This window comes from Parapedobacter sp. GCM10030251, assembly GCF_042666505.1.
Taxonomy (GTDB): Bacteria; Bacteroidota; Bacteroidia; order Sphingobacteriales; family Sphingobacteriaceae; genus Parapedobacter.
This window is the reverse complement of record NZ_JBHTDN010000003.1, coordinates 402822-518164: the sequence shown is the minus strand read 5'-3', so window position 1 is coordinate 518164 and position 115343 is coordinate 402822. Positions and strand designations below refer to the sequence as shown.

The 115343-nt window shown below is 49.7% G+C and carries 79 protein-coding genes (2 of these 79 cut by a window edge); 48 read left to right on the top strand and 31 right to left on the bottom strand.

Going from position 1 to position 115343, the window contains the following annotated elements:
- Together ACFQRK_RS11295 and rhaT are read right to left on the bottom strand one after the other, a co-directional pair.
- A protein-coding gene (locus ACFQRK_RS11295; protein ID WP_379006638.1) for a bifunctional aldolase/short-chain dehydrogenase crosses the window boundary here: on the bottom strand, window positions 1–100 show its start. Its footprint begins 2027 nt before the window's first position; 100 of the gene's 2127 nt are visible here — the first part of the coding sequence; the start codon lies at window positions 98–100; its stop codon lies off the left edge, out of view.
- Window positions 101–185: 85 nt separating this feature from the next.
- Window positions 186–1265, bottom strand: coding sequence for an L-rhamnose/proton symporter RhaT (rhaT, locus tag ACFQRK_RS11290; RefSeq protein WP_379006636.1), 1080 nt, complete (start codon window positions 1263–1265; stop codon window positions 186–188).
- 163 nt (window positions 1266–1428) lie between these two features.
- Here rhaT and ACFQRK_RS11285 point away from each other — a divergent pair, with 163 nt between their 5' ends.
- Window positions 1429–2037 carry a hypothetical protein gene (locus ACFQRK_RS11285; RefSeq protein ID WP_379006633.1) on the top strand — a complete coding sequence of 203 codons (609 nt, stop codon included), beginning with the start codon at window positions 1429–1431 and terminating at the stop codon, window positions 2035–2037.
- A gap of 9 nt (window positions 2038–2046) precedes the next feature.
- The gene (locus ACFQRK_RS11280) at window positions 2047–3168 is read left to right on the top strand and encodes a redoxin family protein (protein WP_379006632.1); all 1122 of its coding nucleotides are present in this window, start codon (window positions 2047–2049) and stop codon (window positions 3166–3168) included.
- Window positions 3169–3260: 92 nt separating this feature from the next.
- Here ACFQRK_RS11280 and ACFQRK_RS11275 read toward each other — a convergent pair whose 3' ends face one another.
- Complete coding sequence (locus tag ACFQRK_RS11275) at window positions 3261–3401, bottom strand: hypothetical protein (RefSeq protein WP_379006629.1); 141 nt, start codon at window positions 3399–3401, stop codon at window positions 3261–3263.
- A gap of 194 nt (window positions 3402–3595) precedes the next feature.
- On the opposite strand from ACFQRK_RS11275, the gene atpD reads away from it, so the two are divergent.
- The 21 genes from atpD to nrdF all read left to right on the top strand — a co-directional run bounded on the left by atpD (window position 3596) and on the right by nrdF (window position 31560).
- On the top strand, window positions 3596–5098 hold the full coding sequence (gene atpD / locus ACFQRK_RS11270) for a F0F1 ATP synthase subunit beta (RefSeq protein ID WP_379006626.1): 1503 nt from the start codon (window positions 3596–3598) through the stop codon (window positions 5096–5098).
- A 76-nt stretch (window positions 5099–5174) separates the two neighbouring features.
- Window positions 5175–5423, top strand: a complete 249-nt coding sequence (gene atpC / locus ACFQRK_RS11265; protein ID WP_379006624.1) for an ATP synthase F1 subunit epsilon — start codon at window positions 5175–5177, stop codon at window positions 5421–5423.
- 394 nt (window positions 5424–5817) lie between these two features.
- On the top strand, window positions 5818–6708 hold the full coding sequence (ilvE, locus tag ACFQRK_RS11260) for a branched-chain-amino-acid transaminase (protein WP_379006622.1): 891 nt from the start codon (window positions 5818–5820) through the stop codon (window positions 6706–6708).
- 2 nt (window positions 6709–6710) lie between these two features.
- A complete protein-coding gene (ilvD, locus tag ACFQRK_RS11255; protein ID WP_379006619.1) occupies window positions 6711–8405 on the top strand; it encodes a dihydroxy-acid dehydratase in 1695 nt (564 codons plus the stop codon).
- Between the two features lie 128 nt (window positions 8406–8533).
- Window positions 8534–10273 (top strand): biosynthetic-type acetolactate synthase large subunit, encoded by a 1740-nt coding sequence (ilvB, locus tag ACFQRK_RS11250; RefSeq protein ID WP_379006617.1) that lies wholly within the window; start codon window positions 8534–8536, stop codon window positions 10271–10273.
- 64 nt (window positions 10274–10337) lie between these two features.
- Complete coding sequence (ilvN, locus tag ACFQRK_RS11245; protein WP_379006615.1) at window positions 10338–10928, top strand: acetolactate synthase small subunit; 591 nt, start codon at window positions 10338–10340, stop codon at window positions 10926–10928.
- A gap of 18 nt (window positions 10929–10946) precedes the next feature.
- Window positions 10947–11435 (top strand): DinB family protein, encoded by a 489-nt coding sequence (locus ACFQRK_RS11240; RefSeq protein ID WP_379006613.1) that lies wholly within the window; start codon window positions 10947–10949, stop codon window positions 11433–11435.
- A 4-nt stretch (window positions 11436–11439) separates the two neighbouring features.
- Entirely contained in the window at window positions 11440–12921 is a 1482-nt protein-coding gene (gene ilvC / locus ACFQRK_RS11235; protein ID WP_379006612.1) for a ketol-acid reductoisomerase, read from the top strand.
- Window positions 12922–13044: 123 nt separating this feature from the next.
- Complete coding sequence (locus tag ACFQRK_RS11230) at window positions 13045–14511, top strand: ATP-binding cassette domain-containing protein (RefSeq protein WP_379006610.1); 1467 nt, start codon at window positions 13045–13047, stop codon at window positions 14509–14511.
- 45 nt (window positions 14512–14556) lie between these two features.
- A complete protein-coding gene (locus tag ACFQRK_RS11225) occupies window positions 14557–16086 on the top strand; it encodes a 2-isopropylmalate synthase (protein WP_379006608.1) in 1530 nt (509 codons plus the stop codon).
- A gap of 31 nt (window positions 16087–16117) precedes the next feature.
- Entirely contained in the window at window positions 16118–17515 is a 1398-nt protein-coding gene (leuC, locus tag ACFQRK_RS11220; protein WP_379006606.1) for a 3-isopropylmalate dehydratase large subunit, read from the top strand.
- Between the two features lie 4 nt (window positions 17516–17519).
- Window positions 17520–18116, top strand: coding sequence for a 3-isopropylmalate dehydratase small subunit (leuD, locus tag ACFQRK_RS11215; RefSeq protein WP_379006603.1), 597 nt, complete (start codon window positions 17520–17522; stop codon window positions 18114–18116).
- A 2-nt stretch (window positions 18117–18118) separates the two neighbouring features.
- On the top strand, window positions 18119–19681 hold the full coding sequence (locus ACFQRK_RS11210) for an alpha-isopropylmalate synthase regulatory domain-containing protein (RefSeq protein WP_379006601.1): 1563 nt from the start codon (window positions 18119–18121) through the stop codon (window positions 19679–19681).
- A 69-nt stretch (window positions 19682–19750) separates the two neighbouring features.
- A complete protein-coding gene (gene leuB / locus ACFQRK_RS11205; RefSeq protein WP_379006599.1) occupies window positions 19751–20842 on the top strand; it encodes a 3-isopropylmalate dehydrogenase in 1092 nt (363 codons plus the stop codon).
- Window positions 20839–22071 (top strand): threonine ammonia-lyase IlvA, encoded by a 1233-nt coding sequence (gene ilvA / locus ACFQRK_RS11200; RefSeq protein WP_379006598.1) that lies wholly within the window; start codon window positions 20839–20841, stop codon window positions 22069–22071. Before leuB ends, ilvA begins: the two co-directional genes overlap by 4 nt.
- A gap of 170 nt (window positions 22072–22241) precedes the next feature.
- Window positions 22242–25670 (top strand): SusC/RagA family TonB-linked outer membrane protein, encoded by a 3429-nt coding sequence (locus tag ACFQRK_RS11195; RefSeq protein ID WP_379006596.1) that lies wholly within the window; start codon window positions 22242–22244, stop codon window positions 25668–25670.
- A gap of 13 nt (window positions 25671–25683) precedes the next feature.
- Window positions 25684–27369: a SusD/RagB family nutrient-binding outer membrane lipoprotein gene (locus ACFQRK_RS11190; protein ID WP_379006594.1), complete on the top strand. Its 1686-nt coding sequence runs from the start codon at window positions 25684–25686 to the stop codon at window positions 27367–27369.
- A 331-nt stretch (window positions 27370–27700) separates the two neighbouring features.
- Window positions 27701–27937, top strand: a complete 237-nt coding sequence (locus tag ACFQRK_RS11185; RefSeq protein ID WP_379006593.1) for a glutaredoxin family protein — start codon at window positions 27701–27703, stop codon at window positions 27935–27937.
- A 99-nt stretch (window positions 27938–28036) separates the two neighbouring features.
- Window positions 28037–28447, top strand: coding sequence for a class Ib ribonucleoside-diphosphate reductase assembly flavoprotein NrdI (gene nrdI, locus ACFQRK_RS11180; protein WP_379006591.1), 411 nt, complete (start codon window positions 28037–28039; stop codon window positions 28445–28447).
- Entirely contained in the window at window positions 28404–30509 is a 2106-nt protein-coding gene (gene nrdE / locus ACFQRK_RS11175) for a class 1b ribonucleoside-diphosphate reductase subunit alpha (protein ID WP_379006589.1), read from the top strand. Before nrdI ends, nrdE begins: the two co-directional genes overlap by 44 nt.
- A gap of 67 nt (window positions 30510–30576) precedes the next feature.
- Window positions 30577–31560 (top strand): class 1b ribonucleoside-diphosphate reductase subunit beta, encoded by a 984-nt coding sequence (gene nrdF / locus ACFQRK_RS11170; protein ID WP_379006586.1) that lies wholly within the window; start codon window positions 30577–30579, stop codon window positions 31558–31560.
- Window positions 31561–31643: 83 nt separating this feature from the next.
- On the opposite strand, the gene ACFQRK_RS11165 is transcribed toward nrdF, so the two are convergent.
- Complete coding sequence (locus ACFQRK_RS11165) at window positions 31644–33815, bottom strand: S9 family peptidase (protein WP_379006583.1); 2172 nt, start codon at window positions 33813–33815, stop codon at window positions 31644–31646.
- Window positions 33816–34017: 202 nt separating this feature from the next.
- Between ACFQRK_RS11165 and ACFQRK_RS11160 the strand changes: the two genes are divergently transcribed.
- From ACFQRK_RS11160 to recA, 4 genes are all read left to right on the top strand, one after another.
- Window positions 34018–35649, top strand: coding sequence for a S8 family peptidase (locus tag ACFQRK_RS11160; RefSeq protein WP_379006581.1), 1632 nt, complete (start codon window positions 34018–34020; stop codon window positions 35647–35649).
- A gap of 82 nt (window positions 35650–35731) precedes the next feature.
- Window positions 35732–35935: a hypothetical protein gene (locus tag ACFQRK_RS11155; protein ID WP_379006580.1), complete on the top strand. Its 204-nt coding sequence runs from the start codon at window positions 35732–35734 to the stop codon at window positions 35933–35935.
- Between the two features lie 8 nt (window positions 35936–35943).
- Window positions 35944–36594 carry an endonuclease III gene (gene nth / locus ACFQRK_RS11150; protein WP_379006578.1) on the top strand — a complete coding sequence of 217 codons (651 nt, stop codon included), beginning with the start codon at window positions 35944–35946 and terminating at the stop codon, window positions 36592–36594.
- A gap of 108 nt (window positions 36595–36702) precedes the next feature.
- Window positions 36703–37710 carry a recombinase RecA gene (gene recA, locus ACFQRK_RS11145; RefSeq protein WP_379006575.1) on the top strand — a complete coding sequence of 336 codons (1008 nt, stop codon included), beginning with the start codon at window positions 36703–36705 and terminating at the stop codon, window positions 37708–37710.
- A gap of 11 nt (window positions 37711–37721) precedes the next feature.
- Here recA and ACFQRK_RS11140 read toward each other — a convergent pair whose 3' ends face one another.
- Complete coding sequence (locus tag ACFQRK_RS11140; protein WP_379006573.1) at window positions 37722–38507, bottom strand: SDR family oxidoreductase; 786 nt, start codon at window positions 38505–38507, stop codon at window positions 37722–37724.
- Window positions 38508–38709: 202 nt separating this feature from the next.
- On the opposite strand from ACFQRK_RS11140, the gene ACFQRK_RS11135 reads away from it, so the two are divergent.
- From ACFQRK_RS11135 to ACFQRK_RS11095, 9 genes are all read left to right on the top strand, one after another.
- A complete protein-coding gene (locus ACFQRK_RS11135; protein WP_379006570.1) occupies window positions 38710–40572 on the top strand; it encodes a beta-galactosidase in 1863 nt (620 codons plus the stop codon).
- A gap of 20 nt (window positions 40573–40592) precedes the next feature.
- Window positions 40593–42887: a DUF6259 domain-containing protein gene (locus ACFQRK_RS11130; RefSeq protein ID WP_379006567.1), complete on the top strand. Its 2295-nt coding sequence runs from the start codon at window positions 40593–40595 to the stop codon at window positions 42885–42887.
- A 75-nt stretch (window positions 42888–42962) separates the two neighbouring features.
- Window positions 42963–43568, top strand: coding sequence for an RNA polymerase sigma factor (locus ACFQRK_RS11125; RefSeq protein WP_379006565.1), 606 nt, complete (start codon window positions 42963–42965; stop codon window positions 43566–43568).
- A gap of 100 nt (window positions 43569–43668) precedes the next feature.
- Window positions 43669–44865: a FecR family protein gene (locus ACFQRK_RS11120; RefSeq protein WP_379006563.1), complete on the top strand. Its 1197-nt coding sequence runs from the start codon at window positions 43669–43671 to the stop codon at window positions 44863–44865.
- 179 nt (window positions 44866–45044) lie between these two features.
- Complete coding sequence (locus ACFQRK_RS11115; protein WP_379006562.1) at window positions 45045–48374, top strand: TonB-dependent receptor; 3330 nt, start codon at window positions 45045–45047, stop codon at window positions 48372–48374.
- 12 nt (window positions 48375–48386) lie between these two features.
- Window positions 48387–50087, top strand: coding sequence for a RagB/SusD family nutrient uptake outer membrane protein (locus ACFQRK_RS11110; protein WP_379006560.1), 1701 nt, complete (start codon window positions 48387–48389; stop codon window positions 50085–50087).
- A gap of 30 nt (window positions 50088–50117) precedes the next feature.
- Window positions 50118–53270: an FAD-dependent oxidoreductase gene (locus ACFQRK_RS11105; RefSeq protein WP_379006558.1), complete on the top strand. Its 3153-nt coding sequence runs from the start codon at window positions 50118–50120 to the stop codon at window positions 53268–53270.
- A gap of 1 nt (window position 53271) precedes the next feature.
- Window positions 53272–54375 carry an FMN-binding protein gene (locus ACFQRK_RS11100; protein WP_379006557.1) on the top strand — a complete coding sequence of 368 codons (1104 nt, stop codon included), beginning with the start codon at window positions 53272–53274 and terminating at the stop codon, window positions 54373–54375.
- A gap of 352 nt (window positions 54376–54727) precedes the next feature.
- Window positions 54728–56272, top strand: coding sequence for an arylsulfatase (locus ACFQRK_RS11095; protein WP_379006555.1), 1545 nt, complete (start codon window positions 54728–54730; stop codon window positions 56270–56272).
- Window positions 56273–56275: 3 nt separating this feature from the next.
- Here the strand turns inward: ACFQRK_RS11095 and ACFQRK_RS11090 are convergent, their stop codons facing one another.
- A complete protein-coding gene (locus tag ACFQRK_RS11090) occupies window positions 56276–57391 on the bottom strand; it encodes a putative sensor domain DACNV-containing protein (RefSeq protein ID WP_379006554.1) in 1116 nt (371 codons plus the stop codon).
- Between the two features lie 117 nt (window positions 57392–57508).
- Between ACFQRK_RS11090 and ACFQRK_RS11085 the strand changes: the two genes are divergently transcribed.
- Entirely contained in the window at window positions 57509–57868 is a 360-nt protein-coding gene (locus ACFQRK_RS11085) for a phage holin family protein (RefSeq protein ID WP_379006552.1), read from the top strand.
- Window positions 57869–57936: 68 nt separating this feature from the next.
- On the opposite strand, the gene ACFQRK_RS11080 is transcribed toward ACFQRK_RS11085, so the two are convergent.
- The 5 genes from ACFQRK_RS11080 to ACFQRK_RS11060 all read right to left on the bottom strand — a co-directional run bounded on the left by ACFQRK_RS11080 (window position 57937) and on the right by ACFQRK_RS11060 (window position 65387).
- Entirely contained in the window at window positions 57937–58686 is a 750-nt protein-coding gene (locus ACFQRK_RS11080; protein ID WP_379006550.1) for an SDR family NAD(P)-dependent oxidoreductase, read from the bottom strand.
- An 88-nt stretch (window positions 58687–58774) separates the two neighbouring features.
- Entirely contained in the window at window positions 58775–59662 is an 888-nt protein-coding gene (locus ACFQRK_RS11075; RefSeq protein WP_379006549.1) for an AraC family transcriptional regulator, read from the bottom strand.
- A gap of 20 nt (window positions 59663–59682) precedes the next feature.
- Window positions 59683–61092, bottom strand: a complete 1410-nt coding sequence (locus tag ACFQRK_RS11070; RefSeq protein ID WP_379006547.1) for a c-type cytochrome domain-containing protein — start codon at window positions 61090–61092, stop codon at window positions 59683–59685.
- Window positions 61092–62585, bottom strand: a complete 1494-nt coding sequence (locus ACFQRK_RS11065; RefSeq protein ID WP_379006545.1) for a DUF1501 domain-containing protein — start codon at window positions 62583–62585, stop codon at window positions 61092–61094. The genes ACFQRK_RS11070 and ACFQRK_RS11065 overlap by 1 nt, the downstream gene beginning before the upstream one ends.
- A gap of 6 nt (window positions 62586–62591) precedes the next feature.
- Entirely contained in the window at window positions 62592–65387 is a 2796-nt protein-coding gene (locus ACFQRK_RS11060) for a DUF1553 domain-containing protein (RefSeq protein WP_379006543.1), read from the bottom strand.
- Between the two features lie 271 nt (window positions 65388–65658).
- Between ACFQRK_RS11060 and ACFQRK_RS11055 the strand changes: the two genes are divergently transcribed.
- The 3 genes from ACFQRK_RS11055 to ACFQRK_RS11045 are packed head-to-tail and all read left to right on the top strand — an operon-like array spanning window position 65659 to window position 70095.
- Window positions 65659–66192 (top strand): T9SS type A sorting domain-containing protein, encoded by a 534-nt coding sequence (locus ACFQRK_RS11055; RefSeq protein WP_379006540.1) that lies wholly within the window; start codon window positions 65659–65661, stop codon window positions 66190–66192.
- A gap of 19 nt (window positions 66193–66211) precedes the next feature.
- Window positions 66212–67375: a type IX secretion system outer membrane channel protein PorV gene (gene porV, locus ACFQRK_RS11050; protein ID WP_379006538.1), complete on the top strand. Its 1164-nt coding sequence runs from the start codon at window positions 66212–66214 to the stop codon at window positions 67373–67375.
- A gap of 56 nt (window positions 67376–67431) precedes the next feature.
- Window positions 67432–70095, top strand: coding sequence for a hypothetical protein (locus ACFQRK_RS11045; RefSeq protein WP_379006536.1), 2664 nt, complete (start codon window positions 67432–67434; stop codon window positions 70093–70095).
- A gap of 14 nt (window positions 70096–70109) precedes the next feature.
- On the opposite strand, the gene ACFQRK_RS11040 is transcribed toward ACFQRK_RS11045, so the two are convergent.
- A complete protein-coding gene (locus ACFQRK_RS11040) occupies window positions 70110–70871 on the bottom strand; it encodes a sensor histidine kinase (protein ID WP_379006534.1) in 762 nt (253 codons plus the stop codon).
- A gap of 81 nt (window positions 70872–70952) precedes the next feature.
- On the opposite strand from ACFQRK_RS11040, the gene ACFQRK_RS11035 reads away from it, so the two are divergent.
- Genes ACFQRK_RS11035 through ACFQRK_RS11025 form a run of 3 tightly spaced genes read left to right on the top strand, consistent with a single transcriptional unit; the run spans window position 70953 to window position 74982 of the window.
- Entirely contained in the window at window positions 70953–72404 is a 1452-nt protein-coding gene (locus ACFQRK_RS11035) for a flavin-containing monooxygenase (RefSeq protein WP_379006532.1), read from the top strand.
- 35 nt (window positions 72405–72439) lie between these two features.
- Window positions 72440–74218 (top strand): histidine kinase, encoded by a 1779-nt coding sequence (locus ACFQRK_RS11030; protein WP_379006530.1) that lies wholly within the window; start codon window positions 72440–72442, stop codon window positions 74216–74218.
- Complete coding sequence (locus ACFQRK_RS11025; protein ID WP_379006528.1) at window positions 74218–74982, top strand: LytR/AlgR family response regulator transcription factor; 765 nt, start codon at window positions 74218–74220, stop codon at window positions 74980–74982. Before ACFQRK_RS11030 ends, ACFQRK_RS11025 begins: the two co-directional genes overlap by 1 nt.
- A 47-nt stretch (window positions 74983–75029) precedes the next feature.
- Here ACFQRK_RS11025 and nagB read toward each other — a convergent pair whose 3' ends face one another.
- Window positions 75030–76958, bottom strand: coding sequence for a glucosamine-6-phosphate deaminase (gene nagB, locus ACFQRK_RS11020; RefSeq protein ID WP_379006526.1), 1929 nt, complete (start codon window positions 76956–76958; stop codon window positions 75030–75032).
- A gap of 322 nt (window positions 76959–77280) precedes the next feature.
- Here nagB and ACFQRK_RS11015 point away from each other — a divergent pair, with 322 nt between their 5' ends.
- The gene (locus ACFQRK_RS11015) at window positions 77281–78699 is read left to right on the top strand and encodes a Gfo/Idh/MocA family protein (RefSeq protein WP_379006524.1); all 1419 of its coding nucleotides are present in this window, start codon (window positions 77281–77283) and stop codon (window positions 78697–78699) included.
- Here ACFQRK_RS11015 and ACFQRK_RS11010 read toward each other — a convergent pair.
- The 11 genes from ACFQRK_RS11010 to ACFQRK_RS10960 form a co-directional block, all read right to left on the bottom strand.
- Window positions 78686–79840: a methionine aminotransferase gene (locus ACFQRK_RS11010; RefSeq protein ID WP_379006522.1), complete on the bottom strand. Its 1155-nt coding sequence runs from the start codon at window positions 79838–79840 to the stop codon at window positions 78686–78688. The genes ACFQRK_RS11015 and ACFQRK_RS11010 overlap by 14 nt on opposite strands.
- Window positions 79841–79860: 20 nt before the next feature.
- Window positions 79861–80211 carry a helix-turn-helix domain-containing protein gene (locus ACFQRK_RS11005; protein ID WP_379006521.1) on the bottom strand — a complete coding sequence of 117 codons (351 nt, stop codon included), beginning with the start codon at window positions 80209–80211 and terminating at the stop codon, window positions 79861–79863.
- A gap of 303 nt (window positions 80212–80514) precedes the next feature.
- Window positions 80515–83109 (bottom strand): TonB-dependent receptor, encoded by a 2595-nt coding sequence (locus ACFQRK_RS11000; RefSeq protein WP_379006519.1) that lies wholly within the window; start codon window positions 83107–83109, stop codon window positions 80515–80517.
- A gap of 159 nt (window positions 83110–83268) precedes the next feature.
- Entirely contained in the window at window positions 83269–84516 is a 1248-nt protein-coding gene (locus tag ACFQRK_RS10995; RefSeq protein WP_379006518.1) for a YeiH family protein, read from the bottom strand.
- A gap of 18 nt (window positions 84517–84534) precedes the next feature.
- A complete protein-coding gene (locus ACFQRK_RS10990) occupies window positions 84535–85962 on the bottom strand; it encodes a phytoene desaturase family protein (protein ID WP_379006516.1) in 1428 nt (475 codons plus the stop codon).
- A 10-nt stretch (window positions 85963–85972) separates the two neighbouring features.
- Complete coding sequence (locus ACFQRK_RS10985) at window positions 85973–86890, bottom strand: TIGR01777 family oxidoreductase (RefSeq protein WP_379006514.1); 918 nt, start codon at window positions 86888–86890, stop codon at window positions 85973–85975.
- A 21-nt stretch (window positions 86891–86911) separates the two neighbouring features.
- Entirely contained in the window at window positions 86912–88420 is a 1509-nt protein-coding gene (locus ACFQRK_RS10980) for a hypothetical protein (RefSeq protein ID WP_379006512.1), read from the bottom strand.
- A 29-nt stretch (window positions 88421–88449) separates the two neighbouring features.
- On the bottom strand, window positions 88450–89805 hold the full coding sequence (locus tag ACFQRK_RS10975) for a DoxX family protein (protein WP_379006511.1): 1356 nt from the start codon (window positions 89803–89805) through the stop codon (window positions 88450–88452).
- Window positions 89806–89819: 14 nt separating this feature from the next.
- Window positions 89820–91193 carry a RagB/SusD family nutrient uptake outer membrane protein gene (locus ACFQRK_RS10970; RefSeq protein ID WP_379006510.1) on the bottom strand — a complete coding sequence of 458 codons (1374 nt, stop codon included), beginning with the start codon at window positions 91191–91193 and terminating at the stop codon, window positions 89820–89822.
- Between the two features lie 11 nt (window positions 91194–91204).
- Window positions 91205–94222 carry a SusC/RagA family TonB-linked outer membrane protein gene (locus ACFQRK_RS10965; RefSeq protein WP_379006509.1) on the bottom strand — a complete coding sequence of 1006 codons (3018 nt, stop codon included), beginning with the start codon at window positions 94220–94222 and terminating at the stop codon, window positions 91205–91207.
- A gap of 448 nt (window positions 94223–94670) precedes the next feature.
- Window positions 94671–95918 (bottom strand): DUF1684 domain-containing protein, encoded by a 1248-nt coding sequence (locus ACFQRK_RS10960; protein WP_379006507.1) that lies wholly within the window; start codon window positions 95916–95918, stop codon window positions 94671–94673.
- 215 nt (window positions 95919–96133) lie between these two features.
- Here ACFQRK_RS10960 and ACFQRK_RS10955 point away from each other — a divergent pair, with 215 nt between their 5' ends.
- Window positions 96134–99328, top strand: coding sequence for a SusC/RagA family TonB-linked outer membrane protein (locus ACFQRK_RS10955; RefSeq protein WP_379006506.1), 3195 nt, complete (start codon window positions 96134–96136; stop codon window positions 99326–99328).
- A gap of 19 nt (window positions 99329–99347) precedes the next feature.
- Window positions 99348–100892 (top strand): SusD/RagB family nutrient-binding outer membrane lipoprotein, encoded by a 1545-nt coding sequence (locus tag ACFQRK_RS10950; RefSeq protein WP_379006504.1) that lies wholly within the window; start codon window positions 99348–99350, stop codon window positions 100890–100892.
- Between the two features lie 53 nt (window positions 100893–100945).
- Here ACFQRK_RS10950 and ACFQRK_RS10945 read toward each other — a convergent pair whose 3' ends face one another.
- The 7 genes from ACFQRK_RS10945 to ACFQRK_RS10915 form a co-directional block, all read right to left on the bottom strand.
- Window positions 100946–102436 (bottom strand): sodium:solute symporter, encoded by a 1491-nt coding sequence (locus ACFQRK_RS10945; protein WP_379006501.1) that lies wholly within the window; start codon window positions 102434–102436, stop codon window positions 100946–100948.
- A gap of 21 nt (window positions 102437–102457) precedes the next feature.
- A complete protein-coding gene (murQ, locus tag ACFQRK_RS10940; protein ID WP_379006499.1) occupies window positions 102458–103276 on the bottom strand; it encodes an N-acetylmuramic acid 6-phosphate etherase in 819 nt (272 codons plus the stop codon).
- A gap of 107 nt (window positions 103277–103383) precedes the next feature.
- The gene (locus ACFQRK_RS10935) at window positions 103384–104085 is read right to left on the bottom strand and encodes a polysaccharide deacetylase family protein (protein WP_379006497.1); all 702 of its coding nucleotides are present in this window, start codon (window positions 104083–104085) and stop codon (window positions 103384–103386) included.
- Window positions 104085–107705 carry a glycoside hydrolase family 9 protein gene (locus ACFQRK_RS10930; RefSeq protein WP_379006494.1) on the bottom strand — a complete coding sequence of 1207 codons (3621 nt, stop codon included), beginning with the start codon at window positions 107703–107705 and terminating at the stop codon, window positions 104085–104087. Before ACFQRK_RS10930 ends, ACFQRK_RS10935 begins: the two co-directional genes overlap by 1 nt.
- A 24-nt stretch (window positions 107706–107729) precedes the next feature.
- On the bottom strand, window positions 107730–109577 hold the full coding sequence (locus tag ACFQRK_RS10925; RefSeq protein ID WP_379006492.1) for a RagB/SusD family nutrient uptake outer membrane protein: 1848 nt from the start codon (window positions 109575–109577) through the stop codon (window positions 107730–107732).
- Between the two features lie 10 nt (window positions 109578–109587).
- On the bottom strand, window positions 109588–113097 hold the full coding sequence (locus tag ACFQRK_RS10920) for a SusC/RagA family TonB-linked outer membrane protein (RefSeq protein WP_379006490.1): 3510 nt from the start codon (window positions 113095–113097) through the stop codon (window positions 109588–109590).
- Window positions 113098–113141: 44 nt separating this feature from the next.
- On the bottom strand, window positions 113142–114395 hold the full coding sequence (locus ACFQRK_RS10915; RefSeq protein ID WP_379006489.1) for an exo-beta-N-acetylmuramidase NamZ domain-containing protein: 1254 nt from the start codon (window positions 114393–114395) through the stop codon (window positions 113142–113144).
- 129 nt (window positions 114396–114524) lie between these two features.
- Between ACFQRK_RS10915 and ACFQRK_RS10910 the strand changes: the two genes are divergently transcribed.
- Window positions 114525–114881: a hypothetical protein gene (locus ACFQRK_RS10910; RefSeq protein ID WP_379006488.1), complete on the top strand. Its 357-nt coding sequence runs from the start codon at window positions 114525–114527 to the stop codon at window positions 114879–114881.
- A gap of 379 nt (window positions 114882–115260) precedes the next feature.
- Window positions 115261–115343: the 5' end (the start) of a SusC/RagA family TonB-linked outer membrane protein gene (locus ACFQRK_RS10905; RefSeq protein ID WP_379006487.1), read on the top strand. 3136 nt of this gene lie beyond the right edge of the window; the window shows 83 of its 3219 coding nt (coding positions 1–83); it begins with the start codon at window positions 115261–115263; the stop codon falls past the right edge of the window.

The following is a 115343-nucleotide window of genomic DNA, read 5'->3' as shown; positions in this document are numbered from 1 at the left end:
GCAGCAACGCCACTTCATCTCCTGCTAATTCCGCAGCTTTCGCATGGTCCCATAAATAACTGACATGCTTAAACGATTCTTTTCCAATGATCTCAGACATCTTTTTTTTTATTTTTTGTTAATTTGTATATTCGGTTTTCGGCAATCGGCTTCCGGCTCACAGCTCTCTGTCACCCGCGTTCGACTTACGATAATGTCCTTGCAAAACCTACCAGCAGGATCGACAGAATAATCACTGCGATTCCACTGATAATGGTACCATACGTTTTTTTACTCACGCCCTTCCACTCTTTCAAAATGACTCCCCAAGCGTTGGCTATCAGAATAATAAATGCCATGTGCAAGATCCACGAGCTGGCGCCATTGCCCAATCGGCTTTCGCCCATTCCATAAAAGAAAAACTGCAAATACCAAGTGGTTCCGGCCAATGCACAAAAGAAAATATTCCGTGCAACGGGGACTTTTGTATTTACGTAGTCGCCAAATGTCCGATTGCGTGCATTCAGGAACATGCACCAAATGAAATTGGTAGTGAGCCCACCCCAAAGCACAACCACATAGGTTACGTTATTCTGGAAGAGAAACTCTCCCTCCCCCGGATTGGCTGCCTTCCACAGCTCGTTAGCCACATTAGCCATGGGTTTTCCAGCTTCCAGTCCAAAATTAAAGCAGGCGCTCAAAATACCGGAGATAATGCCGACGAGTAACCCGATTCCAAACTTAAAATCTTTATTCCCGCTGGCATCGGCTGCCCCGCCCACAAGTTCACGCTCTTTTAATACACCTGCACGCCCACATAGAAAAATGCCAACGATACAAACCAACAAGCCCAATAGCACCGTTCGCCCCGAAGCGGTCGTGAAAAACAAATCAATCGTCTCTTTCCCTTCACTGCCATTGATATAATAAAATATAGAGGGTACCAGCGATCCAAAAACCATGGTCAACCCCAGAATGATACTGCTTCCCAGGGATACACCCAGGTATCTGACGCCCAAACCGTAAGTAAGTCCACCTATCCCCCACAGCAGGCCAAATAAGTAGGCGTAACCAATCGTGCTGCTGTCTGCTTGCCGGATAATCTCGGCAAAACCGGGAATCGTTATATAGGCAGCGAGCGGCGGCACAATGAGCCAGGAAAATAGGCCGCCAACGATCCAAAACGTTTCCCAGGCCCAGCCTTTGACTTGCTTATACGGGACATAAAAACTTCCAGAGGCAAAGCCTCCAATGAAATGGTAAATTACTCCTGCGATTACTTGCATACAATACGGTAATTGGTTAATTAAAACGGCGCAAGATAGAAAAGATGAAAAAACGAACTGTTATGTGCTGTCATGTTTTTTGACATTGAATTTCCTTTTAAACAATAAATCCCGTAATATCGTGTTTTAAATTTAAAAACTTAATTTGAAACAGCGAACGAACATGAGAAACCTTGCATTCCCAGCCCTGCTGGTTGCGTTAATTTCATTGGGAAATGTTTTCGGACAAACTACGTCACGGCGGGAACCTCCCAAGGGGTCCCTTACGAGTGGAACGATCGATAGCCAATTCATTTATCTCTATGCAATTTCACGAACCCAGGATGGCATTGAACATGTTCGCCAGGCAAACCTTGAACAGATCCGGAAAAATATTGCGGATACGATCAGGGTATTGACCAAAGAAATTTCCGATTTAAAGTCCAAAGATGGCAGTCAACAAGCTGCAGTAGAAGCCATGACCGATTCGCTTGCTCAGGCTCGAAACGAATTGCAAATTGCCCAACGGGAAAAAGACAGCTTTTCATTTATCGGCGTTTCCTTGGAAAAAAGCACGTATAGCTTAATTATGTGGGGTATTGTCCTCTTATTAGCCGCAGCCCTGATCTTTTACATCTACCGTTATAACCAAGGTCATGTGGTTACCAACGACACCAAAAAGGCGATCGAGGAACTCCAGGAAGAATTCGACCAGCACCGGAAAAAAGCCATGGAGAAAGAGCAGAAACTCAAACGACAATTGCAGGACGAGCTAAATAAACGGCTGGGATAGGAGGGTGCAATGATGAAGCGATCAAAAAAAGCGGTTCTCTTGCTAGTCCTGTTTTCGGCATTCCTCCATTCGGCCTGGGCCGAAGATCCCAAACCGTTGGCTATCGGTTCAAAAGCACCCGACTTTCGTCTAAAGGGCGTAGATGATCAGGTGTACACGTTGGAAAGCTTTAAGGAAGCGAAACTGCTAGTGATCGTCTTCACCTGCAATCATTGTCCTACCGCACAGGCCTATGAAGACCGGATCATCGCATTTACGGCCGCCTATCAACCCAAAGGCGTCCAGGTAGTGGCCATCAGTCCCAATGCGGACGCGGCCATACGACTGGATGAATTGGGGTATACCGATCTGAATGACAGTTTCGAGGAAATGAAAATCCGTTATAAAGACAAAGGCTATAACTTTCCATACCTCTATGACGGCGACACGCAAGCGGTTTCGACGCAATACGGACCGGCTACAACTCCACACACTTTCGTATTTGACGAACAGCGTGTGTTGCGCTATGCGGGTCGCATCGACGATGATGAACACATCGGCAGGGCGAAAACATCCGATTTAAAAAACGCGGTAGATGAGCTGCTGGCCGGGAAACCGGTAACAACACCTACTACACGGACCTTCGGATGCTCGGTAAAGTGGAAATCAAAAACGGATTGGAAATTACAGGAAGCCGAAAGCTGGAAGAAGGAGCCGGTAACGCTCGAAACGGTCACGCTGGATTCGCTGAAATCGGTACTGGCCAATCAATCCGGGAAATACCGTTTGGTTAACTTTTGGGCAACCTGGTGTGGTCCCTGTGTGGCCGAGTTTTCCACGCTTACGGAAACCGACAAAATGTACCGGAACCGTGAATTCGATTTTGTTACCGTTTCATTGGATGCTAAGCAATCGGCAGATAAAGTACGAACCTTTCTGGAACAGAAATATGCGAGTAACCGCAATCTGCTTTTCGGCGATGAAAACAAGTACGATCTTATTGAGGCGGTGGATAAAGAATGGCAGGGCGCATTGCCATATACCGTTCTCATAGCCCCGGGAGGTGAAATTGTCTTTAGGCAAATGGGCATCATTGAGCCCCTGGCACTCCGCAAAGCTATCGTTGAACATATTGGCCGTTACTATCCGTAGCTTTCGCTCGATTTGCGTAACTTTGCCCTATACCTTGGGCAATTTTGTATTCTTACCCTAAACCCAGCCCCTAAAAGTTCATTCGAAGTCCGTTAAAAGTCCGTTAAAAGTCCGTTTAACTCCGTTCCAACTCCGTTAGACACTCCTGTTTCCTCCCCCACACCTACGTCCGCCCTTCGGATCCCATCCCCCTTGATAAGCAGTCCATAGATCTGTGTATACCACGTCGACATAACCAATGGGATACAAATGGGATACGGAGAAGGGACATAACACGACCGTACACAAACCGGCTCATGGAAATAGGTTATATTTCTTTACATTTAAATTTGCTTTTAATTCTTTTAAGCGTATTTTTGCAGTCCAAATTTAAGGCCTGTATTTTGCCTTTATTATATTGGTTTATAAAATTTTAGTTCCAGATAATATGTCCAATATTGGAAAAATAGCCCAGATCATCGGTCCTGTAGTCGATGTTAGTTTCTCCGAAAACGCCAAACTTCCCAAGATTTACGATGCATTGGAAATCGAGAAAGATAATGGCCAACGGATTGTTTTAGAAGTACAGCAACACTTAGGAGAAGAGCGCGTACGTACCATCGCAATGGATGGTACAGAAGGCCTGACACGCGGCATGAAGGTCGTTGATACAGGCGCCCCTATCAAAATGCCCGTTGGTGAAACGATCAAAGGGCGCGTGTTCAACGTGGTAGGTGATGCAATAGACGGCATTGCGGGACTTGAAAAATCCAACGGCCGCAGCATACACAATACGCCTCCCAAATTCGAAGATCTCTCAACCGAGACGGAGGTACTCTTTACCGGTATCAAAGTAATCGACTTATTGGAGCCCTACGCCAAGGGAGGTAAGATCGGACTCTTTGGTGGTGCGGGCGTGGGTAAGACCGTATTAATCCAAGAACTGATTAACAACATTGCAAAGGCGTACTCTGGTCTATCCGTATTTGCAGGGGTAGGTGAGCGTACCCGCGAAGGTAACGATCTCTTACGTGAAATGCTGGAATCCGGCATTATCAAATACGGTGAGGAATTCATGGAAGGCATGGAGAAGGGAGAATGGCCTTTGGATAAAGTGAATACTGAAGAGCTGAAAGACTCCAAGGCTACCTTTGTGTTCGGACAGATGAATGAGCCTCCCGGGGCACGTGCTCGTGTGGCACTTTCGGGACTGACCATAGCGGAGTATTTCCGCGATGGCGACGGCGAAGGCGCTGGCCGTGATATCCTGTTCTTTATTGACAACATTTTCCGGTTTACCCAAGCGGGGTCTGAAGTATCGGCGTTGTTGGGACGTATGCCTTCAGCGGTGGGATACCAACCGACATTGGCGACGGAAATGGGTCTTATGCAGGAGCGAATTACCTCAACCAAACGCGGATCGATCACCTCGGTACAGGCAGTGTATGTACCGGCCGACGACTTGACCGACCCGGCACCGGCAACTACTTTCGCCCACTTGGATGCAACGACCGTACTTTCCCGTAAAATCGCCGAGCTGGGTATTTATCCCGCGGTGGATCCGCTGGATTCCACTTCCCGGATTCTGAGCCCTACGGTTTTGGGCGAAGAGCATTACAACACCGCCCAACGGGTAAAGGAAATTTTGCAACGCTACAAAGAACTCCAAGATATCATTGCCATCTTAGGCATGGACGAACTTTCGGAAGAAGACAAACTGGTCGTTAGCCGTGCACGTCGCGTGCAGCGCTTTTTGTCCCAACCCTTCCACGTTGCCGAGCAGTTTACCGGCCTCAAGGGCGTACTGGTAGATATCAAGGACACCATCAAAGGATTCAATATGATCATCGACGGTGAAGTAGATGAGTATCCCGAAGCGGCTTTTAACCTGGTGGGCACCATCGAAGACGCCATTGAAAAAGGTAAAAAACTCCTAGCGGAAGCCGTGTAATCTGATTTTGATTTAGATGTTGATTATCGAGTCAAATAGTAGTATTTCAATCACAAATCGTAAATCGTAAATCAAAGTGAAACTCACGATCATTACTCCAGACAAACCCGTTTATGATGGCGATGTTACATCTGTGACCGTACCTGGCTCGGCAGGATCTTTTGAAGTGCTGAAAGACCATGCTCCTATTGTTTCCACATTAGAAGATGGAAAAGTAATTATCCGCACCGGCAAAAGCGAGAAAATTATCCGAATTATCGGAGGTGTTGTGGAGGTCATCCACAACGAAATCACTGTACTTGCCGAAGGAGTTATAGAAGACTAGATAGAGAAAAAATAAACGCAAAAAAGAGCCTCCCGGCAAGCATCGCCGGGAGGCTTTTTTTTTCAACTTTTATAGACATCGGTGCCATTTTACGCAGAATTTTGTAGAGTAACGATCCCTCATCGAAAAATGAACTGAATACCCAAATTGGTTTCGGTATAATTACACGAAAATATTATTTTACAGTATAGTTATAAATCAAAATTTAAGTTTGTATAGTTAACAAGTGCAGAATTTTGTTCTTTTTTAAAAAAACGGCTTTATCCTATTGCCAATACTAAATAAACACCCTACCTTAATAAAATCGAAAAGAGACGATCACCTAATGAGAACTTGGGAGGGAATCCAGTCGCTTCATTGGGTGCGAATTTGCTAAATTTTTAGGTTAACAGAGATGAAATATTTCGGTAAAAATACTTGGGTATATTTCAACGGCGCATTTATCAAAGCAGACCGCGCCGAAGTTGACTTATTTGGCCAATCATTGCATTATGGGTATTCAGCCATCGAGGGCATCCGTGCATACAACACCCACAACGGAACCCGCATGTTCCGGGCGGAGTTGCATTTCGATCGCCTTCGCCGCTCGGCCGAGCTTGTAGGTATGCCCTTTCCCTGGAAAACCGAACTTTTGGTTGAACATACCTACGAACTTCTTGATAAAAACAATTTACGAAGTGCCTACATCAGGCCGTTGGTTACCACCGGCCCGAACATGTTCCTAACACCGGCCAAGGATGCAAACATCGTCATCGCTGCTTGGGAATGGGGGCCGTTTTTAGGCTCGGATCTCATCCGGGTATCCCTATCTCCGTACCAACGGCCCAATCCCCGGTCGCTCCCTCCTGAGGCCAAGATTTCGGGTCAATATGTAGCTTCGATCGTCGCAACCAACGAGGCAATTCAACGCGGATTTGACGAAGCGATCTTACTAGACAGCGACGGATATGTAGCGCAGGCATCCAGCAATAATTTATTCATCGAAAAAGACACGGTGCTCTATACGCCTGCATTCGGCTCCGTTTTTCCAGGCATCACGCGACAAACCGTGCTTGAAATCGCGAATGTATTGAACATCGATATCGTCGAAAAAAAGCTTACTCCCGAGGATCTACGTGGGGCAGACAGTGCTTTCCTTACCGGCACGGCGACGGGAATTGTGGGAATTGCTGCCGTGGACGACGTGATTTTTCCCGAAGAATGGAGCGACACGTTAGGTGCTACCATACAACGGGCGTATAAAAACCTGACTTTGGAAAAAGAAAATTATGAAGTAATCATTTAATCATGCTAACTGAACAAACGACAGAACTGAACAAGTACAGCAAAGTATTAACGCAAGATAAGACGCAACCCGCAGCCCAAGCGATGTTGTACGGCATCGGGCTGACCGATGATGACATGCAAAAGGCCCAAGTAGGAATTGCCAGCATGGGATATGACGGTAACACGTGCAACATGCACCTGAACGATCTGGCCAAAGTCGTAAAAGAAGGGGTATGGAAAAATGACTTGGTTGGTCTTGTTTTTAATACAATTGGCGTGAGCGATGGCATGAGCAACGGCACAGACGGCATGCGTTACTCACTCGTGAGCCGGGATATCATCGCCGATAGCATCGAGGCCATCTGCGGTGGACAATATTACGACGGACTTATTGCCATTCCGGGATGCGATAAAAACATGCCTGGCTCGGTAATGGCCATGGCTCGACTAAACAGGCCTTCCATCATGGTGTATGGAGGCACCATTGCCCCGGGGCATTACAAAGGCCAGGACCTTAATATCATCTCTTCATTTGAGGCGCTGGGACAAAAAATCGCCGGAAACCTCTCGGAGGAGGATTTCATCGGCATCGTTAAAAACAGTTGCCCGGGTGCTGGAGCCTGCGGCGGGATGTATACGGCCAACACCATGGCCGCGGCCATAGAAGCGCTGGGCATGAGTCTGCCCTACTCGTCTTCCTATCCGGCTGTGAGCAGCGAAAAGCGGAACGAGTGCAAGGAAGCGGGAAAATATATCCGCATCTTGCTCGAACGTGACATCAAACCTTCGGATATCATGACCCGGGAGGCCTTTGAAAATGCATTACGTGTGATCATTGTGCTCGGCGGCAGTACCAATGCGGTACTCCACTTTATTGCGATCGGCAAAAGTATCGGCGTGGAAGTTACGCAGGATGATTTTCAACGCATGAGCGACCAGACCCCGGTGCTGGCCGACTTCAAACCGAGTGGCAAATACCTCATGCAGGACTTACATCAATACGGCGGCGTTCCTGCGGTAATGAAATACCTGTTAAACGAAGGACTGCTCCACGGTGATTGCTTAACCGTAACGGGACGGACGCTGGCGGAAAATCTCTCCGACGTAACCCCGATCAATGAAATTGATCAGCCGATCGTCCAAACGTTGGACAACCCCATCAAACCTAGTGGGCACCTCCAGATTCTTTACGGAAACCTGGCCGAAAAAGGCAGTGTGGCCAAAATCTCTGGCAAAGAAGGCGAACGGTTTGAAGGACCCGCCCGGGTATTCGATGGGGAAAAAGACCTGATTGCCGGACTAGCCTCGGGCCGTGTAAAGCCCGGTGATGTGGTGGTTATCAAAAATGAAGGCCCTAAAGGTGCGCCCGGTATGCCTGAGATGCTGAAACCCACTTCGGCCATCATCGGCGCGGGACTGGGTAAAAGCGTTGCACTTATCACAGATGGCCGTTTCAGCGGTGGAACACACGGATTTGTTGTAGGACACATTACGCCCGAAGCTTACGATGGAGGTCTGATCGGATTGGTCGAAGACAACGATACCATCGTCATTGATGCGGTAAATAATACCATCTCTTTACTTGTATCCGACGACGTGATCGCAAAACGCCGTGCAGCATGGCAACAGCCTGCCCTGAAAGTAACCAAAGGCGTGCTTTATAAGTATGCGAAAACCGTAGCCGATGCAGCCTCCGGCTGTGTGACGGACGAGTGAACAGGAAGCAGTAAATAAGGCGAGCGAGGATGACATTGGGTCAGTTTGCTTGCTGGAAACAAAAAATAAAAATTGAGGTTAAAATGCGTACAGCCAATTGCTGAACGCTAACAACTAACATAAAAACTATGAGTACGCTGGAAATCACCAAGGAAACACCGAAGGACAGAGCAGAAACCATCCAACTAAGTGGTTCACAGGCGGTGCTGGAAGCACTGCTCGCGGAGGGTGTAGACACGATATTCGGTTATCCGGGAGGGGCGATTATGCCCATCTATGATGCATTGTATGATTACAACGACAAGTTGAGACACATCCTTGTTCGGCATGAGCAGGGCGGTATACACGCTGCGCAAGGCTATGCGCGTACGTCAGGCCGCGTAGGCGTAGTCTTTGCTACCAGCGGCCCGGGTGCCACTAACCTGGTTACGGGATTGGCCGACGCAATGATTGATAGCAATCCGATCGTCTGTGTCACGGGGCAAGTATTTGCCCACCTGCTGGGCACTGATGCGTTTCAGGAAACGGATGTCATCAATATCACCGCTCCGGTAACCAAGTGGAACTATCAGGTTACCGACGCTTGCGAGATTCCCTCAGCATTAGCTAAGGCATTCCATGTGGCCCGCACCGGCCGGCCGGGGCCCGTATTGATCGATATCACTAAAAATGCTCAGCTGCAATTATTTGACTATGAAGGCTACCAGATATGTAACCACATCCGTAGCTACCGACCTAAACCCATAGTCCGCAAGGAATACATAGAACAAGCTGCTGCATTGATCAACCAGGCACAACGTCCGTTCGTTCTATTTGGACAGGGCATTATCCTGGGCAAAGCAGAAGCCGAATTTAAAGCGTTCATCGAAAAAGCGGGGATTCCCGCCGCCGCTACCGTAATGGGGCTGAGCGCGTTGGAGACCGACCACCCGCTTCACGTCGGGATGCTGGGCATGCACGGCAATTACGCCCCCAACGTGCTGACTAACGAATGTGATGTACTTATTGCGATCGGTATGCGCTTTGATGACCGCGTTACGGGCAGGCTGGATAAGTATGCCAAGCAGGCGCAGGTCATTCACCTGGATATCGATCCCGCCGAAATTGACAAGAATGTCAAAACCGCCGTACCCGTATGGGGCGACTGCAAGGAAACGCTTCCGCTCCTTACCGAGCTGTTGGATGGCCGGGATCACGCCGGTTGGCTGGGACGTTTCCGCGAATTGGAACAGGCGGAAATCAAAGAGGTCATCCACGACGAACTGAACCCTACGTCGGAAATCATGACCATGGGTGAAGTGTTGCGAACGTTAAACGAACTTACCGGTGGCGAGGCGGTTATCGTTACGGACGTTGGCCAGCATCAAATGGTTGCCTGCCGATATGCCAAGTTCAACCGGTCGAAAAGCAACGTTACTTCCGGTGGTTTGGGTACCATGGGATTCGGGTTACCGGCAGCCATTGGCGCATGGTACGGCACGCCCGACCGGACGGTGGTTGCCATCATCGGCGATGGGGGTATTCAAATGACGATCCAGGAACTGGGAACCATTATGCAGTTCGGGGCAAAAGTGAAGATCCTGATCCTCAACAACGAATTTTTGGGCATGGTGCGCCAGTGGCAACAGCTCTTCCACGACAAGCGGTATTCCTTTGTCAACATTACCAGCCCTGATTTCGTAACCGTTGCCAAAGGATACGGCATCCCCGGGCGGAGCATTCGCGAACGCAAAGATTTAAAACAAGCAGTGAGTGACATGATCGCACACGACGGCTCCTATTTGCTTGAAGTAATGGTGGGCAAGGAAAATAACGTGTTTCCAATGGTACCACAAGGAAGCAGTGTTGCAGAGATCAGGTTGAAGTAAAAAGTAAAAGGAATTGTCGGATTTAGTTTTTTGATTTTTGGTTTTTAACTTTTGACTTAACAACATGGAAAAGCAGGAATATACCATCACCCTTTACACAGAAAACTCCATTGGGATGATCGGGCGGATCTCTACCATCTTTTCACGGCGGAAGATCAATATTGAGAGCCTCAACACGTCTCCTTCCGAAGCTGAGGGCATACACCGTTTTACCATCGTGATCCACGAAACGGAGGACGTTGTACGCAAACTGTGTCGCCAAATCGAGAAGCAAGTGGAGGTCTTAAAAGCCTACTATAATACCAATGACGAGGTTATCTGGCAGGAACAAGCGCTTTATAAAGTACCTACGAGTATCGTTACCGAAAAGGCCCCTGTAGAACGGCTTCTCCGTCAATTCGGAGCCAGCGCCGTTGTCATCCGCAATGATTATACCGTATTTGAAACAGCGGGGCACCGGGAAGAGATCGATGCACTCACCGAAGCATTGGCCGAATACAACCTCATTGAATTTGTACGAAGTGCCCGCATTGCGATCATCAAAGACAGTGAAGGATTCCACAAGAAACTGAAGGAGTTCGAAGAGATGGAACCTGCAGAAGAGATTGTCGAAAACCGATATCTCAACAAACAGGATAAAGTATTTACGATGTAATCCGCCGACGAATAGGGTATGACAGATTTATTATTTGAGTATATCAGGCAAACCAGGCGCGTATTCATTGAGCTGATAGATGGGTTAAGCCCAGACGAGATCAATACGATTCCGGACGGTTTCCGAAATAACATCGCATGGAATTTCGGACATATTGTGGTGAGCACGCCTGGTTTGTGCTACCGACGAACCCACGTACAGTCCGATCGACAGATACCGTTTGTGGAATCTTATGGAAAAGGCACAAAACCGGAACACTGGATTGGTGGCGCAGAAATCAATGCCCTCAAGACCCAGGCTATGAATACCATCGATGTGATCGAACAGGATTACAGAAATGGCGTGTTCGCTTCTATCACTCCTTTTGCTACCTCGACATACAGACTGGAAATGGACACGATTGAAAAGGTGATTACCGCCTCACTTGCCCACGACAATCTCCACTTCGGCTATGCAACCGCAATTAGAAAAGCAGTACAAGAACAAAAAAGTCAATTACATAAATAGAACAATGGCAAATTACTTTAACACCCTCCCCCTTAGAGAGCAATTAAATCAATTAGGCGTCGCTGAATTCATGGATATCAGTGAATTTACTGACGGTGTCAGTGCGTTAAAAGGCAAAAAAATCGTCATCGTGGGATGTGGTGCACAGGGGCTGAACCAAGGCCTTAATTTACGGGACAGCGGGTTGGATGTTTCCTATGCGCTTCGCAAGGAAGCAATTGAACAAAAGCGCGACTCGTGGAAGAATGCTACCGACAATCACTTTAGGGTAGGCACGTATGAGGAACTGATTCCCACGGCAGATTTGGTTAGCAACCTCACACCAGATAAGCAGCACTCCTCCGTAATTGATGCAATAATGCCGTTGATGAAAGAAGGTGCTACCCTCTCCTATTCACACGGCTTTAACATCGTGGAAGAAGGAAAGCAAATCCGCAAAGATCTTACGGTGATCATGATTGCACCAAAATGCCCGGGTTCAGAAGTAAGAGCGGAATACTTGCGCGGTTTCGGCGTGCCCACACTTATTGCTGTTCACCCGGAAAACGATCCGCAAGGAAAAGGTCTTGCTGAAGCAAAAGCCTATTGCGTAGGAACCGGTGGCCATAGGGCTGGCGTTTTACGCTCGTCGTTCGTGGCCGAGGTAAAATCCGACTTAATGGGCGAGCAGACCATTTTATGCGGGCTGTTGCAAACCGGGTCGATCCTGTCCTTTGATAAGATGATCGAAAAAGGCATCGAACCAGGTTATGCGGCCAAATTGGTTCAATATGGCGTAGAAGTCATTACCGAAGCGTTAAAGCAGGGCGGAATTACCGCCATGATGGATCGGTTGAGCAATATCGCTAAAATTAAAGCTTTCGAAGTTTCCGAAGAGCTGAAAACGATTATGCGCCCCCTATTCCAAAAACATCAGGATGACATCATGAGTGGCCAGTTCAGCCGTACCATGATGGAAGACTGGGCGAATGGAGATAAAAACCTGTTGCAATGGCGGGCAGCTACGGGCGAAACCGCCTTTGAAAAAACGCCTGCCGGCGATGTAAAGATCAGCGAACAGGAATATTTTGATAATGCGGTATTTATGGTTTCCTACATCAAAGCGGGTGTGGAACTTGCGTTCGAAACCATGGTCGAAGCCGGCATTAAACCCGAATCGGCCTACTACGAATCCTTGCACGAAACTCCGCTCATCGCAAATACCATCGCCCGTAAAAAACTGTTTGAGATGAACCGTGTGATTTCAGATACGGCGGAATACGGCTGTTACCTCTTTGACCACGCGTGCAAACCACTGCTGGCCGACTTCATGAAAACGGTCGATACAGACATTATCGGCAGAAATTTCAATGAAGGTAAGGATCTTGCCGTTGATAACCAAGCACTGATCGCTGTTAACGAAGCCATCCGCACCCATCCGGTTGAAAAAGTAGGCGCTGTACTGCGTAAAGCTATGACGGCCATGAAGGCGATAAAAACCGCTTAACAACACCTCGATCCGGACCGGAAAAAGGGACACGATCCGTAACCGGTCCGGATCACTTATTGGCAGCAAAATACGCATCATTGCATATCAGCGGCATTTTGCATAAGTTTGTATCTTACAACAATGACTGACATATTTGTCCATATCGCCCAATTGAACCTACAGTATGCACATCAGGTGGTACTGGATCAATTGGACTGGCAAATCCACCGTGATGAGTTTTGGCTGATCGGAGGAAAAAGCGGTTCGGGTAAAAGCGCGTTGGCAAAAGCACTGGCAGGACTTGAAAAAACAAGCGGCACCATCCGCATTCACTTTGATCGGGAGTCTCCCAGGCCGCCGCGTGTCCTGTATGTCTCCAATTGGTATCAGTTTACCAACCTGGAAGGGGACCGCAATTTTTACTACCAACAGCGTTATAACAAACAGCAAAAAAACGACACGCTGACGGTGTACGCGGAGTTAGCAGCCTATGCCAAATCCGAGGATCTTTCCATGGAGGACCTGACGCCGTACCTTGATCTTTTTGGCCCGGCGGACCTGAAAAACACGCAATTGATTGAGCTCTCCAGCGGCGAACACAAAAAATTGCAACTGGTCAAAGCACTTTGGTTAAAACCGCAGCTACTCATCGTGGATGAACCCTACACCGGACTGGATAAGGCATCGCGCCAAAAGCTGAATGACTTTTTCGACGGACATGCTGCCGACGGTGTACAGCTTGTGCTGGTTACGAATGAGACAAACCTGCCTCGTTGCATCAACCGGTTTGCCGAAATTGCAGATGGTAAGCTCAGGCAAGTGGACTCCGTAGGGATGCTGTCAAAAGATACAAACCGCATACCGAAGGAATTACCGCCCTTTTTGCGGGAAGTACCGGCGTTTTCCGCCGACATCATGGTTGAGATGGAGAATATCCACATCCGCTATGGTGAGAAACAGGTATTAAGCGGGGTTGATTGGACGGTTCGAAGGGGTGAGAAGTGGTTACTCCAAGGGCATAACGGTTCGGGAAAATCGACGTTGCTAAGCCTGATTACGGGCGATCATCCGCAAGCTTATGCCAACCGCATCCGGCTTTTTGGCCATCGGCGCGGTAGCGGTGAAAGCATTTGGGAAATTAAGGAACGTATCGGTCTCATCTCTCCCGAACTGCATTGGTATTTTGATAAAACCGCGTCCGTATGGCAAGCAATTGCCTCGGGGTTCTATGATAGCATCGGCTTATTCAGACACGTAAGCTACGAAAAGCAACAGAAGATCCATCAACTCTTGGCTTTTTTTGATCTAACGGCAGATAAAGACCGGCTAATTACCACGTTGCCTTTAGGAAAACAGCGGTTGGTTTTGCTGGCCCGAACCATCATCAAAAACCCACCGTTGTTGATATTGGATGAACCGTGCCAAGGACTTGACCAATCACAAACGACACTTTTCAATGCCGTGGTCGATGAATTATGTGGTTTCGGAAAAACGCTGATTTATGTCGGCCACTACGAGACGCAGTTACCCAGTTGTTTGGAAAAGAGAATCGTATTGGAAAAAGGAGAAGTACAGGTAATCGAAGAGATAAACGAACTTGCTTATTAAGCAGGCGGCTATAACGCATAACTGAAACAAAAAAAACAACGTATTATGTTGCACGATCCAAATCGCATATATGTTTTTGACACCACCCTCCGGGATGGAGAGCAGGTGCCGGGTTCGCAATTGACCACTCCCGAGAAGCTTATCATCGCCGAAGCGTTGGAAGCGTTGGGCGTGGATGTGATTGAAGCGGGATTCCCGATTTCGAGCCCCGGGGATTTCAACAGTGTGGTGGAGATCTCCAAGTTGGTTAAAGAACCAACCGTCTGTGCCCTCACGAGGTCTATCAAAGGCGACATCGACCGTGCTGCCGAAGCACTGAAATATGCCAAAAGACCGCGTATCCATACAGGTATCGGCTCGTCCGATATGCATATTAAATACAAATTCAACAGCACCCGGGAGGCCATCCTGGAGCGAGCGGTGGAAGCCGTTAAGTACGCCAAGTCTTTTGTGGAAGATGTTGAGTTCTATGCAGAAGACGCAGGAAGAGCAGATAACGAGTACCTGGCCCGGATGATTGAGGCCGTCATCGCCGCGGGCGCAACCGTGGTCAATATTCCCGACACCAATGGGTATTGCCTTCCGGAGCAATATGGCGCGAAGATCAACTACTTGAAAGAAAACGTCAAAAATATCGATCGGGCCATCATCTCGGTACATTGCCACAACGACTTGGGACTGGCTACGGCTAACAGTCTGGCAGGCTTACAAAATGGTGCGCGTCAGGTTGAATGCACGATCAACGGCATCGGCGAACGGGCGGGGAATACGTCGTTGGAAGAAGTGGTGATGGCCTTGAAAACCCATCAATCACTGGGGTTACATACCCAGATCAACACGAAACAGCTGTATCCGCTCAGTACGACGGTGAGTCGCATGATGCGCATGCCCGTGCAGCCGAACAAAGCCATCGTGGGTAGAAATGCTTTCGCCCACAGTTCCGGCATCCATCAGGATGGGGTGCTCAAACATCGTGAAAACTACGAAATCATCAATCCCGAAGACGTCGGTATCGACCAATCGGAAATTATTTTGACAGCCCGCAGCGGCCGCCATGCCCTCAGGCACCACCTGGAACGTTTGGGTTATACCATCGAGCGCATAGATCTCGATCAGGTTTACCAGCGGTTTCTTGAGTTGGCCGACGTGAAAAAGGAACTTAAGGACGACGACCTGTTGCAGTTGATGGGGCATAAAACGGAAGAAAGCTTCAAAAACGGAATTGCCATCAATGCATTGCAGGTAACCACCGGTGATCAGGAAGCTCCCGTAGCAACTATCAAACTGGGATACAATGGAGAGGAATACACAGCCACAGCGGCTGGCAATGGACCGGTAAGTGCTACCATTAAAGCCATTGAGCAAATCACGGGAAAACACGTAGAAATCAAAGAATTCAATATCCACTCTATCCACGGCGGCAGCGACGATGTCAGTAAGGTGGATATGCGGGTAGTGTATGAAGACAAATCCTACATGGGCTACGGATTCAGTACGGATATTGTCCGGGCATCAGCCAATGCTTATTTGGATGCATTAAACAAGTTCATTGTATTGGACACGGTGAGTTATTAAGGGGTTAAAAAACAAAACAACAACTATAAAAATGAGTAAGACATTATTTGACAAGGTATGGGACGCACACGTAGTGCGAAAGATCGAGGGGGGGCCTGATGTGTTATTTATTGATCGGCATCTTATTCACGAAGTGACCAGTCCGGTGGCATTTCTGGGACTGAGGAATCGCGGGATCCGTGTATTGTATCCCGAGCGCACATTTGCGACGGCCGATCATAACACGCCGACAATTGATCAGGATAAGCCCGTGCAGGATCCCTTGTCTGCCAACCAGTTGAAAGCGTTGGAAGAAAACACAAAAGAATATGGCATCCGGCATTGGGGATTGGGACACTACAAGAATGGGATTGTCCACGTGATCGGGCCGGAAAACGGCATCACCCAACCGGGCGCTACGATCGTCTGCGGTGATTCGCATACCTCAACCCACGGTGCATTCGGCGCCATCGCATTTGGCATCGGCACATCGGAGGTGGAGATGGTATTGTCCACCCAATGCATTATGCAGCCGAAGCCGAAAAAGATGCGCATCACCATCAATGGTGTATTGGGCAAAGGGGTCCTTCCCAAGGATGTGGCCTTATTTATCATTTCCAAACTGACCACATCCGGCGCCACTGGCTATTTCGTGGAGTATGCAGGCAATGTATTCGAGCAAATGACCATGGAGGGCCGCATGACCGTATGTAACCTGAGCATCGAAATGGGTGCCCGCGGTGGAATGATTGCTCCAGACCAAACCACCTTTGACTACATCGAAGGCCGGGAATTCAGTCCGAAGGGAGCGGATTGGGACAAAGCCATGGCTTATTGGAAAACGCTGAAGACCGATGAGGATGCCGTATTTGACAAGGAACTGGTTTTTGACGGTTCCGAAATCGAACCCATGATTACGTATGGAACCAATCCGGGCATGGGCATTGGCATTACCGATGAAATTCCCTCTGCAGAACAGGTGGAAGGCGGCAAGGCCACCTACGAAAAATCCCTGGGTTACATGGGATTTCACGAAGGAGAACCCATGATGGGCAAGAAAATCGACTACGTGTTTGTGGGAAGCTGCACCAACGGGCGCATCGAGGATTTCCGAGCGTTTGCCTCACTCGTAAAGGGAAAGCGCAAAGCCGATGATGTAACCGTTTGGTTGGTACCGGGGTCACACGTAGTAGAAGAGCAAATCAAACAAGAGGGCATTCTTGACATCCTCACTGAAGCGGGCTTCACGTTGAGGCAGCCTGGATGTTCGGCTTGCCTGGCCATGAACGACGACAAAATCCCGGCCGGTAAGTACGCGGTAAGCACCTCAAACCGTAATTTCGAAGGCCGTCAGGGCCCCGGTGCCCGAACTTTGCTGGCCAGCCCATTGGTAGCGGCGGCAGCAGCGGTAACCGGAAAAGTAACCGATCCAAGGACCCTTATCCAATAACGACATGGCATACGACAGTTTTAATATATTGAAAAGTACGGCAGTACCGCTGCCCATCGAAAACGTTGATACGGACCAGATCATCCCCGCCCGGTTTTTGAAAGCTACGGAACGCGTGGGATTCGGTGACAACCTGTTCCGCGATTGGCGGTATAACGCGGACAATACCCCCAAGGCAGATTTCGTTTTAAACGATCCGACCTATCGGGGAAAAATCCTGGTGGGGGGTAAAAACTTTGGTTCAGGATCTTCCCGAGAGCACGCAGCCTGGGCAATTTATGACTACGGTTTCCGCTGCGTCATATCGAGTTTTTTCGCCGATATCTTCCGGAACAACTGCCTCAACATTGGCGTATTGCCGGTGCAGGTGAGTGCAGACTTCCTGGAACGGATCTTTGCGGAAATTTATGCCGATCCGAATACGGAACTGGAGGTAAACTTACCCGAACAGACCGTTACGCTACTGGCAACCGGCGAAAAGGAATCATTTGACATTAACAGTTACAAAAAAGGAAACATGATGAATGGGTTTGACGACATCGACTACCTGCTCAACATGAAATCTGATATCGAAGAATTTTCGAAAACCCTTCCGCTATAACGATGGAAAGAAGGAAGATAGAAATCATGGACACGACACTGCGCGATGGTGAACAAACCTCGGGCGTGTCGTTTTCGGTTTCGGAAAAGCTTACCATCGTCCAACTGCTGCTGGAGAAACTCCGCGTCGACCGTGTGGAAGTCGCCTCGGCAAGAGTTTCCCAAGGGGAATTTGAAGCGGTAAAAACCATTACTAATTGGGCGGAAAACAACGGATACCGGGACCGTGTAGAAGTGCTTTCTTTCGTGGATAACGGAGTATCCATTGCCTGGATGCAGCAAGCGGGTGTAAACGTGCAAAACCTGCTGACCAAAGGTTCGCTGAACCACCTAACGCACCAGCTTCGGAAAACACCTCAACAACATTTTCTGGAAATCGCCACGGTCATCGAACAGGCCGCACGAAACGGGATCCGCACCAATGTATACCTCGAAGACTGGAGCAATGGGATGCGCCACTCTCCCGAATACGTCACGGAATACCTGGATTTTCTGGCTTCACAGCCCGTTGACCGGATCATGCTGCCCGACACGTTGGGCGTGCTGACTCCCTCCGAAACGTTTGCGTACATTTCAGCGCTGCGGAAACGCTATCCGCAAATTCATTTCGACTTTCATGCCCATAACGATTATGATCTCGGTACCGCAAACGTGCTGGAGGCCGTGAAAGCCGGAATCAAAGGACTGCACCTGACCGTAAACGGAATGGGTGAACGTGCGGGAAACGCTCCATTGGCGAGTGCCGTAGCGGTCATCAACGACTTTTTAGATGATGTGGAAATCGGCATTCAGGAGTCGGCCATCTATACCGTGAGTAAGCTGGTGGAAAATTTCTCGGGCGTTCGGATACCCGCCAACAAGCCCATTGTCGGTGATAATGTATTCACCCAAACGGCCGGTATCCATGCCGACGGCGATAATAAGAATAACCTGTACTTTAACGATCTGTTGCCGGAACGTTTTGGACGAAAACGCAAATATGCGCTGGGGAAAACATCGGGGAAAGCGAACATCGAGAAGAACCTTCAGGAACTGGGATTGAAGCTGAACGAGGAAGACCTGAAAAAAGTGACCCAACGGGTTATTGAGCTGGGCGACAAAAAGGAGACGGTCACGATGGATGACCTGCCCTATATCATTTCGGACGTACTCACCACCAAGGCGCATGATGAAAAGATTTTTGTGGAGTCTTACGTGCTCAATCACGCCAAAGGTCTTCGCCCTTCGGCGACGATCGCGATACGGATCCACGGCCAACTGTTTGAGGAGCATGCGCAGGGAGATGGACAATTTGATGCGTTCATGAATGCCCTGACGATGGCGTACGCCAAGAATCACATCCAGTTGCCAAATCTAATTGATTATAACGTCCGCATCGCGCCGGGCAGCAGTTCGGACGCACTTTGTGAAACCACCATCACCTGGGAAACGAGTGAGCGGACCTTCTCCACCCGCGGATTGGACTCCGACCAGACGGTCTCTGCCATCAAAGCCACCCAAAAGATGCTGAACATCGTCTTGAACGCGGCGCGTACTGTTGGATTGGAGACAATGGACAGTAGATGATTTGAGATTTAACTATTCGGACTTCCGGATTTTTTTATTTTTGACTTTTAACTTTTGACTTTATAAAAAATGGAATTAAATATTGCACTTCTACCCGGTGATGGAATTGGACCGGAAGTAGTTGATCAGGCTGTAAAAGTAGTGGATGCGGTAGCCGGAAAGTTCGGCCACAAAATACATTGGACTTCGGCATTAACAGGTGCTGCCGCCATTGATGCAGTTGGCGATCCGTATCCGGATGCTACCCACGAGATTTGCCTGGCCGCCGATGCGGTGTTGTTTGGTGCCATTGGCCACCCACGTTACGACAATGATCCGAAGGCACCCGTACGACCCGAGCAAGGGCTTCTGAAGATGCGCAAAAAGTTGGGGCTTTTTGCCAACGTCCGTCCTACCTTTACCTTTCCTTCCCTGATCGACAACTCTCCGTTGAAAAGGGAGCGGATCGAAGGAACCGATTTGATTATTCTCCGCGAGCTAACCGGTGGCATCTACTTCGGCGAACGGGGACGGAAAGACAACGGGGACACCGCTTTCGACACGTGTACCTATACGCGCGAAGAAGTACAGCGATTGGCTAAATTGGGCTTTGAGATGGCCATGAACCGCCGCAAAAAGCTGTGTTGTGTGGATAAGGCCAATGTATTGGAAAGTTCGCGACTGTGGCGGGAAACCGTGCAGGATATGGAGAAGGATTTTCCTGAAGTGGAAGTTAGCTACGAATTTGTGGATGCCGTAGCCATGCGTTTGGTACAATGGCCATCCTCTTATGACGTGATCATCACCGAAAACCTCTTTGGTGATATCCTGACCGATGAGGCTTCCGTAATCTCGGGGTCTATGGGCTTGATGCCCTCGGCATCCGTTGGTTTGCATACGTCCCTGTTTGAACCGATCCATGGCTCTTATCCGCAGGCCGCTGGAAAAGACATTGCCAACCCTTTGGCAACCGTACTTTCTGCAGCCATGCTGTTCGAAGACGCTTTCGGCTTGAAAGAAGAAGCTGCTCTTATTCGATCGGTAGTCGACAAATCGTTGGCAGAAGGGATCGTGACCGAAGACCTGGCAGGAAAAAACAAAGCCTATAAGACCAGCGAAGTAGGCGACTGGCTGGCCGCTCAGATCGGTCTGCCGGAAACCGCTGAAACACCTGTTCAATGATTAAACAGATCGAATCGGCTTCCCATCGTTTACAGGAGGTGGTCGCGCATACTCCGTTGCAATACAGCCAACGGCTTTCGGAAAAATACCACGCGTCCATCTTCCTCAAACGGGAGGACTTACAGGTCGTTAGATCTTATAAATTGCGGGGTGCCTTTAACAAAATCAGCCTGCTTTCCGAAGCCGACAGAAAAAAAGGCGTCGTTTGCGCAAGTGCCGGCAACCACGCGCAAGGGGTAGCCTTTTCCTGCAAACGGCTCGGCATCACCGGGGTGATCTTTATGCCCGAACCGACCCCCCGGCAGAAAATCAGCCAAACGGAAATGTTCGGCCAGGGATCAATTGAAATCATTCTTACCGGGGATACCTTTGACGATTGTCAGCGGGCGGCATTGGCATATGCCCATGCGCACAATATGACCTTCGTCCATCCTTTCGATGACCCGGCAATCATCGAAGGACAGGGAACCGTAGGCGTAGAGATTTTGCAGGATCGACCTGAAACAGACGTTGTCATCATCCCCATAGGCGGAGGCGGCCTCGCCGCTGGAACGGGCACCTATCTCAAAGCGAAAAATCCCCGAATCCACATCTATGGCGTGGAACCCGCGGGAGCGCCTTCCATGAAAACGGCCTTGGAGCACGGCGGCCCCGTTACACTTGCTGAAATCAATCGCTTCGTTGATGGTGCCGCTGTAAAACGCATCGGTGATTTGACTTATCAATATTGCCACCAACTGCTGGATGACATGCATCTCATCCCTGAAGGAAGGATATGCACCACCATTCTTGAACTGTATAACAAAGACGCCATCGTGGCCGAACCGGCCGGCGCCCTGGCTGTAGCTGCCCTTGATTTTTACGGCGATAAAATAACGGGAAAAAATGTCGTATGCATCATAAGCGGCGGCAATAACGATATCGACCGAATGGGCGAAATCAAAGAGCTATCCCTATTGTATGAAGGCTTAAAGCACTACTTCATTGTCCGTTTCCCCCAGCGCCCGGGGGCGCTAAAAGTGTTTGTCAATGATGTATTGGGGCCTCACGATGACATTACGCGCTTTGAGTTCATCAAAAAAACACAACGCGAACGCGGACCGGCGCTGGTAGGTATCGAATTACAGAATGCTTCCGATTACGACGCCTTGATAGCGCGCATGCGTACCCACCGGTTTGACTTCAAAGAAGTGAACAGCGACCAGACCTTATTTGAATATTTGATTTAACCAAATCGATAAAATTTTTTCCGATTTCCTCGCTATCCAAAACAACATCAAGGTAAGTTTTGTTGGTTTTTTATAATCTTTCAAAAGTTTTTAAAATTCAATAAAAAGTTTTGAACTATGGCAAATATTTGTATATTTTTGTTAGCGGATTAACCACCAAAAAACAAATTATGAAAAGGATTTTACCACAAGGGCAAATCTTGGCTGGGAAGTTCCTTTTGCTGCTGGCGGGACTTGCCACGGCGTCAGGTCTTTTTGCCCAAAACATCCAAATCAGGGGAAATGTATTGGATGCTGCAGACAACAGCCCCCTATCTGGCGTCTCTGTGCGCGTCAAGGGAAGCAACGTCGGCACGAACACAGATGCTAACGGAGGCTTTACCATCAGTGCCACTGGCGACGCGATACTGTCTTTTTCTTTTCTCGGTTACCTGGCACAAGAGGTACCCGTAGGTAATCAGACGATACTTACGGTCCGTCTGCAGGCCGACCAAGCGCAATTGAGCGAAGTCGTAGTTACCGCATTGGGCATTACCAAAGAAAAGAAAAGTCTCGGTTATTCGGTGACCGATGTGAAGGGAAGTGACCTGGCCATCACTAACGAGGTGAACCCCATCAATGCGCTGCAGGGCAGGGTAGCCGGAGTACAGATTGACCAGGGAGGGGCCGGCGGACTATTCGGCAATTCCAAGATTCTGATCCGTGGAAATTCCACCCTGGGGAAAAATAACCAGCCGATTTTCGTAATCGATGGCGCAATCATGGACAATGATATATTCGAAGGCAATGGACGCGATTTCGGCAATGACCTGAAAAACCTAAACATGGAAGACTTTGAAAGTGTATCCATTTTAAAAGGTTCATCTGCCGCCGCCTTGTATGGCTCACGGGCGATCAACGGCGTGGTGTTGATCACAACGAAGAAAGGGCAGGCGCGATCCGGATTGGGCGTGGAGTTCAATCAAACCGTTAATATCTTTGAGCCGTATGCCGGACCGGATTTCCAGAATGTGTTTGGGGGCGGCACCAATGGCCCGTTTTTCACCGACTTCCGCGATCCCAATTACAACCCCGACGAGGCGTATTACACCAAGATATTCCCCACCGATCCGGCAACGGGTAAGCCCTATATCGATGCGGGCCGCAACCGTGAATTGGAAAATTGGGGGCCGAGGATGGAGGGACAGGAAGTATTGAATTACGACGGAACGCCAACCCGGTACCTTCCCCAGCCCAACAATTTTCTGGATGCATTCCGCAACGGTGTAGGATACAATACCAACGTGGCGGTGAGCGGGGGCTCGGACCGGTCCACGCTGCGGTTCTCCTACAACCGTAACGAAAGCAAGGGCATCGTTTATAACAATAACCTCGAAAAACATGCCTTCAGCCTACGGGCTACCCACGAATTAAATAAGCGCATCAGCCTGGATGGCAGCGCCGATTACACCAGTTTCCGTGGCCTTAACCCCCCGCGATTAGGCGGCCTTGATCCATTTGCTTCTTACAACTATGGTAAGCTCTTTACCTGGATGATGCCCCGCAATTACGATACGCGGTATTGGATGCAACGTGAGCATTACACCAGTACCCTGGGAGGTGCGCCTGACCGGGGAAACCCCGATGAGACCAACCAAGCACCCGAGAGCCGCTTTTGGTTCAATCTCTTCGAAAACCAGTATTTACAGCGGGAACAAATGATCCGCGGGCGACTAGCGGTCACCGCTTCCCTCACGGATTGGTCGAAGCTGATCCTGGAAGGGAATTTCAACAACACCTATACGAAAACGGAAGAGAAAGAACTGGGCCAGGGACAGAATTTTACCGGCGGACTTTACTCGTTAGGCAATGAAGTCAAAGAAAGCTATTTCCTAAAAGGAATGCTGACCGTAGATCGCACCCTCGCACCCGATCTTGAACTGAGCGGCTACATCGGGGGCGAGATACAACGGGCGGAAAATTCATTTACAAGGGGCTTCACCGATGGGGGGCTAAGCTATCCGGGTAATTACTTTCTGGAAAATTCGGTCAACCAGCCAAAGACGGAAGGCGGGCTCACTTTCCGTAGGGCCTTCAATTCCCTGTATGCCAGCGTTGACTTAGCCTACAAAAACCAACTCTATCTACAAGGCACATGGCGGGGCGATTGGGCATCGGCGTTGACCTATTCGGATGGTACCGGCAATAATTTTTACAATTACCCCGCTGCAAGTTTATCCTGGCTATTTACGGAAACCTTCCAACTGCCGGCATGGCTATCTTATGGCAAACTACGCACCAATCTAGCAGCGCTGGGTAGTGATGCGGATGTTTTTGTGCTCAACCCCGGATTCGAGTTTAGCGGTTATGCCAACAACCGTAATGGACAAACGTTACCTATATCGACCTTTGGCGACCGCAGGGTTCGTACGGAGAACCTGAAGCCGGAACGGAAAATAGCCAAGGAAATCGGGCTTGAAGCACGCTTCCTCAACAGCCGCCTTGGGGTCGACTTCAGCTGGTACCTAGACAACACGTATAACCACATCGTTGACATTCCCACCCCCTTCGAATCGGGTGTGGACGCCATCCTGATCAACGCCGGAAACATCCAAAACAAGGGGATCGAACTGGCGGTGGATGCCGTGCCCGTGCGCAACGACAACTTTTCCTGGTCTACCGCCCTCAACTATTCCCGAAACCGCAACCTCATCGTAGAATTGTATGAAGGCAGAACTGAATATAACCTGGGAGCAAATATTGCGGAGGTAAGTAGCTGGGCGGTTGTCGGGAAATCATACGGCACCCTACGGAGCTCCATCCAAGCGCTTAAGTTTCAAGCCACTGATGATGCCGGGAATCCGATTGACCACCCGCACAATGGGAAAGATGTCCTGCAATACCGTACAGATGCCCGTGCGGCATTTCCTGCCCGCAGCAACACGATTCAGGATATCGGTGATATCAATCCAAAATTCCGGGGCGGTTGGGACAACACATTCCGTTTTAAAAATCTCAGCCTGAATGTCCTGGTTGACGCCAAGATCGGTGGTGACTTCGTGATGGCCACCTATCGTTACGGCACGCATACCGGTGTTTTGCCCAACACCCTGTTCGGCAGGGATCCGGAATACGGCGGCATCACGTGGGTCAGTGACTGGGATGGCAAGGAGTATGATGACGGCATCATTCCCGATGGTGTGTTTCCCCAAGGGTTCCAAGTACCACAACCCGGAGGCGGGCAAGCCAACGTGGGGGGCATGACCTACCAGGAAGCCTACGAGCAAGGACTCGTGGAGCCTACTCATGCGCCCCACTACTATTACCGCTATGGGTCTTCTTCTACCGGTGTATCCGACTATTGGATATTCGAAAATTCCTGGGTCTCGCTTCGTCAAGTGGCACTAAGTTATACATTCCCGCAAACGTTCTGCCGGAAGCTGAAACTCAATGCATTGAGTCTCTCTGTAATTGGGCGCGATTTGCTGTATTTATACAACAGCCTCCCTTATAATTACAACCCGGCGTCCAATAATTCGAACAATACGGCCTTTTATGGCGAAGAAGGATTTTTGCCGATGACCCGGTCGTGGGCATTTACATTGAAGGTAGGATTCTAAACAGTTTGCAATTATGAAAACATTCATCAATCCTTATAAATTCGGCATCTGCTTGGTCTCCATCGTATTCCTGCTGAATGCCTGTACCAAAAACTTCGGGGAAATAAATACCGACCCGAACCTGGTGACCCAGCCCGACGTGAAATATTTATTTACCTATACGGCCGATCGGCTGCCCCCGTCAACCACCGAATGGATCTGGGAAAGCCTGGAGCAATTGATGCGATACACCCAACAGGTAAGCGCAAGTCCTTATGAATTATCTGGCAGCGTAAATTCCCGCTACCGCGCGTATTATGCCGACATTCTTCCGAATCTGATTGAAATCCGGCACCAAATCGATCTAAAACAGGACAAAGAGCGCTATCAGAAAATGGGCGCAGTTACCTATATACTGGGTGTCTATTATGGCGTACGAGTAACCGACATGAATGGATCTATCCCGTATTCGGAAGCCCTGCTCGCTCGGTATGAAGGCAAATTCGATCCGGTATTTGACCCTCAACAGGCATTGTTTACGCGCTGGCTCGATGAACTGGATAACGCAATTCAATCACTCGCTAACCCGAACCTGCCGGACCAGGAAAGTTATGGCGATGCCGACATCTATTACCAAGGCGATTGGGTGAAATGGATAAAGCTCGCCAATACGCTCAAGCTGCGGATTGCCGCACGTCTTGAAAACCAAGATAGCGAAGCAACACGCCGCATTTTCCAACAAGTGATGCAGGACGCCACCGGCCCCATCGACGGCAACGATGCACAATTGCAATACCTCAATCCGACCCAAGCATTTCTGGGTGCCGATGTGGACTACCGCAGCCGCCGATACGCCAATAGACAAATGGTCCGCTTCATGAAAAAATCCGCCGATCCGCGTATCCGGATTTATTTCGATCAAAATGATCTTACAGGCTCTTTTCGCGATACCCTCGCCAAATACAATGTTCAATTACCTGCATTCATTGATCCAAATGATCCGCTCGTGATGTATCAGGGAGGACCCGCAGATTGGACGACCGACCAAAGCGTGACCCAATGGATGAGCAACGCTTTTCAAGTCGGCCAATACAGTCGCTACTTCTTGATTTCGCCGGTCAACCGGCTATTTTTATCGCCCAAACTAAACGGAGCTACCGGAAATGCGCTGCATGTTTTGGTCTCTTATGCCGAAACCTGCTTTTATATTGCGGAGTTTATCCAAAAAGGCTATGGAGCCGGCATCGATACCAAAGGATCCCTATCCGATTGGTACAACAAGGGCATTGCATCTTCCATCGTGACGATGAACGAGGTAGCCCGGGAAGCTGGCTCATCCCTCGGGTTCACAGGCGATGGGACCGCCGAAATCCAGGCATACCAGCAGCATCCTGAAGTGGTGCTGGGCGGCGGGAATGACCTAGAGCGAATCTATATTCAGGCATACCTGAGTTTTTTCCGGCTGCCCAACGAGGCCTATGTGCTCTGCCGCCGCACGGGGTATCCGCGTACCGGATCAACGTACTATCCGATGGAACCGTTTAACGAACCGATACCCCGGCGTTTCGGAATAAGTGATCCCGGTGAAGTCAACCGTGCGAATTGGGAACAGGCTTATCAGGAGCAGGACTTTACACTCCGGGCTGTGGACGCACAGACGTTGAGTCAAGAGCGCGTATGGTATGACAAAAATGCACCGGCATTTGGAGGGGGAGATTGATCGCCTTTTTTGCCGTCCGGCTATTCGGGATATCGTATCAAGAAGTATACCGAAATAGCCGGACGGTTATCCACCTACAGATGTCAAATTAGGCAAATAAATGATATAAAATTCTGATAACCAATAAATTAATCAACCAAAAGCTCACATCACTTCTCCACAATGTGAATAATTCAACATCTGTTGATAACAATTCCTACCGTCCTGAAATTAAATAGCTGATATTTGTTCAAGGCTACAACTTACCAACCACTGCAACAAAAGTTATCGGAATCTACCGGTTGAAACATCCAGGATCCGATTAGTGTTGAACTATAAAATCTTATTTGCTATGACACGGATTATTAAATTCGAAAAAAACGATTGTGCACCTTGCAACCAAGTGTCCGAGTTCCTCGACCGCAAGGGCATCACTTATGAAAAAGTAAATCCGTTTGATAAACCGGAATTGGCCATCCAATACAAGGTACGTACGGTGCCAACGGTTATCGTCCTCAATCAGGATCAAGAGACCCAACGAATCATCGGATTCAAACCGGAAGAGCTTTCTGCTCTGGCTATTCAATAAATAGCATCATCCGACAATCGGATCACCGGAAACGGACTATATAAAATAAAGGCAACCCCCTCAGATTTGCGGGGGTTCAGCATCTAAAAAGGTTGGCACATGGAATGGATATATTACGACAGTAAGACAGGCAATGTAGCGCGGTTCATGGAGAAAGTAGCGGAATTGACGGGATGGACTGTCCAAAAAATCCAACCCGACCTGGAGGTGCAGCAAGAAGGACACTTGGTAACCTTCACGACCCGATTTGGAGAAGTACCCGAAACCACGAAAAGCTTTTTACAATCGGCAAGCAGGTTTCTTCTCTCGGTATCGTCAAGCGGAAACCGGAATTGGGGAAGGAATTTCGCCATGGCAGGCGAAAAAATTGCAACCGAATATGGCATTCCCTTGGCCCTGAAATTTGAACTGTCAGGCACCCAAGAAGATGTTAATGAATTTATCGCGATTATTAAAGGGAAACATTATGGTAACAAAAGACGTAGCAAAGAGCTGGATTTTGCTCAATAACGAAATCATGATCAAACATGATGATGAGTTCAGCCTACATAAGGATAAGGAAGCCGTGCGTGCTTATTTCCTGGAGTATGTAAATAAGAACACGGTCTTTTTCTACACATTAAAGGAAAAGATCGACTACCTCATCGAAAACGATTATTACATCAATTTCTATGAGTGGTTCACCTTTGAAGAGATGGAGCGGGTGTACAACTTTATCAATGCCAAGAAATTCCGCTTTCCGTCGTTCATGAGCGCATTTAAGTTTTTCCAGAGCTATGCCCTGCGCGATGATTCGGGCGAGAAATTCCTGGAACGCTACGAAGACCGCGTTGCCGCTGTTTCCCTGTTTCTTGCGCGCCACGAAGGCGTAGAGCAGGCGCTTCAGTACGCCGAATTGCTCATTAACCAGGAATACCAGCCTGCGACACCTACGTTTCTCAACGCGGGGAAAAAACGCTCCGGCGAACTGGTTTCTTGTTTCCTAGATGAGATTGGTGACAACCTCAATGGCATCGGATATGCGGTGGACTCAGCGATGAAACTGTCGTCGATTGGCGGTGGTGTATCCTTCAACATCTCAAAAATCCGTGCCCGTGGTGAGGCTATCAAAGGTGTGGAAGGCCGCGCAGGCGGAGTGCTCCCCATCATGAAAATTTTGGAAGATACGTTCTCTTATGCCAACCAGCTTGGCCAGCGTCCGGGAGCCGGCGCTGTATACCTTAACATCTTCCACTCGGATATCGAGGAATTTCTCGACTGCAAGAAAATCAACGTAGATGAAAAGGTGCGCATCAAATCGCTCTCCATCGGTGTAGTTGTTCCCGATAAATTCATGGAATTGGCCGCCAAAGACGAGCCTTGCTACCTTATTTATCCGCATACGGTGATGCAGGAGTATGGCAAATATCTGGATGAGTTGGATATGGATGAAATGTATGACGAATTGGTCACCAACCCGAAGATCAAGAAAAGAAAAATAAACGCTCGCCACCTGTTGGTCAAAATTGCACAGACGCAAAAGGAAAGCGGCTATCCCTATATCTTTTTCAAAGAAAATGCCAACCGCCAACATGCGCTGAATGGCATTGGCAAAGTGAAATTCTCTAACCTATGCACCGAAATCATGCAGATTTCCGAAGTGTCGGACATCAACATTTACGGACAGGAAGATACTATCCGTTATGGGATTTCATGTAATCTCGGTTCACTCAATATCGCTACCGTAATGGATAACAAGCGCATCGAGCAATCGGTAAAGACCGCCATGCGCGCGTTGACAATGGTATCGGATGTAACGGATATTGCCATGGTTCCGTCGATCCAAAAAGCGAACCGCGAATTACATAGCGTGGGGTTGGGTGCCATGAATCTACACGGATACCTTGCCAAGAACTTCATCATGTATGAAAGCGAAGAAGCATTGGATTTTGCCAATGTGTTCTTCATGATGGTCAACTATTATTCGTTACAGGCCTCCATGGAGATCGCACGCGAACGGGGCGTGACATTCGAGGGCTTCGAGAAAACAGCCTACGCCGACGGTTCGTATTTTGACAAGTACGTTAGCAAGGATTACTTCCCTACCACCATCAAAGTAACGGAATTGTTTGCCGGCATCGACATCCCTACCAAGGAGGATTGGGACACGTTGAAACAGCAGGTTCAGGAGCATGGCATTTACCATGCGTACCGGATTGCCATCGCCCCGAATCAATCGACTTCGTACATCATGAACGCAACCGCTTCGGTGATGCCGATTGTCGACACGATCGAAGTCCGTGAATACGGCGATAGCACCACCTACTACCCTATGCCATATCTGACCAACGAGAATTACTTCTATTACAAGTCGGCATACGACATGGATCAGATGAAGGTATTGCGCCTCGTTTCGGTAATTCAACGGCACGTAGATCAGGGTATATCCACGATTTTGCATACCAACTCTAAGGACAGTACCCGAGATTTGGCACGTTATTACATATATGGTCATAAGGTGGGATTGAAATCGCTTTACTACACACGTACACGCAAATCAACTATCGATGAATGCGTTTCGTGTTCAGCGTAACTGCCGGTCGGCAGCCAGCGTGGTGAGTTAATAAGCAGTGAGTCTCAAATCTAACGTCTAAGTAAAAATGAAACAATATAAAGCGGTCAACTGGAACGAACCGGAAAACGATTACGCCCTGATGTTTTGGGAACAGAACATCAAGCAATTCTGGATAGATACCGAATACATTCCCTCGAAGGATATCGATAGCTGGAAAGCTCTGTCGCCCGAAATGCGGGAATGCTATAAAAAAGCGTTGGGTGGATTAACGCTTTTGGACACGCTTCAAAGCAATACCGGCATGCCCAAAATCATGGACCACATCGATTCGCTGCAAAACAAATCGGTACTGGCCTATATGTGCATGATGGAAGCCATCCATGCAAAATCGTATTCGACCATCTTCACGACCGTCGCGACCTCCCAGGATATTGAAGACATATTCAATTGGGTTCAACAGAATAAATACCTGCAATTCAAGGCATCGACAATCGACAAATATTACCGGAGGTTAGCAGACACGGATATCAGCAAGGAAGACTTGTTTATGGGACTGTGCGCATCCGTACTGTTGGAGTCATTTTTATTCTATAGCGGTTTCTTCATTCCCTTGTGGCTTTGCGGGCAGGGACATATGGTTGCCAGCGCGGATATCATCAAGAAAATCATTGCAGATGAATCCATCCATGGAGTGTTTGTCGGCCTATTGGCACAGGATGTATATAAAAAGCTGCCTAATCCCGAGAAGTCCAAGGAGAAATTGGTCAGCCTGATGAACGACCTGTACGAAAATGAATTAAAGTATACCGAAGAGATTTATACCGATGTGGGGCTTACGGCAGAAGTGAAAGAATATGTACGCTACAACGCCAACAAGGCGCTTATGAACCTTGGGTTTGAACCCATTTTTGAGGTGAAACGCGTGAATCCGATTGTGCTGAACGGCCTCAATGTAGAAACCACCCAGCACGATTTCTTTTCCAAGAAGTCCACTAACTACGAAAAAGCTACTGAAATCGTACACCTTCGGGATGAAGATTTCGTGATGGATACGTCTATCGCCGTCTGATTCGATAAAATCTGCTAAACAAGGGAGTAGGGAACTTGTGAGCCTGTGAGTTCCCTCCTTCCTCGTTCTCTTCTTCCCCACTCTTACTCAACCATTCCTTCCAACGCAAATAGAAACGAATATTCCAACGCAATTTCTTTCAGGTAGTCAAAACGCCCGGAGGCCCCGCCATGCCCATAATCCATTTCTGTTTTCAGTAGCAGTACATGGTCATCGGTCTTAATTGTCCGCAACTTGGCTACCCATTTTGCCGGTTCAAAGTATTGCACCTGGCTATCGTGCAATCCGGTTGTGACCAGCATATTCGGATAGGCTTTCGGTTCGATATTCTCGTACGGCGAATAGCTTTTTATATATTCGTAAGCCTCTTTATCATTTGGGTTACCCCATTCATCGTATTCATTGGTCGTCAGCGGAATCGAGGCATCCAGCATGGTATTGACCACGTCTACAAACGGCACCTGGGCAACAATCCCATGCCAGAGATCAGGTGCCATATTGGCTACTGCTCCCATCAACAATCCACCCGCACTGCCTCCCATGGCATACAGGTGCGCCGATGAGGTATATTTTTCATCCACCAGAAACTGTCCGCAATCAATGAAATCGGTAAATGTATTTTTCTTTTTCATCATCTTGCCGTCTTCATACCATTCACGCCCCATTTCCTGCCCACCTCGAATATGCGCAATGGCGAACACAAAGCCACGGTTCAGTAGGCTGAGCCGGCTGGAGCTAAACGACGGATCCATCGTCGCACCGTACGCCCCGTATCCATATAGCAGCAGGGGCGCATTGCCATCTTTCTTAAAACCTTGCTTATACACCAGTGAGATGGGGATCTGAGTTCCATCCTTAGCGGTTGCATACAAGCGTTCGGTGCGATAATCCGCCACGTTGTATCCCCCGACTACCTCCTGTTGTTTCAGCAGGGTCTTTTCGTGGGTATTCATGTCATAATCGTATGTGGATGATGGCGTAGTAAGCGAGGTGTAGCCATAACGCAGCGTAGTGGTGTTATACTCCGGATTGTTCGAGGGATAGGCAGTGTAGGCTTCCTCGCCAAAATCCAGGTAATGTTGGGAGCCATCCTTCAGATTACGGATCGCCAATTGGATCAGGCCATTTTTGCGCTCGGATACCACGAGGAAATCCCGGAATTCATCCACGTCTTCCAGCAGCACATCCGGTCTGTGTGGAATGACCTCTTTCCAATGCTCTTGTCCGGTTTGGTCAAACGGACATTCCATCAGCTTGAAGTTCTTTGCATTTTGGTTGGTAACGATCAGAAAGCGGTCGGCAAGTGCCGTCACGCTATACAATACTTCCGGCATTCGGGGCTGAAAGATCTTGAAGGTACCCATCGGATCCTCTGCATCGAGGTAACGGGTTTCGGAAGACAAGGTGCCGCCGGAATAAATATAAATGAATTTACCGGATTTGGCTTTGCCCACCCCAATGTAATTCGTGTTGTCGGACTCGTGGTAAACCACCTGGTCGTTGTCACTATCCGCTCCTAAGGTATGCCGCATAATCTTTTCGGTAAGCAAAGTCGCCGCATTGTTTTTGGTATAAAACAGCGTCCGGTTATCATTCGCCCAAACTGACCCACCTGAAGTACCCGGAATGGCGTCCGATAGGACCTCTCCGGTTTCCAGGTTTTTGACGTGGATGGTATACTGCCGTCGCGACACCGTGTCCACGCCGTAGGCAAGCAATTTATTATCCGGACTCACATTGAATCCACCCACCGCATAATACGGGTATCCCTCCGCCATTGCGTCCACGTCGAGCAAGACTTCTTCAGGTGCATCCAAGCCCCCCTTTTTACGGCAGAACTTGAAATACTGCCTGCCTTCTTCTGTACGTGTATAGTAATAGTACCCGTTTTTAAAATAGGGCACAGACTCGTCCTGTTCTTTGATCCGGGCCTTCATCTCGTCAAATAGCTGAGCTTGCAGTGTTTCCGTACCCTTCATCATAGCGTCTGTATACGCGTTTTCCGCCTCCAGATAGTCAATTACAGCCGACGAATCCGGGCCTTTCTTGAAATAATCGTTCAACCAGTAGTAAGGGTCTACGACCGTATCCCCGTGTAGTGACCTGATATAGGGGCGTGTTACTGCGACGGGGGCATCAATTTGAGGCCATTCGTAGGCTTTCCGGTGAGGTTTGTCCTGCATGCAGGAGATCGCGATTGTACTCATTAGCAATAGTGACGAAAGTTTAGATAGTAATACAAGTCTGGCATTCATGGCGTGCATATTAACCAATACAAATGAAAGAATTATCTGGTATAGTTAAACCTTTTCAAACGATATTTATCAAACTTTACCAAATGCCAGATGGCAATGCAATATATTGGAGAACGATATATTCGCTTTATATACATGTGATTAAATTGCATATAAAAACGAATTTATCTAAGTTTGCTGCGCACACAAAGACTGCACGTATATGACGTTTCGGAATCACATTAATACACTCATTCTCGCACTTCTGCCTTTATTTTCGCTTGGTCAAACAAATGAAAAGCCACCCGCTAATTGGTTCAACCTCGACTATGAGCGCGATGGAGTCATGGGCATTAGTACGGAAAAAGCGTACGAGCTTTTACTGAAAGGCAAAAAAAGCACGCCCGTGACAGTGGCGGTCATTGATGGTGGGGTGGATGTAAACCACGAAGATCTCAGGGACGTCATGTGGATCAACGAAAAGGATAGTGCATCAACGGGCAAAGACGAAGATGGCAACGGCTACATCAACGACAAATACGGATGGAACTTTCTGGGCAATGCCAAGGGAGAAAATGTACATTACGACAACCTCGAGGTAACCCGGCTGGTCAGAGAACTCGAGCCAAAATATTTATCGGTGTTGCCTTCTACACCCATGGATGGTGAGGAGCGCCGCGAATTTTCCGAATACCAGAAGATGGTCACCTATTACGCCAATAAAATGCAGGAAGCCCGTTTTGGTCAGATAAACTATACCGGGTTGAAGCGTACGGTAGATTCCATGCTGACGAAAATGGGAAAAGAGAAGCCTACGCTTGCTGATTTCGATCGTTATAAACCGGAAGGTGATTTCGAAAAGCTCGCATTGAAGATCATCAAAAAAGAGCTGAAAGATGAACCCGATTTCAGCAAATTCTACAAGGACTTAGAAGACGGCGTTAAGCACTACAACAATCAAGTTAACTATCATTTGAACAAAGAATTCGATCCCCGTGACATCGTCGGGGATGATTATGAAAACAGCCGTGAGCGGTATTATGGAAATGCAGATGTAACTGGGCCGGATGCCGAACACGGAACACACGTGGCGGGTATTATCGGCGCGGTACGCACGAATGACGTCGGCATCAAAGGCGTAGCCGACAACGTGCGCATCATGGCCATCCGAACGGTACCTGACGGAGACGAACGGGACAAAGACGTCGCCAATTCCATCCGTTATGCGGTCGAAAACGGTGCCAAGGTCATCAACATGAGTTTTGGCAAAGCCTTTGCCAAAGACAAGCAGGTCGTTGACGACGCGGTACGCTTTGCCCTGGAGAACGACGTCCTTCTCGTTCATGCAGCGGGAAATGAAGGTCAGGACAATGATGCAAATCCCAACTTCCCGAATCGAAATTACGTGGACAGCCTCGGCATTAACATGGGCGAGGCGGGCGCCTGGATTGAAGTAGGCGCATCGTCGTGGAAAAATGATGGCGATTTAGTAGCCTCTTTTTCCAACTATGGCCGCCGTTCCGTTGATGTATTTGCCCCGGGTGTATCGATTCATTCTACCATGCCCGGATCGACCTATGAAGATCAACAGGGTACCAGTATGGCTTCCCCGGTAGTAGCGGGCTTGGCTGCGTTGATACGTTCTTACTACCCCCAGCTACCCGCCATGGAAGTAAAGCGCGTGATTATGCAATCCGTTACCCGTGTCGACCAACGTGTAAAAGTTAAGGGTCCTGATGGACGGAACATGCGGGTTTCCATGAATGAAATCTGTGTGACAGGTGGCATCGTCAATGCATTTAAGGCCCTGCAGCTGGCTGAGCAGAAAGCGTCAGAATCTGCTAGGAAGAAATAAACCTACAAACGCATCGGCTCGCTATACTAATCCCGCATTTATGGCGTTATAAAACATATATGCAATAAAATAACGGATGCTTATGACAGAAACGTATACTTCCAAACCTTCCTCACAGGGTATCATCCGGAAAATAGAGCGGGAAGCTCTTAGGCTGGATCTTGACGATGAGTTGTTTTACGATTTCCTGAAAAGCGAAATGGATGCCTTGCTACGTCAACCACATCCAAGCAGCATACACCGAATCACATCTTATTCAAAAGCAGAACAAGCGTCATTGATGTAAATAGCGTCATGCTCAAGAAGGACCGATACCGGGCATTTGTCGACTATTTTTCCACCCACAATCCAGATGCTCAGACCGAATTAAACTATAGCAATCCCTTTGAGTTGCTCGTGGCGGTCATTCTTTCCGCACAATGTACCGACAAACGGATCAACCAAGTAACCCCGGCATTATTCCGTCGCTTTCCCGACGCCGAAAGCTTGGCTGCAAGCTCTCCCGACGAAGTATATAGCTTCATCCGGAGCGTGAGCTATCCCAACAATAAAGCCAAGCACTTGGTCGGCATGGCGCAAAAATTGGTAACCGACTTCGGCGGTACAGTACCCGAAACCGTTGAAGCGCTGCAAAAACTCCCCGGTGTAGGTCGCAAGACTGCGAACGTCATTGCGTCTGTCGTCTATAACATGCCCGCCATCGCCGTGGATACCCATGTATTCCGTGTCGCCAATCGCATCGGGCTTACAGATAATGCCAAAACGCCGCTGGCGGTAGAAAAACAGTTGGTTAAATATTTACCGAAAGACACTTTGGCAATTGCCCATCATTGGCTAATTTTACATGGCCGATATATCTGTATTGCCCGCAGGCCGAAGTGCGAAGAATGCCCGATCACGTGGATGTGCAGATACTTCGAGAAAGTGGTAAGCCGTAAGCAGTGATTACTGATTGAAAGCGGAAAGTGGAAATTGATTTTCAATAGATAAAGCGAAAAAAATTAGTAAAACAAAATTATTTATCATACCTTTGAACCATTAATTACTAAAACTATGAGCAACCAAGAAAAATTAAAAGCCTTACAGCTTACTTTAGATAAATTAGAGAAATCCTACGGAAAGGGTACCATCATGAAATTGGGAGATTCGGCCGTTGAGCCGATTGACGCCATTTCTACCGGTTCCATTGGGTTGGACATCGCGTTGGGCATAGGCGGCGTTCCCAAAGGCCGTGTCATTGAGATTTATGGCCCCGAATCTTCCGGTAAAACGACGTTGGCGACCCATATCATCGCAGAATCCCAGAAAAAGGGAGGTATTGCAGCCATCATCGATGCGGAACATGCGTTTGATAAATATTATGCAAAGAAGCTGGGCGTCGATATCGAAAATCTCCTCATTTCCCAACCTGACAATGGTGAACAGGCGTTGGAAATCGCGGACAATCTGATCCGGTCCGGAGCCATTGATGTGATTGTCATCGACTCCGTGGCGGCTTTGGTACCTAAAGGTGAGATTGAGGGTGAAATGGGTGATTCCAAAATGGGCTTGCAGGCCAGACTGATGTCCCAAGCCTTGAGAAAACTTACCGGTACAATCTCCAAAACCAACTGCTGTTGTATTTTCATCAACCAGCTACGCGAAAAGATCGGTGTGATGTTCGGCAATCCAGAGACCACTACCGGAGGAAATGCGCTGAAATTCTATGCTTCGGTGCGACTGGATATCCGCCGTATGGCGCAAATCAAAGATGCAGATGAGGTATCCGGAAACCGGGTAAAGGTTAAGATTGTCAAAAATAAAGTTGCCCCTCCCTTCCGTGTTGCGGAATTTGATATCTTATTCGGAGAAGGCATTTCCAAAGCCGGTGAAATCATTGACCTGGGTGTGGATTTCAACATCATCAAGAAGTCCGGTTCCTGGTTCAGCTATGGCGACACCAAACTTGGTCAGGGACGCGATGCCGTAAAAACATTACTGCTTGACAATCCGGATCTGATGGATGAGTTGGAAGCAAAAATCAAAGCAGAAGTAACTGCCGAAAAATTGGAGGAGCAATAACTGCTCCTTTTTTATATACTCGGCGTCTTTCCGCCATCCACAGGGATGCTTATTCCATTGACATAAGAAGCCGCAGGCGAAGCTAGAAATGCCACTACATTGGCAATTTCGTCCGGCTGCCCGATGCGTTTCAATGGGATGGCATCTTTCATTTTCTTCTCGACTTCATCGATTGATTGACCGCTCGCCTGGGCGCTTTGTTTCATCAATGCTTCAAGCCTTTGCGTGTAGGTCGAGCCCGGCAACACATTGTTAACGGTTATTCCGAATGACCCGATTTCATTGGCCAACGTCTTAGCCCAGGACGCTACCGCTGCGCGGATGGTGTTGGATACACCGAGGTTCGGCAGCGGTGTTTTGACCGATGTGGAGATGATGTTGATAACCCGACCATACCCAACGGATTTCATGGCGGGCAATACTGCATTGGCCAATAGCTGATTGCAGACTACATGTTGCCGGAAAGCTTCTTCAAAGGCGATCGGATCCGCTTCTGTAATGGCGCCGGCGGGTGGGCCGCCTGTATTATTGATCAAAATGGCTACCGGAAAACGCTCAACCACTCTTGTAACCGCTACGCGAACGGCCTCGGAATTGCGAAAATCAGCTACCTCGTACACGTGGGATTGCTGATTCGGAATAGGAAGTTCGCCGATTACCGCCTGCAGTTTCTGTTCATTGCGCGCCAATAAAATACAGGTAGCACCCAATGAAGCCAATTCCTTTGCTACTGCCAACCCAATGCCTTGCGTGCTGCCGCAGATAAGGGCGTGTTTATTTTGTAAAGAGATATTCATGGCAATTACCGTTCTTGAACAAAGGTAAGTCATTACATGTCATTCCTATCATCGATTTGTATATAACGCAATTTTACCTAAGTTTGCTTGCGACATTAACCAGATGAGGGCCGTTTATCGTATTGCCAGTTTATTCCTAGGGTTGCTCTGCGCACAGTGTCAAATGCATTTGCCGCTAGCGGAAGTGAAAAATCGGGAGAATGTGCCTACTCTTTTTGTTAATGGGGCTCCCTACCCTCCTTACGCCTATATGTCCTACCTTGGCGATCGCCCGTTTTATCAGGAGATGGAAAAGGCAGGGCTGCATTTATACAACATTCCTGCTTATTTAGGTGATCGGGGCATCAATTCCGTTTCGGGTATAAAACCCTTCCGGTCACCGATTTGGGTAGGCGAAAATGAATTGGACTATACGAGTATTTGTAAAGATTTCGATGAACTGATCGCCGCGGATTCCAATGCGTTGGCAATCATCCGGATCCACCTGGACGCACCCATATGGTGGGAGGAACTGCATCCAGAAAGTGTAAGCCTGCAACCCGATGGTTCTACGTTTCGGACCAGCATGTATAGCACGCGTTGGAGGGAAGACGCCGGTAAGGTATTGGCAAAATTGGTGAAATGGTTAGAACGATCGCCTTATGCCAAACATCTTATTGGCATCCATGTGGCAGGCGGTTTTACCGAGGAATGGATGTACCATTTCAAAGAGGAGTTTTACGATGAAAGCCCCCTAAGGCTTGAAAGTTTCAGGAAATGGCTGCGGAGGCGGTATGCAGGCGATGTCAAGCGTTTGAGGACATCTTGGAATCGTAATGACGTGACATTTGAAAGCGCCGGGTTGGGTGACATCAGCGGAAAGGTAAGAACCGATCGGTGGCGCGATCCCGACACTGCGGGCCAAGTATTCGACACCTTCGTTTTCCATGGAGAGACCACAGCTGACAACATCGCGTATTTCTGCCGTATTGTTAAGAAAGCAAGCCGCGGTAGGTTATTGACGGGTGCTTTTTATGGCTATCATTACTTTGTGAGTGATCTCCGCCGGGGGCATGGCTCCTTGTCTAAATTGCTTCGATGTCCTGATTTAGACTACCTGTCCAGTCCAAATGACTATCGGCGCGTCGCCGGCGAGGATTGGGCTCCATTTGCCGCCATCAAATCCGTGCAATTGCACGGCAAGTTATGGTTAGCGGAAAACGATACGCGTACGTCGATCACTACGATGTTACGTGATCGGGCACCGCATATCGCTCCCGAAGGAACCGCGTATACAGATGGCGTTTGGTTAGGGCCTGAATCGATGGAAGAATCTGAAGCCTTGCTATGGAAGAATCTCGGAAGGATGTTGGCCTATGGTTACGGCGGGTGGTGGTTTGATATGTGGGGAGGCTGGTTCAGCGATCCCAAATTGATGCATATCATCGCATCTGGACAGCGCTTTTTCGAGCGCTATCCGGACGAATCGTTTCCGGCGATGGCGCCTAAAGTAGCTGTGATTGTTGACGAAAAGCTTGGTGCGATGGACGCTTCCTTTGGCAGACTCACGGACAACTTATTGCATAACCGGTACGCTTTAGGCAAAATCGGCGCACCGTATGATCTGTATCTGCGCGAAGACCTGGATGCGGTTAAAGAGGGAGGATATCAGGTCGCGTGGTATATGGGGCTGTTGTCATTGACGGAGAACGAGCAATCGTACCTGGATGAAGCCACTAATCAGGGCGTTTGGGTTGTTTGGACAGATGGCGGCCAATCCAGGGTATACCAACCCGATGGACAGGTGCAGCAAAAGGAAGCGAAGATCCATTGGGATGCTTTAGAAATCCGTGATTTACTTGACAGGGCGGGTGTACATTGTTATGTGGACGGGGGACAGGATGTTTTGTATGCAGGACGGGGGTGGATCTGTCTGCATTCTGCTAATGGCGGTGACAAATTGATTAGGTTACCATTCAAGACCAAGGTAGTGGATCCGGATTCAAAAGAAACAATCGCCATGGGGGATTCATTTGAAATAACCATGAAAGCGAAATCGACCCGGATTTTTAAGATAGTACAATGAAATCACTTAACGCGGCAACTATGAAAATCTGCTTATATACGGTAAACCGAAGCACCGTGTCGTTTTTTGTATGTTTACTGATTTCAATCTTTGTCGGTATCCGTACGGGTTGCACGCAAGTGATAGGCAACGGCGAGCGTTTATCAAACGGTAAATTCACACTAGCCTTCAAAGATGCTAACGGCGAACTCGAAGAAATGATGTTCATGACGGAAAACACGCCTTTTCTGGTCAATGAGATCATGTCGGGAGGGTCACCGTGGGAGATTACCATCGATGCGCCGGGAATCGCCAAGCGCATTGATGCACGTACGGCTTCGGGGTTTTCAACTTTGCGGACCGCCAGCGGTTTGGAACTAACCTGGACGCGGTTTGAAGGACTTCCAGCTGATTTCCGCGTTACGGCTTATATCGGCTTGATACCTGATTCGGCAATGTCTACCTGGCGTATCCGGGTTGATGGTATCGGTGGGATGTTAATTCGTAAAGTAACGTTTCCGCGTGTAGCAGGGCTGAAGAATTTGGGAGAAGAAGAACTCGCAGCGCCCGATTGGATGGGTGCACTGCTCAAATCACCGCGTGAAGTGTTGACACCTGGCGGGAATGGGTTTGAGTGGGAATATCCCGGCCAGATGTCGATGCAATTTTTGACATTGTATAATCCGCATGGTGCAGGTATTTACCTAGCCAGTGACGATTCACTTGCTTATAGCAAGACATTTAGGATAGCGTTGGATACCACCGGAATGTTGGTATACAGTGTTGACAACTATCCTGCCTATGAGCCACAGCTGACATCTTACGAGCCGCCTTATGCTTTTTTGATCGGTGGATTTAATGGCGATTGGTTAACGGCGGCCCAAATATATAAGCGTTGGGCTGAAGAGCAGCGTTGGTGCCGGGAGAGTCGCCTGGCCAACGGAAAGGTGCCTGACTGGATCCAAAACACGAGTTATTGGGTATGGAACCGAGGACATGCGGCGAATGTCCTGCCTCCGGCCATGGCTTTGCGTAAGCGGCTCGATAGCCGCGTCAGTGTGTTATGGCACTGGTGGCACGGCGGGTCATACGACGACTCATTTCCAGAATATTTTCCACCACGGGATGGCAGCAATGCGTTTAAAAAATCGGTAAACAAAGCCCGCCGAAAAGAGGTTAATGCGCTGGTTTATATGAATGCATTAAAGTGGGGACCATCAACCCAAAGTTGGGTGGACGAAGGGGCCGAACGGTTTGCCGTGAAAGATATAGACGGACAAATGCTTAGCCATGTTTATAATATTTTCACCAACAAAGCACTGACCAATATGTGTGAAGCAACGGATTTTTGGAAGCAAAAATACGCGTCGCTTGTCGATACTGCAATAAACGCATATGGGGTAGGTGGAATCTATATGGATCAGATCTGTCTAAACAGGCGATGCTACGATCCCACCCATCATCACTCCGTTGGCGGAGGAAATTACTGGATGGCGCACGTGGAGCAAAAAAACCGGTTGATACGGGCTAATTTTCCTAAAGGCGGAACGCAGGCATTGGCCGGTGAGGGTGTGGGAGAGAATTGGTTGCCCCACTTGGATTTATTTCTAGCATTGCAAGTGAGTAAGGAGCGTTACGCCGGCGTGCATGGTTGGCAAACGATTCCCCTTTTTCAAAGTGTATATCACGAATATGGGATCACATTTGGGAATTATTCGTCTTTGCTAACGCCGCCTTATGACGAGAAATGGCCTCAGGAGCAAGCGCCCGATGATACCGAAACGCCGTTGAATCCCGAATTTAACAATCAGTTTTTGATGGAGCAGGCGCGGTCGTTTGTTTGGGGTATGCAGCCCATGATTGCCAACTATCAACCCTTTTTGGATACCCTTCGGAAGGAGGAGATCGACTTCGTTGAGCGACTGGCTCGTGTTCGCCAGGCTGGACTGGATTATTTTGTTTTCGGTGAATTCCTGAGAGCCCCGTACCTTGAGATCCCAGCAGGGAACATCCCGATTTCACGCCTTTCAATTTATGCGGGTCGCAGCGGAAACGTTACCCGCTTCGAAGACACATTTCCTCTTGTGTACACCTCGGCGTGGAGGTCCAAAGCGGGAAATGTGGCCATAGCCTTAGCAAGTATTAGCGGGTTGGATTACGAAGTAGACTTCGTGGTAAACCCAACTGAATATGAGATCGGAGATAGCGGTATGATTTATTTACACGATGAAAATGGAAAGCGAAAGCTTGGGGAATATCGCGACAGCCCGTCGCCGATTTCGTTTTCGTTACCCCCGAGAGGAATTTGCTTCGTGGAATTTGTACCCATTAACTAATTATCCGGCTGCTCACTCCGACCTGTCCATCGCATATTTTTTCAAAAATGCGTATGTTTGATAAAATTTCCAATTATGCCGCATCCATCACCAAAAGTCGATACCGACTTGTTACGCATGCTGCGTAATGGAGATGCCATTGCTTTTGGAAAGATATACAAAATCTTCGCCCCGATACTTTACCAACGACTATTGCGTCTATTGAAGGACACGGATACAGTCGAAGAAATCTTACAAGACACTTTTTTGAAGCTGTGGGAAAAGCGCGGGCAAATCGATCCTGAACAAGCATTCACCACCTATTTGTACCGCATTGCCGACCATTTAGCAATTGACGTCTTCCGCAGGATAAGTCGAGACAAAGCCCTGCAACAGGAACTATGGGCAAGCACCATAAGCTTTTATCTGCACACCGAAGAGACATTTTTAGCCAAAGAACAGCGGCAGCTGATTTCAACTGCTATTGAGCAGTTACCCCCAAAGCGGAAACAGATTCTCATCCTGTGCAAACTAGAAGACAAAAGTTATCAGGAGGTGGCCGAATTACTGGGAATTTCTGTCTCCACTGTCAGTAACCAATTGGTAAAAGCCATTAAGGAAATCAAAAATTATGTGCTCCAATCGGCTCGGGGGGAACAAGTGATCATCCTCTCGCTCCTCCTTTCCTGCAATATTTATTAATCTGTATTTCAGCACATTTCCATTTTTTTTCTTTTTCCCAATAGTGTGATTTTCCGGCTTGTACGTATAGGACAACAAACGGATTATAAACTTATCACTCTTGGAGAATCGCAAAGCAATCGTTAGTTTGTTAACTGCCTATTTAAATAAACAGGTAAGTCGCGAGGAATTTGATCGGCTTTTCTCGGCCCTTGCCAAGCTGGAAGATGAAGACTTTAAAGCGACCATCCTTCAGGCAGTGGATGACGAACCCGATGAGATCGATGTCGACTTTATCCAAGCACGCGTTTCTCATCTATATCCCCAGATTCAGGCAAAAATACAAGTCAAATTATCTCAAAAAAAAGGGCAAATCTGGTGGCGGGTTTCAGCGGCGGCAGCATTGGTATTGGCTTTCTTGTCTATCGGTCTGTACGTTATTCAAACCCAACCTTATCAGGGCGAGTCAACAATCGCCCTGACACCCGAACGCGTACTGCCCGGTGGAAACCGGGCAACGCTCACGCTGGCAAATGGGCGAAGCATTGATTTAAGTACGAGAAAAAGTGGAATTGTGGTTGGCAATGGCATCACGTACCTCGACGGCAGTACGGTCTTCGACGGTCGAGAAAATACGGAAATGAGTTCTCTTCAACTTACCACACCCAATGGAGGTCAATATCAAATCACTTTATCAGACGGTACCCGGGTGATGCTCAACGCCGCCAGCACATTGACCTATCCGATTAAATTCAGCGATAAAAACACGCGAGAAGTCACCCTTGAAGGCGAGGCTTATTTCGAGGTAGCGAAAGACCCGGAAAAACCATTCATCGTTACTACAGCTAAGCAACGTATTGAGGTCCTAGGCACTTCATTCAACATTAATGCGTATAGCAATGAAACGGTCACGAAAACAACCGTATTGACAGGATCCGTACGCATTAACACGTCGGGTAAACAGCCAAAAGGGGTAAGCCGCATGCTTACTCCAAATCAACAGGGCATAGTGAACGATAACCAAAATGAAATCATCGTAAAGGACGTTAATCCCGAATCAGCAATCGCCTGGAAAAATGGCCTGTTTAATTTTCACGGACTCAGCATCGACGAATCGTTGAAACAGGTTGAACGCTGGTATAATATTCGAATCGTTTATGAAGGTGAGATACCTCAAGGTTATTTAGGAGGAAAAATGAGCCGAGGCGTAAAGCTGGCTACCTTCCTCAATTTCCTTGCAAAGGACTTTCATATCAAATCCGAAATGAAGTCAGATCGGACATTAATCTTATACGGCGTTTCAAAAGAAACTCCTTGACACTAATATGTAAACTAAATTCAGGATTATATGATCAAAACACCGCCATAACCCCCTGTCGGTATTCATAGAAAAGCAGGGAAGTGTTGACGCCACTTGCCCTGCGATGTGCTATGATTTACCCTTTTATGTGACAAATCGAATTCGTTCACCAAAGTATGACCTAGCATAACAAAATTATGAATAAAAAGCGAGGCTTGGAAGGCTTTTGCCTACCTCCTAAGCTGTATACCCAAAAATCCATCTTACGGCAAATCCTTATGGTCAAAGTAAGTTACGTCTTATTGTGTATCACCTGCCTCCAGTTACAGGCACGTACGTATTCACAGACCATCACGATGAATACCAAACAGACGTCGCTGGAAAGGATATTTCAGGCCGTCGAACGGCAAACCGGTTACGTGATCTTGTATAATTACAAGGAATTACAACGCGCGAAGCCCGTGACAATCTCAGCTAGTAACCAAGAAATAACGAAGTTCTTAGATAGATTGTTCGCCGATCAGCCGTTTACTTACAACATCGAGGATAAAACCATTTTAGTGAACCGAATCACACGGCCTAAACCGAAACAGGTCGCCTTAAATGAAATGACCCTCGAACCGCAGTCCGAACTAACCGGGTCGGTCAAAGATGCGACGGGCAGTCCGTTAGAAGGTGTGACGGTATCCATCCGAGGAACCCGCATAGCCACCAAAACCGATGCTGCGGGCCGCTATCGCGTAAGTATGTCCGCGGATGACGGCACGTTGGTGTTTTCTATGCTCGGTTACAACACCGTGGAGCAATCCATAGGAAACCGGCAAACCATTGACGTCATCATGACTCCTTCTGTTAGTGATCTAGAGGAGGTAATTGTGGTAGGCTATGGTACCGCCCAAAAAAGAGATTTAACAGGTGCTGTGACTCGTGTCAATCTCGATCAAAGCCGACAACAACCCAATATTAATCCGGTGCAAAATTTGAGAGGAACCGTTGCGGGAGTAAACATTACAGACAATGGACGACCCGGATCAGATGGTACAATTCGGATTCGAGGTGCCAATTCCATTTCCGCTAGCAACAATCCCCTTATCGTTTTAGATGGAATTATTTATGCGGGCGGTAGCCTATCTGATATCAACTCCAGCGATATTGAGTCAATCGATATCCTAAAAGACGCGAGCGCCTCAGCGATCTATGGATCGTTGGCAGCCAATGGCGTAATATTGATTACAACGAAAAAGGGAACTACCGATAGACCGAGGATTTCCCTTAACTCGTATTATGGAGTTTCGGACTTTGCTCATATACCCAAATATCTCGATGCCGAAAAATACCTCCAGGTAAGGAAAGATGCCGAAAAAGCAGACGGGGGCCCGATCCCGTTCAGTCCGTTGGAACAAGCCAACATCGATGCCGGTCGGACGATTAATCCGTTTGATGAAATAAAGCAGAAAGCGCCGGTTCACAGTAACGAATTAAGTGTATCCGGCAGGAGCAATGTGTTTACTTACTATTTTTCTGGCTCTTATTCAGGCATCAAATCGCCGGTAATGGGTGATAACTTTAAGCGGCTTGGCGCCAGGGTCAACTTAAATGTGGACGTAACCGATTGGCTCAGTATTGGCACCAACTCCGGATACTCGGCTAAAGACAACTCGGGGGTCCGTGCAGATTTGGCGCTTACGACGTTTTTAAGTCCTTATGCGGACCTCTATTATGAGGACGGGGTTCCGCGACCTTTGCCGATGAACGTAGGCCAAGTTAGAAACCCGCTTATGAGTGCCCTTTTAAATGATAATCTGGACAAAACGAACACTTTATTTTCAAACACGTATGCGGACATCAAACTTCCGTTGGAAGGCCTTACCTTCCGACTGAACACCGGGTATACGCAGAGAAATAATAAGGTGTTCAATTACAAACCTACTTTCAATCGGGGAGAGTTTTTCAATTTGGGAAGTGGAGACCAATCCTACTCCGAATCCCGAAACCTAACGGTAGAAAACATATTGCGTTACGACCGCACATTTGCCATTGATCACGGCTTTAATTTAACATTGATGTACGGAGCCTATAAATCTGCGAGCAATAGTGCAAAACTCAGCAGCGACAATATATTTAATGATGCTTTGGGTTATAATTCCCTAGAAATCGGAGAAAACTTCACGATCAATACGGATGCAGGCGAAGATCAACAACTGTCCATGATGGGAAGAGCTGGATATCGGTATAAAGGGAAATACATTATTGACGCCACACTTCGACGAGACGGTTTCTCCGCTTTCGGTAAGGGAAAAAAATATGGGCTTTTTCCCTCGGCCGGAGTCAGCTGGATTCTTTCCGAGGAATCTTTCCTGACAGATAACCCACACATCAACAGCCTGAAAGTAAGATTATCCTGGGGCAGAAATGGAAACAGAGGCGTAGATAGGTATTCATCTCTTAGCGCTGTCAATCAGACAAATTATGTGTTTGGAGATGGAGGGTCACCGTCGGTAGGACTCTACACATCCTCCATGCGCAATCCGGATCTTGGTTGGGAAACGACCACAAGCACCAACTTTGGCGTCGACTTTGAGTTGTTTTCAAGTCGCGTGAACGGGTCAATTGAATTGTACCATAGTAATACCTATAATCTGTTGTTGCGACAGCGCATCCCCAACATGACGGGATTCACCTCATTCTTGCGGAATATTGGAGAAACGGAAAACAAAGGATTTGAATTCTCGCTAAATACGGTAAACATACAAAAAGGAAGGTTCAGTTGGGACACCCGCATTGCGTTTTCATTGAATCGGAATAAAATATTAAAACTTACGGGAAATGATCTTGACGGAGATGGCGTTGAAGACGATGATATAGCTAGTGGATGGTTTATCGGGCATCCCCTTGCCGCTAACTTTGATTATGTTTTCAACGGAATTTACCAAGAAGGCGATGACGACTTTTCCCTGCTTCCCGGTTCCAAGCCCGGTGACGTCAAATTCTTGGACGTGGATGGCGATGGAGCGATTACCCCTGCAGACCGAAAAGTGTTGAGCTCTTCCCAACCTGGCTTTTTGGCTGGGATAACCAATACGTTTTTCTTTAAGCAATTCTCGTTCATGGTGTTGCTTAACATTCGTCAGGGTGGTCAAAGTCCAAATCAACCAATCAACATAGGGAGAAATTTTTATTACGAGGCAAACACACTCGACGTTCCTTATTGGACTCCCGAAAACCCCATCAATAATTATCCCGCCATCAACTATGGCAACCCTTTGAACTATGGTTTCTACCAATCGCGCAGCTTTGTCCGACTGCAAGATATTTCGCTCGGCTACGACCTGCCAAACTCGATGCTGGAAAAAATCAAGATTCAAAATTTGAGGTTATTTGTCAGTGGTAAAAACCTTTTTACTTGGACAAATTGGACAGGCTGGGATCCTGAGTTTGGAGGAGGCGGAAGAGGTCCGGGGGGTACAGGAAACAGCAATGGACCTTTATTAAAATCTTACACCTTCGGATTAAATCTCCAACTGTAAAGCATTAGAAAAATGAAAAGAAATCGTTCGACATTCACGTTAGTATCCGGCTTGATACTTGCTGTGCTCCTCAATGGATGTAGTAGCAAATTTTTAGATGAAATACCTCTTGACCGTTTCAGCCCTGAAAATTTTCTGGTTGACGAAGCGGGTTTTGAAGCAGCCACGGTTGCACTTTACCGCGCTGCCCGACAGGAGCACGTCATCGGCGGTAACAACTTTGATTATATGAATCTCGGGACCGATCTCGTTGAATGGGGACGGTACGACTCCAGGGGATTTAAAGATTACCATTTATTAAATTCGCAACATGCCGCAGTAGAAGGATATTGGAGATGGGCGTATGAGGATATGATTCGCCAATGCAACCTTATTTTGGAAACCCTGGATGATCCGGAAGTACAGTTAAGCGACGAAGCTCGTAAAAATTTTGAAGCCCAAGCTAAATTTTTCAGAGGATATACATACAATGTGCTTGCTACCCTGTACGGTGGTGTACCAATCGTAGCGGACGTTATATCCGAACCCAAATTCGATTTTCAGCGATCGTCGAAAGAAGAAGTTTTACAATTTGTAAGGCAGGACCTAGAAGATGCGTCAGCATTACTTCCCATTGTGGGAAGCGTATCGGATGGCCGAATTTACAAGGCTGCAGCTTTTCATTTGTTGTCCGAGGTTTATATTTCTCTCGGTATGGAAACAAATGATGCATCCTACTTCGACAGAGCCATTGGGGCAGCCAGTAAAGTAATTGATGGGGAAGCGGGGGAATATCAGATTATGATTGAGCGATTCGGTGATTTATCCCGCCCCGGAGACGTGTTCTCAGATCTCTTCTATACTAATCAGCAGAACCGCGCTTCGGGAAATATGGAGGTAATTTGGAGCTTGCAATTTGAAAGCTTTACACTGGGCGGTGGAGCCACCTTCCCCGGAGGAAATACGGTAGCAGGAAATAATACGCCCCGGTGGTGGTTCCCTGAGCAGGAGAAGATAAGAACCCCCAATGGATCGTTTAATATTGCCGCCGACAGTTTGCTTAGAGGAATTGGGGTCAACTCCCCACTGAATTATTTAAAATACGACATCTGGCGGTTAGATCCAGACGACATGAGAAATTCGCCCTATAACATCCGAAGGGTGTTTTATTACAATAATCCGGACGACCCCGAATATTTCGGCAAACCTATTAGAACAGCCCTCAATGATAAGGGACAACGCGTGATTGCACGAAAGGACGGCACGCTTACCAATTTTGTCGTTGATACGTTGCGGGAATACTATCCCTGGATTCGAAAAGCGGATGGAAACGCATTCGAGGATAATATCGTGGGTGGCCAGTCTGAAAATGATTTGATACAAATGAGGCTCGCGGAAACCTACCTGTTAAGGGCTGAGGCATATTTTAGGAAGGGAGACTTGCCGAATGCGGCAATAGATATAAACGTGTTAAGAAGACGCGCACAAGCCATCCTTATAAACCCTGAGGACGTGACGATTGATTTCCTGCTAGATGAGCGTGCGCGAGAATTGGTCATGGAAGAACCGCGGAGGCGTACGCTGGCAAGAATGGGGGTTTTATACGAAAGGGTGAAAACGTACAATCCATCATCTGCAACCTCTATTCAACCTCATCACGAGCTATGGCCTATTCCGCAAAGTGTAATAGATTCTAACAAGGAAGCAGAAATGGACCAAAACGATGGCTATTGAGCGCTAAATTGGACAGCTAACACAGGAAACATGAACAGAAGAAACTTTATAAAATTGAGTGTGCCAGCAACCGGTGCCGCGTTGCTGACTCCTTCGCTGCTAGCTAAGGCTATGGCACATATCAATCGGCAATTCACGGGACAAGCCGATTTTGATACCTACGACGTCCTCATCAACGGCGGCGGTCTACGGGGCTATTTCGCGGCTCTCCAAGCTGCGAAAGCCGGTAAGCGGGTCTTGCTGGTTGAGCGACGGAGCAGTCTTGGCTATGAACTGACCGCCAAAAGTCGGTTTTGGCTGGGAACCAATGGAGTTGAAAAACTACCGGAAGACATCCAAGGTATTCTATGGTCTGACGAGGAATTGTCCGAAGTACATACAACCGACGGTTCGGGTGCCGGAAAGGGCATTTTTGGCGATGAGCTCGCACTGATGGCTGGGACACTTAAAAAAGGCTTGCTGGCCAACATCCTAGCTCATAAAGTAGATACACTACTGATGACTGATGTATGTGGCCTATTCACCGAAAAAGGAAATGTGCAGGGGACATTGCTGGCTTGTAAACACGGTCTCTTTGGTGTCAAATGCCTTCATTTTATCGACGCTTCTGAGCATGCGCTTTTCAGCCGGAAGCTGCTTGGCCAAAACCCTACCCCTAAGTCTGCGACCTTTGTTTTGGAAATCTGGAAAGCAACATCGCCTCAGAAAAAAGCCATTCCCGTTTCACCCACGTTCGGGGTGTCTGGCAACGAAGTAAGGGTGCACCGGGGTAAGCACGCCGACCATCAGGTGTTTCTTGAATTTGGCTTCGACGGTGACGGTCTCGATATGGAAACGGTTGAACACCGCGCTCGGAAAGTAGCCACAGCAATTGGCAAGGCCCTTCACTCAATCGATCCCATGTTTGCGGAAGCAGAAATTACCCAATTTGCTTGGGAAACATCGGTCGACCTGTTGGATCAGACACCGCCGCAATCCAAGCTTTCCGGACATCACATCATCAGCCATACCCAAACTCCTATAGACTGTGTACAGCTTTTAGCCATTAGACAAGAAGCGGAGCAGATGGTCGCGACATTGGGTGGCAATACACACGCTCTTTCAAGTTTTACAGAACTGGCGATCGTAGGTACGACTATCCCCACCCAACATGTGTCGCTCGCGGACGTCGATGAACCGGGTCTCGCCATTCCGTTGAAACGGTGCTCGGTTGATGCGGGCCTGATCACGACCCGGCAAGACTGTCAGGTATTTGTTGCGGGTGGTGGCACAGCCGGCGCCATGGCTGCGATCGGGGCAATTTCCAAAGGTGCAAATACCATCGTAGCCGATTTCTTCCAAGATCTTGGCGGCACGAAGACCATGTGCGGTGTCATGGGTTACTACCACGGATATCGTAATCAACCGTATTTTAAACTACAGGATGATGAGGCGAACCGATTGGCGGTTGAAGCACATATGACCAAGCGTTTAGGACGTATGAATTACCTCCTCCAGGAAGTGTTGCAGGGTGAAGGGCGATTTCTGGGCAGCACGATTCTTTGCGGTGCCGTAACGGACGGCAAAAATAAAGTTGCGGGAGGGATAGTTTGCAGACAGGGAGTATTGGAAGCCATTTACGCCGACGTATCCATAGACGCTACCGGCGACGGCGATCTGGCGGCGTTTGCAGGGGCTGCCTTCGATCACGGTGACGCCCGAACCGGCAAAACCCAGAATTACAGCCAGTGGGATATCCGGGGTGCAGGCAAAATGCCGTCCAACACCAACCGGGATTATGACATTATCGACAACACACGCATTGCCGAAGTGCAACGTGGATTATTCATATCCCATTACGAAGCGCATTGTTACGACTTCTATCCGATGCTGGCCGTACGCGAGTCAAGGCGAACCAAGGGGGAATATGAGTTAAATGTGATTGACGCAATAGAAGGCACCCATTTCACAGATGTTGTATGCCTGGCGAGTAGCGATTTTGACCCGCATTATGTGGGATTATCTGATTATACCCGCTGCGGTTTCCTCCTTCCCCACTCGATTGATATCGTGGTAGAAATCCCCTACCGGAGTATCGTTCCTAAAGATTTGAATGGGCTGCTGTTGTCTGGTCGGGGATTCAGCCAGACACAGGATGCGTATCAGTTTACCCGGATGACTGCCGATCTGATCGTATTGGGGTACTTAACGGGGCAAATCGCCGCAACCTTGTCGTTCACGGGCACCAAGGCTAAAGATTTTGATATATTACCGCTCCAGCAGGAGTGGGCAGCACTCGGTTATTATCCCGAGGGCTATCTTTCCAAGGAAGCAGGCAACAAAATCGGGGTACCGGGGGAAGCCGCGCGCCGGGTGAAGGCCTTGTCCGAAGGCAAACGGGAGTTTCTGTATGAATGCATCAAACTTCCTAAAAGACAGGCCGTTCCCCTGCTCAAGGAAACCTTCCAAACCGTAACCGAGGCCCCGGCGCAACTGCTCATTGCACAAGCATTGGCATGGTTCGGGGAACCAACGGGAGGTGACATTATTCTTCAAGACCTCAACAATTTGTATGCGCAGGAGCGTGAAAAGGGATATCCTGCGGATTTTGTCGACAACTACGACTTGATCCGGGGTCGCAAACACAACGTCCTTGAAGGTCTTTTCTGGCGCATCAACCAACACATCGCGCTGTTGGCTAAATCGCGCTATGAAGCCGCCAAACCGACGATCCGAATGATCCTCGAGAATACGACTTCGGGAGGCCCGATGATGAAACGGGAAAGTGATTACTACGACGAACGGATCGATCTCAAGCTGGTTCCTTTTCACAACCGCATACTGAATCTAAGTTATTTCATCGAAAGATTGCCAGATACGCAGTTTATTGACGGATTGGAGAAATTACTGCAAGATCGATACGTCGGCGGTTATCGCACCAGTGAATATCAAAAAGTACGATGGCGGGTATACGGCGGCGACCTGGAACTTCATATCGCGGCCGCATTGGCCCGCAGTGGCGGAAAACGGGGTTATGAACTGCTGGTGGATTACCTGCATGACCTCCACCACTCGTTCAAATCGTTTGCCTCTTCGGAGTTGGAGACACTGACGGGGAAACCGCATGGATACGATGCCACGGCCTGGGGACAGGTTGTCAATTCGTTGAACTATCCCCGTCCGATCATCGCCTTGGAGAGTTAGCATGAGACGCACAGGACTCTGGGTATTTTCGGTGTTGTTTTTAGCGGCCTTCGTTCAGCCGCCCACTACGTATTACCGTAGCAAGGCATTGCACATCCGGGTTCCCGATTTCGACAGCGGGCGCAAGGAATACACCATTCGCGACGATCACGGACAACCTATGTCCGTGATTGCCGTGAAGGGTACCGATGGCCTGCCCTATTGGTATCGCCGTATTTTTACGCCCGTATGCCTCACCGGCGAATGCAGACCCATCGATGTCGGTATTTACTGGCATTTTTCGGGTAAATACTTGGGTATCGAAATATTCCGGGAGCCGCTAACGAAAACCGATCACAGCGAATTCTCGCCCTTGGATTATGACCGGTTGGAAGATATTCTGCAAAACGAGTGGTCCGACTTACGCGAATATACGGCCGAAGAACTCGTCGAACCCACCGATAAAACGCCTAGCGAAACGCAAGTGGACGGGGTTACCGGGGCAACGCGGAAGGTTATCAGTGAAGCTGCGGTGAAGGATGCGGTTTATACGACCCACACGATTTGGCATCTTATCCATGTAGGCGAGCCCGAGCAACTCGCTTTGATCGCCTTATCCGAGGTTGCTGGCAACCCGACCTTGGCGCATCGGCTATTGGCCACCGGGGATACTGGAAACCGGGACTTCGTACTGCGTGGCGTCATTGATGGCCACCTTCATGCAGACCCCGTTATCGAAAAATCCATCCTGCAAGGTTTAGGTGCCGAAGATCACGCTTTCCGTGATTTGGCATTCAAAGCCTTGGGTAGTCTCAATCTTTCCTCCATAACTTTACAGGAAGACCTGTCAAAGGTATACCCCCAGCTGGAGGCCGGCGAGAAAATCCGGCTTCTGACGGCATTGGAGCAAGCAAACAGGCTGCATCGCGGGTTACAAGACGTATTGACTACCGAATTCACCGCCGATGCACAGCCGCAGCCATGGGTATTGATCAAAATCTTGTCTATAATCCGCCAAACGGGAAGTACATTAACCGAAGCAGAACGGGAAAGGATCAGCCGTCTTAAAACCGATCATACCGCGCTGAAAAAGGCTTTGAATGATTTCTTTTCGTCTCATAAGTGACCACAACAAATTATGGCACTATTTGGCACTATTTGGCACCAATTGCTGCCTTTCCGTGCCACTTCTTCGACAACGCTTCGACACGCGTTCGACAATTCTTCGACAACGCTTCGACAATCCTTCGACATCGGTTCGCCTGGGCTTCGACATACCATCGGTGGCGGACCGAACCGCTGCCGAAGCACTGCCCAACAAGGGGCCTTCCTGTCCCGAATCAGTACGCATCTCTTACGCTGGATTTCAAGAGAAACTTGCCCGCTCCCGAAAAATTGGTTAAGTTTCAATCGATATTACCGTTAAAATCGATATTACCGTTAAATTTATGCCGAAATGTACCAAACAGATTGCCAATATGAAACCATCCAATCTTTTTAGCTTTCTGCTTCTGGCATTGCTGGTCCCGGCGGCTTGCCATACCACGGAACAGCGTAACGGCGGCAAAAAGCATCCCAATATCGTTATCATTTACCTAGATGACCTCGGGTACGGTGATTTGGGTGCCTACGGAGCGACGGCCCTGAAAACACCGAACATTGATAAACTGGCGGCTTCGGGTTTGAAGTTTACCAGTGGATATGCGACGTCGTCTACCTGCACGCCCAGCCGGTTTGCCCTCCTTACCGGTGTGTATCCCTGGCGGAATAAGGACGCCAAGATCCTTCCCGGTACGGCGCCCCTCCTTATCGACACGCAGCAACAGACACTTCCAAAAATGCTGAAACAAGCAGGCTACCGCACAGGCGTTGTCGGAAAGTGGCACCTTGGCTTGGGTACCGGTCAGGTCGACTGGAATCAACCCATTGCACCGGGGCCGAATGAAGTGGGATTTGACTACGCGTATATCATGGCTGCCACCCAGGATCGTGTACCTACGGTCTATATTGAAAACGGCAGGGTAGCCGGAGCGGAAACCGGTGATCCAATAACCGTGGATTACCGTCAGAATTTCGAAGGCGAACCGACGGGGCTTGACCATCCGGAACTCCTCCGGATGCGGTGGCATCATGGGCATAACAACAGCATTGTAAATGGGATTCCACGCATTGGTTTCATGAAAGGCGGCGAAAAGGCAAAGTGGGTCGACGAAAATATGGCCGATACATTCCTTACCAAAGCACAAACCTTTGTCCGGCAACACAAGGACGAACCCTTCTTCCTCTATTATGCCCTGCACCAACCGCATGTCCCCCGCACACCGAATCCACGCTTTGCGGGTGCATCCGGTCTGGGTCCACGCGGCGATGTGATTGTCGAAGCGGATTGGTGCATCGGCGCGTTCATGAAAACGCTGGAAGATGAAGGATTGCTGGAGAATACCCTGGTAATATTCTCGAGCGACAACGGTCCGGTGGTGAACGACGGGTATTACGACGACGCCGTGGAGAAACTCGGGGATCACAAACCCTGGGGACCGCTGCGAGGGGGGAAATACAGCCTATATGAAGCAGGCACCCGCGTGCCGTTTATCGTACAGTGGAAAGGAAGGGTCAGTCCGGGGGTATCCGATGCGGTGGTTTGCCAAATGGATTTGCTGGCTTCTTTGGCTAAGTTAACTGGACAGCATTCCGAAAACGGCGACAGCCAAAACCTGCTGGATGCACTACTTGGCGACACCCGCCAAGGACGGACCGAACTGATATTGGAAGCGACTTCACGTACCGCTTTGCGGAAAGGCGATTGGGTAATGATCCCCCCGTATGACGGACCGGCGCGCAACAAACAGGTAAATATAGAATTGGGCAATTCGAAAGACTATCAGCTGTACAACGTAAAAGACGATATCGGACAACAGAACAACCTGGCGGAAGCCGAACCGGAAAAGCTGAACGAGATGATCGAGCGATATAAAGCGATCCGGGGTGAATCGGGCGACATAGCGCCCTTAAAATTGGAATAACACCTACATTAGCAAGGTATCAATCCGGTGCCCATGTACCATTTGTTCCTTCTCAGACCATGAAAAAACCGTAAAGGTTCCATCCTGCGAAGCCACCATCGCTAACGAATCGTGTTGGTCATTCACAAATTGGGCCGCAGCTAAATGCCGGGTTCCGCCGATGGTCGTGGCGTCTAGTAGTTGCATCGCACTGCCCGCAACCGGTTCGGTTATGATAATCTGCGCAACGGGCAGCGCATGTGGCGAACGCGCTATCTTGGCCCCGAAGGCAAGCAACTGATGATCCTGTGTAATTACCGTAGCGCCGTCAATCGCCGAATATCCACCAACCGCAGCAATCATTTTGCGCAGGGTATCCGTGTACAGATAATTCTGCGACTCGTCGTTTTCAGAAGGGGGCAACATTTCATGAGGTTCAACCAAATAATTGATGGGTTTTACAATCGAATGCTGCCAGGCAGCACTGTTCGCGGGCACCACCAATAGCAAGGCGCCACGGCCGTGGCTACGCATGGCGAGCGCCAATTGCACCAAGATACTTTCCGGCTGATCGTCACGGGCGTGGGAAAAACCCAGCAATGCCGAAAGAATCCCCGGACAGTCGGTCAGTCCCCAATGATTGTCTTCGATCACCTTGATCTGATTGCCCTTCAGCACCGCTACGTTCACGAATTTTCTTGCGTGATCCCGATGTTTTTGCTTCACGACAAGTAACCCCGCCTCGGCAACTTCGATGATCATGGTATGGGTGGGAACCTCATGGGTTGTACCCCATATGTAAAAGTTATCATCTTCTACCCACACCCCTAAGTGTATTCCCGGCTGCACAACCGCGGGAGATAGCTTGACCAAATTATAGGGTGTAAAACGTTGGGGATGACGGAAGATCAAGCGATTCACCGCTAAATCCGGGGGCAGGAAGGCCAATGATATTTTGGGTTCATAGCCCTCTTCCCGACGCAGACTGGCCCAAAAGGCCGTGTCAATAAGGATCTCAATGACGGGTATATCCGGAATGTGCCTGCGGTCCGTGTCCCGATGATCAAATTGCTTTTCAAAATGTTTTGCAATCCGGTGCGATACTAACTTTGCCGCAAGATATGTAGGTTCTGAAATCATTTTTGAGATTGGCAAACATTTTGCCTTAATTCGTATTATTGAGTTATATTAGCAAACTTAGACAACTCGCCATTGATATGCAAGTTGCAAACGATTACAAACCAAACAAACAGGATTATGCGATTTATTGTTGATGTACTTTTAACAGGACTGGCCGTATTCCTTGCCGCGCTGGTCCTTCCCGATTCGGCCGTCAGCGTAGCCGGATTCGGATGGGCAATTGTTGCCGGGCTGATCATTTCTTTTGTGAATGCGACCATCGGCACCATTCTGCGGTTTTTCACTTTCCCGCTCAATCTGTTGACGTTGGGATTGATATCGTTTGTTATCACGGTGCTGATGGTACAGCTCACGAGCTATTTCATGGGGAGTAAATTTGAAGTGGCAAATTTCTGGTGGGCGGCCGTATTTGCCCTGATAGTGGCTTTGATTCAGATGCTTTTGGATGGCCTTTTCAAGTCCAAGAATCGCGACTAAGCCCTTCATCGTATCCCGGCAACGGCGCAAATGCTTGCCGGGATAAAATTCGATTTATGGAGTTGAGTTCAGGACGCCAGATACCCGCCGTCCACGGCATAATAGGCTCCGTTGACAAATGAAGCTTTATCTGTGCTTAGCCATAAGACTAACTCCGCTACTTCATTTGCTTCTCCCAGCCGACCTACCGGATGCTTGCTGACCAGCCAGTCCAGGGTATCGCTATCCATATCTTTCAACAACGGCGTATTGATGAACGCAGGTCCCACGGCATTTGCCCGGATGCCTCCGGCTGCGTACTCCAGGGCGATGCTTTTCGTAAGCCCCACCACTCCGTGTTTCGCCGCCACGTAGGCGGCTGAATTGGCGAAACCTACTTGTCCCAGAATGGACGCCATATTGACGATGACGCCACCTCCCGACTGTAGCATGGCGGGGATCTGATAACGGCAACCATAAAACACGCCGGATAGATTGATGGAGATAACTTTATCCCACCCCTCTACGGGATAATCGCCCGTCGGTGCCGACGGTCCCCCGATTCCGGCATTGTTACACGCAATATGCAACGCCCCGAATTGGCCAACTGCTTGTTTAACCAAAAATTCGGTCTCTTCCGCTTTCGATGTATCGGCCGCTACGAAAACGGCCGTACCACCCATTTCGGCAATCAACTTGACCGTATCTTCCCCGCCCCCTACACTGATATCGGAGACGATTACTTTTGCGCCTTCGCGCGCGTAGGCAAGCGCCACGGCACGGCCGATTCCTGAGGCGGCACCGGTGACAATCGCTACTTTTTCAGCTAATGTTCCCATAATGGTGTTGGTTTTGTTTGATAACAAAATAACAGCCATTTGATTGGATAAAAATGACATCCGTCATTCGAGAAAATGATCTGATTGCTTATCCGGATGGCTTATTCGTAATTGCAAACGACTTGCGGAACGCTTCAGGGGTCATCCCTGCATTTTTTTTGAAAAACTTGGTGAAATAGGAATTGTCCTCAAAATTCAGCATGTAAGCCACGGTCGTAACCGAAAGTGCCGGATTAATCAGCAGCCGCTTCGCTTCCAACGCAATCCGGTTACGAATCACCTCCCCTGCCGACTGTCCCAATAAATCCGAGCAAATCGCATTCAGATGGTTGGGTGTGATGTGAAGCATGGCGGCATAGTCTCTGGGCAACCGCAATTCCGAAAAATGTTTATCGACCATTTTTTGAAAATTACGGAGAAGCGTCGCATTGTAAGACAGGCGTCCCGGACGGGTCTCCGCCCGCATACCGGCCAGATCCAAAAACAACCTGAGAATCAACACGCGTAATTTATCGAGACTCAGGATGTTATTTGATACTGCCAAGGGAATCATCTCTTGAAAAAGATCGGTTACATGCGTTCGCATGGACTGCGGGATGTCCATCACGGACTGCTGCGCAAGACCTTGAAAAAAAGGAAAGTCGTCGATGTAATCCGGTCGCAGAAGAAAAGACTGGAAAAATGACGCCGAAAAATTGAGTACGTAACCATCAACATCGCCCTCAAATTCCCAGTGATGTACCTGACCCGGGACCATCGCATACAGTTGGTGCGGCTTTACCGGAAATCGATCAAAATCGATGGTATGGTGGCCACTTCCTTTGGTAAAATACACCAGGTGATAAAAGCGATGCCGATGAGGCACCTGCAACTTGTGGTGCTCCATCCGATAAGGAGCAAAGGGTTTTACAACAATATCAGGTCGCGAAGCGGCAAATCCGGCAATATCGTATATGGGATAACCCTGCTGTTCCATGGGCGGTAAGTTACGTTTTTTTAATAGACGAGCGTATCTGCCGGTACAACAGCCAGTTGGTAGTTGCCGGTGTCAATCGCTAATTTCGGATTCGCCCGCGATAGCGTTGAAAGCCCCTGCGGCGAAGTCGCGGTCCGATACAGGTATATTCGCTCCAAAGCCGGAAGTTCCCGTAATGCAGCCAATCCTTGGTCAGTCACCTTAGTATTCACCAGATTAAGGTACGTTAGCCGCTTACACGCACGCAACTTGGTCAGTCCGATATCTCCTACAGCCGTATTTTCTACGTGCAACCGCTGCAACTCGGGCAATTGATCTATCTTCTGCATGGCGTTATCGGTAATCCGAGTATTGCCGAGTTTAAGTTGGATAACGTTTTCACCGATGGCCGTTAACAGCTCCATATCCTGATCCGTAAATTCCGGATAGTTTACTGCACTAACCGCCAACTGGTTCTTCGTCTCGGCCAAAGGGATAACTTTCACCCCCTTAGCACGTAGTTTTTGAATAGCCTCTGCATCCGCCGGAGGAATATCCGCCAACGTCATTTCTTCTTTTTCACCTCCTTCCAACGCGAGTAATATGGGCTGGATATCTTCGGGTTGCTCCAGGTCCTTCACCTGCTTATCGCCAGGTGCGCCAACGCCGATCCACCAGGCTATCAGTTTAATCTGATCAGAGCTGATCGGGGTCCTTCCTTTGGGGGGCATCCGATCTTCGTCGCCTTCAGGCAACATCAGGCGGCGATATAATTCACTTTCCGTTACCTTACCGGGAACGACGACCTGGCCGCTTTCGCCGCCCTGCAGGAGCATATCCAGCGTATGCAAAGCTAACTCACCTTCTTTCTTTTTTGTTCCATGGCAACTTTCACAACGTTGCTTCAGTATGGGCTGGATAATCGAGGCATATACAAATGCCTCTTGTACATTTTCGATTACCAGCTGCTTGGGCTGCCACCCCATTAACCGACGGGTCTGTTCGGGAAGCGCCTCGATCAGATAATCCGGACCATGCGTGAGTGTGCCGCCAAAATGCCCCGCTAAACCAAGCAATGCCGTCATGACCGACAAAAAAAGAAACCGGAATTTGCGCAGGGGCCGGAGGCGCCCGGGATGATCGCTTGGTCTACGGTAGAGCAACCAGGTAAAAATGCTGGTAATCGCGACGCTGATGCCAAGCCACTGATGGAGCGATAACGTTTGTGTGTCATATCCGCCCCCCAACGAGAGCAGGTATCCGGAAACGCTCGCCAGGACCGCTGAGGCGGCACCGAACAGAAGCGTCACCGCCACCGCGGGCGCCAGTGGACTCCCGGCTTTTTTTTGATTCAACAAAGCCAGGAAAAATGCCATAATCAGCATACCGATGGGGAGATGCACGAACAACGGATGCCACCTACCAAGAAAAAGTGTTGGGAACTCCTCCATTAAATAATCGCTTCAATCAGGTGGCCTTCCACATCGGTGAGACGGAAAGGCCGTCCCTGAAATTCATAGGTAAATTTTTCATGGTCAAAGCCAAGTAGGTGGAGCATAGTGGCGTGAATGTCATGTACGGCGGTCCGGCCACTCACTGCGGAAAAACCGATTTCATCGGTTTCACCCCACGTTACGCCTTTTCTGATGCCACCACCGGCCATCCAAATGGTATACGCATCGGGATGATGATCCCGCCCTGCGAAGGGCATATCCTTATTGTCGCGATTTTCCTGCATGGGCGTGCGCCCGAATTCCCCGCCCCAGACGACCAGCGTTTCATCCAGCAGGCCGCGTTGTTTTAAATCCAGCAGCAAGGCCGTCATTGGGCGATCGATTTCGCGGCATTTGTTGCGGAATCCCAGGTCAAGCGCCGTATCCGGACCGGTACCATGGCTGTCCCACCCCCAATCAAACAGCTGCACAAAACGTACCCCCTGTTCGACCAGCTTGCGAGCTAACAGACAATTGTTTGCAAAGGATTCCTTTCCGGGTTGCGTACCATAAAGTTCGTGGATGTATTCGGGTTCATTTTGGATGTCCATCACCTCGGGTACGGCAACCTGCATGTTGTAGGCCATTTCGTATTGAGCGATGCGCGCAAGGATTTCCGGATCCTTATACGTTTCGTATTCTTCCCGGTTTACGGTATTGATGGCATCGATCGCCTTTCTTTTTAAATCGCGGCTCATGCCGTCGGGGTCACTGATGTATAATACCGGATCGCCGTGCGACCGACATTGTACCCCTTGGTAAACCGAGGGCAAAAACCCGCTTCCCCAAACACTTTTTCCGGCGTCGGGGGTTTTGCCCCCCGATGTGAGCACGACAAATCCCGGCAGGTTGCTATTTTCCGTACCCAGGCCGTAGGTCACCCAAGATCCGATGCTGGGTCTGCCCAACCGGGCATGTCCTGTATGCATAAATAATTGTGCAGGCCCATGGTTGAACTGATCCGTATGGACCGCCTTGAGAAAACTTACCTCGTCGACCACCTTTGAAAAATGGGGAAGGTGATCGGAAAGCCAAGCACCGCTCTCGCCGTATTGGCGGAATGCCGCCTGCGGCCCAAGCATTTTAGGCACGCCCCGGATGAACGCAAATTTTTTGCCAGCAAGCAATGACTGTGGACAAAGTTGATTGTGCAGTTTGTGAAGCTCTGGCTTGTAGTCGAACAGTTCCAACTGCGAGGGTGCGCCAGCCATGTGCAGGTAAATTACGCTTTTCGCGCGGGCAGCAAAGTGGGGGGATCTAGGAGCCAGTGGATTCAAGGCATCCATGAGCAAGTCACCGCCCTTCCGAACTCCGCTATGCGAACTGAAACATCCCCCCAACATCGACCCTAAGGCAATACTTCCCACACCCGCTACGCATTCCGTTAAGAAATGTCGTCTCGTGATGGCCTTTAACTCCGCTTCCCTCGCTTCTTTCAATAGTTTCTCCATAGGATGTTAAGATTTGGTAAGGAATTCGTCCAAGTTCAACAACGCATTCGCTACCACGGTGTATGTGGCAGTACCCAGGTTTTCCGCCATAGCGCTCCGATCAGACACACCCAGTAACTTGGCAGCCTCCTTGGGCTGCTCCTGATAGTGAGCCAGGGTTTCCTCAAATAATTTAGCAAGAATCTCGAATTTTTCTGTTGAAAGTTGCCGCTGCATCACCGAAAAATAACCCCATCGAATGGCTTTTTCCATGTTTCCTTTACCGGCGGTTTCCATCCGCCTGGCAAGATGGATAGCAGCTTCCTGATATACCGGATCATTGAGCGTGGTGAGTGCTTGAAGCGGCGTATTGGTCCGGATGCGGTCTACCAAACACACCTCCCGGCTGGATGCATCGAAAGAGACGAATGAAGGATACGGACTTGTTCGCTTTATAAACGTGTAAACCCCGCGCCGGTACTGGTCTTCCCCTTCACTTTTGGTCCACCGCTCGCCACTGTACACGGTCATCCAGACACCTTCCGGCTGATAGGGCATCACACTGGGGCCGTACATTTTTGTGCTCAACAGACCACTTACTGCCAACGCTTGATCGCGAATTTGCTCCGCCGAAAGCCGGAACCGTGGCCCGCGTGCATAATATTTATTGCCGGGATCTTCCGCCGACAGTTTATCGGTCAGCAAGGAGGATTGCCGGTACGTGGTCGAAATGACCAGTTCTCTGAGTAGTTGCTTGATGCTCCAGTCCATTTCATGCATAAACTGCAAGGCGAGCCAGTCGAGCAATTCGGGGTGAGTGGGCGGGTCGCTTTGCGAACCCATGTCTCCCAGTGGTTCAACAATGCCATGCCCGAATAATTGCGCCCATAAGCGGTTTACCAGGGTCCGTGCCGTAAGCGGATTTTCCTCACTGACCAACCATTGGGCGAATCCCAGACGGTTACGTGGCGCATCTTTGGGAAAATCGTTCAGAAACTGAGGCACCGAAGGTTCCACTTTTTCGCCTTTCACCAACCAGTTTCCCCGTTCAAAGATATGTGTTTCACGGCGCATATGCTCGGGGTTTTCGATCAGGATCGGTACCGATGGCGTGTGCGTATTTACCAGTTCAAGAAACGTTTTCTCCATCACGGGGTAATCTGGCTTATCTTTTCCCGGTAATGCTTTTCGAAAAGCCATCCATTCGACCAAGCAGACCGCTTGATCCGGCGGTAATGCTGGATTCTTAAACCGGAGAAAAATATCCTCTTTTCCGCCATGTGCCGGAATAGGAATCGCGACAGTTTCCCAGCCCTTCGTCGCAGCCAGTGAAATCTTTACCAGCAAGGGGCCGTTGATACTACCGGTATGCAGGTGCAGCTCACCACCCGGAACGCCCGCGCTATAGTTTATAAAAAACCGATCATTATCACCCAGGTGGATGGACGGCAACCGGGCACTGCCCCCATTGCGAATCCCCAACCACTTGGTGTCCACCAATGCCCCATTGACCAGCTGATCGCAGGCATGCGCATGGATTTTCGGTTCGAGTGCGTATAAGAAACGATCCGTAGCCACTACCGCCTCAGGAGACGCATATTCAGCCACCCACTGCTTTATTCGCTCGATTTGTATACTATCGTCTGAGCTGTAAAACCGCAAGGTCGGATAATCACCTGCTGTATCTTCGTCGCGCGTGTTGTTAAAAAAAGCAAGCGACTGATAATACTCCTCGAATTTGATGGGATCGTACGTATGGCTATGGCATTGAACGCATTCAAATGTGGTAGAGAGCCAGGCTTGATAGGTCGTATTTACGCGGTCAATGGTCGCTGCCACCCGAAACTCTTCATCATCGGTTCCTCCCTCATCGTTTACCATGGTATTGCGGTGAAAAGCGGTAGCGATCAACTGATCTTTGGAAGGATCGGGGAGCAGATCTCCTGCTAATTGTTCAATGGTAAACGCCTGAAAGGGCATATCCCGGTTAAATGCCTTGATTACCCAGTCGCGGTATGCCCAAATCTGTCTGGAAGCGTCCTTTTCGTAACCTTTGGTATCCGCATAACGGGCAATATCTAACCACCAGGAAGCCCAGCGCTCTCCAAATCTCGGAGAAGCCAGCAAACTGTCGACACGGCGTTCGTAAGCGTCTTTGCGCGTATCGGCCACAAAAGCCGCTACCTGGGCAGGTGTCGGTGGCAATCCGGTAAGATCCAAGGAAACCCGGCGGAGCAACGTCGGGCGGTCCGCCTCCGGAGAAAAATCCAACCCCCGTTCTTTATGCTTTTCCTGAATAAAATAGTCAATATCGCTGGACAAAGAAGGGCCGCCCCAAAAATCAAACAGCGACGCCATCGCCAGCCTTGACCGCGGCACTTCTACCGTTTTGGGCAATGAATAAGCCCAATGTTCGCCCCATTTAGCCCCTTCCTTAACCCAACGGGTGAGCAGATTGATTTCTTTCTTGGTCAAGGGTGGCGCATTATACGGCATACGCTCTTCGGGATCTTCTGCGGTAAGTCTTCGTATGAACTCGCTATGTTCGGCATCACCGGGAACAATTGCGGGGTTTCCCGATTCCGTTGCAGCAAAAGCTTCCTCGGCAAACAGCAGGCTGAAACCGCCGCTTTTTTTCACCCCTCCATGGCAGGTAATACAATGTTTGTTGATAATCGGTTTGATTTCCGCACTGAAGTCAACGGGTTTGTCACGGGGCTGGAATAACGCGATGATTATGACCACTAATGCAATACCTGCACCCATGAGCCATTTCTTTCGATGGCGAACCCCACCCACAGGTAATATGCCCTTCGTTTTCATAACCCCATTTGACTTGATCGTAGTTTATTCCTATTGGTTTATTGTCAATGTTTTGATCGTGTATATCAAATACACAGCAAGGTATATATTTTTTGCTGGACTTCCAAGTAAAAATCTTTACGCAATCGGTTTCGTAACCGCCGGACGGACGTAGCCGCTTACAACCCGCTCAATTCAAGTTCGCATTCGGTAAACCCAAAGCCGCGATCGGTCAATTACACATCGAAGTAAACGGGATTTGCAGATAGCTTTGGCGCCATAAAAATTTCTTATGGATTCAATAAAGATTTGCAACGCTTACAAACTGATGGGGTATTCGCTTGTTTCGGTGGTCATGGCTGCGTGGTCGTTAGGCACGCACGCCCAGATCTTGCTCGAACGACAGGTGATAGGCAGTACGGGATCTGCAGCAGATCATGCGGGTACGATTTACGCCTATACCGTCGGCGAAGTGGTCGTCGCCACACTGATCCAAAATCCGATTCTGCTCACCCAGGGGTTCCAACAACCGGAAGTAACCCTATCCCACCACATTCCACAAATGCCCTCGCTTACGGATTTCATCGTATTTCCTAATCCGGCCATCGATTACACGACCATCCGATTCAATTTGTTGGCGCCGGGAGACGTACGGGTCATGCTCGTTAACAACGCGGGGCAAATTGTGTTCAGCGATAACGTGGACGTGGCAACGGGGAAGTCGGAATATAACATACCGTTGCAACGGTATGCCTCGGGCCTCTATTACTTGGTGCTATCCGTAGGTGCCTCACAGAAATACACCGAGAAGTTGATCATCCAATAAACCGATAACTGAAAACGAAATGAAACAGAGAACTCCGCTGAAAATTTTATTATTCCTTGCCTATTGGGCGGCTAACAGTTGGTCGCCGGCGATCGGTCAGATGGGTGGCGGGACGGTAACAACGAGCGCTTCCTTTCTTTTGCTAAGTCCCGATGCCCGCAACGCCGGTGTGGGGGAAGCCGGTACAGGGCTCGAGCCCGACGCCAATGCCGTCTATACGAATGCAGCAAAACTCGCTTTCGCCGACCGCATTGGAATTAGCTTTTCATACACCCCCTGGATGCGTCAGCTGGTCGATGATGAGCACCTGAGTTACGCAACGGCTTACTTCCGGTTGACCGACAAAGAAACCATTGGCACATCCATCAAATACCTGGACTTGGGAAAAGCGTCGTTCCGGGACGAAACAGGTAATCTTATACAGGTATACAAACCTGCAGAAATTGCGTGGGATGCCAGTTACGCACGGAAGCTGGGTGAGCACTTCGCCATGGCCTTGACGGCTCGTTACGTCTATAGTGCATTGGGTAATGGCGTATACAACGGCTTGGATATGAGCAGGGCGAATGCGTTTGCCGTAGACATCAGCATTTTTTCCGAACAAGAAATCTTCAGAACCCATCAATTCGGAAGACGCTTTGCCTGGGGCATAAATCTGAGCAATGTGGGCACTAAAATAAGCTATACGAATTCCAAGGAAAGCTTCCTGCCGATGAATCTGCGAATGGGAGCCGGTTACGCGTTGTATAACGACCCAGATAACCGGCTGACCCTTTTGCTGGACGTTAACAAACTGATGGTACCCACCATGCCCCGGTATAAATTGGATGAAAACGGACACCCTACAAGTGAGATCGTCAAGGGAAAAGATCCGAACCGAGGGGTTCCTGAAGCACTATTCACGTCCCTGTTTGATGCCCCCGGTGGATTCAGCGAAGAGTTAGCGGAATTTACCCTGGCAGGAGGGCTCGAGTTCAATTACTATCGCCAGTTCTTTCTCCGTGCGGGTTACTTTCACGAAGCCCCGAAAAAAGGAAACCGGCAGCACCTATCCGCCGGTTTAGGGCTTCGGGTGAGTGATTTCCAACTGGACATCAGCTATACGATGCCCATGGCCAGGCGGTATACGGTACGCAACGAATTCAAGGCTACGTTGAGCTTCGATCTGGGAAGCCAACCTTAAGACACACCGCGTTATCATCAATAAAACCAAGAAATCAAAATACATTCAAAATACATATGAAAACCAATCTTCTACTTGCTATCCTGATGCTCATCCTGTTGTCGCTGGAAGCATCCGCTCAATCAGGCCTAAATGGTATCAATTACCAAGCCGTCGCTAGAAACGCGGACGGCACGGTGTTGGCGGAAAAAGCCATCCGCGTACGGCTATCCATCCTTGGAGAATCCCCTTCCGGCGAAGTACAGTATCGAGAGGAGCATCAGCTGGTCACCAATAAGCTAGGGCTATTTACCCTCCAAATTGGGCAGGGCCAATCAAATCAGGGTACATTTGCTTCAATTCCATGGCAAAACGCCGATCAATTCCTGAAAGTGGAGGTCGCCGTTGACGGAGGAATATTCAACGATCTCGGCACCACGCCCTTGATGAGTGTCCCGTTTGCACTGTATGCGGCGTCCGGTACGCCGGGCCCACAAGGAGCCCCGGGGCCGCAGGGCCCTGCCGGGCCACAAGGACCAAAGGGGGAAAAGGGAGACCCGAATGGTCCTCCCGGACCGAAGGGAGATACCGGCGATACCGGGCCCGCCGGACCGGTGGGGCCGCAAGGTCCGCAGGGCGAGAAAGGCGATACAGGAGAACCGGGCCCGCAAGGAATAGCTGGGCCTCAAGGCCCCAAAGGGGATAAAGGAGACGCCGGGGAATCGGGTCCTATGGGCCCCGCCGGACCGATGGGACCGCAAGGCCCACAAGGTATCCAAGGTGAAAAAGGAGAAAAAGGTGATCAAGGCGAACCCGGGCCTGCCGGTGCCGATGGCGCACTCACAGGCCCGGCTGGCGGCGACCTTTCAGGCACGTATCCAGACCCGGTGGTATCAAAGCTGCAAACCATACCGGTATCCGATGCCGCGCCGACCAACAACGACGTGTTGCGTTTCGATGGGACGCACTGGATACCGGGTGCTGCGCCCACCGGATTCCAACTGCCCTTCTCGGAAATCGAGAATCATCAAGGCGCATTATTTTCTCTTTCAAATACCAACGAGGCCGGTATAGCGGGTAGGTTTATCAGCAGTAACACGGCCGGAACCCAACCGGCGATACGGGGGCAGGTAAATACCAATCAAAACCAACTTGAGGCAGCCGGGGTTTACGGGGTAACCACCGGGCAAGGCGGCGTCGGCGGGTTCTTCCAAGCAACAGCAGGTTCCGCACCGGCATTGGTCGCAAGGAGCAATAGTGGCCGGGCCATTAGTGCAGAAGTGGCGTCGTCAGGTATCGGTCTGTACAGTGAAATCGGCACAACAACTGGCCGGGCGGCTCACCTTTTACATACCCATACCGGCTCACAGCGCCCGGTATTGACCGTAGAGACCGAAGCAAGTGGCGCCGGTTGGCCGGCTATCTATGTCGCCAATACCAATGCCTCCAGTAACGGAACTGCCATCATTGCAGAAACGAACGGCACAGGTACCAGCCTTACAAGCCGTGTAAACGGCACCGGCGGAAGTGCGGGCTTCTTCCGCACTGAAAACACAAACAACAACTCACATACGCTTGTTGTCACCACCCTTGGCGGCGGTGCCGCCGTGTCAGCACAGTCCACCTCCGGCAGTACCTATTCCGGTATTAATCAAAGCTCAGGCACCGTCTTTGAAGGCTTACAACAAGGCACGGGTAGGGTGGCGTCCTTTACCAGCACAGGAGCTGCAAACAACGAACCGAGTCTTTTCGTAGAAAATAACAGTACCGGCTCCGGTCGCGGGCTGGTCGTTGCCGCCAGCAATGGAAATGCAATCCGGGCCTACAATCGCGGCTCCGAGGCTGTGGCGGAATTTTATACACAGGGAAACGCCACCGGAAATGTACTGCATGTACGCAATCCGTTGGTGAACAACCCGAAAGAAGCTTTGCTTGTAGAAACGAACAGCACCTTAGCAGCGGCAGCGCAATTTACGGTAACCAACGGTATTGCACCGGCTGTGCGGGCACAAACCACCGTCAATATCGGTAACAACAATGCAGCGGTAACGGGATCCGCTTCGGGAACAGGGGGTGGCGCGGGTAATTTCGTGGTCAGCAATACCCAAAATACCGCGGCGGCATTACGAGCCACGCATCAGGGAAACGGCAGTTCACTGGTCGTGGCCGGGCATGGCAACTCGACTGTCGACGTCATGGTTGTCGAGTCGCACGGGCAACCCAAAGACCTGGCCGTATTCCGAGCAGGCAACCCGATTGAAAATGTCGCGAGGATCAGTGCCGCCGGTGTTGGATTTTTCAACGGCGGAACGTTCAATGGCGGCGCGGATATCGCCGAAGTATTTGACGTGGAAGGATCCATTGCTCAATACGAACCCGGCGATGTGCTGGTCATTTCAATTGAGGAGGACCGCACGGTAACGAAATCAACCCAATCATATTCTGACATTGTAGTAGGCGTATACGCTACCAAACCCGGCGTATTGCTTACCGAGGAAGGCATCGACGATGATCATTCACAGATGGTTCCCATGGGGGTAGTCGGCGTTATCCCTACCAAGGTGTGCTTGGAAGGCGGCCCGATCAAAAGGGGTGATTTGCTCGTGACCTCATCGATCCCCGGGGTTGCGATGAAAGCCGATAAAAACAAAGTAGGTCCCGGCCAGATTATCGGAAAAGCGCTCGAGGAATTTGACGAATCGGGAACCGGAAAAATACGGGTATTGGTTAACGTAAAGTAAGTACACATGGGTCTCTACGATTCAACGGCCACCAACGCAAGTTGGATTTCCACCGAAGTGCCCGCACATCGCCCATGGGCGTCAGCAAGGTCACGGATGACAAACGGCAAGGTGCGACCGTACGATTTGTTAAACGCGTCAATGCGTTTACGCGTAACCGCAATACCGAACGATTTACCGGCATCGGCTCGGCGATTCCGTGGCGCACGCGCCGTTCTTCCGACGCCGCTATCCGTTACCGAACAACATAGGGTGTCGCTTCCAGCCATCGAAAACCGAATTGTAATCGTACCAGGCGTTTGCTGTGGAAGCAAGCCGTGGATAAATGCATTCTCGACGAAGGGCTGTATGAACAACGGAGGCACTGAAATCGTTGCCGGATCCGCATCCGGGGGAAGCACGATCTCTGCTTCTACCCGATCACCAAATCGCAATTGCTCAAGATGAATGTAGTGTTTCACCATATCCAACTCATCGGCAAGCGTGATGATGGTCTCTTCGGAATATTCCAACAGTTTCCGGGCGAGCCGGGAAAGGCTCGTCAGGTAATGTGCGGCCGACTGATTATCTCCGCGATGAATCATACCATGGAGACTGTTCAGGCAGTTATTCAGGAAATGCGGGCTCATCTGCAGGCGCCAAATCGTATCCTCGAGTTCATCGATGCGCTTCTGGGCTGCCCTATGCAAATCCGTTGCCTTTTTCCTGAAATACCAGAACCAACAACAGGTTGTAAGCAACAAAACGCTTCCTGCAACGAGAAAGTAGCTCATCATGGATACTAATAGGCAACGTAAAGTAACTAAAATAAGCCAACCATCGCAAAAGATAAATGCAAATTTTAAAATTATTTTATCATGAAACATATTGGAATCATCGGTGCGGGCATTAGCGGCCTGACCACCGCAAAAACATTTTTACAAAAAGGGTATCAGGTGACGGTACTCGAGAAATCGGATGGTATCGGTGGAGTATGGCACCAAAGCCGTTCATACGTAGGCGTAACCACGCAAACTACACGCGACGAATATGCGTTTTCGGACTACCCCATGCCATCCCATTATCCGATGTGGCCTACCGGCCAGCAGGTGCAGGAATACTTAACGAATTATGCGATTCATTTCGACATCATGCCCCACATTCAGTTTGGTATCACGGTAAAAAACATGTATTACGATGGTTTTAATTGGATGGTAAAACTCAACGATGGAAGATCGCTATCCTTTGGATACGTCGTCGTATGCACGGGTACCTTCCATGAGCCTTATATCCCGGAAATACCGGGCATGGATTCCTTTAAAAGTGCAGGCGGACTTTTGCTGCATTCTTCCAACATATCAAATACTGAACAATTGGCTGGCAAGGACGTCGCCGTTATTGGATTCGCCAAATCAGCGACCGATATTGCGGCAACCGCCGCCGACGTCAGCAAGCGTTGTACGCTGATCTACCGGCGTGCGCAATGGAAAGTCCCCCGATTCTTTGGCAATCGCATCAACATGAAATATCTGCTTTTTTCACGGTTTTCGGAAGCCTTTTTCGACGCACACAAGAAAAACACCTTTCAATACGTGCTACATTCCCTGGGCCGGCCTTTGGTATGGTTACATTGGCGGATGCTTGAACTGTTGTTGAAAAAGCAGTTCAATCTAAGAAAATGCAACATGCTGCCGACTCACCACATCGAAGACCAGATCAGTTGCAGCTTGGGCGTAGAGCCGGTTCAGTTTTACAAGAAAGTAGCCGCAAAGCAAATACAGGGCATATGCTCAGAAATTGCGCATTTCAGCGGGCGTGATATGGTATTAAAAAACGGGGCGGTTATGCGGCCGGATCTCGTGGTATTTGGCACGGGCTTTAAACAACGCCTTCCGTTCCTGCAACTGCAATATCAGGAGATGATTACCAATGCAAACGGTATGTACATGCTGTATCGGAATATTTTACACCCCGACCTACCGCAGATGGGATTTGTTGGCTTCAATTCAAGCTTGTTTACGACCCTTACCTCCGAAATAGCTGCCCACTGGCTGGCCGCCACCGTATCAGGCGATCTTATTCTTCCCCCCGCTGAAGACATGCTGCGCGAAATGCGGCTTATGGAAAAATGGCGGTGTGAAGAGCGACCCATCGCAGCCGAGTTCAGTGGTCTTTGTGTCGCCCCCTTCAATTATAAGCATTTAGACGAATTGATGCGCGATATGGGCTACCGCACGCGGGCTTCCCGGAATTTCATCTATGAATTTTTTAAACCCATCAATCCCAAAGATTATAAAAAAATGCTTTCTGGAAAATCCCTTATTTTTTAGGGGCTTTTTGCTACCTTCGCACGAAGTACCCATTGATGAGCCACAGGAAACCATACCTGCTTATTCTATCCTTGCTATGGGGTATCGGCGTGGCTGTCGCGCAAGAAATGGATAGCTGGGCGCAGGTTCAGCAAAAAAAGGGCGGCACCATCACGGCCCTGTGGTATGATATTGATCCCTATATCTTTAAAGATGCCAACGGAAACCTGCAGGGTGTCGAATACGAACTGATGGAATCGTTCGTTAAATGGATCAACAGGGAATACGGGTATAACCTGGTCGTTAAGTGGAAGGATGCCGCAAGTTTCAATGGCATTTATGACCAAATCCGAAATGCCTCGGAAAGCGGCTTATTCGGTTGGTCTTTTTTTTCGATCACCCCCGACAGAAAGCACGAGGTGCAATTTACTCCACCCTACATGCCCGACATCAATGTCTTGGTAACCAATGACCTGATGCCCCTATTCGCGGATGAACGCGCGTTTCTTGACACCATTCCCTACCTGCATGGGTACACCATGCGACATACCGCAATGGAGCAGGACATGGATGTTTTGGTTAAAGGGCACGAGATCTCCATATCGCGCCAATATGATGATTACGAAATATTGGAAAAAATAGCCGAAGAAACGGATGCATTCGGTTATGTGCCGCTGACGGTGTACGTAGTGAGCCTCCAAAAAGGAATTAAGGTGAAAAGGCAACACCTGTTTGCTACGGAGCGGCCCGGGTTGGCCGGCATCTTTCCCAAAAACAGTGATTGGCAAGCAGTGGCGGACGATTACTTTCAAAGCTTTGAGTGTAAACGGCTGGTAAGTAACCTGCTTTCGAAATACCTGGGAAGTGAGATCGGAAAAATTATTATGGAAGGTCCGGGCAGCAATCCCGATGGTCAGCGAGATGCAGAACTTGAGCTGCTCATGAAAGAACGCGAAATCGTATCACAGCGACTCGCAAGCTCTTTACTGGCAGCAGAAAGAGACCGGATCTTTCGGTATGTTGGCATCCTGTTGATCGTCGTCGCCATTGGAATTGCCGTATTGATGTATAACCGATATCGGATGAAAACCCATCTGACAAAATTATTGGCCCAACGCAATGCGGTAATCGGAAAGCAAAACCGGGACATCGAACGCATCAACCGAAAACTGCACATGCGCGTGCTGCAGGCGCAGATAAACCCCCACTTTGTATTCAACTCTCTCAACGATCTGCAATATTACATAAACAAGGGCGACACATCGACATCGTTGAGTTATGTATCTCGCTTTTCCCGCTTCATCCGCGAACTGCTGGCACAAGCGAATATTCCCGAGATTACGTTAACGCAAGAAACAAAATTTCTGAAGCTATACCTGGATCTCGAAAAAATGCGGTTCACGGAAAAATTCAACTACCTCATTGAAACGGATGCGGATCTACCGTCGGACTTATCCGGATTGCCCCCGCTCATTATTTATCACTACGTCGAAAATGCGTTGTATCATGGCATCCTTAACCTGGCAGACCGTGTCGGGGAAATCAAAATCACCTTTTCGTACCAGGCACCTTATTTGATCTGCACTATCGTTGATAACGGAGGCGGCAGGAAATTGGCTCAGGCCCGCAATCAACAGCGGGACGCAAACGATACGACGCCCTACAAGCAACTGCTGCAAGATCGGATACAAATTTTGAACGAAGAAGTTTCCGACCGAATCCACGTGGCGGTCCAGGATTTGGTGACGTCGGATGGAATTGCTGCCGGTACCTGTGTCACGCTGCGCATTCTTATCAACCCGAGGGCTCAATCCCCCACTGTACTTGATTACTGATGAGCGAGAAACCTAAGGCAATCATTGTGGAGGATGAGATCCGGAGCAGGGAGCTGCTGGAGGATCTCGTTGCAGCAAATTGCCCGGAAATTGAAGTGGTTGGTTCTGCAGGCGGGATCGAAGAAGCCCTCCTATTAATTCGTAAACACAACCCTCAGATACTCTTCCTAGACATTGAGCTGCAGACGGGAACCGGCTTCGAAATCCTTCAGCAGCTCACAGGTTTGAGTCCGGCCGTTATCTTCACCACCGCTTACGATCATTACGCGATCCGGGCGATCAAATTCAGCGCAGCCGACTATCTATTGAAGCCCATCGACATCGATGAATTAAAAGAAGCGCTGACAAAAGTTCTAAACCGAAATCAGGAGAATCAGGAACAACTGACCGCTTCGCTGTTGCACAACCTAAATCAGTTGCAGCACAACCGTCACCCAACGTTAACGTTGTCCTTGGCCAATGAACTTGAATTTGTCCCGTTATCGCAAATCATACGGATAGAAGCCGCAGGCGCCTATTCTACCTTCCACCTTACCGATGGCCGAAAAATCATGGTTAGCAAAAACCTCAAGGAATACGAGCTCCTATTAGCAAACCACCAATTTATGCGCATACACAATTCCCACATCATCAATCTTAACGAAATAAGACGTATGCTCAAAACGGATGGAGGCTACGCGGTGATGAGTGACGGCTTTCCGGCGATGATATCCCCCAAAAAGAAAGAAGAATTCATTCGCCTTATGAATAACCGAAATCTGTGAAGTAGTAGGATGCCCAGTGTTGTCCCCTGGGCATCCGATTCGGCTTGTTATTCGTCTTCAAACTTCCAGCGCACGAATGCCTCGATGGCCTCGTATTCAGCCATTCCCAGCCCATCGTACAAACGCGCGGTTTCACGCGTCCGCTCCTCGGCACGCACCCAGAATTCACGCGCATCATCTCCGGGGAATACTGGTACATCCTTCTGAGATTGATGCTTAAAAATCGCATATCGCTTCCGCAGCACTTCCTGCGGCGAAAGCGGAACAGCCATTTCGATTTCGTGGATTTCGAACTCGTGCCATGCGCCGCGATACAACCACAGCCAGCAATCCTTGGTCCACGCTTCAGTCTTCCGAAGCCTTAATAGCGCCTCATGGATGATATCAAAACATACCTTATGTGTTCCGTGAGGATCGGCAAAATCACCAGCGGCAAACACCTGATGAGGTTTGACACGCTGAAGTAATGCCATGGTTTCCTGGATATCGTCTTCATAATCCAGCGTTTTGCTGTATTTACCCCGATCATAAAAAGGCAGGTTCTGAAAATGGATATGGTCATCGGGTAGCCCTGCGAAACGTGCACCGGCAATGGCCTCCCCTTTACGGATGAGCCCTTTCACTGTAAGCAGCTCCGGTGTATCGATTTGATTCGGTTTTTTATCCGCAATAAACTGTCTCGCGTTTTTATACAGTACTTCTAGGTTCTCCGTGTCAACACCCTGCGATTTGGCAAAGTCTGTGGCAAATTCGATAAACCGAAGGGCATCGTCATCCCATACTGCGGTGTTTCCCGAAGTCTGGTAAGCAACGTGCACGTCATGGCCCTGATCTGCCAAACGGATGAAGGTACCCCCCATGGAGATGACATCGTCATCCGGATGCGGCGAAAAGATGATCGAACGCTTCCTTGCCGGATCCCGTCGCTCTGGCCGTTGGCTATCATCCGCGTTGGGCTTACCCCCGGGCCAACCGGTAATGGTATGTTGCAGCTGATTGAAAATATCGATGTTAATATGGTACACGGGCCCTTTTTCGGTGGCCAGCTGTGCCATACCATTGTTGTTATAGTCATCTTCCGTCAGCTTCAACACCGGCTTGTTAAGGGTTTGTGACAGCCATACCACCGCTTTTTTAATGGTTTTATTATCCCAAACGCAGTCCTTTACCAGCCAAGGTGTATCGAACCGGGTCAGTTGGGACGCCGCATCCACATCAAGTACAAACTCCACATGGTCTGAAAGCTGTAGGTACGTGGCCGGGACTTCCGATGACAGTTCACCTTCCACAGCCTTTTTCACAATTTCGGCTTTCTTTTGAGTCCAGGCCATCAGAATGATTTCCCGGGCTTTGAATATGGTACCAATGCCCATGGTAATGGCTTTGGTGGGAACATTTTCCTTACCGCCAAAGTCGCGTGAGGCATCCCGCCGGGTTAAATCATCCAACGTAACCAACCGGGTGCCTGAATTCGGTGCGGAACCCGGTTCGTTAAATCCGATATGTCCCGTACGACCGATGCCCAAAATCTGTAAATCCAGGCCACCTAATGCGGTAATCTTTTGTTCGTACGCCAAACAATAATCGTGGATTTCTTCCATTTCCAGCGTGCCGTCGGGAATGTGCACGTTGGCACGTTCGATGTCTACGTGGTCAAACAGATTACGGTTCATGAACGTCACATAACTCTGTTCCGAGTCGGGTTGCATCGGATAGTACTCATCGAGATTGAATGTGATGACGTTTTTGAAACTGAGTCCTTCTTCGCGATGCAGGCGTACCAATTCTGCATACACTTTTACAGGGGTTGCACCTGTAGCGAGACCGAGAACGGCCTGCTCACCTTTTTCTTGTTTGCTGCGAATTAAGTCAGCGATACGTTTCGCCACAGCCAGCGAAGCTGCCGTAGGATCGGAGTAAACACTTACGGGTGCTTTCTCAAAGCGTGTTTCTTCCAGTAAATTTAATCTTGCCATTGAGGAATTACGTATAAGGTGAGACGCAAAAATAAATATATTTACCTGAAAAAATAATCAAAGAGATTATACTTTCTTAATTTTTTTTTAAAACAATGCATGCAATCGTATGCGTAATAATTAAACAAACGGTTGCGTTTATCAAATCCTTTGATAACTCAACAAACTGTCCTATACTTGTTTGTTATTATCGTGTTCGCTATTGGGACACACCCATTCCATTTATGAACCGGAGTGACATAACAAACGCTGCAGAGTCCAGCAATCGACGGGTTGATCATGAAGGGCTCCATCTAGCAAACTACAAGCAATAAATAACCAGATGAAATACAATCGTAGAAATTTTCTTAAGAGCGCCACCCTTCTTTCCGGAGCCGTGGCGACATTGCCGTCGGTAGCACATGAAGTAGCATCGGACGATCACGTTGGACTGTCGGAGTACCAATCTTTGAAACCGCAACGATTTAATATGAGCGGATATGCAGCGCCCAAAATTGACAAAGTCCGCATCGGCTTTATCGGTTTGGGTAGCAGGGGGCCGGGAGCGGTTCAGCGGATGTCGCATATTGATGGCGTAGAAATTAAAGCACTTTGTGACAAAGATCCCGAACGGGCAGCGAAAGCACAGGGAATCCTGACAAAAGCCGGACTTCCGAAAGCGAAGGAGTACAGCGGTGAGGACGGCTGGAAAGACATGGTAGCTAACGAAGACCTTGATCTTGTTTACATCTGTACACCCTGGGATCTGCATACGCCCATGGCCGTTTTCGCGATGGAACACGGCAAACATGCGGCGAGCGAAGTCCCCATTGCTATTACCATCGACGAATGCTGGCAACTCGTTGAAACTTCCGAGCGGACCAAAAAGCACTGCATGATGCTTGAGAACTGTTGCTACGACTTTTTTGAGATGTTGACGCTCAATATGGCCCGCAATGGTTTATTTGGCAAAATCATGCATGCCGAAGGCGCCTACATCCACGACCTGCTGGATTTAAATTTTGACAAAGACGGCTACCAGGATATGTGGCGACTACGCATGAACGCCACACACAATGGTAATCTCTATCCGACGCATGGACTGGGTCCGATTGCGCAATGCCTAAACATTAACCGGGGAGATAAAATGGACTACCTGGTGTCCCTGTCGACCAATGATTTTATGATGGCCGATACCGCTGCAAAAAAGGCGAAGGAAGACGCCTTTTTTCAACCCTTTGTAGGTAAATCTTATCGGGGCAACATGAATACCACCCTGATCCGCACGGCCAAGGGAAAGTCCATTATGGTACAACACGACGTAACCTCTCCGCGTCCGTACTCACGCATCCACCTGATCAGCGGAACCAAAGGGATTGCTTCCAAATGGCCGTCGCCCGAACGCATTGCCTTCGGCCATGAGTGGATAAGCGACGATGAATTAAAAAAACTCTATGCGCAGCACACGCCACCACTGATTAAACATGTCGGCGAAGTAGCAAAACAAGTGGGCGGCCACGGCGGGATGGACTTTATCATGGACTGGCGCCTGATTGATTGCCTACGCAATGGCTTGCCACTCGATCAGGATGTATATGACGGTGCTTTGTGGAGCTGTATCTTTCCGTTAAGCGAACAGTCCGTAGCAAAACGGTCTCGCTCACTCGATATTCCGGATTTTACCCGCGGTGCTTGGCAAACCAACAAACCGGTAAACCTCACATTGGAAGGCGGAGGTACCACAGGAGTCAGAAAGGGCTAACCTTCTTTAATCGCGTTGCTGCCTGCTGCAAGGTTTGCTCCTGTTTAGCGAAGCAGACGCGAACCAGGTGCTGGTTGACTTCCTGATGGTAAAACGCCGAAATGGGGATGGTCGCGACACCGTATTGCTTCGTCAACGTCTCGCAAAATACTCGTTCGGGCAGATCACTGATTGCGGAATAATTAGCGACCAGAAAGTAGGTTCCTTGACAAGGCAAGGGTCGGAAGCCCGTTTCCTGAAGCGCCGCTATCAGGAAATCGCGCTTTTTCTGAAAAAAGGGACTCAATCCGAGGTGTTCCTCTGAATCCTTCATAAAGTCCGCCAAGGCATATTGGGTCGGGGTATTGACGCTGAACACATTGAATTGATGAACCTTTCGGAATTCTGCGGTCAGTTCATGAGGAGCTAAGCAATACCCCACCTTCCAGCCTGTCATATGGTACAGTTTGCCAAAGGAAGCAACCACGAATGCGCGTTCACGAAGCTCCGGATATTGTGAAACACTACGATGCTGTACCCCGTTATAAACGATGTGAGCATATACTTCATCGCTTAACACATAACAATCGGTATTCCGGATGAGCTGGATCAGCCCTTGGTAATCGGAGTCGCTTAGCACACGACCGGTGGGGTTATTGGGCGAATTAATCAGAATCAGCCGCGTCCGCGGGGTCACCAGCGTAGCCACCGCGTCCCAATCGATTGCGAAATCCGGAGCTCGCAACGTGACCGGTTTGGGTATACCGCCAAACACCTGCACGGTGGGGGCATACGCATCGTATGCGGGCTCAAATAAGACAACCTCATCACCGGGACGGATCAATGCAGCCATCGCCGTAAAAAGCGCTTGCGTGGCTCCAGCGGTGACGGTAATCTCGGTTTCAGGGTCATAAACCACCGCGTGAGCCGCCGCTACATTGGCACTGATCTGTTCGCGAAGTGCCCCTACACCCGCCATCGGCGCATATTGATTATGCCCGGCGAGCAAGTGCTGGTTTACCAGCTCGATCAGCCGCGGAGGTCCATCGAAATCGGGAAATCCCTGAGAAAGATTGATGGCATTGTGCCGGAGCGCTAACTGCGACATGTACGTAAATATCGACGTAGCCGTATGGGGTAGTTTGGAGGTAAGCTTACGCATTTTTGATCAACAATCGAATGCTAAAGTGCAATATTTTCCCGAAGTATTTCTCGATAAAAGCGAACGCTGTCTTCCAACTGGGCAATATAGGCCTCCTTGTCAAGTATAATCTTATGGTATAATTCCTTTTCTTCGTTGATAAATCGATCGATGTGTACCTTCACCTCTCCATTTCCCAATAATTCGGAAAATCCAGTTTCCAACACGCCCGCAATCTGTTCTAACCGGTCGATATCAATACGCGTGACTCCGCCTTCAATATTTTGATAGGTCTTCAAGGCGATGTGCAAAGCCTCGGCCATGTCGGACTGCGATAGCCCGCGCTCTTTTCGCAGGCGCTTAATGTTACCTAAAATATCTGATTGTACCATGGGGATCTGCTTCGGCAAAAATTCTACTTAACTACGCATGATTTATGCATTTTCTATCCGATATTAACGTTCTATCTTTGTTGCATAAGCAAAGGTAAAACATTTCACCAAAAAGACTACTAATTTAGTAGATTTTTTTGCTAACAGGCAAATGGCAGGTACATAAGGAGTTTGTTTGTTGTTTTGTTTAAACGGCGAGTGGAGACAATTGCACGGCATCAATTCCTGGGTACGTTTTGACAGAAAGAAAAAGCGCCCGGATAACCGGGCGCTCACCATGCAGTATTTCACGAATCCAATCGATTAGAAAATGTAGCGCAGGGTAACGCCATATGTTCGCTGGTCTCCCAATACGCCCGCGTAATGCCCGGCATTACCTGCACCCGGCAGTAATTGCTCGAAGTAGTCTTTATCGAATGCATTGCGTACCCAAAGATACAGCGATACGCCTTCCGCCGCCCGGAAACCCGCCCGTCCGTTCAATAAGGTGTAGCCCTCTACAATCAGGTAGGCAGAAGGAGACGGATTCGAAGAAAAAGAGGACCGGGAAAAACCGTCCACCGCGAAGACAAATTCACCTTCCTGACCAAGAAATGAGGTAGTTCTTGTGGCCGATTCGCCCCCAAAGGAGGCCGCCCATTCTGAAATACCGGGCAGTTGCCCGCCAGAGACATCCTTAAACGTAGGGCCACCGGTTTCTTCCAGCGGCGGCGGCGCATTTGTAAACCGCACATAGTTACCATCCGTATAGGCCAATGACCCATAGAGGGAGAAGAAGCTGTTAAACCGCACCGTGCCGTCGAATTCCACACCCCGAACCCGCACCTTTTCGGCATTGGCCAGGTAACCCCGGTTTACGGATAAATCCGCTGCCTGTACCTGAGCTTGATAGTCGCTCACATCGGTATTATATACGGTGAGACCCAAGGAAATATTTCGCGTAGGCTGGGCTTTGACGCCAACTTCGTAATGCCGTACGCTTTCCGGCTGGATCACCGCCAGTTCCAACATCGGCTGGCCATTTGCGTTGGGGAGCCCCCCCAAATTGAGCCCTACGGGCTTAAACCCTGTGGAGAAGGTAGCAAACGTATTGATTTTGTCACTGGCCTTGAATGCCAATGTCAATTGACCGGAAAGGTTTGTATCATCAATGTTTGCTTCAAAAGCCTGATCCGAATAAACGGTATTTTTCAATGCCAGCAAGTCGGGGTCGTCGGTTGGTAACCCACCGTAGGTTTCTCTGCGGAAATTGACCGATTTGTCGTCGTAGTTGAGCCGGATACCGGGCAACAGCCGCAATCGAGGGGTAATGGCCCAATCCACTTGTGCGAATATAGCGCCGCTGAATGTCTTCATACTCGGGTAGCTCTTGATTCCATATCCCTCGAATAGCCCCGGTGTTTGCCACAGTTCGCTTTGCGAGTTCTGAGCAAACCGCCACTGATCACGGCCGGATTCTTCGGTATGAGCGGGATCCGCGTTGAGCTGTTGGCCGAAAGCGAATACGCCGACCACCGCACTCAGGCTCGTGGACAGATTGCCCGCCCAACGTACTTCCTGCGACCATTGATCATGGCGTGACGGCGCCTGTGACAAGGCTAACCCTTGCAGGCCGGTAAAATCCCGATCATTGGACGGATTCCAATTCCAAAAGCGCCAAGCGGTTGTGGACGTCAGCGTCCCCGGCCCTACCTTTACATCGACATTTGCAGAGACGCCGCCGAGATCCTGCCCTGATCGCCATGGGGTATCGTGGTCTATGATTCGATCAAAAGGATTGCGGCTGGGCAGCTCGTAATGCAGATCGGCAATGATTTGCTCGAATTGCCGGTATTCTGCCCGTTGGGTCGGTGCCACTCCGGCAAATACCTGGGCATAACCGTCGGGCCGCTGGCGCGTCAGGTCGCCTGCCAGCAAAATCTGTAAGTTATCCGACGGCTCATAGAGCAGTTGCCCCCGAAAGCCGAGGTTATTCAAATCATTTACCCGTTTTTGCGTGGCAACGTTATAAATTAATCCATCCCGCTGCGTGCCGCTGAAAGACACCCTCGCTGCCCAATGCTCGCCCAATGGCCCGCTGATGGACGCTTTTGCCTGTATGAAGCCATAATTACCATAGCTGAGCTCAGCCCTGCCCTCGGGAGTGAACGTCGGCTTCCGGGTCGTAACGTTGAACGCGCCCGCTACCGTATTTTTACCAAATAACGTCCCTTGGGGACCGCGCAGCACCTCTATTTGTTCCACATCTATGAAATCAAGGGTGGTCGCCGCCGTGCGCGCATAATACACCCCGTCGACATAGAAACCGACACCGGGATCGATACCATCGTTCGTCAGTCCAAAGGTCGTCCCTAAGCCCCGGATGCTCAACCCCGTATTGCGGGGATTGGATGAATATAATTGTACCGTAGGCACCATTTCCTTCAACCGGTTTACATTGAAGGCTCCGCTTTCCTCGGCCAATGCACCGCTTACCACGGAAACAGGTATGGGAACCTCTTGCAGCAATTCTCTGCGCCGTCGGGAAGTCACCACTACCTCCCCCAAATTTGCGGCACTTCGCTCCAGTTCAATCGTAACGGGAGTTTCGGTGACGACCACCTCCTTCGTTACATAACCGATGTAGGAAACGATTAAGGTTACGGGCAACTTTTGTCCCGTCACAAATTGAAAATGCCCGCGTCTATCCGTCTTGGTCACGTGGGTAACCCCCGCAAGCTGCAGGGTCGCGCCGGTAAGGGACTCCCCATTGGCCGCATCCAACACCACCCCTTCAAAGGTAGCGTTGATCAAGGGCTTGGTTTCCTGCGCATCCGCAAATTTTCCCCAGACCAGTCCCAAAGCGATAAACACATACACGCACGGTACCCGGCGCCGAATACGTAGTAATTTCAACATAGAATCAGCTTTTACTTTATAGTTACGCTGTGCAGACCGAACATGCGTCTCAAAGCATGCATTGGCGCAAAGCCGAAGCAAAAGTATACTGATTTAGTAGACATTAAAAGGCATAAAAACTGCCGATCATAGGAAGAAAAAATGCGTATATCCTGACAATCAGCCAAACAACCACCACGCGACTGTCAGCGTGATCAAAACATTGAATGATTGAGCAATCAGAAAGGCCCAAAATGGTTTGATACTGTTGTGAGCCAATAAATCCTTAAAATTCGTCTCCAGGCCGATGCTGGTAAAAGCCAGTGCAAACCATACGCCTTGAATGTCTTTGAGCCCCCCTTTCACCTGATTTACCGTATCGGCACTCAGCACAAAAGAAAACAGCAGTGACGCCCCGATAAATCCGAGTACAAACTTGGGAAAGCGTTCCCAGATAATTCCCAGGCTGGGTTTTTCAACCTGCTCGCCCTCCGGGGTACCCCGATACGTCCAGTAAACGGAAATGGCCAAAGCGGCAATGCCCAACAGCACATTCTGTGAAAACTTCACAATGGTACTGATTTCCAACGCACGTTCACCCACGAGGCTCCCTGAAGCCACTACCGCGCCCGTTGTATCAATGCTGCCGCCCAACCAAGCCCCCGTGACCTCTTGCGAAAGTCCAAAGACCTTGGCGAGGTACGGCATCGCAATCATCATCGGTATGGCGGTAATCAGTACCATCGATACCACATAGGATAATTTCCTTGAATCTCCTTTGATCGCGCCGGACGTTGCAATCGCTGCGGAAACGCCACAAATCGAAACGGCACTGGAAATCATCATGGTTAGTTCATCGTCTACCTTCAGTTTGCGGCACAGCCAGAAGGCAAAATACCATACCGATAAAACCACGATCAGTGATTGAACCAAACCCAGAGAACCAGCTTTCAGGATATCCGAAAAAATGACGCGTGTGCCCAAAAGCACCAACCCAATCTTTACCAACAATTCCGCGTTAAGGGAAGCCTTGAACCACTGAGGCAGCCTAAACAGGTTTCCGATGAACAGGCCGATCAATAAACTGAAAATCACCGTCTCCAGCCCCAGTTCGTTCATAAACGAATTGCCGGATAATAGCAATGAACCGATGGTTAACAGAAAAACAAGCGGAAATCCCCAAAGCTGGGATTTGACCGATTTACCGGTAATGAAAGCGCCGATGATGACGATGGCATACGCAAACAAGAACTGAAAAAAAACACTTACACCGTTGGATGCAGTAAACAAGGATGCCAGGGTCGAACCGTCATTCCAAGCATACTTCGGGATGGGAATGGACAAGCCCAGGACAGCCAATAAAATAATCAGAAAACCCAAAAGGACCACCGCCCAATCTTCGGTTAGTTTGATGCGAATTGATGACATGACAACGAATTAGTAGATTTAAAAAACATCTTTCAAGGCCTGCAAGGCCGCATAATATCCGCCCATACCGTGCACCCCCCCGCCCGGCGGCGTCGACGCCGAACAGATGTAAACACCCCTGGCAGAGGTGCGATAAGGCGAAAACCGCAATGCCGGCCGATTGAACAGCTGAATAATATTGACGACTCCCCCATTGATATCCCCGCCGATGTAATTCGGGTTATATGCTCCCATTTCTGCGGTATTAAATGTATGCGTGGCCAATATGGTATCCTGGAACCCTGGCGCAAAACGTTCCATTTGATCGGTAATCGCTTTGGTCATATCGTTTGAAGATCCATTAGGCACATGGCAATAGGCCCACCCGGTGTGTTTTCCCGCCGGAGCCCTTGAGTTGTCAAATATACTCGGTTGTGCAAAAAGTACAAAGGGTTTATCGGGATGTTTTCCTTGCCAGACCTTGCGCTCCCCATCGGCCACTTCCTCAAATGTGCCGCCGAGGTGTACCGTGCCCGCTTTTCGAGCCTCCGGCGCTTTGAACGGTACCGGTTCGCTGAGTGCCCAATCGATTTTGAATACGCCCATACCGTATTTATGCCGGCGTAATTGCCAGCGATACACCGAGGACAGCCGGTCACCGCAAATCTGCAGAAGCTGCCTAGGTGAAACATCAAAAAGGACGGCTTTGGCTTCGGGCAGGTCGCTGAATGCGGCAACCGGCGCATTCGTCCGAATCGTCCCGCCCAGCTCCCGAAAATAGGCCGCCAGCGCGTTCGCAATCGCCTGCGAACCGCCTTTGGGAATCGGCCAACCGCCGCGGTGCCCAGCAATCGTAAGCACAAAGGCGATGGCCGATGATGTAAGTGCTTCCAGCGGAATCATGCTATGGGCCACGATGCCCGACCACAATCCTCTCGCTTCACGTGTTTGAAAGCGCCCAGCGATCCGCCTTCCCGATTGGAGTGATTTCAGACCGAAGGCGGCCAAGGCAAATGGGTTATCCGGAATTTTCAGCATCGGCCCCAGGATGTGCGTATCGATCAGTGGCCATTGTTTTACCAAGGGTTCAAGCAACCGGCGGTAGCGATCGCGATCTGGGCCCAACCCGTCCGCTGTTTCATTGAGCGACCGGTACAGAGCGGCCGCCGTACCATCGTCAAATGGATGGGCCGCCAAAATCTCGGGATGGATGTATTCCAATCCAAAGTCAGCCAACGGCAGCGAGCGCAGGAATGGCGATGCCGCACCCATGGGGTGGACGGCCGAGCAGACATCGTGGCGAAAACCTGGAAGTGTCAATTCCGCCGTACGCATCCCTCCGCCAACTGTTTCCTTCGCTTCCATCAGCAACACCTGCAATCCGCGTTCCTGCAACGTGACCGCAGCCGCCAACCCGTTGGGGCCGGAACCGACGACAATGGCGTCGTATGATTGGTGTAAACTCAAGCTGAAGTGATTATAGGGCTAAATTACGAAAAGCAGTGACTATTTCTGGAAATTTAAACTCAAATTGCTCTTTTTTCAGTAAGCGGGATACCACACGGCGTCCCGACAGCACCAGTTCACTTTCGGTACCAATCAGCCAAGCACCTATTTTGGTCGACCAAGCAGGATTGGGCAACCCGAAGGGCACGCGCAATTCTTGACGGATCGTTCGCATGAACACATGGTTGCTTACTGGAAATGGACTGCATGCATGCAGGATACCCTGGACGGCTGGATTTTCGATCACCCATTCCACCACACGCACAAAGTCGGCCTCGTGAAGCCATGAAATATACTGGCCACCGGTGCCGATTGAACCCCCCAATCCAAATCTTACGAGCTTGACGAACGGCTTCAGCACACCTCCTTTCCTTTGGAGGACCATGCCCATCCGGAGAACTACCTGTCGCGTAAAAGGCGTATCGGCATCCCAAAATACAGACTCCCATCGCTTGCAAACGCCCGAAGAGAATCCTTCGCCGAAATCCGTACTCGCTTCCGTTTTTATGGACGCTCTCGTATTGCCGAAAATAGCCACTGAACCGGCATTAATCCACAAGGAAGGCGGCGCAGTTGCCTGGGCTATCGCGGTTCCCAGCACGTGCGTAGCATCCACACGCGATCGGATGATTTCCCGCTTATTCGCTTCCGTATAACGACAGTTAACAGACTTACCCACCAAATTGATCACAACGTCGCTCCCCTCAATCGCCTGTTGCCAGGAACCGAGCGAACGGGCATCCCACGTAATATAACGTACCCGTCCCTCCTGTGCTGGAACCTTCTTCCTCGTCAGCACAACGATTTCAACATCGTGGTTTTTCCAAGCATCGATAAGCGACGCCCCTAAAGCTCCCGATCCCCCGGCGATAATGATTTTACGCTTCATTCGAAATAATTTACGTTACCGTTAAAACTGTGTTAGGGCACTTTCTCTGCCTTCAACCAGTGGATACGTCTTCGGTATGCGGTCTAACACTACATCGATGGAATCCCGGTATTCGTTTAGCCCCCGCAATATGACCCGATCGGCCGTAGGACGGCTGATATGTAAGTATTGCGTCTCATTGCGATGGTTTCTGTTTTTGTTCTGCAGCTTCAGCACTTGGTTGGCACTGTCCAATTCGTAGAAAAAATAGCGGCGGTAGCCCGCCATGCCGCCCACTTCCCACCGGGTTACGCCGAGGTCGCGGTTTTGACTGCTTTTGAAAAGCTCATCGGAATCCTGCGTATTCACCTGGTTGTAGCGCGACTCTCCCCGATCCCCTTTCACGCGGAGCGGCGAGTAACCAATCATCCGGTCAATGAGAGCGGCCCTGTTCGTGCGATAACTCAACGACGACCACGATTCAAAAATGGCATCATGCCACCGAATGGAATCCGTAGGTGAGTAGGGTAACGTCTTACCGTTCAATTTAAACTCGCTGACCTGATAGACCCCTTGGATATTCGGGAGTCCGGGTGTACTCGGAATGTTGTAGTTATTGCCATTAAAAAACCCATATGCCCAAAAAGCCGCCGCAACCGGTACAAAAACCAGGTTAAAAAACACCTTTAATGTCCATCGTAGTTTATTCTGCCCTCGGGTCAAAATCGGATAGTATCGATAGGGCGCAACATCCTTGCCGCCGACCAATAACTCCCCGATCTTGGGAAGATCATACCAAGCCACGAATATACCCAACAACGTAAAGTAGGCGGCAGGCACGGCAACGCCGGCATCATATGCGTGGTTGGCAATACAAATGTTCAGGCAAACGACGGCGGCCAGCGCACCGCCAAGCGAAGCGGTCTTGCGATGCAACAGCAATAACCCCGGCAATATCTCGGCAAAGCCCAGAAAGATCGTATAACCAAAGGAAACGCCGACGTGCGACCAGTACAGCTTCTTCTCCGCCATGTCCACAAAGGGTGTATTCAGCATACCGAGTGTCGGATAAACCATCTGCATGGGAAATGCCTTTTTCAATCCCCATCCGATCATTCCATATGCCAGCCGATAGCGCACCAGCACCCTTGCCCAGTAATACAGCTTGCTGTACTGCGTGGATTTTCTATCTAACCATGTCCACAACACACCCACCACGATCGCAAGCAACAAAAGCAAAATCAGGTTGATGTAATTATAAATGCCGAATACGCCCTCTTCAGACTCGATCAGGATAAATTGCGGCGGCCAGAAAGCGACAATGGCTTGAAAATCGTGATACGTCAGCTTGGCAAAATCGAAGAGCTTAATCACGTCCCTGTAAAAGTTCCCATAAGCAGGGATACAAAGGGCAACAAAATAGACAAAGCCAATCCGGAAGGCTATTTTTTGCAGCGACGTCCACGGTTGGCCGGTCCGTCGGGTACGTTTTTCATCAGCGGCTTTGGGGCGGTGTGCCTGTTTGGGGTTGCCTGTAAGTTCTGTTGACATCGCATGAATTGTTTAAGTGGATGAATAGGTCAAATTTTTACCGGTCGCCGCCGGCCTTCGTACATCAGGTACTTTTTGGCCAACCTTTCCAACGTTACATGTACCGAATCCGTCGGCGATATCCAGCCGCGAAGTACAAGGGTTGAGTCCGTCGGCCGTTGATAGTCCAATGTGAATTGCTCTTCCCGGTGATGCAGGTTCTTGTTCTGCAAAAGGAGACGGTGCCGGCTGGAGTCTGCCACATAGTGATAAAAGTGCCTACCTGCGATGCCCGCCAATTCATAATTCCGGTCGATATCACGTTCATAATACCCTTCACCGTTTGACTTGTCGATGGTCACTTTCCGGTTACTTTTAATGGAAAGTGTCGACCATTCCTCAAAGACCACCTCCTGCCAGCGAAACGGGTGGTCAGTTGCATGGGGAATGGTATCGCCGTTGACGACAAACTCCGTAACCAGGTACCTTCCGGCGGCCTTGCTCAGGCCCGGCGTACGGGGAAGCTTATACGCAGCCGGCTCACGACCGCCATACGCCTGAACGCCAATGACTGCGATAAACAGTACCGTGATGAGCCGGATACCGATCCGGAGTTTTCCGAAGGCCCCGGAGAAAACAGGCCGCCAACGCGCAGCAACGGCCAGCTTTTCACGGATGAGCAACTGATAAAGCCGGGGCACATCATCCGAAAACAAAAAGATCGCCAAGAGCACCAGCAAAAGACTGTACGACTGCTCACCCAGGTCATAGTAGAAGTTTGCCGCAGCGATATTGCCGACAAACCCAAGGGCCAAGCCAGCACCCATGGTGACCGTTCTCCTGTACAGGAGCAGGATACCGGTGAGAAGCTCGACAGCGCCCAAAAACGTTTCATAGTTCGGCGAGATTGCAGTGGTCTGATAGTAAATCTTCCACGCATAGAAGTCGCCATAGTTGGTCAACAAATTGCTCAGCGGCGGATAAGGCAATTGAAGCTGAAACACTTTGTATAATCCATAGGCAATCAATGCCAATGCCAATCGGTAGCGCACCAATACACGCAATCCGTAATACAGCTTAGGAAAAGCCCGGTTTCGCCGGTCCAGGGCAGTCCAGATGACCGTACCGATCAACGCAATCGCAGCAACGACCAGCCAATTCCAGAAACTGACAAACTCCAGATACTGCCCCCCAGAATAACTCGGCGGGAAAAACTGCGGTTGGTATTTCGTCAGCACCAGCAAGTCATAAAATGGCACATCGGGCCAAGGAATGTCGACCAGCTTCCCATAGAATTTCCCATCCAGCGGTAAGATAAAAAGAAGCAGCGCGATGCATATAAACCGGAAGCCGTAACGTTTCCAGCTGGGCCATTCCGCGGAATCAGAAGAAATAATACGTTCCATATGAAACCTTTTTGTCAATAATTTGGATTTTGTTCAAGACCGCCGAGTATTACCTCATCCACCGGAATCGGGAAAAGTGCTAGGTGTGGTTCGATGCGAAGATTAGGCTTCAGCGCTTCCACCTGTTCTTTGAGCCGCCCGGTTCTGGCCAGGTCGAAATAGCGGTGGGCCTCCCAAAGGAATTCCAGCCGCCGCTCTTCCAGGATGGCGTCAAGAAGGGCAGGCTGCGTTGTGGCAACTATAGGATCCAATTTCGCTCGGCTCCGTACCCGGTTGAGATCCATCGCGGCTTCTTCCAACTGTTCGAGCTGGGCATATGCTTCAGCCCGGATCAGGTATTGCTCGGCAATTCGCAATACGTATGAGGGGTCCGTGGCCGGACTCCGGTAATAAAGTGCTCCGGCATACTGCGTCAGTCCGCCTTGGCGGACACTATCAAGCAAAGCGATGCGGTCGCCGCCGGTTTTCGGGTTACGCAGGGTATTTACGACCGCATCGCCCGGACGGTAGCGGTATTCTCCACCTCGTGCCAACAAGCTCATGCGCGTCCGCAAGCCATTTGGATTTTGTGCGGAAAAAGCAATTTCAAAAATAGATTCAGGGGTCTGTGTCACCCCGCCGAGGAACCATGCAGCAAACGGCTCGACAAGTTGGAACGCATCAGTCAATGCTATCACCTTTGATGAATACGCAACCGCCTGTTCCCATTGCCCGCGATAGAGCGCTAACCGGGCCCGAAGTGCCCAGGCCGTGTATTTCGTCGCCCTGATTCGGTTGACGGCCGCCGGCAGCAGCTCTTCCGCGCGTTGTAATTCACTTTCTACCCGTTCGTAGACCTGTTCACGTGTACTTCTTGGGATATCGTTCCCATCGTCGGGGCGATTGGTTGGCGTCAGTTTGATCGGCACACCACCCCATCCCCTTGCCAAATCAAAATACGCCAGTGCGCGGATGAAATGCGCCTCACCGATAATGACCTCCCGTTCTGCATCGGTCAGGTTTACATCGGTAATCGCAGGCGCCTTTTCGATGATATGGTTCGTGATGTTGATCGTGTGATAGATGGCGGCCCACGGGCCGCCGAATGCTGCATCTGTCGAGCGGAAATTTAAATCCGACAGGTTGTCGGCCACATTGTAAATGACATCGCCCGTCGGTACAAAACCGAGGTTCACAAACCCCTCCCCATAGTAGCTGGAAGCGCCCAACGCACGGTATGCACCCCGGATGGCCGTATTCAGGGAAGTTTCGTCAATAATGGCCGATTCCGCCGCCACGGCTTCCTTTGGAGCGATTTCCAGGAAATTACCACATCCACCGGCACTTATCGCGAAAACAGCGACGCACCCGAACCATTTTGTTCTATTGTTAAAAAATTTGAATTTCATATAGCTATCTCTTAAAGCGTGACGTTAATACCGAACTGTACCGAGCGTGGAGTCGGTGGCGAGGCAAAATCATAACCTTGGATATTCTGGCTTTCTCCCCGTTCGATGCGTGTTTCGGGGTCTGCTCCGGAATAAGGCGTCCAAATCCACAGATTGGTACCCACGACGTAAAGCCTTAGCCGGTCAAAAACATGGCTGTTTTTAACCGGGAACGTATAACCCACCGACAGTGTGCGCAGACGAATGAATGACGCATCCTCAAAAAAACGGCTTACTTCCTGGCGACTGTAGTTTTCCAGCGTGAGGCGAGGTACATCAGTCACATCCCCCGGTTGCTGCCATCGATTCAACTGGCTGGCAAAAATTACGCGGTTCGCATCCAGTCTTCCACCTTGTTCGCCAAGCATCCGATTGTGGTTCCAAAGTCGATTACCGAACGAGTACGTGAATTGAATATTCAGGTCAACGTGGCGATACCTTAGGTTATTGGACAACCCCCCGAAAAATTTCGGCCACGCATCGCCAACCACCTTCCGATCGGCCGGCGTGATCTGGCCATCGCCATTGACGTCCTCGAGTAGCATATCACCGGTTTGGCTATCCACACCCAGAAAATGATAAAGCCAATACGAATACAGCGGCACACCTTGCTCGATCCGGAGGAAAGAACGGTCTTCAAACGACATCGGACTGGGCAGCACTTCGATTTTATTCTTGTTTTGCGCAATATTGAAAGCGGTTGACCACGTGAAGTTTTTCTTTTGGATATTCTCCGAATTCAGGGTCAATTCAAATCCCCGGTTGCTGATTTCCCCATAATTGGACAGATAGGATGTGAATCCGATGTAATTGGGTACGGATATCTGAAGCAATGCATCGGTTGTATACTTCCGGTAATAGTTGGCTTCCACAATCAGCCGATTGTTCCAGATGCCAAAATCCACGCCAAGGTTTAACTGGCTGGTTTTTTCCCACCTCAGATCGGGATTAGCCAATTGCAGTGGCGCGGTACCCGGAAGCTCAGCTGCACCCTTGTCCGGATACCCTTCACCCGCGCCCCACAGGCCCCGATACGCGAAATCACCGATACCATTCTGGTTACCGGCCACCCCGTAGCTGGCCCGCAACTTCAGGTTGGTCACCCCCGTATGGGCTAGGAAAGGTTCGTCCGAAAGCCGCCAGGCCGCGCCAACGGCAGGAAAATACCCCCACCGATTTCCCGCAGCAAATTTCGACGAACCGTCGGCCCGGAGCGTTGCCTCCAACAAGTACCTGCCCCGGAAATTGTACTCCACCCGTGAGAAAAATGACACCAGCGCATTTTTTCGCCAGCTTTCTTCGACCGTTTGATTTGCAGCTGCCGAAATGAGCGTATAGGAGTTGTTGGGAAAATTTGTTCCCGCGGCATAGGTATTGGTCACCAACGTGCCTTCGATGTGATTGCCGATGAGGATCCCGATGTGATGATCGGCAGCAACCGACGTTTGGTAAGACAGTGTTTGTTCATTGACCCAGTAATTGGACGTGGTATAACTGTGGATCGCTTCGCCGTTATTGGCAATGCCCCGCAGCAGATTGGTATTCCAATATTCATTCTCGTCGTAGCTGTTGTAATCCAGACTGAATGAGCTACGGAACTTCAAGGATGGCAAAATCTCAGCCTCACCGTAGATATTGCCGATGTAATGATTGCTCACCGCAGTATTATCCGTTTCCGTGGTTAACGAATAGATGTTATCGAAATTTACCCATCGCAGCGGCACTCCCTCCTCGTCGAAAATGGGCAGATACGTCGGAATATCTACCGATGCCTGATAAAGCGCACCCGTGCCACCGCTGCCCACGGCCCGACCGATATTCCGGATGGACCGGGATAAGGTATTGGTGGTTCCCACCCGTATCCGATCTGTGATTTTCTGGTCTAGATTCACCTTGAAGCCCGTCCGGTTGAAACCCATGGTTTTCCAGATCCCCTCTTGGTCTGCATGGGTAGCGCTGAGGTAATAGCTGGTATGTTCACTCCCGCCGGTCAGGGAAACAGCATAGTTCTGATAACGGGCGGTCTGATTGAGGATCGCCTGCCGGTCGTAGGTCGGCTGGTCTTCGGGAAGTCCTCGCGTATTCGCCGTAAACACCGGCGCAAGCCCCTCGTTGGCCCGGTATTCTTCAACCAGCAACGCGTGCTGCGGGCCGGTAGTCAATTCCCATTGCTTGGGAGCCCAACCCCAACCCTGCGATGTATTGACCGCGACGGTGGGTTGCTGCTCGAACTTACCCCGCTTGGTGGTCACGATAATTACCCCGTTTGCGCCCCGCGACCCATAGATCGAGATGGCCGCGGCATCCTTCAGCACCTCGATGGTCTCGATGTCTTCCGGACTGAGATCCGCAAGCGGCGAGGTGCTCCTGTCGGCCGCCACACTTTGCAGGGATGCATTGTTTACAAAGATACCATCGACGATATACAACGGATCGTTGCTGGAATTGATGGATGTCGCACCGCGTACACGGATAAACGTATTCGACCCGGGAATACCCGTGCCGCCGTTTATTTGTACACCCGCCACGTTACCCTGTATTTGGGTATCGAAACTCGCTTCCGGAATGGCCTTTACGGTTGCCGGATTTACTTTGGCAATGGCTCCGATGAGGTTGGACTTACGCTGTTCGCCATACCCGACAACCACCACCTCATCCAATCCCGTGGCGTCGGGTTCCAGTTCGATGGTGATGGGACTTCCTGTAGCCACGATACTCCGTGTCTGGTAGCCTAAATAAGAGACGATGATCGTATAGGGAAATTTCTGACCGGTAACAAATCGGAATCGCCCCCGACCATCTGTTTTGGTGCTGTGGGTCACACCTTCCAGTTGCAACGTTGCTCCCGTAAGCGGCTCTTTTGTCGCGGCATCTACCACTTCGCCATCCAACGTCGAGTTGATCAGTGGCATCGTTTCTTGCGCATGAGAAAACCGGAAAAATGCAAATAACAGCGTCAATAACAGAATACTATGTATTATTTTAATCATGATTATGTTGTGAATCTTGTCTAGCCACGGCTACGGCCATATCGGCCGGCCCGGTCGGCAAAACCGAAACCGCAAAGGGGGGTCGACATAAAAAATGAATGACGAAAATCGATGAGTTACCGTTCAGCCAAGCGACAAGGCACACGGTAAACAAGGCTGGGATGTGATGGCCTTAGCCACACATATACATGGAACCGTTACCCGATCCAGCTTGTAGAGTCGTTTTAAGTTGTCCGCAATACGACGAAACGAGGTACCGCATGTCTTGGGCAGCTCTTGGTGAATGAAGTCTGTTGGAATACATTTTTTTTAATAGCTAATTACCAAATAGGGTCACTATAGCAACCAAACAAATGTATACCATATTAGTAGACTATAAAACGTATAAATTATGCGCAGTTAGCGAACAAAACTTACGCAAAAGGGTCCAAAGGCTAACGAGCCAATCCTACGGCCGCTTAACGCGCTCCTCCAGGTACCATTCGACTTCGTCGTTGATGCGGTGATACGTACCCGATTCCTGTTCGGCTAGTCGGTCGGTGAAGAGGATTCCCAGCAGATGGTCGATCTCATGCTGGAAGATCACCGCGGTAAATCCTTCCACCAGTTCCTCGCGATGGTTCCCTTGGGCATCCTGGTAACTGAGGTGTACCGTATAATTCCGGAGCACCTGCCCCGTGGTGTCGGCGATGGACAGGCACCCTTCCAGCCCTTTGCGCAGCAATTTGGACCGCCAGGTAATTTTGGGATTTAGGTATAATTCTAGCGGTTCTCCTGCCTTGTCAAACCGCTGTACCCAAATAACGTTCCGGTTAATGCCAATCTGCGGGGCAGCTATCCCAACTCCGGGATGCGACGTGTCCGTTACAGCAAGGTACATTCGTTTTGCCAATAGTGGCAACCATTCGTCCCTGGGATCAACGTCTTCAGATGTTTTCTTCAGCATACGAAGCTCATCCGGCACGGTATCTTGGATAACCCGTAGCCGTTGTGCCGTATCTCCGGAACGGATAAGGTCTTGCTCTATATCCGTAAGCGGTTTAGGCGGTACCTTGGGCTTCGGCCGTTCTTTTATCGGTCCCGTATAGTTTTTTTCTCCCGCGAGAATCGCGGTCATTAAATGGTTTTCGGCTGGAGGAAAAGGGCAGCGATAACCACTGGCGTACGCGCAGTAGGGATTGTAAGCATTGTTGAAGTCGATCACAACGCCACCGTTTTGGATGTCATTCACTGAAAGATCGATATATCTCCCCCCACCATAGGTCTCGTTACCGTTCGTCGGATCGGTGAATGGCAGGAAAAGATGATCCCGGTAAATCGGGTTGACAAAAAGGTCTGCACTTCGGTACACGGTCAGTTCACTGGGTACACCACGCAAACTGAACCGGACCTTCGCGTACCGCACATATTCCTTGCTGGTCCCATCGGAGGTGGGCATGCGGAAAGCGACTTCATTATACAACCGTTCAATCTGCGCACGAACCCGAAAGGTACTGTCCGGATCGTAATAGTGGATATGCTGGATGTCTTCCATTGCTAGCGGTGCCCCGGGATCCTTCGCCAGCCTTTCCAGTTTCAACTGGCGGGATGACCGGACACTATCTACGTTATACTGACCTTTGGCCGACACCATAAAGCAACAAAAAGCAGACGCACTTAGGAGTAACCTTGAAATGAATTGTACTTTTTTCGTCATATCTTGAAAAGAATTGAATAGTTCACAAATATAATCTATTTTTGTCTACTAATTTAATAGACATTAATATGGTTACGTTCTTTACACGAAGTTTTTCCTCCGCAAAACACAATTTCTCCATTTGCCCCCTTTCGCATCGAATGCGAATGCGCTGCTGATTTCTGCGGCCCTGCTTCTACTATTTATTTTTTATATTCATTTCAACTCGCATTTCCATGAACAAGACAACGTGTGTGGGTATCTATATATACCTCGTTTATTTGCTGACACCCCTGATTGCGTTCGGCCAGCAAACCGATATTACCGGCCGCGTCATCGACGCCCAATCCCAATTGCCCCTGACGGGTGTATCCATAACGGTGAAAGGAAAACCGATTTCATCCCAAACGGATCAACAAGGCACCTTCGTCCTCCGGGATGTATCTTCTACCGATATTTTGATCTTTTCTTTTATCGGATTCACCCCAAAGGAAATCGCTGTGGGTGAGCCTTCCGGTCCGCTGACTGTCGAACTTACCAGCAGCAGCGAAAGTCTCGACGAGGTGGTCGTGACGGCTTTTGGTGTTTCGAGAGCGAAAAAGGCATTGGGCTATGCCGTGCAGGATGTCAATGCCCAAGAACTGTCGACCCGGCCGGCTAATGCACTCGGCGCCATATCCGGCAAGGTTGCCGGGCTTCAAATTATCCCTTCCGGTGGTAATATCGGTGGCTCCACGCGCGTTTTGCTTCGGGGTATCAATTCCATAAGTGGCAACAACCAGCCGCTCTACATCATCGATGGAACACCGATTGACAACGCAGACCTGAACAGCTCGTCCATGATCAACGGTAGTGCAGGCAAAGACTTCGGCAACCTTATCCAGGATCTCAATCCCGATGATATTGCCAATATTTCCGTACTTAAAGGTCCTTCGGCGGCTGCACTTTACGGCTCACGTGCAGCCAATGGCGTCATTCTTATTACCACGAAAAAGGGCGAGGGACAGGATAAGTTTAACATCACGCTGAACACGGGGATCGAATTGGAAAACATTGTCAGGTTGCCTAAGCGTCAGAACCTATACGGACAGGGCTATTCCACGTCATTCAGCACCGCTACGATCAACGGCCAGCAGTACAACTTAGTCGATTATGCGGCAGACGAAAGCTGGGGGCCCAAGCTAGACGGGACACCGGTGCTACACTGGTATAACCTGGATCCGGAATATCCGGCCGACTACCTGAACCCACAGCCTTGGGTGTATCCCGAACACGACGTCTCGTACTTCTTCCGTACCGGCATCTCCAATACCAACAACCTCGCCATTTCCGGCTCTTCGGGCAATACGGCCTACCGATTGTCGTATACCAATCGCAATGTCAGGGGCACGGTTCCAAACTCCAGCTTGGGCAGAAACACGCTGAATTTCGCCGGATCGACACAGTTCGGCCGGTTGAAGGTGTCCAGCAACCTCAATTACACACACAACAATACGCTGGGCCGGCCTTGGGCGGGTGCCTCGAACCGCAACATCATCCTCGAAGCCTTCCAGTGGGGCGGGGTACAAGTCGACTACAAGCGGCTTGCAGACTACAAAAGGCCGGATGGCACACCTCGGGCATGGAACCGTACGGGATACGAGGACACGCCCGCAGCGGAGGCCACACGGTTCATCGACAATCCCTATTGGTCGGCCTATGAAAGCTACCTCGAAGAAAAACGCGACCGGCTTTATGGCAATATCGGGCTTACCCTCCAGGCTACGGATTGGCTGGACCTTTCGGGCCGCGTACACGGCGACGTGTATGCCCATCAGTTTCAGGACCGCATCGCCGTCTATTCACGATCGCAGTCGCAGTACCAGGAATACAGCAATCATTTCAACGAATATAACTATGAGTTCATTGCTTCGGCAAACAAGCAGTGGACGCAATTCTCGCTGTCGGGTAATTTGGGCGGAAACATCCGCGACCAACAACGGCGCATTACCGATGGACTCACTCAGGGCGGATTGATTGTACCGTTATATTACCATTTGAAAAATGCGCCCGCCGTAATTAACAATAATGGGTTTTACCACAAACGGGTGTATTCACTCTTCGGCAGCTTCTCGGCCGGATGGAACGACTTGCTTTACTTAGACGGAACCATTCGCAACGACTGGTCATCGACGCTGCCTACCACTGACAACTCTTTTCTGTACCCCTCTATAACCGGAAGCTTTGTCTTCAGCGAACTCGCTGCTCTGCAAGACCTTTCGTTTCTTACATTCGGAAAAGTACGTGCCGGATGGGCGCAGGTGGGGAACGATACGGACCCCTATCAACTGCGGCAGGTTTTTGAAGCCTTTCCCGCCTTTAACGGAACGCCCAACTACAGCCTACCCGAAATACTGAATAATGCGTTGCTTAAACCTGAAATCACCAGCTCGTGGGAAGTTGGGGCAAACCTTGTGTTTTTCAACAACCGGTTGGGTGTGGATGCGACCTACTACGACAACATCAGCAAAAACCAGATTCTGCCGGTACCCGTGTCCGCAGCGTTCGGTTACGATGCCAAAATATTGAACGCTGGCAGGGTAACCAACCGGGGCGTCGAGGTGACGCTCACCGGCACACCCGTCAAGAACGATGCGTTTGAATGGAACAGCACGATCAATTGGTCAAAGAACCGAAACCGGGTAGATAAGCTCGACGAAGGCGTAAACACGCTTGAATTGAGCAACACCTTGGTGACACTTGTGGCACGCGAAGGGCAACCGTACGGGCAACTGCTGGGTTTTGATTTTGTATATACCCCTGACGGGCAGCGGGTAGTGCAGGAAGATGGCACTTACCTGAAAACAAGCCAATTGGTTCCACTAGGCAGTGTGCTGCCCGACTACCTCGTCGGATTTCAGAACCAATTCCGGTTCAAAAATCTGACGTTTGGCTTTCTCATCGATGGCCGCGTGGGCGGGAGCTTCTTTTCACAAACCTACAAAGTGGGAATGTATTCCGGCATTCTTGACCGCACCGCAGCAAACGGCATACGCGAGAATGGAGTTATCGTCGATGGCGTGAAAGCGGACGTGGTTTTCCATCCGGACGGCACCTATACCACTTCCAATATCCGGCCGAATGATACGCGGATATCCGCACAGGATTGGGCTCGCAATGAATACAACGGCCCGACCACGTTCAGCATCTTCGATGCAACATTTTTCAAACTAAGAGAGGTAACGCTTGGCTATCAGTTCAACATCAAAAACAACATCGGTATATCTGGGCTTGATGTTTCTCTTTACGGCAGGAACCTCTGGAACATCTATACGAAAAGCAAATACATCGACCCTGAGTTTACGAACACTGGCGGAAACGTGCAAGGCATAGAAGGCGGTAATATTCCGATACCCGCTACCTATGGACTGAATGTTACCGTAAATTTTTAACCCGATAAATCCTATTATCATGAAGATAATAATCAAGAATATCCTTTTTACCGCTGCAGTTGTGCTCGCTTTGGGCGCATGCAGCGACCGCGAGTTTGAAAAAATTAATACGGATCCAAACCGACCGGCAAATGTGCCCACACCGAGCATTATTCTGGCTGCTCAGAAACAACTGGTGGACAACATCCGGAACGAGAATTTTTCGTTAAGGGGAACCCAGCTTTTCGCGCAATATTACAGCCAGAATATCTACACAGACCAGTCGCGCTATGACATCCCTAGGAGCTACGCAGATGCTTATTGGGCCGATGCATACAAAGCCCTCAATAACCTCAACAAGGTAATTAAGCTCAATACGGATGAAGACACGAAAGCAATCGCATCCGCTGGAACCGCCGGAATGAATGCGAATCAGATTGCAATCAGCCGGGTACTGAAAGCCTTTACGTTCCACTCGCTCACGGATGTGTTTGGCGACATCCCTTATGAATCCTACGGAAACAGTGATCCGGATTTCGAGGCGTTGCAACAGGATCCCGACAACTATACACCCAAATATGCTTCGCAGCAGAAAATCTATGAAGACCTGCTCAATGAACTCCGTCAAGCTGCCGATACGTTGTGGAAATACAAGGGCCTGAATACCTTCGGCAACTCCGATATCATTTACAAAGGTAACAACGAATTGTGGGCCCGGTTTGCCAACTCGCTGCGCTTAAGGCTAGCCACCCGCATTCGGACAAAAAACCCTGATTTGGCAATCCAGCATATTGAAGCAGCCATTGAACAGGGCGTATTCACCTCCAATGCGCACAATGCGGTTTTCCGTTATGCCGCCAATGCCCCCAATGAAGCGCCGCTTTACCGTGCGACAGTCACCGCCAACCGGAAAGATTTCGCGATATCACATGTATTGGTAAATGCCCTGAAAGGTGAACTGGGTCCCTTTCATAGTGAAGATCCCCGATTGGGTGTTTATGCCTTACCCAACAAAGACGATCAATACGTCGGTCAGCCCTATGGGCTTCCGTTGGAAGCTGCGGGCATCAACGGACCTACGGACATCAGCTTGCCGGGAACGGTCGTAAATGCAGCGGATTTCGGCGAAACGTTGCAGGAATATGCGGAGGTGGCCTTCCTCATCGCCGAACACAACAACTGGCGTGATGCAGAATACCGGAGCGGCGTGCAGGCCTCACTTGAAAAATGGGGCATTGCAACCGCTGATGCCGAAGCTTACGCCGCCAGTCTGCCACCTGCAAGCCGCGAAACCGTACTTACCCAAAAATACTTCGCCCTGTTCACGCAAGGGTTGGAAGCTTGGTCTGAAATCAGACGGACCGGTTATCCCACCTTTCTGGTGAAGCCCAATGATATCATTTGGCAGCGCACTACCTCCAACGGGACAACCACTTACCGCTTCGACCCCATTTTCGGCGATGGCATACCGCAGCGGTTGTTTTACCCTGCCAAGGAGCAAAGTGTAAATCAATCCAATTACCAGGATGCGCTCGCCAATCAGGGCGACGACGTCATCACAACCAAGTTGTGGTGGAATAAATAGAACCAGCCAATCCCCAAAATCCAGCCGACCGTGGTTGTGATTTTGGGGATTTTTCAGTTCGATAGCGGTTGCTTGGCTTTATGATTTTGAAAAGAGGTACACCACAGCAGCAGCCAGGTAAGCGCCCCATTATAAATGATCAATTCGAAGCCAACGACATAGGCCGTGTGTGGAACGAGGAAATACGTATTGACCAGGTAACACAGCACGGGCGATAATACACAGATGTAGGGAACCAGCTTGTCGGCAACCGGTCGCTTGGTGAGGATACCGAATGCAAAAAGCCCCAACAACGGGCCGTAAGTGTAACTGGCGGCCGTAAATATGGCGTTTACCACCGAGTCGTCGTTAATGACACGGAATGCCAGAATCACCAGCATCATGAGCAATGAAAACGCAAAATGTACCCGATTACGGGTCTTTACAAGCATGCGATCGTTGGGGTCTACTTTTTTGTTGAAATTCAGGAAATCCACACAAAACGACGTGGTCAGTGCTGTCAACGCCGAGTCTGTAGTGGCAAATGTTGCCGCAGTAAGGCCCATCATAAATACCATACCTGGCACGATGGCCAAGTGATGAAGGGCAATTTCAGGATACAGGTAATCCGGTGTGGGCAAGCTCGCAATATCGATGCCGTTCTGCTCTGCGTAGAGATATAACAATGCACCAACCGACAGAAAAAACAGGTTAATGACTACAAAAATCCCTGTGAATGTCAGCATATTCTTCTGCGCCTCACCGATCGTCTTCATACTCAGATTTTTCTGCATCAGATCCTGGTCCAGTCCGGTCATCGCCACGGTCACGAAAATACCGCCAAGAAAATGCTTCCAGAAATGGATCCGGTTGCCCAGTACATCCTCCCAAAAGAAAATCTGAGAATAGCTACTATCCTTCACCGTTTCAATCGTCTCCACAAGCCCCAATCCCAAGCTATCTGCCATGAAATAGATCGACAGGACAACAGCCAATACCAAAAAGAAGGTCTGCATCATGTCGGTAACGATGATGGTTTTCAGTCCACCTTTATTGGTATACAGCCAGATGAGCAGCAGGCACAGGGCAATGGTTACCACAAAGGGGATATTCCATGCATCGAAGATAAACCACTGCAAAATGATCGCCACCAGATAGAGCCGGAACGCGGAACCGATCGTGCGCGACACCAGGAAAATCATCGCACCTGTTTTATAGCTCCGATGCCCCAGGCGCTCCTCGAGGTAGGTGTAGATGGAGGTGAGGTTCATCCGGTAGTACAACGGCAATAGCACGTAGGCAATGATGATAAAGCCAACCGCATTGCCCAGAATGAACTGGAAATAGCCGAAATCACTATTTCCGACGGCACCCGGTACCGAGATGAATGTGACTCCCGACAATGCCGTACCGATCATACCGAACGCCACCATGTACCATTTAGCACTCCGGTTGGCCACGAAAAATGTAGCATTGTCTGACGACTTACGTGAGGTTAGGTAGGCTACAGTCAGTAAAAGTGCAAAATAAACAACTAAGAAAAGAAGCAGGATAGCTGGCGTCATATGGCAAGGATGGCTAGGGTTCTAATCATGATCGGCTACACGAGAATGTTCGATGGCTTTACGTACGCTGCCGTGTTTTTCCAATAGATCCGAGGCCAATTGAGCGTCGATGCCGGTTTCCTCCATGATAATCCGGATACCCCTACTGAACAACTTGTTATTGGTCAATTGCATATCTACCATCTTATTTCCTTTAACCCGTCCTAATTGGATCATTACGGAGGTGCTGATCATGTTCAGCACCAATTTCTGCGCCGTACCCGCTTTCATGCGTGTAGAGCCCGTGACAAACTCGGGCCCCACGATAACCTCGATGGGATACGTTGCTTCCGCGGCAATAACGGTATTTGCATTGCAGACAATGCATCCGGTCACTAATCCTACGGCATTGGCCGCCTGCAGCGCACCCTTCACATAAGGTGTGCCGCCCGACGCAGCAATACCGATAACCACATCCTTCTTATTGATACCATATTCCTGTAAGTCAATCCAAGCTTGCTCCTCATCGTCCTCTGCAAATTCTACAGCCTTTCGGATGGCCGTATCGCCGCCAGCAATGATACCGATAATCCAATCGTACGGAACACCGAACGTGGGCGGACACTCCGAAGCATCCAGAATCCCCAAGCGGCCGCTTGTTCCGGCACCCACATAAAATAGTCGGCCGCCTTTCTTCATCGACGATACGGTCGCCTCGATTAACCGCTCGATCTGAGGAATAGCCTTCTGCACTGCACCGGCGACAGTTTGATCTTCGTTATTAATATTTACCAGTAACTCACCCACAGACATCTTGTCCAAATTCTCGTAATTCGATTCTTTCTCCGTAATATTTGTCATTCTCGCTCTCGTTGTTGTATTTACTGTTTTGGTGGTTGGTAGCCGCTGAAATCGCCATTCCCCGACAAACCAAAATGTTGATAAAGTAACGGAAAAACGATTAGAAATTACCGAAATAATTTATCTATCCGTTCAAACTTATACCCTTTTATGATCAATGCCTCAATTAATTCGGGCAACCGATGGTAAAATTTATCGATCCTTTTTGGATCTGTTCCTAAATGGATCAATAATACAACGCCATTTAGTCCGTTTGGCGACTGTGCTTCGTAAGCCAGCACCTGGTCATAGAGCTGCTGCGAATCAACATATCTAGCGCCCATCTCGGGATAAGTATAATCTGCCGCCGTACCCAAACCTGGCGTAAAATTAACCAATTGCACACCCCGTTCGGCCGCCCATTCCACGATTCGGCGATTGTACCATTCATAGGGAGGTATGAAAAACGACGCTTCCGATGTATCAATTCCCCTCTCTGCCATCGCGGCGTAATTTGCGCTCAAATCCTGGTCAAAGACCGCCTTGCTTATCAGCAAGCTGTCCCGCTTTCCCCAATCGCAATAAAGCAAGTGTTGGTCGGAATGCGGCCCGATATAATGACCATCGGCCACCAACCGTTTAACGGTCTCCGCATTACCTGGCCCGCGAAGGAAATTTCCCGTCAGGAAAAAAGACCCCCTGATCCCGCGGTCATGCAATGCATCCAAAATAAATGAGGCTCCCTCCCCATATTCATCCGCTGTAAACACCAGTGCCATATTACGCTGCGTGGTATCACCCCGGATGATACCCCCATACGTATCGTACACTACTTTTTTGGTCGAGTCACCTCCCGTGACTCCTGCGTTTTTGCCGCCAACAAATAAATCAATGAGGCGGTACCATCCATCGTCGGTTCGTTTGTGCTGTAGTCTCCGTAATCGTCATGGTATACCGCCAAATCCGATTGGAAGGGTGCATGCGCATCGGGCTTAGTCAACCGGATGCCAATCAGGTTGTTGAAAATGCTACCGTACACGGGGCCATCCACCAAGCCGCCGTCAATCGGAAAACCTGCCAAGTGGGTAAATGCCGAATGCGGATCGGTAGGCGTATCGCCCCCTGTCGGCAAGCCATACACCATGCTTGTACCCCATGGATTGCAGCCAAACAGCCAGTCGAAATTGGCTTGCGCCAATTGGCCGTACGTGTTGTCGCCGGTCAATTCGTAATACCACAGGCATTGGATGGCAAACGACACCGTGAGGTTATTGCTGCACCAAATGAAAGGCACCCCACGGTAAAATGCATTCTCTCCGGCTCGTGCCCATACCTGTTCAATTCCTTTTTTATAATAGGCGATGATTTCATCGCGCCTTTCGCCCGTCAGCTGTCGGGCCAATTCCCGGTGACCGAGATTGATAAAGGGATACCACTGGTAATGAGCGGCGGTATCATTCTGCATCCAGGGTGTCACGGTTTCCCGCCTGGCATAATCCAACGCTTCACGCAAAAATGCACCGTCACCGGTCACGTATCCCAAGGTCGCAGCGGCCAATTCCATATCGTCCACCCAATTGTCTTCCGCATAGATGTAGGGCGATTTCACCGAAGCCGTCTGCACAACACCGGGCTTCCGTTTGGCAAAATCGTATGCCGTGATCGCTTTCTCCCGCAACCGCTGTGCATAACCCGCATCCAGGTTTTTGAAGAGCGTACTCCCCAAGTTGAAAGCGCTGGTGAACTTGGCCGCCGTCGAGCTCGTTCCCGTGGTGTTATTCATGAACTTTCCCCGTTGCTGCGGTTCACCGCTGACAAAATAAACCGGCCGCTCGAAACCCCTGCCGTAAAAATCATCTTCCCCCGGCATCCGCATTCCAGCATGATCACGATCATCTGCGATCTGATTGAAAAGCAGGTGCGGCTCGGGATGCATTTTCAGCAGCCAGTCCAGTCCCCATCTGGCCTCGTCGAGCACATCGGCTACACCGTTGCTCCCTGCCAGGCCGTTGGCTTGCTTGTCATCGCCGAAAATTGCCGGGAAATCGCGGTATGCAGCCAACAAATGGTATGTCGCGTTGGCCGAAGTCGTTGAATACTGCAGGTAATCGGACGCGTCGTGCCAACCACCGCCCACATCGATCCGGGTGCTATCCGGTAAACCCGCTGCGGCCCCATACAACGTAAACCCGTCGTGGGTATGACAGCTGTCTTTCAAAAACGGATTGAATAAGGTACGCTGTTGGCGCATGTAGCGCAACGCAAAATCTGCTGTACCCTCGTAGACGTCACCGGCAATCCGGAATTGCGGAGAACGGGTACCATCGACTTCCAGGTAATAGGTTCCGGTATCCACAAAAGCAGAGAAATCCAATCGGTAGGACGATTGAAACGGGCCATAGGCACCGAAATTCTTACCCGCTTTTCCCCTAAACACCGATTCGCCGGTTTCGCTCTTCACCAATGCAAACCTATTCACCCGCTTGACACCTTTGCTGCCTAAAACGGCCACTTTGATCCCTTCCGGCGTATAGCCGAGTTGATTAATGCGAATCCAGGAACGCTTTTCCGCATCGCCGTATGCCAGGCAAACCACCTTTCCATCCATTGTGCTGGCCACCAGTCGCTGTCCGTTTAATGGCAGCATCGGGTTCACCATCGCATTAGCTAGTTTATACTGCCAAGCGACGTCGCCACTGGCGGCATCAAGACCGGTCACCAGCCCCGAATGGCTGGGCACGAACACCGAGCCTTCTGCCGCTGAGATCGCCGAAGGCGCTAATTCATAGGGCAACTGCAACTTCGCTGTCCAATCGATCCGCATACTATCTGCTGTCGTCGATACGCCCAGCACCTGACCATCCATTGTTTTGACATACACAAGCCTACCGTCCTCGGCTAGTCCCATCGACTCCCGTACACGTATGCTGTCAACCTTCTTGCGCCAGATTTCGGCACCACTTCGGGCATCCAATGCCGTCATATATCGGTCGGGAGCCACGATGAACACCCTGCCATTTGCGCCAACGGGATAACAGGCCGCGGGCGATAGCATCCGGTTGGACGCACCGTTGGACCATTCCCATTTCAACCGGCCGTCGGTCGGATCGAGCGCATAGAAGCCGTTGCCCCAGGAGCCGAAATATAACGTTTGCTCATATAACAGCGGTTTGCCGGAAACATAACCCTTCACGTCATCGAACGACCAGCGTAGGCGACCCGACTCGATATCGAGCGCCCGGAACTTGCCATCGGATGCCCCGATGTAGGCCACTCCTTTGTATGCCAACGGTGAGCCCAACACGGCCTTTTCAGTGGCATGCTTCCACAGCAGCTCACCCGTTTTGGCGCTTAGGCAGTAAATATGGCCATCGGCAGAGCCAACCACGACATAACGTTTCCAGACCGCCGGCGTGGAATACACTTTCCCACCTGTTTGGAAAGTCCACACCTTCCGGCCTGTCTGTGCATCTAATGCATAAACCTGCCCGGCTGTATTGGCCGTGACGATTAGCTGCTTGTAGGTCGCCAACGCCGCCCCGATATCGCTCTCATCCTGAAAGGACCATATTTCGCGCACCGCAGCGTGCCGGGTATTCGTCGAATAATCCGGCCGGTTGTACAGCTTATGTTCATTCGCAAAGTTGTGATTGCGCAGCGGGATGATAGCCCACGGCTCCTTGGTGCCTACTGTTGGATTACGCTCTTGATACACGGCCTGGCTATCGGCGATGGATACAATGTTATAGCCCCCAACGCTATCTTTTGCCCGTAGGTTGGAGCGCCCCATGATGCTGGGGATACCCTCGAAGTCATATTGCTTATTTTGGTGGCCGTGACCACAGAAAAAGAGCTGCACGTTGCGCTGTTTCACGCGGTCGATCGCCTCGAACCAATTATTTAACGAGGAATCCTGCGGATAATGGTTGACATAGATGAGGGGTATGTCCTTATCCCGATGCGCCGCGAACAGGGAATCCATCCACACCAGGTTTTCGCGGGGCACCTGCCCGGGGCTCATCCGCATATTCGGGCCTGAATTGGTACCCACGAAAAAGTAACCCTTGTGCATAAACGCAAACGTTTCTCCGCCAAATACTTTACGGAAGCTATTCCCCCCACTTTCCGACCAATTGGTATCGTGGTTGCCAGGGATGACATACCACGGGATGCGCAAGCTGTCTAAAATTTGCTTGGCGAGCCGCAGCTCATCATCGGAACCAAACTCGGTCACATCGCCCGATAAAATCACGAAATCCAGGTTCGGATTCGCATTGATGTCGGCTACCGTACGCCTCAGGTCTTCCGCACCTGTGGCGCCTCCGATATGGGTGTCTGTCACGTGGGCGAATTGGAAGGGTTGGGCTGTGGCCGTAAGCATTGTCAGCAGCACCAATCCCTTCAATAGCCCGATCTGTTTTAATAGGTAATGAAACTGAATGTTATCCATTATGCCGTGCAGTCATTCAAAAATTTACTGCCATCCCGGTGTTTGCGATAAGGTATAACCCCGTTCTTGGTAATCGATGATCTGGGACTGGCCCACCGGAGCCATATATACCTCATCTCCGAACTCATTGCGATTAGCCGCATTTTCAATCATGTAGAATCCAACCATATCAGCCGCATTGGAGCCGTCATAAGTCACAACCGTACCATCCTGCTTTTTGACCTTTAAAACCCCCTCATAGCTTTCCGCCAGAAAAACCGGCACGTCCTCTTGCACATTAATCCACGGGCCAAGGAAATAATCGGGATCGGTATCAAAATCCATATACTCAATTTTCTTCCACCGTTTGATATCCAGCAACCGCGTATGCTCATAGAAAAACTCCATGCGTCGTTCGCGGCGGATTTCCCATATCAGTGCCGACACGTCGGCATCACGATCGGGATCATCCGGTAGGGCGGCAAGCATCAAAGGAGCCGTTTTTTGTACACCTTTTGCAATAGCCGCTTCATCCAACGGCCGATCACGAATCGCATTGATGGACGCGTCAAGGTCGGCTTGCGTTACTGCAGGGCCGCCGAAGAACTCGGCCAATACCGCCTTGGCCTCAATCCAGTTCAGTACAGGTTCAGCCAGTCGCATCACCGGCGCATCGTTGGTGTTGGTGTTGCTTCCCCAAGCAGGCGGATAACTTCGCCCAATATAGGTCATGGCCTCACGCGAGGCAAATTTATAGGTGTAGAATAACGAAGCCGACGCAGGGCGGGGATCTTCATATATGGTCGCTTCAAAACGGGGATCACGTGTTACCGCTAGGTCAGTTATCGAAAAGCTAGATGCATCAGCTACTGTTGAGTGCTGCCATACCTGGCCGTCGTTACAGATAAATGACTTCACAAACTCGAGGTTCGCGCCTGCCGGTTGTCCTTCCGTTCCGTTGTTGTACGATCCGATGTGATGGGTAACTCCCAATGCGGCATCATACGTCCGCCACATCAACACTTCCGGGTTGCCATCTAAGCTCTCCGAAGCGAAAAGGCGCTTGAAATCGCTTTCAAACGAATAGGGACCGCTCATTGCAAACGCTGCAGCCTCAACGGCAAATTCAAGGTATTTCTTCGCCCGTTCGGCATCCAGCCCATGATAATGCTGGAACGTACCCTCAAACAGCATAAGACGGGAGATAAACGCGGCGGCGATATACTTGTTTAACATTTGTTTGCCGTCATTGGTTCGCATGTTGTCCATCACGAACCTGAAATCGTCGTACACCCCGTCCATCACCACGCCACGATCGTCACGGTCTTTATATAGTTCATCCCACGCATCATCAGCTACCACATGATCGTAATAGGGCACATCGCCAAACACACTCACCAAACGACTGTATTCGAACCCCCGGAAGAAACGAGCCACCGCCATCCAGTGGTTATAGGTATCGGCCTCTAAATTGGCTTGTGCAATATTCTCCAGCCGGTCAATAAAAATATTCGCTTTGCGCACCCATGAAAAATTCCACGACGGACCAGCATATTGGGTTAGCCACAACGCGTTCGCTCCGGTTTCGGCGGTTTGCGCTCGGCTTGCTGGCACACTGTTTTCAAAATGCGTTTGCACGTTGCGGCTCGTTACATCATCCGAAAAGGTATAACCCCGCACCGGTGTATAATCGACACCCCATGCACTGTTATAGCCCACAAAATACTGCGAATAGAAGCCATTGGCAAACAGGCGGACATCGGTTTCATTCCGCCAGAAATTATCGTCGACCGGTTCGGTCAATGGCGGGCGGTCCAACACCTCTTTGTTGCATCCAGCCAGCAATAAGCCAGCGATGCAAATACTATATACTAATTTATTTTGAAATTTCATCGTCTTAGATTTAAAAGTTCAACTGCACACCAAAGGATACGCTCTTAAATGCTGGAGTACCGATACCCGTACGGCTCGAGTTGTAGTTGGTATTGTTCCACATGGAAAAACCATTGACAGCCTCGGGGTCGATGGGCAAGCCGTTCAGGTTATCCCACGTGACGAAATTTTCCAGCGACGTATAGACCCTCAGGGAATTGACACCTACCCGGTTCAGCAGCGATGCCGGTAGGGAATAACCCAGCGAAATATTTTTAATACGCAAATAAGACATGTCAAGCAAATATCTTGATTGCTGCTGCATATTGTTATTCGTATTATTTCCCGCGTTATTGTAAGCCGCAGGATAGAACGCATCGGTATTTTCGGGCGTCCAATAATCATCTGCAATAGCCGCCGGCATTGCACCATCTGAAGCATGAAATCCGGGGATTGCCAAATTGCCGCCACCCCACAATTCGCGGCTACCCACACCTTGGAAGAAAACGGCGAAGTCAACGCCTCGGTAATCAGCGCCAAAGCGGAAGCCATATTCATATCGCGGCGTGAAGTTACCGATGATCTCCCAGTCGCCATGATCGCCCACAAGCTGGCTTCCATTGTTCAGTTCACCATCTCCGTTCAAATCCACGAACTTCACATCGCCGGGACCGAAATAAAAATCCGCACTGTTTTGCAGAAAAGCTTGGTAAACGGGCTTTTCACCGTTAGGCCCCGGTTTAAGCTTATAGGCTTTCCGTCCAGCGTACTTTGCACTTTCAGCTTCGGTTAGCGTGATTAATTGCGGCTTTCCATCGGGGCCTAATTCGAAGTCATTCTCTTGATATAGCCGATCTGTACGGTATCCCCAGATTTCACCATACGTCTTCCCTACATAATAACTGTTCACGCCTTGCGTTGTCCCGTATTCCATGATGACCGACTTCGCATCGGAGATATTTCCCCGTACGTTGATACCCAAACCGTTGTCAAACCGGTGATTGAAATCGACCGCGACCTCCCATCCCCTTGTGCGCAATGAGCCGTAATTGCTTTCAGGCGCATCCGAACCGAATGTTGGCGGCACACCTTCTGCAGGAACAATCATGTTTTCGGTGTTGCGTTGGTACCAATCGAATGAAAATCCGAATTTGTTGTTGAAGAATCGAGCGTCCACCCCGAAATCCAGGGTGGTGATATCCTGCCAGGTGATGGCAGCCGCAACCGCATTTGGCGTGCCCACAAAATACGAACGAGAACCGTCCCCGCCGATCCAAGTGGATTGTCCGATGTCCATGGTGGGAACGTACAAATCGCTTGGCACGGTCTGATCGCCGATGGTACCCCAGGAACCCCTGAATTTAAACAGAGTCAGCCAATCTCTGGTACCTTCCATAAAACCTTCTTCACTCAGTACCCATCCAGCCGAGAACGAGGGGAACCAGCGCCATTTCAAGTCTGTTGGAAATTTCGAGGTACCGTCGTACCGCAGATTGGCCTCAACGAGGTATTTGTTTTGATAGGCGTAGTTGACCCGACCGAAATAACCCAGTTGTGCCTCCCAGAATTCACCACCGTCGCCCGTCCAAGTGCCGATGCCGTAGGGGAACTGCGGATTTACGATATCGATGAGGTTGGTCACTTGGGTGAAATGGTTCGCCCAGTCGTCGGTCACCCGGTTCATCCCCAACATGAATTTGAAGTCATGCCCACCTTCCAGCCCCAGGTTATAGGTCGTGAAGGCATTAATGGTATGTTTATTCAGGTTTTCAGAAAGTTTGTAGATATGGTCCGGGCTGGATCCGGGTGCGGTATAGGTTTCCAATCCCAGATCATAGGCGGGCATCGCTCCCTCCGCTGTACTTGATACCACCTCTCCTGCGGAATTCACATAAACGGGGTTACCACTTGCATCAACCCGTGCTTGGGGCGCCACCCATGAGTTTCGGGCGGTGTATTTTGTCCCCGGCCGGTCCCAAACGTGCCCCTGGTTGGCATATGTATAATCGAAGTCGATTGTCCAATTGTCCGTAAGCGTCACGGTGCCGCCAAGATTGAGGTTCAAGTAGTTATACAGCAAGCTCGCGGTATTTGCCGCCGCTGCTTCACTTGCCGGACTGCGGATAGGGTCGCCATTCTCGTCATTGCCAAGCGGATAAATCGGACTCCACCTAAATAGATAAAGCCAGGGGTCAGCCGTGGTCGAGCTGGTAACGTACGGATATTCTTTGTTCCGTTGAGAATACAATACGCCGGCCCGGGCTGTAAAATACTTGTTGATTTCGCTGGTTACACGCAATGATGCATTGTATCGAGTAAACTGATCTTTCTTCGCTGGCTTCATCATCCCGCTTTGATCCAGCAGACCCAAGCCAAGATTGTAAGAAGTTTTTCCGGAAGTACCAGCGATGCTCAGGTTATGTTGCTGCGTGGGCGCCCACTCGCGCACCATCGCCTCGTAAGGGTCGTAAGTCCGCAAACCGTACTTATACGGACCTGCCGGATCAAAATACCAATCCCGGCCATATACCGTCGGATCGTTTGATCCGATGCTATTCCCATAGGTGTTATGCCAATCGACTGCCCGATCATAACTCTCTTGATTGATTTTGTAAAAGGCGCCAGTAACCGTTCCATTTACCCGTTGCACAGCATCCAGTGAATACTTCATTCCATTAAGGCCCGACATGCGTAAGTCTTTCCAAGGATTCTGGAATGAAAAGTTATTTGAATAGGTGATTTGCGGCTTTTCTACGCCAGTTCCTTGCTTGGTAGTGATCAGGACAACGCCAAAAGCGGCTTTCGCTCCATATATTGAGGCAGCCGCGGCATCTTTTAATACCGTTATCGATTCGACATCCTGGGGATTAATCAGCGTAATACTCGGAATTTCCACGTTGTCCAACAGGATCAACGGTTGTGTCTGCGTACCGCCATTTGCCAAACCTTGTATGGACGCGATCTGACCCCGTATCCGGATCACCGGATCGGATCCAATTTCACCGCTGGGAAGCGTCACGCTAAGTCCCGGTGTGGTACCCTGAATTGCGCGTCCCACATCCGCAATGGGCCGGGCCTCAAGATTTTCTTTCACATTGATGGTCGACACCGCTCCGGTTAAATTGCCCCGACGTTGCGTACCGTAACCAACGACGACCACTTCTTCAAGGCTCTGGTCGGCAGCCTGTAGAACAACATCTACGTTGATCGACGCAACCTCTACATCTTTTGATTGATAACCAATCATCGTAAAGCGTAGAATCGCCCCCGTTTGCGCTGTAATGCTGTAATTGCCCTCTTCGTTGGTACTCGTGGCAATTTGTTTGCCCACCACGGATACACTGACCCCTTGAAGTGGCGCGCCGTCTACATCCGTAACTTTCCCACTAACCCTTTGTTGTATTGCTAAATGTAGCGGGATTTTGGCGATGGCGCCCGTTGCTCCAGAACGGTCGAGCCCCCCTTTCCCTTCGTAATAACCGAAAGCCCAGAGCGGAAAACTCAGTGCAACCATCATTGAGAATCGTAATAGTTTTCTCATGGTTTAAAACGTTAGTTAATGTTAGTATAATGTGTGTTTAAAAGCTATTCAAAGTCCGGGTACAACAAGTATTTTCGGCGCATTATCTTATATGCCCGAAGGTCTTCGGCCCATGAATCCCTAATCTGCTCTTCGGTTTGCCCGGCGACAATTTGTTTCCGCAATTCATCGGTACCGGCCAGCTTATCAAAAAATTCAGGGCGCGAAAAAAAAGTACTTTTGAACGGCGCCTTCTTATAAAAATCGATCAAGTATTTTAAGGTGAACGTGTGCTGCAGCGGATCCAGCCCTCGGAGATCGAGCCCATAACACAGTTCTCCTTGTTGCTCCACGTGAGCGGCCATACCGGGTCGTACCCCCGGCGTAAATGTGAACCCGCCAAACACCGGATCGGGATAGCCCAGCACCTGGAACGGCCAGTCGGTTCCCCGGCCTACACTAATATCCGTGCCCTCAAACAGGCAGAGTGACATATAGAGCCGTACCGACAAGTAATTAGGTAAACTAGGCGACGGAATGACGGGCAACTCATAAGGCGTACGATGGTCGTAATTTTGAACGGTGACGATTTCCAGGTCGCACTGCGAACCGTTATCCAACCAACCCTCACCGTTGATCATTTTAGCGAGTTCGCCGACGGTGAGTCCATGAATCATGGCAATCTTATGAAAACTCACGTTAGACTTGAATCGGTCATCTTTCCGCACCGGACCGTCTACTTGGTCGCCATTCGGATTGGGTCGATCCAGGACGATCAATTTCTTGCCGTGGTTTGCACACAACTGCATCACACGATGCATAGACGTGATGTACGTATAGAACCGCGCACCTACATCCTGTAAGTCAAAGATCATCACGTCCACGGAGGCCACAATGGAATCTGCCTTTTCGTTTTTTCCGTATAGCGAATACAGCGGCAAGCGGGTTTGTTCATCCACCTCGTTGGCTACCTTTTCACCACGCTCGATATTGCCCCGGAAACCATGTTCCGGCGCGAACGCGAATTGGAGGTTGACACCATTCTCAAGCAACACATCAACGAGATGTTTCTTGGTCGGCCCAACAATGGAGGTTTGATTCCCCATCAGCCCAACTTTTTTTCCACGAAGCAACGGTAAGTAGCGGTTCAGCTGGTCGGCTCCGGGAAGTACGACGGTTCCGGTTAAGGTTTCCATTGAATTTTGCGTGCGCGGAAGGGGCTGCTGGCTCCCGGCGTCGCTGGGGAACATAACGGCAACAGCAAGAAATACGACAAAAACAGCGTAAAGAAATACAGCAGGTGTTTTACTTTTCATCATTGGGTTGCTCTCTTTAGTAGCACGAATCGGCCATACAAGTATACATTTATTGTTTCGTTTTTTTGCAATAAAAAAATATAAAAATGCATAAACACACATTTTTTGTCAAAAAAGGCTGATTGATAGTTATTGAATGTAACAATAAAACGCACAAAAACGCAAACCGGTGATTTTGTCAATATACTTCCACACCCCCAAAGGCGCGGATTCCTTGTCTTTGATCGGATAAATTTCTCCCTGCAGCGATTCAAAGTACGAGATCCCGACCAGTACAATACCGGCCCTGCGCCCAGGGCTTCGTCGATGGGCAAGGAAAATGACAGGGCCGGCACTTGCCCCACGACCGATAACAGCTCAGTTTTTTCCATAGCCAATGGGGGACGCTGCGGTATGGAGGGCGCATGGCTAAAATCGATCGCTGCCGTCGCCGCGACCAGTTGGAAATGGGTTGCCTCCTTTGGGAAAACGACGGCCTGCTTGGGATAAAACGAAGGTAAGCGCAACTCCACCCGATTTTCCGAACGATCGAGATTTACGTCATACCTTACCAAGAGCATTTCAAGACGCTTCGGTGCAACTACAACGTTTTCGTAAAATTAATTGCGTAAACGATTGCGCTATTTCAATATTTTTTTTACAATTGCCGTAACTAATTACAAAACGCACAATTATGAACATAAAAACAACTATCAGAGAGTTTAATTAGTTGATCGATCCGGTCAGCAGCATAATTTCTTCGATTTCTTGTACTCATTTTGTATACCCAAACAGTATGCCGTGAAAACGATTGTCTTCTTTCCTCCTTAGCGCCTATGGACATTCAGGGATGCTTGATTCACATCTTATGTTTAAGAATAACCAAATTATGAGAAAAACCTACTTAAAAAAAACGTTAGGGCCATTCTTCCTGTTGCTGCTCTCCATTTCTACGGCAGCGCTAAATGCAGC

What these genes read in the sequence shown, in the direction of transcription:
- rhaT (WP_379006636.1), bottom strand. Translation starts at nt 1,265, where the DNA reads ATGCAAGTAATCGCAGGAGTAATTTACCATTTCATTGGAGGCTTTGCC.
- ACFQRK_RS11285 (WP_379006633.1), top strand. Translation starts at nt 1,429, where the DNA reads ATGAGAAACCTTGCATTCCCAGCCCTGCTGGTTGCGTTAATTTCATTG.
- ACFQRK_RS11280 (WP_379006632.1), top strand. Translation starts at nt 2,047, where the DNA reads ATGATGAAGCGATCAAAAAAAGCGGTTCTCTTGCTAGTCCTGTTTTCG.
- ACFQRK_RS11275 (WP_379006629.1), bottom strand. Translation starts at nt 3,401, where the DNA reads ATGTCGACGTGGTATACACAGATCTATGGACTGCTTATCAAGGGGGAT.
- atpD (WP_379006626.1), top strand. Translation starts at nt 3,596, where the DNA reads ATGTCCAATATTGGAAAAATAGCCCAGATCATCGGTCCTGTAGTCGAT.
- ilvE (WP_379006622.1), top strand. Translation starts at nt 5,818, where the DNA reads ATGAAATATTTCGGTAAAAATACTTGGGTATATTTCAACGGCGCATTT.
- ilvD (WP_379006619.1), top strand. Translation starts at nt 6,711, where the DNA reads ATGCTAACTGAACAAACGACAGAACTGAACAAGTACAGCAAAGTATTA.
- ilvB (WP_379006617.1), top strand. Translation starts at nt 8,534, where the DNA reads ATGAGTACGCTGGAAATCACCAAGGAAACACCGAAGGACAGAGCAGAA.
- ilvN (WP_379006615.1), top strand. Translation starts at nt 10,338, where the DNA reads ATGGAAAAGCAGGAATATACCATCACCCTTTACACAGAAAACTCCATT.
- ACFQRK_RS11240 (WP_379006613.1), top strand. Translation starts at nt 10,947, where the DNA reads ATGACAGATTTATTATTTGAGTATATCAGGCAAACCAGGCGCGTATTC.
- ilvC (WP_379006612.1), top strand. Translation starts at nt 11,440, where the DNA reads ATGGCAAATTACTTTAACACCCTCCCCCTTAGAGAGCAATTAAATCAA.
- ACFQRK_RS11230 (WP_379006610.1), top strand. Translation starts at nt 13,045, where the DNA reads ATGACTGACATATTTGTCCATATCGCCCAATTGAACCTACAGTATGCA.
- ACFQRK_RS11225 (WP_379006608.1), top strand. Translation starts at nt 14,557, where the DNA reads ATGTTGCACGATCCAAATCGCATATATGTTTTTGACACCACCCTCCGG.
- leuC (WP_379006606.1), top strand. Translation starts at nt 16,118, where the DNA reads ATGAGTAAGACATTATTTGACAAGGTATGGGACGCACACGTAGTGCGA.
- leuD (WP_379006603.1), top strand. Translation starts at nt 17,520, where the DNA reads ATGGCATACGACAGTTTTAATATATTGAAAAGTACGGCAGTACCGCTG.
- ACFQRK_RS11210 (WP_379006601.1), top strand. Translation starts at nt 18,119, where the DNA reads ATGGAAAGAAGGAAGATAGAAATCATGGACACGACACTGCGCGATGGT.
- leuB (WP_379006599.1), top strand. Translation starts at nt 19,751, where the DNA reads ATGGAATTAAATATTGCACTTCTACCCGGTGATGGAATTGGACCGGAA.
- ilvA (WP_379006598.1), top strand. Translation starts at nt 20,839, where the DNA reads ATGATTAAACAGATCGAATCGGCTTCCCATCGTTTACAGGAGGTGGTC.
- ACFQRK_RS11195 (WP_379006596.1), top strand. Translation starts at nt 22,242, where the DNA reads ATGAAAAGGATTTTACCACAAGGGCAAATCTTGGCTGGGAAGTTCCTT.
- ACFQRK_RS11190 (WP_379006594.1), top strand. Translation starts at nt 25,684, where the DNA reads ATGAAAACATTCATCAATCCTTATAAATTCGGCATCTGCTTGGTCTCC.
- ACFQRK_RS11185 (WP_379006593.1), top strand. Translation starts at nt 27,701, where the DNA reads ATGACACGGATTATTAAATTCGAAAAAAACGATTGTGCACCTTGCAAC.
- nrdI (WP_379006591.1), top strand. Translation starts at nt 28,037, where the DNA reads ATGGAATGGATATATTACGACAGTAAGACAGGCAATGTAGCGCGGTTC.
- nrdE (WP_379006589.1), top strand. Translation starts at nt 28,404, where the DNA reads ATGGTAACAAAAGACGTAGCAAAGAGCTGGATTTTGCTCAATAACGAA.
- nrdF (WP_379006586.1), top strand. Translation starts at nt 30,577, where the DNA reads ATGAAACAATATAAAGCGGTCAACTGGAACGAACCGGAAAACGATTAC.
- ACFQRK_RS11165 (WP_379006583.1), bottom strand. Translation starts at nt 33,815, where the DNA reads ATGAATGCCAGACTTGTATTACTATCTAAACTTTCGTCACTATTGCTA.
- ACFQRK_RS11160 (WP_379006581.1), top strand. Translation starts at nt 34,018, where the DNA reads ATGACGTTTCGGAATCACATTAATACACTCATTCTCGCACTTCTGCCT.
- ACFQRK_RS11155 (WP_379006580.1), top strand. Translation starts at nt 35,732, where the DNA reads ATGACAGAAACGTATACTTCCAAACCTTCCTCACAGGGTATCATCCGG.
- nth (WP_379006578.1), top strand. Translation starts at nt 35,944, where the DNA reads ATGCTCAAGAAGGACCGATACCGGGCATTTGTCGACTATTTTTCCACC.
- recA (WP_379006575.1), top strand. Translation starts at nt 36,703, where the DNA reads ATGAGCAACCAAGAAAAATTAAAAGCCTTACAGCTTACTTTAGATAAA.
- ACFQRK_RS11140 (WP_379006573.1), bottom strand. Translation starts at nt 38,507, where the DNA reads ATGAATATCTCTTTACAAAATAAACACGCCCTTATCTGCGGCAGCACG.
- ACFQRK_RS11130 (WP_379006567.1), top strand. Translation starts at nt 40,593, where the DNA reads ATGAAAATCTGCTTATATACGGTAAACCGAAGCACCGTGTCGTTTTTT.
- ACFQRK_RS11125 (WP_379006565.1), top strand. Translation starts at nt 42,963, where the DNA reads ATGCCGCATCCATCACCAAAAGTCGATACCGACTTGTTACGCATGCTG.
- ACFQRK_RS11115 (WP_379006562.1), top strand. Translation starts at nt 45,045, where the DNA reads ATGAATAAAAAGCGAGGCTTGGAAGGCTTTTGCCTACCTCCTAAGCTG.
- ACFQRK_RS11110 (WP_379006560.1), top strand. Translation starts at nt 48,387, where the DNA reads ATGAAAAGAAATCGTTCGACATTCACGTTAGTATCCGGCTTGATACTT.
- ACFQRK_RS11105 (WP_379006558.1), top strand. Translation starts at nt 50,118, where the DNA reads ATGAACAGAAGAAACTTTATAAAATTGAGTGTGCCAGCAACCGGTGCC.
- ACFQRK_RS11100 (WP_379006557.1), top strand. Translation starts at nt 53,272, where the DNA reads ATGAGACGCACAGGACTCTGGGTATTTTCGGTGTTGTTTTTAGCGGCC.
- ACFQRK_RS11095 (WP_379006555.1), top strand. Translation starts at nt 54,728, where the DNA reads ATGAAACCATCCAATCTTTTTAGCTTTCTGCTTCTGGCATTGCTGGTC.
- ACFQRK_RS11090 (WP_379006554.1), bottom strand. Translation starts at nt 57,391, where the DNA reads ATGATTTCAGAACCTACATATCTTGCGGCAAAGTTAGTATCGCACCGG.
- ACFQRK_RS11085 (WP_379006552.1), top strand. Translation starts at nt 57,509, where the DNA reads ATGCGATTTATTGTTGATGTACTTTTAACAGGACTGGCCGTATTCCTT.
- ACFQRK_RS11080 (WP_379006550.1), bottom strand. Translation starts at nt 58,686, where the DNA reads ATGGGAACATTAGCTGAAAAAGTAGCGATTGTCACCGGTGCCGCCTCA.
- ACFQRK_RS11075 (WP_379006549.1), bottom strand. Translation starts at nt 59,662, where the DNA reads ATGGAACAGCAGGGTTATCCCATATACGATATTGCCGGATTTGCCGCT.
- ACFQRK_RS11070 (WP_379006547.1), bottom strand. Translation starts at nt 61,092, where the DNA reads ATGGAGGAGTTCCCAACACTTTTTCTTGGTAGGTGGCATCCGTTGTTC.
- ACFQRK_RS11065 (WP_379006545.1), bottom strand. Translation starts at nt 62,585, where the DNA reads ATGGAGAAACTATTGAAAGAAGCGAGGGAAGCGGAGTTAAAGGCCATC.
- ACFQRK_RS11060 (WP_379006543.1), bottom strand. Translation starts at nt 65,387, where the DNA reads ATGAAAACGAAGGGCATATTACCTGTGGGTGGGGTTCGCCATCGAAAG.
- ACFQRK_RS11055 (WP_379006540.1), top strand. Translation starts at nt 65,659, where the DNA reads ATGGATTCAATAAAGATTTGCAACGCTTACAAACTGATGGGGTATTCG.
- porV (WP_379006538.1), top strand. Translation starts at nt 66,212, where the DNA reads ATGAAACAGAGAACTCCGCTGAAAATTTTATTATTCCTTGCCTATTGG.
- ACFQRK_RS11045 (WP_379006536.1), top strand. Translation starts at nt 67,432, where the DNA reads ATGAAAACCAATCTTCTACTTGCTATCCTGATGCTCATCCTGTTGTCG.
- ACFQRK_RS11040 (WP_379006534.1), bottom strand. Translation starts at nt 70,871, where the DNA reads ATGATGAGCTACTTTCTCGTTGCAGGAAGCGTTTTGTTGCTTACAACC.
- ACFQRK_RS11035 (WP_379006532.1), top strand. Translation starts at nt 70,953, where the DNA reads ATGAAACATATTGGAATCATCGGTGCGGGCATTAGCGGCCTGACCACC.
- ACFQRK_RS11030 (WP_379006530.1), top strand. Translation starts at nt 72,440, where the DNA reads ATGAGCCACAGGAAACCATACCTGCTTATTCTATCCTTGCTATGGGGT.
- ACFQRK_RS11025 (WP_379006528.1), top strand. Translation starts at nt 74,218, where the DNA reads ATGAGCGAGAAACCTAAGGCAATCATTGTGGAGGATGAGATCCGGAGC.
- nagB (WP_379006526.1), bottom strand. Translation starts at nt 76,958, where the DNA reads ATGGCAAGATTAAATTTACTGGAAGAAACACGCTTTGAGAAAGCACCC.
- ACFQRK_RS11015 (WP_379006524.1), top strand. Translation starts at nt 77,281, where the DNA reads ATGAAATACAATCGTAGAAATTTTCTTAAGAGCGCCACCCTTCTTTCC.
- ACFQRK_RS11010 (WP_379006522.1), bottom strand. Translation starts at nt 79,840, where the DNA reads ATGCGTAAGCTTACCTCCAAACTACCCCATACGGCTACGTCGATATTT.
- ACFQRK_RS11005 (WP_379006521.1), bottom strand. Translation starts at nt 80,211, where the DNA reads ATGGTACAATCAGATATTTTAGGTAACATTAAGCGCCTGCGAAAAGAG.
- ACFQRK_RS11000 (WP_379006519.1), bottom strand. Translation starts at nt 83,109, where the DNA reads ATGTTGAAATTACTACGTATTCGGCGCCGGGTACCGTGCGTGTATGTG.
- ACFQRK_RS10995 (WP_379006518.1), bottom strand. Translation starts at nt 84,516, where the DNA reads ATGTCATCAATTCGCATCAAACTAACCGAAGATTGGGCGGTGGTCCTT.
- ACFQRK_RS10985 (WP_379006514.1), bottom strand. Translation starts at nt 86,890, where the DNA reads ATGAAGCGTAAAATCATTATCGCCGGGGGATCGGGAGCTTTAGGGGCG.
- ACFQRK_RS10980 (WP_379006512.1), bottom strand. Translation starts at nt 88,420, where the DNA reads ATGTCAACAGAACTTACAGGCAACCCCAAACAGGCACACCGCCCCAAA.
- ACFQRK_RS10975 (WP_379006511.1), bottom strand. Translation starts at nt 89,805, where the DNA reads ATGGAACGTATTATTTCTTCTGATTCCGCGGAATGGCCCAGCTGGAAA.
- ACFQRK_RS10970 (WP_379006510.1), bottom strand. Translation starts at nt 91,193, where the DNA reads ATGAAATTCAAATTTTTTAACAATAGAACAAAATGGTTCGGGTGCGTC.
- ACFQRK_RS10965 (WP_379006509.1), bottom strand. Translation starts at nt 94,222, where the DNA reads ATGATTAAAATAATACATAGTATTCTGTTATTGACGCTGTTATTTGCA.
- ACFQRK_RS10960 (WP_379006507.1), bottom strand. Translation starts at nt 95,918, where the DNA reads ATGACGAAAAAAGTACAATTCATTTCAAGGTTACTCCTAAGTGCGTCT.
- ACFQRK_RS10955 (WP_379006506.1), top strand. Translation starts at nt 96,134, where the DNA reads ATGAACAAGACAACGTGTGTGGGTATCTATATATACCTCGTTTATTTG.
- ACFQRK_RS10950 (WP_379006504.1), top strand. Translation starts at nt 99,348, where the DNA reads ATGAAGATAATAATCAAGAATATCCTTTTTACCGCTGCAGTTGTGCTC.
- ACFQRK_RS10945 (WP_379006501.1), bottom strand. Translation starts at nt 102,436, where the DNA reads ATGACGCCAGCTATCCTGCTTCTTTTCTTAGTTGTTTATTTTGCACTT.
- murQ (WP_379006499.1), bottom strand. Translation starts at nt 103,276, where the DNA reads ATGACAAATATTACGGAGAAAGAATCGAATTACGAGAATTTGGACAAG.
- ACFQRK_RS10930 (WP_379006494.1), bottom strand. Translation starts at nt 107,705, where the DNA reads ATGGATAACATTCAGTTTCATTACCTATTAAAACAGATCGGGCTATTG.
- ACFQRK_RS10925 (WP_379006492.1), bottom strand. Translation starts at nt 109,577, where the DNA reads ATGAAATTTCAAAATAAATTAGTATATAGTATTTGCATCGCTGGCTTA.
- ACFQRK_RS10920 (WP_379006490.1), bottom strand. Translation starts at nt 113,097, where the DNA reads ATGAGAAAACTATTACGATTCTCAATGATGGTTGCACTGAGTTTTCCG.
- ACFQRK_RS10915 (WP_379006489.1), bottom strand. Translation starts at nt 114,395, where the DNA reads ATGATGAAAAGTAAAACACCTGCTGTATTTCTTTACGCTGTTTTTGTC.